The organism is Parahoeflea alexandrii (assembly GCF_027214025.1).
Taxonomy (GTDB): domain Bacteria; phylum Pseudomonadota; class Alphaproteobacteria; order Rhizobiales; family Rhizobiaceae; genus Hoeflea; species Hoeflea alexandrii_A.
Window position 1 is genome coordinate 564634 of record NZ_JAPWHB010000003.1, and the last position, 84044, is coordinate 648677.

The window sequence follows — 84044 nt, forward strand, 5'->3', positions numbered from 1 at the left end:
TCCGGCCGGCGATGAACGCCTCAAGCGCCGCTTCCTTGGCTCCGTTGAGCACCGCGCCCTGCAGGCCGCCGCGCTGCATGGCGGTGCGGGCGAGCGCCAGCGCGGGAAACCGGGTCTCGTCGGGTGCGAAGAAATCGAGGCGGGCAAGCTTGGCAAAATCCAGCCGTTCGAGTGGCAGGTTGGCACGGCGGGGATGGCTGATGGCGTAGCCGATGGCGTGACGCATATCGGGCGCTCCGAGTTGCGCCAGGACAGAGCCGTCGGAGTAGCCAACCATCGAATGGACGATCGACTGCGGGTGGACGATGACCTCGATCTGCTCGGGCTTCATTCCGAACAGATGCCGCGCCTCGATCATTTCCAGCGCCTTGTTGAACATCGATGCGCTGTCGATCGAGATCTTGAGGCCCATCGACCAGTTGGGATGGGCGGCGGCAATTTCGGGTGTGACCGTGGCCATCTGCTCCCGGGTGCAATCGCGGAACGGACCGCCCGAGGCCGTCAGGATGATGCGTTCGACGGCATGGCGCTGGTTTTCTTCCAGCACCTGGAAGATGGCGTTGTGCTCGCTGTCAACCGGCAACAGCCTGCCGCCGCCGTCGGCAACGGCGGCGGTGAACAGGTCACCGGCGGACACCAGGCATTCCTTGTTGGCAAGCGCAATGTCGGCACCGGTTGCTGCCCCCGCCAGCGTTGGTGCAAGACCGGCAATTCCGACGATGCCGGCAATCAGCAGATCGGTGTCCCGCGCGCCGGCTTCGATCAATGCGGCGGGACCCGCGCCGGCCTCGATACCGGATCCGGCCAGCGCGGCCTTGAGATCGTGGTAGCGATCCGGGTCCGCAGTTACCGCAAATCCGGCGCCCGTCTGCCGAGCCTGCTCGGCCAGCAACTCGATGTTTCCCATTCCCGTGATCGCCGGTACCTCGAACGCGTCCTGACCTCCGAGATGGGTCATGATATCGAGCGTGTTGCGGCCGATGGAGCCTGTGGCGCCGAGGATTGAGATACGGCGCCTGCCGGTCGGGGAGCTAGTGTTCATGCTTTACCATGGTTGGCTTGGGTCTTGCGGTCAAACGCGCGGCGACGGCTTGCGGCCATTGAGATCAAGCAGTTCGACGAAGAGGGCGGAATGGTCAAGATTGCCGCCGTCAAGTTCGTTCATCAGCCGGACGAAACGGTTGCGAACCGCCTCGACCAGCGGCAGCCTGATGCCAAGCGCGCGGGCTTCGATGAGGACGTTGTCGAGATCCTTGATCTGGACGGAGACGCGGCCGCGGGGGGCGAAATCATCGGCCTGCATGCGTTGTCCGTGCACCTGCAGGATGGTCGAATCGGCAAAGCCGCCGGCAAGCGCCGCACGGAAGGCCTCGAGATCGCCGCCGCCTTCCGAGACGAGCAAGGTGGCTTCCGCAACAGCCCCGATGGCGATGCCGACGATCGCCTGGTTGGCGAGCTTGGCGAGTTGGCCTGCGCCGCTGGGGCCGACCAGGATGGCGCGGCCCATGGCGCTCAGTACGGGGGATGCGTTGTCGAATACGTTCCGGTCTCCGCCGGCCATGATTGCCAGGGTCCCGGCTTCGGCTCCACCGGTGCCGCCGCTGACCGGCGCGTCAAGGTGAAAGATGCCGAGCTTTGAGAGACGCTCGGCATGGGCCCGTGCCTGGCTTGGCTGGATCGAGCTCATGTCGATGACGGTTGCGCCGGAATCGATGGCTTCTGCCACGCCGGTCTCGAACAGGACATGAGCGACGACAGAGCCGTCGGTCAGCATGGTGATGATGTGGGTGGCACCGTTGACGGCATCGGCGGGGCTGTCAGCCACGCGGGCGCCTTCGCCGGCCAGCGGCGCGGCTTTCGAACGGTCCCGGTTCCAGACTGTCAGCCGATGACCCGCGCCAAGCAGGCGCCGCGCCATTGGCAGGCCCATCAGGCCGGTCCCGAGCAGTGCAATAGATGTTGTCATGTCCGGCTTCCCCTCCCGCATCCGATTGTGCCTTGAAGCAGTACAGATGGGAGACGGAAGTGGCAATTTCCAATCGACCTTGCAGGCCAATAATGTCGGGTCCGCATCGGCCCCGGTCCGGAGCTGATGCGTTTTCCGGCCGACCGGCGGGTTTCAGGCTGCTTCGGCGATGCGGAACCTGGCCTGGTACAGCAGCGCGTTCCAGCTGTTCATGGACGCCAGGTGGCAATAGATCGCCGGCAGCGCATCGGCCTTGCGCAGCTTGATGAAATCCTCGTCGCTCATCGACAGGAGCCGTGTCTCGTCGATCAAATGGAAACCGGTGATATTGAAGCTCTGGCCATCAGCAAGGGTGAGCTTGCTGGTGCGTTCGGCGAGCAGGCCGCTGTCAGCGATCACCTTCATGATCTGCCGGGTCTTGAAATACATGCCCTGGTATTGCTCGCAGAACGCAAGGGCATTCCTGGTCGCCTCGCCCTGTTCGTTCTCGTCGAAGAAGGGTTTGGCGGTCTTCTTGCTCTTGGCGGTAAGGGACACCACGCGTGCGGGGTCGTTCTCCACGCAAAGCGCGAGCCGTTCATCGGTTTCGTCGCCCGCGAGAATGAACGGATAGCGCCGGACATAGGCCGGCACGTAGTGCGGCTCCGCCCATTTGCCCTCGGAATCGATGAACAGGTTCTCTCCCTCACGGACGCCGGTGACCATCATCGGCATGAAGTCCGGCCCCGAAAACACGATTGGGTAGGAGCGCATTGCCGCGGGCATCTCCGGCGCCATCAGCGGGATCACCATGGCGTTCGCGGCAAAGCCAAAATCCGTGCCCTGCACCAGGCCCTTCTTGCCATGCTGCTTGAGGCTGACGGGTTCGGGCGAATTGTAAAACATCGGTAAAACGGTGTCGTCTTGTGCTTTGTTGCTGGCCAATATCCTGTCCCCCAAATTGTTGTTGCACTGTCATGATCCGCATTTTCACGCACAACGTGCGGTCGTTTCAAGGGCAATCCATCGTTGTCGTTAACGCGGGTGGCGAAGGCAAGCCGATCGCTGCAGCAAAATCGCCTATACAATGTTCATTCTGCCCAATATCGTGCCCGAATGAGTGAGTCTCAAATCCTTGACAGCCGCTATTCCTGGACACGGCTGGGTATAACACTGGCCATCGCAGTTCTCGGCAATGTCGGGATGTGGTCGATCATTGTCATCATGCCGGCGGTGCAGGCCGAATTCGCCACTGCCCGGGCCGATGCATCGCTTCCCTACACGCTGACCATGATCGGCTTTGCGCTCGGCAACCTGGCGATCGGAAGGGCTGTCGACCGGTTTGGCGTGACAATTGCCCTCATCGGTTCGGCGCTGACCATGGCCGCGGGTTTTGGTCTTGCGGCAGTGAGCCATTCGGTGGTGATGCTGTCGGCGATGCAGTTCATTGTCGGTTTCGGCACGGCGGTGGGCTTCGGGCCGCTGATTGCGGATATCTCGCACTGGTTTTACCGGCGGCGCGGCATCGCCGTGGCGATCGCGGCCAGCGGCAACTACCTGTCCGGCGCGATCTGGCCGCTTCTGTTGAGCGGCGTGTTGACCGATTTCGGCTGGCGTGCGGCCTATACGGTGCTGGCGATCGTGCCGGTGGCGTTGATGATCCCGCTGTCGCTGCTGCTCAGGCGCCGGCTTCCGGAGGAAGCCACGGAACACGCCAACAGGATGTCGATTGCCAATGCGCGGTCGGTCCGGTTTTCACCCACCGCGTTGCAATGGATGCTGGGATTGGCCGGCATCGGCTGCTGCGTGGCGATGTCGATGCCGCAGGTTCATATCGTGTCCTACTGCGCCGACCTCGGCTATGGCCCGACAGTCGGCGCCGAGATGCTGTCGCTGATGCTGATGGGCGGGGTGGTGTCGCGGCTGGTGTCGGGGCTGATCGCCGACAGGCTCGGCGGGGTGATGACGCTTCTCATCGGCTCGACGCTGCAATGCATCGCGCTGTTTCTCTACCTGCCGTTCGACGCGATGGTGCCGCTTTACATCGTCAGCCTGATCTTCGGCCTGTCGCAGGGCGGCATCGTGCCGAGCTATGCGCTGATCGTGCGTGAATATCTGCCGGCGAAAGAAGCCGGCGCCAGGGTGGGCTTCGTCATCATGGCCACCATCATCGGCATGGCGCTCGGCGGCTGGATGTCCGGCTGGATCTACGATCTGACCGGATCCTACCAGGCGGCCTTCCTCAACGGGATCGCCTGGAACTTCCTCAATATCGGCATTATGACACTGATCCTGATCAAGTCGCGTGCAAGACGCCGGGATGCGCTGCTGGCGTGAGAGGACTGTCGGAGCGGATAAGATTCGGCCCAGACCTGATCGGCTACGGCCTTGAGCCAGTGTGGTGATCCCGGAAGGATTCGAACCTTCGACCCCAGGATTAGGAATCCTGTGCTCTATCCCCTGAGCTACGGGACCACGCGATCATCTGCATACAGAAACAGCAGCCCGACTTCAACAACGGATGCGGGTGCCATTGTCAGGTTTTGCGAGGTCCGGCGGTTGGCGTGTTGACGCGCTCCGCCGGGCAACAGGTTCAGGCGGCAAGCGCCTTTTCAGCGAGCTTGACCCAGTAGGACACGCCGACCGGAATGGCTTCGTCGTTGAAGTCGTAGGCCGGGTGATGCAGGCCTGCGGTGTCGCCATTGCCCATGAAGATGAAGGCGCCGGGACGGGCCTCGAGCATGAAGGAGAAATCTTCACCGCCCATTGTCGGCGGCTGTTCGCGTTCGACCATTCCGGCGCCGGCGATGCTTTCGGCGATGTCGGCGGCGAAATCGGTCTCGTCGGCATGGTTGAAGGTGAGCGGGTAGTTGCGCAGGTAATTCACCGAGCCTTCGGCGCCATGGGCGGCGGCGACACCGCGGACGATCTCGTTGATCCGGGTTTCAGCCAGGTCGCGCATTTCGGGCGAAAGGGTGCGCACCGTGCCCGCCAGCTCAACGGTTTCCGGGATGATGTTGTAGGCCGATCCACCGATGAACTTGGTCACCGAGACCACCACCGATTCTAGCGGGTTGGCATTGCGCGAGGCGATCGACTGCAGCGAAGTTACAATCGCCGAGGCGGCGACGATCGGATCGATGGTCTGGTGCGGCATCGCGCCGTGGCCGCCGCGGCCCTTGATGGTGATGTCGAATATGTCGGTTGCCGCCATGATCGGACCCTTGCGGATGGCGAACTGGCCGACGGGCAGGCCGGGCAGGTTGTGCATGCCGAACACCTTGGTGATGCCGAAGCGTTCCATCATGCCGTCCTTGACCATCTCGCGTCCGCCGGCGCCGCCTTCTTCGGCGGGCTGGAAGATCACGGCCACCGAGCCGGTGAAGTTGCGGGTCGCGGCAAGGTGGCGGGCAGCGCCCAGCAGCATTGCGGTGTGGCCGTCGTGGCCGCAGGCATGCATCTTGCCGGGCGTACGGGATGCCCAGGGGAGACCGGTGATCTCGTTGATCGGCAGTGCGTCCATGTCGGCGCGCAGGCCGATCGCGGGACCGTTGCCGCCGGGGCGGCCGTGAATGATGCCGACAACCCCGGTCCGGCCGATGCCGGTGACGACTTCGTCGCAGCCGAATGACCTGAGCTTGTCGGCGACGAAAGCGGCCGTGTTGTGCACGTCGTACAGCAATTCCGGATCGGCATGGAGCGTGCGGCGCCAGCCGGCGACTTCGTCCTTCATGGAAACTACATCCTCGACAAGCTGCATTTTACACCTCTATTGCTTTGTGATCGTTGTGTCCGGCAAACAGGGAAACAGCCTCTCGCCCTTTGCCATCTGTCTGCCATATAGGCTAAGTAGGGGTTCATGACGAGTGAAAAGCGGTGGATCAGCGGTCGCGAAGATACCGTTGCCTGTCGTCAATCGCATCGAAACGCCGTTTGAAACATTGCAAAATCGGAAGCCCGGAATGAGCTTTTTGTCACAGTCGCGCCGGTTGGGCACAGTCCTGGCAGTCCTGGTGCTCGCAGCGGCGGCTTCAGGCGGCGCGTTGGCCAATCCGAAGATCGCCGTTGATGTCGCCTCCGGTCGTGTGGTCGAGCACGAGCAGGCCTTTCAGCGCTGGTATCCGGCCTCGCTGACGAAACTCATGACGATCTATGTCGCCTTCAAGGCGGTCAAGTCAGGCCAACTGACGATGCAGACGCCCGTGACCATGTCCGCTCATGCGGCCAAGGAACCGCCGAGCAAGATGTATTTCAAGCCGGGACAACGTTTCCCGCTGGATTCGGCGCTCAAATACCTGATGGTGAAGTCCGCCAATGATGTCGCAGTGGCAATTTCCGAGGCTGTCTCGGGGACAGAGGATGCTTTTGTCCGGGAAATGAATTCCGCCGCCCGAAGCTTGGGTATGACCGCGACGCGGTTCGTCAATCCCAACGGACTGCCGGGCGACGGCCAGTACACGACCGCTCACGACATGGCGGTGCTGGCGGTTGCGCTGCGGCGGGAATTTCCGGAGTTCGCGCATTATTTCGGCTATGAAGGCTTCGCCTACGGCAAGAAGTCCTACACCAATTACAATCTGCTGATCGGCCGCTTCCCCGATGCCGACGGCATGAAAACCGGATTCATCTGCGCGTCGGGCTTCAATCAGGTCTCCTCGGCGACCCGCAAGGGAAAAACCGTGGTCAGCGTGGTTCTCGGCGCGGCCTCGCAGGAGGAGAGGGCGGAGGAATCGGCGCGGCTTCTTCACAAGGCGCTGACGACCAGCGCGTTCGGCGGCTCCACCCTCGACACGCTGAGACCTTACGGCGAGGGCCGCGACCAGGTGGCGGACATTTCCGGCAGCATCTGCACGGCTGAAGCGCGCGCCGCGCGCTACGAGGGCCGCGATGTCGAAGGCAAGATGGTGCTCAATTCACCCTATCTGGTGCCGATGACGCGCGAACCGCGCCTGGTGCAGGCTCCGGCCGGGCTGCCGCGCGGCAGTGTCGAGATTGCGTTGTCGCGGATTCCGATTCCCGTGCCGCGGCCTGGAGGCACGCTTTCCGGGCAGGTGGAGCCGTTTGCGGCCTCCCCATTTACCGCACCGGCCAAGGCCGCCGGGGCCACGGATGCGATGCCGCTCAGGCCGAGTGTGCCGGTTCCTGTTCCGCGTCCAGAAATCTGATCCCGAGAGACCTTGCCGATGACTGCTGAAACCCACCCAGCGCCGGCCTGGAGCGCGCCCAGCGGCGTGCCGGTATCGATCCTGACCGGTTTCCTGGGGGCAGGCAAGACGACGCTGCTCAACCGCCTGATCGGCGATCCGTGGCTCAGCGACGCGGCGCTGATCATCAATGAGTTCGGCGATGTCGGGATCGATCACCTGCTGGTCGAAAGCTCGGGCGATGGTGTCATCGAGCTGTCGGACGGATGCCTGTGCTGCACCGTGCGCGGCGAACTGGTTGATACGCTGGCCGACCTGATGGACCGGATGCAGACGGGCCAGATCCGGCCGTTCTCGCGGGTGGTGATCGAGACCACCGGGCTCGCCGATCCGGTGCCGGTGATGCAGTCGGTGATCGGACATCCGGCGCTTGGCCAGTCCTACCGGCTCGAGGGGCTGGTGACCGTGGTCGATGCCGTCAACGGCCTTGCGACGCTGGCCGGGCATGAGGAAGCGCGGCGGCAGGTTGCGGTAGCCGACACGATCGTGCTGTCGAAGGTATCCCTTGCCGGAGATTGCGGCGCGCTGCGGTCCGAACTCGTGACGCTCAATCCGCTGGCGCGGGTGATCAGCGCCGAGAATCCGGAGCTGACGGCGCAAGGCCTGTTTGACACCGGCGCCTATGATCCCGTTGCCCGCAGCCTGGATGTGGCGCGGTGGTTGAGCGAGGGACAGGACGATCACCATCATCATGGACATGGACATGGACATGGACATGGACACGGGCATGCCCATGCCCATGATGTGAACCGGCATGACCAGCATATCCGGGCGGACTCGATGGTGTTCGAGAAGCCGATTGCACCGGAGGCGCTGGCGATGTTTCTCGACCTGTTGCGCTCGGCGCACGGGCCGAACCTCTTGCGTATGAAGGGGATCGTCAAACTGGCGGATGATCCGTCACGACCGCTGGTGCTGCATGCTGTGCAGGCGCTGATGTCGGAGCCGGTGCGTTTGCAGGCCTGGCCGGAAGGGGCCCGACAGGAGACAAGGCTGGTGGTGATCACGCGGGATATGCCGAAGGGATTTATCGCGGAGCTGTTTTCAGCCTTCTCGGGTGAGCCCGGCATTGGAAGACCCGACCGCGATGCCCTGACAGACAATCCGCTTGCCATTCCCGGCATGCCGGCACGACGCTAGATCAGCGCTGGCCGAAACACCGTGCTGACCGAAGCTCAGCCCTTCGCGATGACGAAGACATGCCCGCCCTCGACCGGAGCGCTCTCGAGCAACTGGTGTCCGTCCTCGCGGCAGTAATGCGGAATGTCGATCACCGCCAGCGGATCGGTGGTTTCGATGCGGATGAGCGTGCCGGCGGCCAGGTCACGCATGTGCCTGCGGGTCTTGAGAACGGGAAGCGGGCATTTGAGACCGCGAAGGTCCAGCGCGCTTTCGTTGCCGTCGTTCAATTGCTGCTCCAGATTTTCCAGAACGGCTTGCTGGCCTGTGGCGCCGATCCCGCATTGGCGACCTGGGGCTCAACCGCCGGATTTGGCATGGGAACCGGCACACCCGCCGACGTCGATGCCGGGGCCGGAGCGGCCTGAACGGCCGTCGTCTCTGTAGCGTCCGGGGCGGCGATAGCGCCGGCCGGAGCGGGTGGCGCCGAGTTCGGGCTCAGGGCCTTGAGAGGATTGCCGGTCGAAAACAGGCTGAGAACAGGAGCAGCAGGAGATTGCCCGCCATTGGCGGCAAGGCGCGCGGCCTTTTCGGCTTCGCGCTCGGCCCGTCTGGCCTCGGCTTCCGCCCGGGCTTCATTGGCAGCAATCTGGCTGGCTTCCTCGCGGTCATACTTGGCGACCGCCTTGACGAAGTCCTGGTTCCAGTTCTTCTGATAGGCGTAATAGGCTGACTCCAGCGTGCTCGGGACGCTCGCCGGAGGGCAGGTAGCGGTCGCCTGGAAGGAGGCGTTCTCGATCTGCGGGAACTGATTGAACACGTATTTCCGCTCGCAGACATCGACCTTCGGCGGCCGCTTCGTCAGCTCGAAATGATCGTATCCGACCTTGAGCATTTTCCAGAATTCGAAATGTTCGCTGTCGCGATGCCGGGCCATGTTTTCCGCCGTCATGCGGAATGGCAGCGCCTCGACCAGGAAAAACTCCTGTCCACCCTTGAAGGCGTCGCGGGCGAAACCGTAGATTTCCAGGACCTGTTCGTCGGTCATCGAATAGCATCCGGCCGAGGAGCAGGCGCCATGCACCATCAGGTTGGAACCGGTGCGGCCGTAGGAACGGTCATAGCTGTTCGGGTAGCCCATGTTGAAGGACAGGTAATAGCTCGAATTCGGATTCATCTGGTATGGATAGATCCGGTAATAGCCTTCGGGCGCCTGGCGGTCGCCTTCCTTGAATTTGGGGCCGAGCTTGCCCGACCATTTGCAGATCTCGTAGGAGGCAATGATGTCGAAGCGGCCATTGCCCTTCTGCTTCCAGACCTCGAGGACGCCTTCTTCCTTGAAAATCCGCATCATGATCGGCGACCGCGTGCTCATGTCGTTCGCCTTCATCTTGTTGACGAGCTTGGCGGGCAGCGGGTGTTCGACCTTGTTGGACACGGAATCGAGCGCGTCCTGGCAACCGGTCAGTCCCAGGAGTAGAATAGGCAGGAAGCGCAGCGTACGGATAGGTTTCATCGGGTCTCTTGGACTTTGCAGTTGCCAGTTCTGGGGCATTCGGACCGCTTTGGCGGCAATCTCGGGCCGGGCTCAGGCCGGGCATTTCAACGCAATATTAGCACCAACATGGTTCATGAAGCATTACCGCTCAGGCTCCGGCAGGGCCGATGAGCTGTTTCTTCCGGGCCCGAAGTGGCCGTCTGACCACATCTCGTCCGGTAGGGAACCGCCAGCCCCAGGCGGTGCTGTTTCAATCGCCGGCTCCGTCATGACCGCGGGGCTTGCAACCTGATTGCTTTATTGGCGTTCCAAATGTGGCCCGAATGGGGCGGCGGTCAGCCGATATGACGACCGATCTCAAGGAATTTCTTACGGCGGTCGGCGCGCAGTTCGTCGCCGGAGTGGCCGGACATCTCTTCGAGCGCCGCGGAAATCATGTCGCCGGCGCGGGCGATCACGCTTTCGGGATCGCGATGGGCGCCGCCCACCGGCTCCGGAATGATGCCGTCGATGACGCCCAGAGCGAGCAGGTCTTCGGCGGTGATTTTCATGGAGGTGGCCGCGTCGCGCGCCCGCGTCGAATCGCGCCAGAGGATCGAGGCCGCACCTTCAGGCGAGATCACCGAGTAGATTGCGTGTTCGAGCATATAGACCCGGTTGCCGGTGGCAATCGCTATCGCGCCGCCGGAGCCGCCTTCGCCGATGACGATCGACACCAGCGGTGCGCGGAGATTGAGGCAGGTCTCGGTCGAGCGCGCGATGGCTTCGGCCTGGCCGCGTTCTTCGGCGCCGACGCCGGGATAGGCGCCAGCGGTGTCGACCAGCGTGATGACGGGAAGCTGGAAGCGGTCGGCCAGTTCCATGATGCGGATGGCCTTGCGGTAGCCTTCCGGCCGGGCGGAGCCGAAATTGTGGCGGATGCGGGTCTTGGTGTCGTGACCCTTCTCCTGACCGATGACGACGACCGGCTGGCCCCGGAACCGGGCAAACCCTGCCTGGATCGCGGCGTCCTCGGCGAACTTGCGGTCGCCCGCAAGCGGCGTGAACTCATCGAACAGAGCCTTGGCATAGTCATTGAAATGTGGCCGGTCCGGATGGCGAGCAACCTGCGTCTTCTGCCAGGGATTGAGCTTGCCGTAGATCTCGGCCATGGCGTCACGGGCCCTGGTTTCGAGCCGGGCGATTTCATCGCCTGTGTCGATGCTCTCATCCTCGCCGGCAAGCTTCCTCAATTCGAGGATCTTGCCTTCCAGGTCGGAGATCGGTTTTTCGAAATCAAGATAATTGTGCATCGAGCTTTTCCACGCGGGCCATCGCATTTATCGTCGCCACGACCAGTCAAACCCAGTCCGGCATCTCTGTCACGCATTCTTTGGGCGTGCTGCGAGCGGGCTTAATCGCGACTTTTTGTGGCTTTTGCAAGGGGGTGGTGCTCATTGACCAATTGCCGCAGGCGCTCATCAAGCACATGCGTGTAGATTTGAGTGGTGGAAATGTCGGCATGACCGAGCAATTCCTGAACCGCACGCAGATCGGCGCCGCCGGCCAGAAGGTGGCTGGCGAACGCATGACGCAGCACATGCGGCGAGATCTTCGCGACGGGGATGCCGGCGCGGGCGGCAACCTCCTTCAATTCACGGGCGAAAACCTGGCGCGAGAGGTGGCCTTCGGCGGAGTTCGCCGGAAACAGGAATCCGGATTCCTCGGCGGTGTCTCCGATCGCGGCCAGCCATGCATCGAGGGCAGCGCGTGAGGGGCGTGACATCGGCACCATGCGCTCCTTGGCGCCCTTTCCCTTGACGACCAGAAACCGGCCCTCATCGGCCAGCACGCGGTAAGGCAGGCTCACCAGCTCGCTGACCCGCATTCCGGTGGCATAGAGCAGTTCCAGAAGCGCGCGAAAGCGGATGCGGCGCAAGGCTTCCTCCTTGTCCTGCGCCTTAGCGATGTCGGCTTCAGCCTGGGCGAGCAGCCGGGAGACGTCGTCAATGCTGAGCACCTTCGGCAGGGCGCGGGTCTTGCGCGGAGAATCGACGACGCCGGTCGGATCGTCATCGCGCAAGCCCTCGGCGTGCAGGAACTTGTAGAACTGGCGCAGCGCGGAGAGCCGCCGGGCCTGAGAGGCGGGCGAAAAGCCGCGGGCCGCCAGATCGCCGATCACGGCGCGGATGTCCTCCGCTTTTGCCTTGGCCAGGGACGTGCCGAGCGATCTGAGCACAGCGGAGGCGTCGTCAAGATCGCGGCGGTAGGCTTCAAGCGTGTTGTCGGCCGCGCCGCGCTCCGCGCTCATCATCTCGAGAAAGGCTTCGGCGTTTGCGGCGCTGAGATCGCGCATGAGCTGGAAGCGTCCTGTCAGTTGTTGAGTTTTTCGGTCGGGACGCGCACGGTGACTTCGCGGTCTACGGGTTCAACATAGATGACCAACGCGAACATGGCGCCATAGACGATGCCGGCAAGCACAGCGCACAGGAACAGGAACCGAAACAGGGAAGGCATGGGCACTCCGGCGATCTGGTGATGAAGGTGTTATGCGGCAGCGGGCGCTTGGTTTCAAGGCCGGCAGGCGAAGCCGGGCATGCTTGACGCGCCGACGGACATGGCCAATAGAAGGCTCGGGATCAATGACCCGAGGTCGGGGGAGAGAGTTGACGCAACCGGAAGCTATCGCGCTGGAACAGGATATTGCGAAGGCGCGACGCGTGCTCGGCCGCCGCAATCTGGTGTTCGTGGGCCTGATGGGCGCCGGAAAATCGGCCATCGGAAGGCTGGTGGCACAGATGCTCGAAATCCCCTTCGTCGATTCAGATCACGAGATCGAGCGGGTTTCCCGCATGACGATTCCGGAGCTGTTCGAGGCCTATGGCGAGCCGGAGTTCAGGGCGCTGGAAGCGCGGGTGATCAAGCGGCTTTTGAAAACCGGGCCTCGGGTTCTTTCGACCGGAGGCGGGGCATTCATGAATGACACCACCCGTGCGATGGTGCTGGCCAACGGATTGTCGGTCTGGCTGAAAGCGGATCTCGACGTGTTGTGGATGCGGGTTTCGAAACGGGACTCACGGCCGCTGCTGAAGACCGCCAATCCCAGGCAAACGCTTTCGGACCTCTTGGACCTGAGATACCCGATCTATGCCAAGGCTGACGTGACCGTTCAGTCGCGGGATGACGACAAGGACATTATTGCCGCTGAAACGGTCATGGCCATTGCGCGGCTGGACAGCGGCCAGGAAACGGTGCCGAGAACATGACCCATACCCTTCCCCGAGAAACCGTTCGCGTCGAGCTCGGCGAGCGCGGCTATGACATCGTGATCGGTCCCGGATTGATTGCCCGGGCGGGCGCCGAGATCGCGGCGCGCAAGCCTGGCGTCCGGTGTGCCGTCATAACAGACCGCAATGTGGCCGAGGCGCATCTCGACGCGTTGCTCGAGAGCCTTGCCGCCAGCGGCATCGAGGCGGCTTCGCTGGTGCTGGAGCCGGGGGAAAAAACCAAGAGGTTCGACGAACTCATAAGGGTTTGCGACCATGTGCTGGGTGCGCGGCTGGAGCGCGGCGATGCAGTGCTGGCGCTGGGCGGCGGCGTGATCGGCGACCTTTCCGGATTCGCGGCTGGGATCGTCCGGCGCGGCATGGGCTTCATTCAGGTGCCGACCAGCCTGCTGGCGCAGGTGGATTCCTCGGTTGGTGGCAAGACCGGGATCAATTCCTCTCACGGCAAGAACCTGATTGGGGTGTTTCACCAGCCCGACCTGGTGCTGGCCGATACCGACGTGCTCGATACCTTGCCGATCAGGGAGTTCCGGGCAGGCTATGCCGAGGTGGCAAAGTACGGGCTGATCGACCGGCCGGAGTTCTTTGCCTGGCTCGAACAGAACTGGCGTGAGGTGTTTTCCGGCGGGCCGGCGCGGATCAGGGCAATCGCCACCGGCTGCCAGGCGAAAGCCGACGTGGTGGCCGCGGATGAACGCGAACACGGCGCGCGGGCCTTGCTCAATCTGGGCCATACGTTCGGTCACGCGCTGGAGGCTGTGACCGGTTACGACGGACGGCGGCTGGTGCATGGCGAGGGCGTGGCGATCGGCATGGTTCTGGCGCATGAGTTCTCGGCCCGGATGAACCTTGCGAGCCCTGATGACGCTGCGCGGGTTCGGCGCCATCTCCACGAGGTAGGCTTACCGACACGCATGTCGGATATTGAAGGCGAGCTGCCGGCGACCGATATACTGATGAAACACATCGCCCAGGACAAGAAGGTCCGGCGCGGTGCGTTGACCTTTATCCTGACGCGCGGCATCGGCCAGTCCTTTGTTGCCGACGACGTGCCGGCGGATGAAGTGTTTCGGTTCCTTGAGGAAAAGCGGGCATCATGATCCTTCAAACAATAGGCGCAATCGTTAGCGAGCATGGGCTGACCATCCTGGCTATCCTGGCACTGATCGGATTGTCGGGTTTCTTTTCGGGATCCGAAACGGCCCTGACCGCGGCATCGCGCGCGCGAATGCATTCGCTCGAGACCAATGGCGATGCGCGGGCGGCCACTGTCAATACGCTGATCGAGCGCAAGGACAGGCTGATCGGGGCGCTGCTGATCGGCAACAACCTGGTCAACATTCTGGCTTCGGCGCTGGCGACCAGCGTGCTGTTGTCGATCTTCGGCGATTCGGGCGTTGCGGTCGCGACGCTGACCATGACGCTGCTGCTGGTGATCTTCGCCGAAGTGCTGCCGAAGAGCTGGGCGATCTCGACCCCCGACCGGTTTGCGATGGCAGTTTCGGGCGTGGTCAAGGTCTTCGTCGTGGTGGTCGGTCCGCTGTCGAGCTTCGTCAACTGGATCGTGCGCCACATCATGTCACTGTTCGGCGTCACCTTTGCGTCGGAAACCTCGATGCTGTCGGCACATGAAGAAATCCGCGGCGCGGTCGATTTGCTGCACCGCGAGGGATCGGTGGTCAAGGCGGATCGCGACCGGCTGGGCGGCGTGCTGGATCTGGGCGAACTGGAAGTGTCGGATGTGATGATTCACCGCACCTCGATGCGGATGCTCAATGCTGACGAGACACCGGAAGCCAATGTCCGGGCGGTGCTCGAGAGCCCGTATACGAGAATGCCGATCTGGCGCGGTTCGACGGACAACATCATCGGCATTGTCCATGCCAAGGATGTGCTGAGGGTGCTTGCGGAAGTCTCCAACGAGCCGCACCGCATGGATGTGGTCAAGATCGCCCAGAAGCCCTGGTTCGTGCCCGATACGACCAGTGTGCCGGACCAGCTCAACGCCTTTCTGAGGCGGAAGGCCCACATAGCGATCGTCGTGGATGAATATGGCGAGGTCGAAGGGCTGGTGACGCTCGAGGATATCCTGGAAGAGATCGTCGGCGACATTGCCGACGAGCATGACACCGAGGTCCAGGGCGTGAGGCAGGAGGCCGACGGCTCGATCGTCGTTGACGGATCGGTGCCGATTCGCGATCTCAACCGGGCGCTCGATTGGTCACTGCCGGATGACGAGGCGACGACCGTGGCGGGTCTTGTGATTCATGAATCGCAGACGATCCCCGAGGAGAAGCAGGCGTTCACCTTCCATGGCAAGCGTTTCATCGTGATGAAGCGGGAGCGCAACAGGGTCACCCGGCTGAGAATCCGGCCGATGGACAAGGCATGATGCCTTCCATCTCTCGCCGCCGGCAGACTGGCAGCGAGAGAGCCAGAGGGGCTACCAGCGGGTCGGTTCGCCCGGGGCTGAGGCTTCGACCGCCATGGCATGCAGCCCGCCATCGAGTTCGTCCTTGAGCAATGCATTGACGGCACGGTGGCGCTCGATGCGGCTCATGCCCGAGAATGCCGGCGAGACGATGCGGATGCGGAAATGGGTTTCGCCGGTGCCGTCGAAAGCATCATGATGATCGCTGCCTGAATGGTGATGCCCGGCGTGCAGGTGGCTTTCATTGATCACCACCAGCCGTTCAGGCGCGAATTTTTCTGTCAGAGCGGTTTCGATGCGGTTCTGGCGGGACATGAAGGTGCTCCTGGGGTATCGTGCGCGGTCACAAATTTCGGCTGCTGCGATTTGCGTGGTGGCATTCGAAGTCGAGACGGGGTACGCAGCTTGAATCACCCCTGTCAATCCTTGTTCGGTAACCTGTAGAGCACCATAATTGTCGATATGAAACTGGATTCCAAATATTTTGACCGCATCCGGGTCCGCCGCAAGGGCGCACGACCGGCCGAGCCCACGGCGCCGGAATGCCAGTGGGACGGGTGCACCAAGCCCGGCACACACCGCGCCCCGGTCGGCCGCGATGCCGAAGGGCAGTACTTCATGTTCTGCGTTGACCACGCGCGCGAGTACAACAAGGGCTACAATTACTTTTCGGGTCTCTCCGACGGCGAGATCGCGCGCTACCAGAAGGAAGCGCTGACCGGCCACAGGCCGACCTGGAAGATGGGCGTCGACCGTTCGGCGGCGAGCGGGCCGACGCAGTCGACCGCGAAATCCGGCTCCGCCGGAGCCCAGGCGCGGATGCGCGATCCGCACGGCTTCTTCAACGAAACCCGTCCCAACCGGCCAGTTCGCGCCCGCAAGGTCAAGTCGCTCGAGTCGAAGGCGTTCGATACGCTTGGCCTGGCCGCAAATGCGACATCGGCCGAGATCAAGACCCGTTACAAGGACCTGGTCAAACAACACCACCCCGACGCCAATGGCGGCGACCGCGGTTCGGAAGACCGTTTTCGCGCTGTCATCCAGGCCTACCAATTGTTAAAGCAGTCTGGTTTCTGCTAAGCGAACAGTCTAAAGCAGGATCGGACAGGAGAGACGGCCCGCGGGCTTTTTGAGCCAGGCCTTGGAGACATGATGAGCAAGATCGACCTCGACATCACCAACCTGCCAGACACCACCGTGAACGTGCGTGAGGTGTTTGGCATCGATTCGGACATCGCTGTCCCGGCCTACAAGGAGCGGGACGCCTATGTGCCTGACCTTGATCCGGACTATCTGTTCGACCGAGACACCACGCTCGCAATCCTGGCTGGCTTTGCCCACAACCGCCGCGTGATGGTGTCGGGCTACCATGGAACCGGCAAATCGACCCATATCGAACAGGTCGCGGCGCGGCTCAACTGGCCCTGCGTGCGCGTCAACCTCGACAGCCATGTCAGCCGAATCGACCTCGTCGGCAAGGACGCGATCGTTGTCCGCGAAGGCATGCAGGTTACCGAATTCAAGGACGGTATCCTGCCCTGGGCGTACCAGCACAATGTGGCGCTGGTGTTCGACGAGTACGACGCCGGCCGTCCGGACGTGATGTTCGTGATCCAGCGGGTGCTCGAATCATCCGGCCGCCTGACGTTGCTCGACCAGAGCCGCGTCATCAGGCCGCACCCGGCCTTCCGCCTGTTCGCAACCGCCAACACCGTCGGTCTTGGCGATACCACCGGGCTCTATCACGGCACCCAGCAGATCAACCAGGCGCAGATGGACCGCTGGTCGATCGTGACCACGCTGAACTATCTGCCGCATGACCAGGAAGTTGATATCGTCGCCTCCAAGGTCAAGGGATTTGCCAAGGGCGAGGGCCGCGAAACAATCTCGCGCATGGTGCGGGTTGCCGACATGACCCGTTCGTCGTTCATCAATGGCGATCTTTCCACCGTGATGAGCCCGCGTACGGTGATCACCTGGGCGGAAAACGCCGAAATCTTTGGCGATGTGGCGATGGCGTTCCGCCTGACCTTCCTCAACAAGTGCGATGAGCTGGAACGGGCGCTGGTGGCCGAACACTATCAACGGGCGTTTGGCGTCGAGTTGAAGGAAAGTGCCGCCAACATCGTTCTCAGCGCAACCGCCTGACGGATAGTTCCATGGCCGGACGCGGCGACAATTCCCGAGCAAAGCCAACCGGCACCGTTGACGCCGAGCCGTTCCGGCGGGCGCTGACCGGCTGCGTGCGGGCGATCGCCGGCGATCATGATCTCGAGGTTGTCTTCGGGACTGACCGGCCGGGCATTTCCGGCGAGCGGGCGCGGCTGCCCGATCTGCCGAAGCGGCCGACAAAGAACGATTTCTCCGTCACACGCGGCATCGGCGATTCCATGGCGCTGCGCAAGGCCTGCCACGATGACACGGTCCACGCCCGCATGGCGCCGCAGGGACCCGATGCCCGCGCGGTCTATGATGCTGTTGAGCAGGCCCGGGTCGAGGCGATCGGGGCGCGGCGGATGACCGGAGTCGGCGACAACCTGACCTCGATGCTCGAGGACAAGTATCAGCGCGCCAACTACCAGGGGATCGTCAGCCGCGAGGATGCGCCGCTTGAGGAAGCGCTGGCGCTGATGGTCCGCGAGAAGCTGACCGGCCGCAAGCCGCCGCAATCGGCCGGCCAGGTGGTCGAGCTGTGGCGCGATTTCGTCGAGGACAAGGCCGGCAGCGTGCTCGATACGCTCGAGGGCTCGGTCGAGGACCAGCAGGCCTTTGCCCGCGTCGTGCGCGAAATGCTCTCGGCCATGGAGATGGCCGAGGATTACGGCGAGGACGACAGCGAGCAGGACGACCAGGACGAGGTCTCGGACGAGGATCAGCCGCGCAGCGACGAGGAGAACGACCAGTCTTCGCAGGAAGAGGCCGGATCGGATGCCGCGCCGGCGGAGGAAAGCGAGACCTCGGAAGAGCAGATGGATTCCGGCGAGATGGACGGCGCCGAAGCGGGCGACGATGACACCATCGACGACAGCGACGAGGATGCCGACACGCCGGGCGAGACGCGCAAGTCCAGCGACCCGTTCGATGAACTCAACGTGAAGATCGACTACAAGGTCTTCACCACCGAGTTCGATGAGGAGATTTCGGCGGAAGAACTCTGCGACGAGGCTGAACTCGACCGGCTGCGGGCCTTCCTCGACAAACAGCTGGCGCATCTGCAGGGCGTGGTCGGACGGCTCGCCAACCGGCTTCAGCGCCGGCTGATGGCGCAACAGAACCGCGCCTGGGACTTCGATCTCGAAGAGGGTTACCTCGACAGCGCGCGGCTGACCCGGATGATCATCGACCCGATGCAGCCGCTGTCGTTCAAGATGGAGCGCGATACCAACTTCCGCGACACCGTGGTGACGCTGCTGATCGACAATTCCGGCTCGATGCGCGGCCGGCCGATCACGGTGGCCGCAACCTGCGCCGACATTCTGGCGCGCACGCTCGAGCGCTGCGGCGTCAAGGTGGAATTGCTGGGCTTCACCACGAAAGCCTGGAAGGGCGGCCAGAGCCGCGAGAAGTGGCTCACCGGCGGCAAGCCGGCGGCGCCCGGCCGGCTCAACGACTTGCGCCACATCATCTACAAGTCCGCGGATGCGCCATGGCGCCGCGCCCGGCGCAATCTCGGGCTGATGATGCGGGAAGGCCTGCTCAAGGAAAATATCGACGGCGAAGCGCTGATCTGGGCGCACTCGCGGCTGACGAGACGGCCTGAACAGCGGAAAATCCTGATGATGATTTCCGATGGTGCGCCGGTCGACGATTCCACGCTTTCGGTCAATCCGGGCAATTATCTCGAGCGGCATCTGCGCGCGGTCATCGAGGAGATCGAAACCCGTTCGCCGGTTGAATTGCTGGCCATCGGTATCGGCCACGACGTCACCCGCTACTACCGGCGTGCGGTGACGATCGTCGATGCGGAAGAACTGGCCGGCGCGATGACCGAGCAATTGGCAGCGCTGTTTGCCGATGAAGCCGGCGGGCCGCAATCCCGCCGCGGACGCAAGCGGGCGTGATCCGGCTGCGCACCATGGCGCGGCTGTCGGTCCTTGGCTCCGTCCTTGCCCTGTTGACGGCTTCGGCCATCTTCCCGCTCCGCGCCGATGATGAGAGCATCCAGATCAATTCACGGCTGATCCCCAATTTCAGGGTCGGCTCGGATCAGACCCGCTTTGGCGATTTCGAATTTATTGGCGGGCTGGAACTGAGTTCGTCGAGCGCGGCGCTCGGCGCGATGTCGGGGATCCGGCTGTCTGCCGACAGGAACCGGTTCCTAGGCGTGATGGACACCGGGTACTGGTATGCCGGGCGTTTCGAGCGCGATGCAGACGGCAAACTGATCGGGATTGCGGATTTTACGGTCTCGCCGATTCTCGATGCCGAGGGCGAGTCCTCGGAGGAAAAGTGGCGGGTTGATGCCGAAGGCCTGGCGGTGCGGGGCGACGAGGTACTGGTCAGTTTCGAGCGGCGCAGCCGGGTCGATGTCTATCCGGCCAAGGCGCCGGGCAGTTCCCGGCCGTCGGGATCGCTGCCGCTGCAGATTCCGCTCACGGAGCTGCGCAACAACCGTGGCCTGGAAGCGATCATGGTTGCGCCGGAGGCCTCCGCTCTCGCCGGGGAGGCGGTTGTCGTCTCGGAGAAGAGCCTCAATGCCAGTGGCGATATCTACGCGGCCGTGCTGACCGGGCCGTCGAAGGGCGTGTTCTTCGTCAAGCGGCATCCGCCCTATGATGTGACTGACGGTGATTTCCTGCCCAATGGCGACCTGTTGCTGCTGGAGCGGCGCTTCTCGATCGCCGAGGGCATCGGCATGCGCATTCGCCGTATCGACGGCAGCCGGCTTGGAGCCGGAAACCTGGTTGACGGACCGGTTCTGCTGGAAGCCGATTTCGGCGAGCAGATCGACAATATGGAAGGCCTGGACGTGAGCACCGACGATGCCGGGCAGATATTCGTCACGCTGGTATCGGACGACAACCATTCGATCCTGCAGCGGAACCTGGTGCTTGAGTTCCGCTATCTCGGCGACGACAGGTAATCGGTTTTCCGGGAGGGCGACCGCAGAAGCTTTTCAGGCGCGGCCTTGCGGCGCCAGGACCGGGATCAGAACGCCGTAGGGCAGCAGCATCGACAGTCCTACGATCAGCTTGACGGCGAGATCTCCGAGCGCCCACGACACCCAGCGCGGCAGTTCCATGGCAAACACGCCCAGCAGGGGTGCGGCTTCACTCGCAAATGCATCGCCCGGGCCGATGATGTTGGCCGCCTGCGAAAAGGCGAGGCCGAAGAAGACCAGGGTGTCGAGGCCGGAGCCGATGATGGTGGAGACCAGCGGAGGCAGCCACCAGATCCGGTTGCGCAGCCGGTCGAAGATCGAGACGTCGAGGAGCTGGGCCAGCAGGAATGCCGATCCCGAGGCTATGGCGATGCGCGGTGTTGCAAGCCAGACCGACAAGGCGACGGCGATCACGAAGCCACAGAACACCACCAGGCGGGCAGTGCCGGGGCCAAAGCGGCGATTGGCGAGATCGGTGACCAGAAACGCCACCGGGTAGGTGAACGCCCCCCAGGTCAGGAGATCGGCGAGATTGAGCGCGCCAAGAGCGTAATCGACCGGGAATTGAACCAGGAAGTTCGATGCCACGACGACGGCGGCCATGAGGGCCATGAACGGCAAGACAGAGGGGATCGTTCGCATTTTTTTATCCTGGGTTGATGCCACCAGTTGAAAACGATGAAGGCGGGCATGAAGCCCGCCATCATAATCGAGAAGCCTTCAGCCTGGTTCAGGCAGCGGCTTTTTCGTCGAGCTTCTTGGCGATCTGACGCTTGAGCAGACGCGCGCGCATGGACAGCTCGGCATCCTTGGCCTTGGCCAGGAATGCGTCGAGACCGCCGCGATGCTCAACCGTGCGCAGGGCGTTTGCGGAAATCCGCAGACGGTAACGCTGGCCGAGTGCATCGGAAATCAGCGTGACGTTGCACAGGTTCGGCAGAAACCGGCGACGGGTCCGGTTGTTGGCGTGGCTGACATTGTTTCCGGACTGTACAGCCTTGCCGGTCAATTCACAGCTGCGTGACATTTTGCACCTATATCTCTTCGCCAGCGGACGGGCGGAGCCAAACAGGAGGCTCACCCAAAGGACCGCAGGCCTTTATCGGAAGTCGCGTGTCTATAGTCAGACCAGCAAGCCGCGTCAAGCCGCCAATGACCGCAAACCCGCAATCCCGGTCGCCAAACCTCAATAAAACCGATTCTCGGCGTTGCAGTCGGCGGATGGCTGCGTGTTCAGTCTGGGTTCAGGATGGGAATTGGATAAACGTGGCAGATGAGATGAAGGGAAAGGAACCCCTATGGCACGTGTAAAGATGTTTCTGACAGGTCTGATCGTGGCTGCTGGTCTGGGAGCAGCGCAGCAAGCCTCGGCCGAGCCGGTGCAGGTAAAGACCGATTACAAGGTTTCGCTGGTCGGCTTCCCCGTGGCATCGGCCAATTTCGTCACCGAACTTGACGGCACGTCCTACAAGATATCGGGCGATATGCGATCATCGGCCTTCTCGGATCTTTTCTCCAAGGTCCGTGGCAATGCCAGCGTCTCGGGAACCGTCGCCGCGGACAAGCTGATGGCATCGGATTATCTCGTCAATTACACGAGCGGCAAGAACAAACACCGCACCGCGGTCACGTTCGTGAACGGCGCCGTCCGCTCGGCCACCAACGAGCCGGAGGAGAAGACAAAGCCGGATGACTGGGTGCCGTTGCTCGAAGGCGATTTGCGCGCAGTGCTCGATCCGCTCTCGGGCCTGCTGTTCCCGGCCGGAACTTCGGTCTGCCCGCGCAGCCTGCCGATTTTTGACGGTGAATCGCGGGCCACGCTGCATCTGAGCCCGAAAAGCGTGCGTCCCTTCCGGACGAAAGGCTTCAAAGGCGATGCAATCGTCTGCAGCGTCCGGTTCGAGCCGAATTCCGGCTACCGGAAGAACTCGTCCGGCATCAAGTATCTTGAAGGCGTAAAGGGCATGGAAGTCTGGTTTGCCAAGCACGAGAGCCTGGGGCTGTACGGACCGGTCTATGCCCAGGTGCCGACAAAGATCGGCAAGGTGATTGTTGCGGCCACGAGAATTGGCGGATAGGATTTGGAAATCCCCTGGGCGTGAGGATCGCGCCCAGGGGATTTCTTCGATTGCCTGAGAGCCATCGTTGCGCAAGCCGTTCAGATGCGGTGCAACGTGCGTGGTGGGAGTGACATGATGCGAAACATTCCCACGCTTGTCGGGTTCTCCGCCATCGTGATGTGGTCGGCGCTGGCGGTGTTGACGGCTGCCTCGGGCACAATGCCGCCTTTCCAGCTCTCGGCGATCTGTTTCCTGATCGGGTCGCTGATCGGACTTGCCGCGATGCTGAGGGATCCGAAGCGGTTCCGGGCCTTCAGGCAACCGGCCAAGGTCTGGGCGCTGGGGCTGTTCGGACTGTTCGGCTATCATTTTCTCTATTTTACCGCGCTCAGAAACGCGCCTGCGGTCGAAGCAGGCCTCATCGCCTATCTCTGGCCCTTGCTGATCGTTGTCGGATCGGCGCTGCTGCCGGGCGAGCGGCTGGGTTGGCATCATGTCGCCGGCGCCCTGATGGGCCTGGCGGGGACGGCGCTGATCCTGGTTCGCGGCGCCGAGGGCGGCTTCGGCGGCGGCAACCTGATCGGCTATGGCGCCGCGGGCCTCTGCGCGCTGACATGGTCGGGCTATTCGCTTATGTCGCGGCGGTTTGGCGCAACCCCGACCGATGTGATTGCCGGGTTCTGCGTGATTTCCGCGGTGTTGTCGGCGGTCTGCCACGTGCTTCTCGAAACCACGGTCTGGCCGGAAACCTCCGGTCAATGGCTGGCCGTCATCGGTCTCGGTCTCGGGCCGGTCGGGTTGGCCTTCTATGCCTGGGACTACGGGGTCAAGAAGGGCGACATCCAGGTGCTGGGCGTGGCGAGCTACGCCGCGCCGCTCTTGTCGACGCTGATCCTGATCCTGTTCGGGCATGGCAAGGCGAGCATCGGTATTGCGGTCGCCTGTCTGCTGATTACCGGTGGCGCCTTTCTGGCGGCCAAGGATCTGCTCAAGGGCAAGGTGCCTGCCAGAGGAAAGATTTCGGCGTGACCTGGCCGCTTGGCACCATAGGCCTCGTCGGAGCCGGGCTGTCGGCGATTTCGATGCTGGGTTTCGTGGTCTACCTGTTCATGCTCGGTCGGCCGTCGTCGCTGACACGGACCATTGCCAAGACGGTGGCTGTCGGGGCGCTGGCGGCTCTGGCGCTGCACCTGGGCGGTTCGTGGCTGCTGGTGCTGGCGCTGATCCTGTCGGCGCTTGGCGATGCGTTCCTGGCGCATGAGGGCGACGTGGCCTTTCTGGGCGGGCTGGGCAGCTTCCTCGCCGCCCATATCGCCTATGCGGTGCTGTTTCTCACCATTGGACCGGGATTTGCCGATGCGTCGCTGCCCGGGCTGCTGGCGGTCATCGCATTCGGCGCCGGCATGGGAACGCTGATGGTTCGCAAGGCCGGGCCGCTCGCCTTGCCGGTGGCGGCCTATGTTCTGGCGATTGCCGTGATGGGGCTTGGCGGGGTGACGCTCGGCGGGCTGGTTCTGCTCGGCGCGGCGCTGTTCATGGCGTCCGACGCCATTCTCGGATCGGAGAAGTTCCTCATGCCCGAAGGCAGCCGGCTGCGGCGGCTGACGAGCCCGGCGGTGTGGGTCCTCTACTACGCCGGACAGGTGCTGATCACGCTTGGCCTTTTGGCCTGACCGGGGCGCCTTCGAAAGGCGAGGGACGCCAGTCGGGCGGCGCCATCTCGAAGCTTGCGAATTCAAAGCCCGGCGCCACCGTGCAGCCGACCAGCGTCCAGGCGCCGAGCGAGGCCGCCGACTGCCAGCAATTGGCGGGCACGACGATCTGCGGCCGCTCGCCGGACGCCAGGTTCATGCCGAGCCGGTGGGATTGAGCATTGCATCCATCAGCCGAGAGCGTGAGAGCCAGCGGTCCGCCGCCGTACCAGTGCCAGATTTCCACCGCGTCGGTGACGCGATGCCAGTGCGAACAGTCGCCGCCTTCAAGCAGATAGTAGATCGCCGTCGAATTGCCGCGCTCGCCGCCGGCGCTGTCGCGGAAGGTTTCGCGATACCAGCCGCCTTCCGGATGCTCTCGCATGCCGAGAAGGGCGATGATCTCGCGGGCCGACATCGACGCATGCATGGTCAGAAACTGTCCTTGCGCCGGCGCAGTTCCGCAAAGACCTCGACATCGCTGGCGCTCTCCATGCCAAGCTGCTTGCGAATGGCCGGGTCGCCTGTCCGCATGAAAGGATTGGTGCGCTTTTCGAAGCCGATCGTGGTCGGAAGCGTCGGCAGCCGCTTCGACCTCAGTTCGTCGATTTCCTTTGCGCGCTTGGCAAGGGTCTCGTTGTCCGGATCGACCGAGACGGCGAAGCGGGCGTTCGACTGGGTGTATTCGTGGCCGCAATAGACGCGGGTTTCGTCGGGAAGCTCTGCGAGACGTGAAAGGGAGCCGTACATATCCTGGGGCGAGCCTTCGAAGAGCCGGCCGCAACCGAGCGCGAAAAGCGTGTCGCCGGCAAACAGCAATGCCTCATCGGGAATGTAGAAACAGACATGGCCCGCGGTATGGCCCGGCGTCGATATGACTTTCACGGTCCTGCCCGCGAAATCGAAGGTGTCGCCATCATTCACGGTCTGGGTCAGCCCGGAGATCTTTGCCGCCTCTGCAGCCGGTCCGATGATCTTTGGCGACCAGGTTTCGGCAAGGGCCGGGATGCCCTCGACATGATCGGGGTGGTGATGGGTGATGAACAGGTGCGTGAGCTTCCATCCATCCTGGCCCAGACGACCGGCGATCCGCGACCCGTCCGGGGCGTCGATGCTTGCAGTCTCGCCGGTCAGCGGATCATGCAGGATGACACCGAAATTGTCCTGCCTGCAGGTAAATTGCTCGATCAAGAGGCTGGTCATTGCATTTCTCCGGCAATCGTTTGAATCATCTTCTGCAGCATAGCCGTCGGGCCGTGCTGCGTCACCTTCGGATAGGCGAGACCTTTTCCAGCTCAAACATGGAATTGATTTTGTCATCATAAGGGCAGAGCTTGATCGCCACTTGCCAGTCATGAACCACCAAGGATGTGAGCTGACCGATGAAACTCTATTTCAGCAGAAATCCAAATCCTCGATTGGCGGTTGCGGTGGCGCGATATCTCAATGCGCCAGTGGAGTTCGAGTTCGCCGCACCGTTCGCAGAAGGGCAAGCCGAGCGCTTCTCCAGATTGAACCCTAATCTGAGCATTCCAATTCTGGAGGAAAACGGGACCACCCTCTGGGAGGCTGATGCCATTGCCTGCAGACTTTCCCGCTTCATGGGATCCAACTTCTGGCGCACCGGCGATGACGAACCGGACATGATCCGCTGGATCAGTTGGGGAAAGGCCAATTTTGTCCATGCCTGCGACATGGTCCATTTCGAGCGGGGGACAAAGCAGCGCTACGGAATGGGTCCTGTCGATGAAGGCAATGTCGAAGATGGATTGAGCCAGTTTCAAACTGCCTGCGCCATTCTTGAGGCGCATCTCTCGTCAAGAGAATGGCTTTCCGGTGACGCGCCCTCCTACGCAGACTTCCGCATGGCGACGTTCCTGCCCTTCAATGACATTGCCAAATTGCCATTGGACGGGCTGGATGCCATCATCCGCTGGTATGGTCGGCTGGAAGGGTTTCCGTCCTGGCGGGACCCGTTCGATGGACTGCAGGCTCGTGAACTGCCACCCATACCGGCCTGAACGAAGCCGGCACCAATCCAGGCTATGTGGTTCCGTTTGCGAAATGAGGGCTTTGCTGGTGTTCGGTCCGGGCGGAACGTGTAAGGTTCCGGTCTGTACCCGTTCGATCCAATCAGGCCTACAGTCATGCATGCCGACATCGTTGATTTGAGACAGTTCTATCATTCGCGGCTCGGCATGATTGCCGAGCACTCGGTCGCCATGGCGTTGTCATCGATCTGGGTGAACCTGCCCGGGGAGCGATTGATGGGCCTGGGCTACGCGACGCCTTACCTTGACAGATTCCGGCCCGATGCGGAGCGGACGTTTGCGTTCATGCCCGCAGGCCAGGGCGCAGTGAACTGGCCTGTCGGCGGGCCCTCCGCCACGGCGCTGGTGTTCGATGAGGAGCTGCCGTTGCCGGACGCGTCGATGGATCGCGTGCTGATGGTGCATTCGCTGGAATTTGCCGAGAACCCGCGCGAAACGCTGAAGGAGCTGTGGCGGGTGCTGGCGCCCGGTGGGCGGCTGGTGATCGTTGCGCCAAACCGGCGAGGCATGTGGGCGAGGTTCGAGCACACGCCGTTCGGCGCCGGACGCCCCTATTCGCGCGGACAGCTTGTGACGATCCTGCGTGAAAGCAATTTCACGCCCGGCGCCTTCGCCGAGGCGCTGTTCTTCCCACCCTCGAAACGCGGTGTGGTGCTTCGCATGCAACGTATCCTTGAACGGCTTGGCCGCAGACTGTGGCCCGTGTTTTCCGGTGTGATCATCGTTGAGGCGCAGAAGCGGCTTTACCAGGGCCTGCCGGTCGCCGCACGCGCTTCACGCCGGGTGTTCGTGCCGGTGCTATCTCCACAAACCTCGCGCGCCGCGCATCGTCAGGCCAAAATGCCCAAGTCACCGGTCTGAGGGACGCTCTCGACAAGATCGCTGCAAGAGGCTATTTCCGCCGTCTCAGCCTTGGTTTTCAGCTTGCAAGGAACTTTCTTCATGAGCAGCACCGACATGCCCCGCCCGAAACCGGGCGTAATGGATATCGCCGCCTACGTGCCCGGGCGCGAGACCGCCCATGGCGTTGCCAAGGTCTACAAGCTTTCCTCCAATGAATCGCCGCTGGGGCCAAGCCCCAAGGTCGCCGAGGCGCTGGCTGCAAAGAATGCCAACCTGGCCCTCTACCCGGACGGTTCCGCGCATGTGCTGCGCGATGCGATCAGCCGTACCTACGGGCTCAATCCGGACAACATCATGTGCGGCAACGGTTCGGACGAACTGCTCGGCCTGTTGTGCCAGACCTATCTGGCGCCCGGTGACGAGGGCCTGTTCACCGATCACGGTTTCCTCGTCTACAGGATCCAGATCCTGGCTGCGGGCGCCACTCCGGTTTCCGTTCCTGACACCGATGACCTGGTGGCCGATGTCGACCGCATCCTGGGTGCGGTGACTGAGCGGACCAAGCTGGTTTTCCTGGCCAATCCGAACAATCCGACCGGGACTTACTTGCCGGTCAGCGAAGTCCGCAGGCTGCATGCCGGTTTGCCCGGTCACGTGATCCTGGTGCTGGATGCGGCCTATGCCGAGTATGTGCGGCGCAATGACTACGAGGCCGGCATCGAGCTGGTTTCGGCCAATCCCAACGTGGTGATGACGCGGACATTCTCGAAGATCCACGGGCTTGCGGGCCTTAGGATCGGCTGGATGTATGCGCATGAAGCGATCATCTACGCCTGCAACCGGGTGCGTGGGCCGTTCAATGTCAACGCCCTGGCGATCACCGCCGGTGCGGCCGCGATTAGCGACCGGACCCATGTCGAACGGGCCGTCGAGCACAATGAAAAATGGCTAGGCCGCGTCGTCGAGGCCATCGAGGCCATAGGGCTGTCGGTGACGCCGTCGGTCGGCAATTTCGTGCTGATTCATTTCCCCACCACACCGGGCAAGACAGCAGCGGAAGCGGACGAGTATCTCTCGTCCCGCGGATACGTGCTGCGGCGGGTGGCGGGCTATGGCCTGCCGGATGCGCTCCGACTGACAATCGGCAGCGAGGAAGCCAATCTCGGCGTGATCGAAGCGCTGAAGAGCTTTATGGCCTGAATATCATGACCAAACCCATGTTCGAGACTGTTGCCCTGATCGGCATTGGCCTTATCGGCTCGTCGCTGGCGCGGGTGATCCGCGCCAAGGGGCTGGCCGGTCATGTTGCGATCGCCACGCGAAGCGAAGTGACACTGGAGGCGGCACGCAGGCTCGGGCTGGGAGACAGCTATTTCAATTCGAACGCGGAAGCCGTCGCCGATGCTGACCTGGTGATCGTCTCGGTTCCGGTCGGTGCTTCGGAGGCGGTGGCCCGGGAAATCGGGCCGCATCTGAAACCCGGCGCAATCGTCACCGACGTGGGCTCGACCAAGGCGTCGGTGGTGCGGCAGATGCAGCCGCACATGCCCGGCAACGTTCATTTTGTCCCCGGGCACCCGATCGCGGGTACCGAGCAAAGCGGTCCGGAGGCAGGCTTTGCCGAATTGTTCGAGGGACGATGGTGCATCCTGACGCCGCCGGCGGGCACCGATGCCGAAGCAATCGCAAGGCTGGCGGAATTCTGGGAAGCCTGCGGTTCGACGGTCGAGCAGATGGATCCCGATCACCATGACCTGGTGCTGGCGATCGTGTCGCATCTTCCGCATATCATCGCCTACAACATCGTCGGCACCGCCGATGATCTGGAAGCGGTGACGAAATCCGAAGTGATCAAGTACTCGGCCTCGGGTTTCCGCGACTTCACCCGCCTGGCCGCGTCCGATCCGGTGATGTGGCGCGATGTCTGCCTGCACAACAAGGATGCGATCCTTGAAATGCTGGCGCGGTTTTCCGAGGATCTGTCCTCGCTACAGCGGGCGATCCGGTGGAGCGACGGCGACAAGCTGTTCGAACTGTTCACCCGGACCCGCGGCATCCGCCGCTCGATCATCGAGGCCGGCCAGGACACCGATGCCCCCAACTTCGGCCGCAACGCGGCGAAGACGGACGCGGCCGAGTAGGCCTCAGAAAGCGGGCAATTCACCGAGCGGGATGATCCCGAGCGTGACCTGGCTGTTGCTGATGGTCAGGGGCAGGGTCGTGGCGTCGTCGCCCGGCCTTGTGTCCAGCGCCGCAATCATCGGACCAAAGCGCCGGATCAGATCGGCGCTGTCGGGATTGAAGCCTGCGACGAGATCGGACAACCGCTGCACGTTGCCGATGGTCAGTTCGAGATTGCCGGAGATGCGTCCGTCAGCCCCGACTTGAACCGGGCCAGCCAGCTCAAGCGAGGATGTTGCGTCGAACTCGATCTCCACACGGTGTAGCACTGCAGCAAAGGGGCCATGCAGCGGCGTGAAGGGAACCCGCAACATGTCGGACTTTCCTGACAGGGTCGCTTCAAAGGCAAAGGCCTTTGCGTTCAGTCCGGCAAAAAGCGTGTTGCGCAGGTTTTCGCTGTAGGCAGCCACATCGAGATCGGCGCCGTTTCGCCGGGCGTGTGCCGTGATCCGGTCCGCCTGCAGGGCGAGCCGCTGGGTCAATCCGGTACCATCGATATCGAAACTGGTGTTGCGTGCATCGATCGATCCGCGATCGAGCCCGTCGGAAACCGCCTGAATACTGGCCTGCAGCAGCTGCCAGTCGGCGCGCAGGATCAGGCCGGAGGCATCCAGAACCAGGGGGCCGTCAACCTCGGCGACGGCATGTTGCGGGCGGTAGACTTGCGCGGCCGAGCGGAATGCCCCGGCGGTGGTGGTGATGCCTTCGGCGGCGTTGGCGTAGGATAGCGCCTCGCAAAACAGGCCAACGCGGAAAGGGTATCCGCGGACATCCGCATTGGTGCATTCGGCTGTGGCGCCCGGGCCGACGATCTGCGCCAGGGTCGAGGGAAGGTGCTCCTCGATTTTCGCGGCGAAGAAGTACCAGCCGCCAGTCCAGAGCAGCCCTGCGGCGACAATCGCCCCGACAAGCCAGGCGAATTTGCGCGATACCGGAGACGAGACATTGGCGGATGATGGCATTGCGTTCTCCGTGCGTGGCCTGCAATAAGGGCCGACATGGCGGTTAAGCTTGAAACAGATGTTATTACGGCTTCCGGCCGGCAACATGGGCTGCGATATGGACGATTTTTGGGTGTTTGGCTATGGATCGCTGATGTGGCGGCCAGGTTTCGATCATGAAGAAACGCGCCAGGCGCAGCTGTTCGGTTATCACCGGGCGCTTTGCGTGCGTTCCTTCGTGCATCGCGGCACGCCGGAACGGCCGGGACTGGTGCTGGGGCTGGATCGCGGCGGATCCTGTCACGGGGTGGCGTTCAAGGTTCGGGCGGATTACCGCGACGCGGTCACCGGCTACCTGCGCGAACGCGAACTGGTGACCAATGTCTATCTCGAGACTACCCGCAGGGTGCGGCTGGATGACGGGCGGGATGTCCGGGCGCTGACCTATGTCGTTGACCGTGGACACAGGCAATATGCGGGCGCGCTGTCTGTGGACGAAGCGTTTTCACAGGTCTCGGGCGCTGTCGGGCAGTCGGGCCCCAACGAGGACTACGTGATCAATACCGTCGAGCATCTGCGGACACTGCGCATTCGCGACCATCATCTCGAGGCGGTCGCACATGCCCTCGACTTCCCGGGGCGCCTCGCCGGTCACTAAAGCCGCGGATCCGAGGGCAATGCCCCGAGTTCCTTGAGCCTGCGCCGGGCATCCTCGCGCAATGGAACCTGCGGGTTGGCTTTCACCGTCTCGACAAGCAGCTTGTCGCTGGCGGTTTCCATGACCTCGACCAGCTCGTCCATGAAGGCGTCGGGATCCATGCCCGGAGCAATCGGCGGCAGGATCTGCACCTTGAAATGACCGGGAAAGCGGAGAAACTTGCGCCTTGGCCAGAACAGGCCGGGATGCATGACCACGGGGACGACCGGCACGTCGAGGTCACGGTACAGCCGTGCGATACCGTATTTGTAGTCCGGCGGAGCGCCTGCCGGGCGGCGGGTGCCTTCGGGGTAGATGATGAGCTGGCGGCCGTTCTTGATCTCCCGCTTGGTGCGCTCGAGCACTTCGGCCATGACCTTGCCGCGGGCGCCGCGATTGACCGGAATCATCTTCATCTTGGAAACATACTGGCCGAACAGCGGAATCCACATCAACTCGCGCTTGAGGATGTAGAATGGATCGTCAAGCCACGGCAGCAACGCATAGGCATCCCAGAAAGACTGATGCTTGGGGGCAAAGATGTAGCCGCCTTCCGGGATGTTCTCGAGGCCTTCGATCTCGAATGTTGTGCCGACAATCTTTGCCTGAAGCCAGTGATTGGCCCTGACCCAGTTCTTGGGCACGCTCCATGCGGCCTTCCTTTCGGCAAGAAAGTAGTAGGGCGAGAACACGATCATGCGACCGATCAGGTTCAGGTAGAACGCGAGATTGAAGAGTATCGACCGAAGGGCAATCATCGAGGCATCCGGATTAGCATCTGGCTCCGCCAGCCAACCGGGCAGAACCTTTCGTCCGGGTTACACTATCGGGGATCAGCCGAAAACCTGTGGCGGGTGAAAAATCACTGCAGTTGAGCCGACACCGGAGCCTTGCCGCCTGCATCCGCCCGCAAGCCACTTGCAGGCTTGGCGCCGCTCCAGTAGCGCAGCCGGGCCAGCGAATACTTGGTGTATTCGACGAAAAGCGTGCGCAGCGCGATCGGGTCTTCCAGCCAGGTCTCGGTCTTGAGGTCGGTATGCGTCACCGGATAGGCCAGGAAGGTCACGTCAGGGCTGGCCTGGGACAGTTCGAGCAGGCTGCGCGGCATGTGATAATTGTTGGTGACCACCAGGATGCGGCTGTAGCCGCGCTGGCGGATCCAGCCTGCTGTCTCATTGGCGTTGCCGATGGTGTCGAGGGCTTCGTAGCCAATATCGACACAGCAGGCAAAGGTCGCCATTTTCGTGCCGGTGGCTCGCCGCAGTGCCGCGCCGCTTGTGGACGGGTTGACGCCGGAAATCAGCAGACGGTTGCCGACGCCCTTTTCAAGCAGCGCCAGGGCCTGGTCAATGCGCTGATACCCGCCCGTCAGCGCGACGATCGCATCGACTTGACCGGGCGTTTCCGTGGCTTTCAATTCCGCGATGGTGTCGGTGAACCGGAAGAAGCCCATTGCAATCAATGCTATGCCAATGATGATCGCAACCGTCAGGATGCGCAGGCCATGATGGCCCACGCGCCGGATGCGCCGGAGCGCGCCGGTCTTGGCGGTACCGGACGTCGCCGGTTCAGATTGTGCGGTTTCCAAGCTCATGAACCATGAATACCTTGAGATTCCGGCAAGGACCAGTCGGATTTGCGGCAAAAGCCGGGCAGTTAACCTATTTCCGCAAGTGACGGATCGGCCCGCTGGCGGTCGATTTCACGGATCGTGCGGGTGACAGTCAAGCGGGTGGTCACCGCCGTCATTGCAGATATCAGCACGACGATGCCGACGATGCCGAAGTAGCCGGCGCCGCTCAAGGTGAAGCGGCCGAACAGGGCGGTGACCTGGTCATTGAGCGCCGTTGCCATGGAGTTGGATTGCCATGCGCCAAGCAGAAGGAACCCGAGAGCGGCAATGCAGCCGCCAAAGGCTGCGCCCTTGAGGCCGATCAGCAGAAAGCGCTTCTGGAACTCGGCCGCGATGAACCTCGTTTCGGCGCCGACGAAGTGCAGCACTTCGACGATATGGCGGTTGCCGGCCATTGCGCCGCGGGTGGCGAAGATGACGGTCAACATGGTTGTGGCGAACATCAGCGTCAGGATGCCGACCCCGATCAGAACGGTGATGCGCGCCATCGAGATCAGCCGGTTGGCCCAGGCGCGATGATCATCCAGTGTTGCCGTGGGCACGCTTTCGGCAAGGTTTGCCCGGATGGCGTCGAAATCAGGCGGCGCCGCCTCGTCGATGGTGACGATGACCAGCCGGGGTACCGGCAGCTCGTCCATGTCGAAACCCTCACCAAGCCAAGGCTCCAGCAGTCTTGCGGTTGAGGCGCGATCGACGATCTCGGCGGTCAGTGTGCCAGGGAAGGCCAGGGCGATGGTCTTGACCTCGGTGAGCGCGGCTTCCATGTCGACGCCATCATCGGGTTTGACCTGGATGGTGATCTCGCGGGAGACGTCGCCCTGCCAGGCCTCGGCCTTCTCCTGCACCATCGTCACGGCGCCAAGGGTCATGGAGCAGAGAAATGACATGATGGCGATGACCACCATCAGGGCATGGCCGGAGACGTTGACCGGCGGCACGATCGGCGCCATCGGCCTGAGCGTGACCAGGCGTTCTCGCTTCTGATTGTCGCTGGGATCGGCGCGCTCAGTCATAGATGTCGAGCCGTCCTTCCGACAGGATCATCCGGCGCGCATCGACACGGTCCATCAGGGTGAGGTCGTGGGTGGCGATGACAACGGCGGTGCCGAGCCGGTTGAGTTCGGTGAACAGGTTGAGCAGGCGCTGCGCCATCGGCGGATCGACATTGCCGGTGGGCTCGTCGGCGAGCAGAACCTCGGGCTGGTCGATCAGGGCGCGGGCGATGGCGACGCGTTGCTTTTCCCCGCCCGAAAGCACCGGCGGCAGCACGTTGATGCGTTCGCCCAGGCCGACCCATTTCAACAATTCGATCACATCGGACCGGTAGCTCGCCTCTTCCTTGCCGCGCACCCGCAAGGGCAGGGCGACGTTCTCATAGGTGGTCATGTGATCGAGCAGCCGGAAATCTTGGAAGACGATGCCGATCCGGCGCCTGAGCAGCGGCAGATCCTCACCCGGGATCATCGAAATATCGCGATCGAACATGCGGATCAGCCCGCGCGTGGGCTTAAGTGACATGAACAGAAGCCTCATCAGCGTGGTCTTGCCCGCACCCGACGGCCCGGTCAGGAACTGGAAGGATCTCTTGGGGATGTCGAAGGTCAGGTCACGCAGGACCTCGGGCCCCATGCCGTAACGCAAACCGACATTTTCGAAATGGATCAACGGTCACTTCCTGTCCCGGTGGTCTTTGGGCGCAACGGCTGGCCGCAGAGTCGCCGGGCATGGTTAATGCAGAGTTAACACACCTGCTCAGACGGGTGGTATACGCGGCTTGTTCGCCAAGCGTTAATCATTTCCATTTACGGTTCGGTAAGGGATGTTTCAATGCCTTCTGCAGGGCAGGGGTGGAAAAGGGGTGCCTCATGGGCGTTTCGAGCCGTGCGACACATGCGATCGAGCCGGGAGCAGGCGATCTTCTGATGCCGGACCGGAACCGGAGGCTGGATGGTGCGCCGAGACGTGACGTCGAGGACGCCTGCTTCGAGCCGGTTTCCGCTCCGCGCGATGTGTTTTCGAACAAACCGCGCGGCGGTGCCGCAGGCGGAGTGTTCAAATCCCGGATCACGCAGCCCGAGGCCGATGGCCCAATCCCGCGCGATTTCGCCAGCGGACCCACGGCGCGCAGCGAGCGGCTGGGAGTGTTCGCAGCCAGCCGAACCGCAGTTGCCTCAGGTGGATTGATGTCGCCCAGGGTGGCGCTGGCGGTGTGCGCGATAGCGGCGGCGGCAGCCTTCTGGATGGTCGGCGGTCACGCGCTGGTCCGGTCGTCCGGGACCGAGCAGCCGGTCTCGAAAATCAGCCCGCCGGCTGCCTCGATTACCGGGCGGGCCGCCCTGTCCCCCGATCCGGTGGTAACGGCGTCGATTCCGGTCGAGACGGCAAAGCCTGCGGCAGCCGGGTTCACGGCTCCCATGCCACGCCCCGCCCGGATCGAACGTGCGGGATCAATCCTGATGATCCGCCCGGCAGGCGATTGAGCCGACCCCGTTTCGACCGGGAATCCGGAAACCTGACCTTTCGCAACCGTGGCGGCGCGTGCGGCAGAGCGTTGCATGACACATTGCGGGATCAAATTGCTTTCAATTGACGGCGAAGACCTCTAGGAGTGGGCGCTAATAACTGACCGAACTGTCCTGGAGAGCGCGAATGCCGGTTGTGCGCGGAAAAATCATCGAGCCCCTGTTTACACCGGAGATGATTGCGGCGCGCAATCGCGCAATGGCTGCGGAAATCGCCGCCAGCCCGAAGAAGGACCTGCTGGTCATTTCGATCCTCAAGGGCTCCTTCATCTTTGCCGCCGATCTGATCCGGGCGTTGCACGATGCCGGACTTGAGCCGGAAGTCGAGTTCATCACGCTCTCGAGCTACGGACGGGGCACCACCAGCCAGGGCGTCAAGATCATCAAGGACATCGACAGCGATGTGCGCGGACGCGACGTGCTTTTAATCGACGACATCCTCGAATCGGGCCGGACGCTGAGATTTGCCCGCGACCTGATGTATGAGCGCGGCGCCAACGATGTCGATATCGCGGTGCTGCTCGACAAGCGCTCCCGGCGCGAAGGCAGCCTCGACGCGGATTATGTCGGTTTCGAATGTCCGGATTATTTTGTCGTCGGCTACGGCATGGACGTGGCCTATGCCTTCCGCGAACTGCCGTTTGTCGGGGTGGTCAAGGGCGACGCCTGATCCGACGTCTGCGATCCGCATCCGGCGCCTCGACGTGACGAACGCGCCAGACGTTCACCTTGCGGCAAGTTTTGCGCCGTAGGTTCCCCTGACCAACAGGGGAAAAGACATGGCCAGAATCCTGATCGCAGAAGACGAAGATTCTCTCAGGCGCTTTGTGGCGCGGGCGCTTGTCATGGACGGGCACGAGATTGTCGAAGCCGGCGATGGCGCCGAGGCGCTGGATCATGTGATCGAAGGCGGTTTCGATCTGCTTCTGTCCGATATCCGGATGCCGGTGATGGATGGCATCGCGCTTGCGACCGCGACGGCCGAACACAGCCCCGGCATGCCGATCCTGTTGATGACCGGCTATGCGGAGCAGCGCGAGCGCGCCGAACCGTTGATGCGGATCGTGGTCGACGTCGTGCCGAAGCCGTTCACGCTTCCGGATATCCGCCAGGCGGTCGCGGATGCGCTGACACCGCAGGCCGCCTGAGTTTCACACCAAGCCCTATTGCAGGTCGAGCAGGCGCTCCAGATAGCGTTTCTCCAGATCCGGCGACAGTTGGTCGCCGAGCCGCTTGCGGATGGCGTCGAGGATCTCGCGGGCGCGCTGGATGTCGATCTCGTCGGGAACCTTGACCCGGCTGCCGAAATCCGGACCGGTGGTCGCGCGCGGGCGGCCGAGTGGATCGCGGTCATCGGCCGAGCGGTTGCCGTTGCGGTCCGGCCCTTCGCCTTCGGCCTCGCCCTGCTCATTGCCCATGGCTTGCATCATCTGGTTCATCATGTCCTCGGCGCCCTGCCTGAGCGCCTGCAAGGCCCGCCCCTGATTGCTGAGCGCCTGGCCGGTTTCACCGCCTTCAAGATTGCCGGCGGCATCGCCCATGGCTTCTCCGGCCTCGCCGAAGCCTTCCGACGGCTGGATGCCAAGGCCTTCGAGATCGCTCTGCAACTGCCCCAGCGCATCGCGCAGCTGCTGCTGGCTGCGGCCGAGCGCCCCGAGCATGTCCTCAAGTGACTGGTCGCCCTGCCCCTGCTGGCCCTGATCCTGTCCCTGGCCTGGCTGCTGCTGGCCCTGCTGCTGGCGGTCACGGCCCTGGCCTGACTGGCTCTGGCGCTCCCTGTCGGCGCGCATGGTCTCATCCATCAGCTGCTGCTGCTGGCGCATCAGTTCGCCGAGCTTGTCCATCTGCTGGCGCATCGGACCGCCCTGCTGTTGCTGGCGCTGCTGCCGGCCTGCCTGCAGGTTGTTCATCATGCGCTGCAGTTCCTGCAGCATCTGCTGGGCCTGATCCCGGGCGCCGGAGCGGGCGAGGTTTTCGATCTGGTCGAGCATGTTGTCGAGATCGCGCTGGCGCAGCATGTTTTCGGGCATGGCCTGCTGGTTCTCGCCATTCTGGTTGGCGGGGTTCTGGCGGGCCATTTCCCGCAGGTACTCCTGCATGGCCTCGCGCAATTCATCCATCAGCCGGGCGATCTCTTCATCCGTGGCGCCGTTTTCCAGCGCTTCGGAAAGCGCGTTCTGGGCGTCGCGCAGCCGGCGCTCGGCGAGGGACAGGTTGCCGTCCTCCATCTGCAGCGCCACGCCCCACATGTAGTCGATCGCCGCGCGCAGATCGTCGTCCGAACGGGCATTCTCCAGCCTGCCCCTGACCGACTGCAGCAGCAGGTAATGGGTGAGGTTGGGTATGGTTTCATCCGGGGCGATCGTCAGCGCGTCATGAAGGTCGAACACCCGCTGCAGATTGTTCGCATCGAGCGCCAGCACGCCGCGCTGCTCGACGACCGCCGCGGCCAGCGGTTCGGAAAAGCGCCGTCCGGGCAGCACGGTCTCGAGCGTCTCGCTGCGTCCCTCCTGTCCCGCTCCGTCGGTGGCGACGAGGGTGATGCGGACCTTCTGGCCGGCGAGCGGATGTTCGGTCAGATCGTGGCTTGCGACAGCGCGGTTGTCGGCAGACGACCGCCGGGGCAGGGTCAGCCGGTATTTCGGTGGATCAAACAGCGGCCGGGCGTCGGGCGCGGGTTCGCTTGCGGGAACGATTTCGGCTTCCGCCGTTGCTATCCCGTGGTCGTCGGAGAGCGTGTAGTCGAGTTCCAGCGCGCCATTTGCGGCACGGCGCGGCGATTCGACGAAGGCTGCGACCGGCGGTTCGTCGGGGATCAGGCGAATGGCGAAAACCGCCTCGGACCTGCCGGCGCTGATCTTGAGTTCGCCATCGGTGTCCGGCTTGACCGTCCAGGTTGACGCAGTTGCCGGTGCCGACTGGCTCGCGGATGCGGCACTGGCCGGTTCAACCGGGTTCAGGGCATTTTCGTCTGCGCCCCACAGCACCTGCGCATCCGCGGCGCTGCCGCCAATCCTGACGGTGATTTCACTGCCCTCGACGGCCGCGACAGGTTCTCCCTCCGGACGCGCCACGCCGGTGAGGAAGACCGGAGCCTGGTTGACGTAGGACGGCGGCGTGATCCAGGCGTCGATGCGGACATCGGGCAGCTGGGTGCCGGAATGGCTGACAAAGGCATCGGCTGGCTTGCCGGCGTTTCCGGAGAAGGAATAGCCGAAGGACACGAACAGCAGCAGGGCGATCGCGACGCGGATACCCCAGGGATCGCGTTCAGGCAGGCTGGATCGCGGAATGCCGGTTTCGAGCGTTCCGATCTTCCCGGCCATCCGGCGGCGATGTTCGTCCCAGAGCGCGCGGGCGAATGGATCGGATGCGGATATGGTGTCGTCCTGGGTGGCAATTGCCTGATTGGCGATGCGGTTTTCGGCTTCCAGCCGTTCATCGATCTCCGCGCGGGTCGGCGGTGTGAAGCGGAGCAGCGGCCAGAGCGAAGCGAGCAAGCCAAGGCCGAACATGCCGAGAAGCAGCAGCCGCAGCGAATCCGGGACGATGCGGAAAATCCCGAGCCAGGAGAAACTGAAATAGAGCGCCACGATCGCAAGAAGCGGGGCGGACAGGGTAAGAATGCGGCCGAGCGCCAGGTTGCCCCGCATGCGCAGGCGACCGAAGGCGACCACGCGGCCAACCTCGTTGTCCGGGATATGCGCCTTCCGGCTTTCGGAGTGCGTCTGGCTGCTGTCAGGCTTGGCTGCCATCTGATTTTCCTTCAGCGTCGGAAACGAAGATAGCAGTCTTTGCGGCCAAGGCGAGGCCTGTGCCAAAAAAGTGAAGCCGGATTACCGCCGTGACGGAAAATATCCGTGACGTCTCCCGACGGCGTCACAAAGCTGATTCGAGCCAGTCCGGAATCGAATCCAGCCCGATCAGATCGTCATAGGACGGGCGCGGGCGGACGGCGTGGAACTTGTCGCCATTGACCAGCACTTCGGGAACGAGCAGCCGGGTATTGTAGGTTCCGGACTGGACTGCCCCGTAGGCGCCTGCCGAGCCGATGGCGATCAGGTCGCCGGCCTTCAGCGCCGACATTTCCCTGTCCTTGGCGATGTAGTCGCCGCTCTCGCACACCGGGCCGACGATATCGGCACGAATGCGCGGCGCACTGGCAGCCGACAGCTTCACCGGCCGGATCTCGTGCCAGGCCTCATACAACGTCGGCCGGATCAGGTCGTTCATGGCGGCATCGACGATGACGAAGGTCTTGTCGCCGCCATCCTTGATGTAGATGACTTCCGACACCAGCACGCCGGCATTGGCGACAATCAGGCGGCCGGGCTCGAGGATGACCTTGCAGCCCACGTCACGCAGCCGCGCCTTGACCATCTCGGCATAGGCGTCGGGATCGGGCGGCGTGGCATTGTCGTCGCGGTAGGGCACGCCAAGGCCGCCGCCGATGTCGAAATGATCGATTGCGTGGCCGTCGGCGCGCAACAGGCCGATCAGCTCGACCATCAGTTTCAAGGCGTCGTCAAACGGCTGCAGGTCGGTGATCTGGCTGCCGATATGCATGTCGATGCCGGTGACACGGACACCTTCAAGACTGGCTGCATGACGGTAGACCGCTTGCGCCCGCTGCCAGGAAATGCCGAACTTGTCTTCCTTCTTGCCGGTCGAAATCTTCGCGTGGGTCCTGGCGTCGACATCCGGATTGATGCGGAAGGAGATTGGCGCGACCTTGCCCATGGCAAGCGCGCGGGCGTTGAGAACCTCAAGTTCGGGTTCGGATTCAATGTTGAAGCAATAGATGTCGGCGGCGAGCGCCGCATCCATCTCGCGCACGGTCTTGCCGACGCCGGAAAACATGATCTTCGAGGCCGGAATGCCCGCGGCAAGGGCGCGGCGCAATTCGCCCTCGGAGACAACGTCGACACCGGATCCCAGCCGGGCCAGGGTCTTGAGCACCGCCTGGTTGGAATTGGCCTTCATGGCGTAGCAGACCATCGAATCGATGTCGGCGAACGCGCCCGAAAACACCTTGTAGTGGCGGCTCAGCGTGGCGGTGGAATAGCAATAGAACGGGGTGCCGACCTGGGCCGCAATGTCGGGCAGGCTGACGTCTTCGGCATGCAGAATGCCATCGCGATATTCAAAGTGGTTCACGTTTTGCGCCTAATCGAGAAGACCGTCGAGGATAAAGGGCCGTTCCCTGACCGCGGGGGCCGAGGCCTCGCCCGCAGCGGCTTCCGGGACGGGTGTGACGTTGGGCCGCTCAAGATCGCCCCTGCGGCCGCATCCGGTCAGGACCGCGCCCAGCAGGGCCACCGCGCATATCGTTTTGATCCAGACGCCGGTCGTCATTCGCTGTTCCTCATCCTTGCCTGGCAAAATTCGTTGCGCAGGGCTTGAACATTCGGTTTTGGCATACAGGTTTTTGGCGCGATGTGCACCCGGTTTGTCCTCGCGACCCGCGCTCGCCGCGCTAGTTGCGTGCGCGCCACCAGGCAATCTGCTTGCGGACCTGGGACGGCGCCGTGCCGCCATAGCTCTGCCGGCTGGCGACCGAGGCCTCAACCGTCAGCACATCGAAGATCCCTTCGGTGATCGCGGGGTTGATGGTCTGCAGATCGGCAAGCGACAGTTCGGCCAGTTCGCAGCGTTTTCCCTCCGCCATGGCCACAGCGCGGCCGGTGGCGTGATGGGCGTCGCGGAACGGCAGGCCCGCCTCGCGCACCAGCCAGTCGGCAAGATCGGTCGCCGTCGAGTATCCGGATCCGGCGGCCTTGCGCATCTGGTCGGCACGGATTTCCATGTCCCTGACCATGCCGGTCATGGCGGCAATCGACAGTTCCAGGCTTTCCGCAGCGTCGAAGACCTGTTCCTTGTCTTCCTGCATGTCCTTGGAATAGGCCAGCGGAAGCCCCTTCATGATGGTCAAGAGCGCAATCAACGAGCCGTTGATGCGGCCGGTCTTGGCGCGCACCAGTTCGGCGGCATCCGGGTTCTTCTTCTGCGGCATGATCGAGGAGCCGGTGGAAAAGGCATCCGAAAGCCGGACAAAACCGAATTGCGGCGTTGACCAGATGACGATTTCCTCGGCCAGGCGCGACAGGTGAACGGCACAAATCGAGGCGAGCGACAGGAATTCGAGGGCGAAATCGCGGTCGGAGACGGTGTCGATCGAGTTGCGGGTGGGTTCGCGGAAGCCCAGCGCCTTTGCGGTCATCTCGCGGTCGATGGGAAAGCCGGTGCCGGCAAGGGCGGCCGCGCCGATCGGGCTCTCGTCCATGTGCTCGATGGCGTGGCGGACGCGCTGGCGGTCGCGGCCGAACATCTCGACGTAAGCCATGCAGTGATGGCCGAAGGTGACAGGCTGCGCCGACTGCAGGTGAGTGAAGCCCGGCATGACCGTGTCGGCATGCTGTTCGGCCTTGTCGAGAAAGGCGGTGATCAGCCTTGTCAGTGCCGCTTCGGTGCGGCCAAGCTCTTCCTTGACCCAGAGGCGGAAGTCGAGCGCTACCTGGTCGTTGCGCGAACGGGCGGTGTGCAGGCGTCCCGCGGCCGGGCCGATCAGTTCTGCAAGCCGGGACTCGATGTTCATGTGGATGTCTTCGAGCTGGCGCGAGAAGACAAACCGGCCTTCCTCGATCTCTGACAGGATCGTGTTCAGTCCGTGAGTAATCTTGTCGCAGTCGTCGGCCGAAATTATGCCAGTCTTGGCAAGCATGGCCGCATGTGCGAGGGAACCGCGGATGTCCTGGGCATAGAGCTTGCGGTCGAAATCGATACTGGCGTTGATTTCCTCCATGATGGCGTCTGGTCCGGAGGCAAATCGGCCGCCCCACATCTGGTTTGACGCCTGTTTGTCCTTATCTGTCGACATGAGCCTGCCTTGGAGTTTGTCATGAGCCAATCGCGCAAAAGCCTTTCCACCGGAGCCCTGGTTGCAATCGCGATTGCCCTGGGCGCCGTTGTCGGGGCTGCCGGGATATACTGGAAAGCATCGCCCTCTGGCAATGCGCCAGCCACGGAAAGTCTCGCGGCTGCCGGTGGCGCTGCCTGCAAGGCAGACCCGGAGACGCTGGCTACGCTGAAACCGCTGGCCAAGGGCGAGGTGGCGGCGATGGCCGTCCGGGAGGAAGCAATCGGGCTTCCGGAGCTGGGCTTTGTGTCCGCGGAAGGCGAGGCGCTGACTCTGGCCGATTTTGCTGGCCAGGCCCTGCTGGTCAACCTGTGGGCGACATGGTGCGCACCCTGCCGGGCGGAAATGCCGGCGCTGGCCGAGCTGCAGGCGGAACTGGGCGGCGATGATTTCAAGGTGCTGGCGATCAACATCGACACCGGCGACGTGGCCAAGCCGAAGGCGTTTCTCGACGAGATCGGCGTCTCCAACCTGGGTCTTTACCGCGACGCCAGCATGGGCGTGTTCAACACGCTGAAGAAGGAAGGATTGGCCTTCGGGCTTCCGGTGACGCTGATGATCGGCAAGGACGGCTGCATGCTGGGCGCCATGAACGGCCCGGCTGAATGGGCCAGTGCGGATGCCAAGGCCCTGGCCGGAGCTCTCAAGGGGCTGTGATAAAAAACGGGCGCAGACGGAGATGTCCGTCGGCGCCCTTGCTGCTCGTCCTGAGAGGTCGAAGTCTTAGTTGAAGGCGCAGCCCGGCTTGACGCCCAATTTCTTGAAGATGATGGCCGCCGGGCAGAATCCGGTGAAGGCGGACTGGATCAGGTTGAGACCGACAAAGACGGTCAGGAAGAACCAGTAGGGCGACACATAGACGCCCAGAGCCACCGACAAGAGAACCATGAAGCCGGCGAATGCCAGAATAATGCGATCAAGCGCCATTTCGATTTCCTTCGTTTGCAATCTCGGGCATCGCCCGCGCCGCTGGGCTTCCAGCGGCCTCCATGGCAGATATATAGCAATTAAAAATGCTATATTCAATATGTTTTATATAAATGATTCGACATTTTGGCGATGGCGACCGAAGACGCGGCACAGGCATCATGATGGATGAAGGATATCAGCCGCCGATCCGCGTGCGGGTGTCGGGCTTGCGCCGGATGTGCAGGGTCTTGACCACGCGGGCAACGGGTTCGCCGTTGCTGTTGACGATCTCGACCGGGAACGGCCGGAGATAGACATCGCCTTCGGACCGGGTGTTGGCTCGAATGTCGTCGAGATCGGCTTCCGTCAGCCTGAAGCTGGCGGAGACGGTTCCCCGGCCTGGTTTCAGGAAGTCTATCTCGGCGGACTTGTCCCAGACGGTGTAGCTGCGATCGAGATTGCGCATCACCATCATCATCCAGAACGGGTCCGTCATGGCAAACAGCGAGCCGCCGAAATGACAGCCGACATAGTTCCTGTTGTAGAACCGCTCGCGCAGTTCGACATCGACCGAGCGGAAATCGTCGCCGATATGGCGGATCCGGATGCCGGAAAACAGCAGGGGCGGCCACAGGTTCATGCCGCGGCGGAGGGTTCTGGCATTCATAGGAAGATCTAGCGTGTCGGGACGGGCGTATCGCCGCGATAGTCATAAAACCCGCGGCCCGACTTGCGGCCGAGCCAGCCGGCCTCGACATATTTAACCAGCAGCGGGCAAGGCCGGTACTTCGAATCCGACAGTCCGTCATGCAGGACCTGCATGATCGACAGGCAGGTATCCAGCCCGATGAAATCGGCCAGTTGCAGCGGTCCCATCGGATGGTTGGCCCCGAGCTTCATGGCCGTATCGATGGCTTCCACCGAGCCGACGCCCTCATAGAGCGTATAGATCGCCTCGTTGATCATCGGCAGCAGGATCCGGTTGACGATGAAAGCCGGGAAGTCCTCGGCAACGGTGATCGTCTTGTCGAGCGAATCGATGAAGGCGCGTGCGGTCCGGAAGGTGGTTTCCTCGGTGGCGATGCCGCGCACCAGTTCGACCAGTTTCATCACCGGAACCGGGTTCATGAAATGGATGCCGATGAAGCGCTCCGGGCGGTCGGTTGCCGAGGCCAGGCGGGTGATCGACAGGGACGAGGTGTTGGTGGCGAGAATGGCTTCCGGATTGAGCAGCGGGCAAAGCTGCTGGTAGATCTTGCGCTTGACGGTCTCGTCCTCGGTGGCGGCCTCGATGACGAGGTCCATCGCCGCAAGGCCGCTCATGTCGGGTGCGAACTGGATCCGTCCCAGTGCGGCTTCGCGTTCGGCTTCCGTGGTCTTGCCGGATGCGACCTGGCGGGCCAGGTTGCCGCTGATGGTGGCCAGCATCTCCTGAAGCGTGTCGGCGGAGACGTCATGAACATAAACGTCGTAGCCCGCCATGGCGCAGACATGGGCAATGCCGCCGCCCATCTGACCCGCGCCGATAATGCCCACACTCTTGATCTGGTTGCCCATGTGTCCCGCCTGACTGATTTAGGATGCTGCCGGGTGCATTGATGTGAGCCTGCCCGGATCTCCAACGTAAATGGCCGGGTTGGAGACGTCCAGCCCGGCCATTGATCATGCCGTCAAATTGTGACGGTTCAAAGCGCTTTTTCGAGCTCCGGCAGGGCTTCGAACAGGTCGGCGACCAGCCCGTAGTCGGCGACCTGGAAGATCGGCGCCTCCTCGTCCTTGTTGATGGCGACGATGACCTTCGAGTCCTTCATGCCGGCGAGGTGCTGGATGGCGCCGGAAATGCCGCAGGCGATGTAGAGATCGGGAGCGACAACCTTGCCGGTCTGTCCGACCTGCCAGTCGTTCGGGGCGTAGCCGGCGTCGACAGCCGCGCGGGACGCGCCAACCGCGGCGCCGAGCTTGTCGGCAACCGGCAGGATGACTTCCTGGAACTTCTCCGACGAGCCGAGCGCGCGGCCACCCGAGATGATGATCTTGGCGGAAGTCAGTTCCGGGCGGTCGCTTGCGGCAATCGCGTCCTTGACGAAGGACGAGAGACCCGGATCGCCTGCCGAGGAAACGCTCTCGACCGAGGCCGAACCGCCTTCGCCGGTCGCCGAGAAGGAGGCGGTGCGCACGGTGATGACGCGCTTGGCGTCGGACGACTTCACCGTCTGCAGGGCGTTGCCGGCATAGATCGGACGCTTGAAGGTGTCGGCTGCGATGACTTCGATGATATCGGAGATCTGCATGACATCGAGAAGCGCCGCAACCCGCGGCATGACGTTCTTGCCCGACGTGGTGGCAGGCGCCATCAGCGTGTCGTAGCTGCCGGCGAGCGAGACCACCAGCGCTGCAAGCGGCTCGGCAAGCCGGTTGGCAAATTCGTCGCCTTCGGCGTGAAGCACCTTGGAGACGCCGTCGAGCTTGGCTGCCGCGTCGGCGGCGGCCTTGGCGTTCTTGCCGGCAACCAGCACGTGGACGTCGCCGCCGATCTGGGATGCGGCGCTGACGGCCTTTGCGGTCTGGTCGGACAGCGAAGCGTGGTCGTGTTCGGCTACAATGAGAATGGCCATGATAGTGTCTTCCTTTCCCGCGCTTACAGCACGCCTGCTTCGTTCTTGAGCTTGTCGACGAGTTCGGCAACAGAGCCGACCTTGACGCCGGCCTTGCGGCCGCCCGGTTCCTCGGTCTTGATCACCTCGAGGCGCGGGGCGATGTCGACGCCGTAATCAGCGGCGGTCTTCTTGTCGAGCGGCTTCTTCTTGGCCTTCATGATGTTGGGCAGAGAAGCATAGCGCGGCTCGTTGAGGCGCAAATCGGTGGTGACGATCGCCGGCAGCTTGACCGAAATGGTCTGCAGGCCGCCATCGACCTCGCGGGTGACGTTGGCCGAGCCATCGCCGATTTCGACCTTGGAGGCGAACGTGGCCTGGCTCCAGCCGAGCAGGGCCGAGAGCATCTGGCCGGTCTGGTTGGCGTCGTCGTCGATGGCCTGCTTGCCGAGGATCACCAGGTCCGGGCTTTCCTCGCCGACAACACCCTTGAGGATCTTGGCGACGGCAAGCGGCTCGACCAGCGTGTCGGCCTCAACCAGGATTGCCCGGTCGGCGCCCATGGCCAGCGCGGTGCGCAAGGTTTCCTCGGCCTTGGCCGGTCCGATGGAGACGGCAATCACTTCGGTGGCCTTGCCGGCTTCCTTGAGCCGCAGGGCTTCTTCGATGGCGATTTCGTCAAACGGATTCATCGACATCTTCACATTGGCGAGATCGACGCCGCTGCCATCTGGCTTGACCCGGATCTTGACGTTGTAGTCAACAACCCGCTTGACCGGCACGAGAATTTTCATCGGTTTGCCTTCCTCACTTTGCTAGGCCTCACTTTTCGGCCGCGTCCTGACCTTGCCGGAGAGTCCCGGTATCAGGTCATTTATCCCGATTTTGCCTGTGTGGCCGCCACCCGGATAGCCGATTGGCGACATGGATACGCGATTTTTCTCCAAATTCAATCGCAACCGCACAGGAGATTTTGCAACGCGAAATAAATGACGTTTACGTCCGCGTCAATTCCGGTACCCCTGCAGCTACCTTCCCCACTTCGGCGGCGGTGTCTGCGACGCGGTTTTCTCGGGAATGATTTGCGGGTTTTTGTGCACAACCGCCCGCGGACTGTCGATGGTGCGATCGAACAACGGCACGCCGGACCGCCTGAAGAACAGTACCAGCACGGCGCCGCAGAGGATGCCGCCGACATGGGCGGCCCACGATACCTCGCCGCCCAGATCGGTCACGACCATGACGAACTGGAAAACCACCCAGAACAGCAGGGGTATGAAAGCGGGCAGTGGCAGCGGAATCCGGCCGAGCACCAGCACCCAGACCCTGACCTTCGGATGCAGCATGAGATAGGCGGCGACGATGCCGGCCACGGCGCCGGACGCGCCAATGAGCGGGCTTTCGGAATCAGGCAGCAGCAGCCCATGGGCGAAGGCGCCGGCGGCGGCGCAGGCGAAATAGAAGATCAGGAACTTGATATGCCCCATGGCGTCTTCGACATTGTCGCCGAAAACCCAGAGGAAGATCATGTTGGAGCCCAGGTGAAGCAGGTTTCCGTGCAGGAAGCTGTAGGTCACATAGGTCGCGTCTTCCGGCACCAGCACCAGTGAAGGCTGCAATTCGGCGATGTCATTGACCACGGAGGGAATGAAGCCCAGGCCGAGAACGGCGGCCGTGGTGAAGTCGCTGTCCGCGCCTGCGAGTTCGGTGATAACCCAGACCAGTGCATTTATGATGATCAGTGACCATGTCACCCATTGCAGCTTGATGTGTTTGAGGTCGTTGGAATCATGCAGGGGTATGAACATCGCGGGGTTCCCGTTTGGCCGGTCCGGCTCTCAGGCCATGATGGCGGAGACTATCGGTTTTTGCCGGGAACCCAAAGCACATCCGTCCGCCCGTGATCGTTGACCCAGCGCGCGGCGACGAAAAAGAAATCCGACAACCGGTTGGCAAAGCGGATGGCGGCGGGGTTTACAGTTTCATTCTCCCGGGTGGCAAGCTCCACGATCAGCCGTTCGGCGCGGCGCGACACGGTGCGGGCAAGGTGCAGATGCGCCGAAGCCGGAGTTCCGCCCGGCAGGACAAAGGAGCGCAGCGGCTCGAGATCGGCGTTGAGGCGATCGATATCGGCCTCGATGCGTTCCACCTGCGCATCGACGATCCGCAAGGGTTCGTAGTCGAGCTTCTCGCCGGTGTCGGGCGTGGCCAGATCGGCGCCGAGATCGAAACAGTCGTTCTGGATCCGCATCAGCATGGCGTCGAGGTCGGGATGGTCGCTGGTGTGAAGCCGCGCCATTCCGATGACGGCGTTGGTTTCATCAACCGTTCCGTAAGCTTCGATCCGCAGATCGTATTTCGGCCGCCGCTCTCCCGCCACCAGGCCCGTGGTGCCGTCATCGCCGGTTCTGGTGTAGATCTTGTTGAGTTTGACCATTGCGCAAGCCTTCCGGGTTGAAGTGCGGGTGGACCGATGCGGAAGCCGGCGGTATCAGCGGCCGCCGCCGGTGAGCCACAGCGTGGCGACGATCAGCACCACAGCGACAAATTGCAGCAGCACGCGCATCTGCATCAGCTTGTTGGACAGGTTGCCGGAACCGCCGCGCGCCATGTTGACGAGGCCGCGCACCAGAACGGCGGCCACGGCCAGCATGACGATGATGGACAGGACATAGGTTACGGACGACATCGGGTGACTTCCTTGTGATGAGTTCGGGGTGGAACATAGGGTTTTCTGCTGGCAAGTCCATCGGAGCGGGATGTTCAGTCCTTTGTGGCGAGCCAGGGGTAGAACAGTCTTGCCGGCAGCAGCCTGCGTGCAATGACGCCCAGTCTTGCCTCGCGCGTCACGGCGTAATGATAGCGCGGGCGCGGCGATGTGAGAGCGTGGCGCAGCACCTCGTGGACGGCGTCAGGCCCGAGTTTGCCGCTGTTTGACAGTTCCTGTTTTTCGAGACGGTGCAATTGTGCCTGGTAATCCTGCCGGTGCAGGGAGTTTTCAATGTCTATGTTGCTGTAGAAATGTGTCAGCGCATTGGCCCTGAACCTGCTCTTGATCGCGCCGGGCTCGATCAGGCTTATGTGAATGTCGGTGCCTTCAAGCTCCATGGCCAGCGTCACGGACAGGCCTTCAAGCGCATGCTTGGAGGCGTTGTAGGCGCCGCGGAAGCGCATCGGAACGAGGCCCAGGATCGAGGAGCACTGGACGATGCGGCCATGGCCCTGCGCCCGCATCACCGGGATCACCCGCCGTGTCAGATCATGCCAGCCGAAGAAGTTGGCTTCGAACTGGGCCCTGAGCGCATCGACCGGGAGATCCTCGACCGCACCGACCTGGCCGTAGCCGCCATTGTTGAACAGCGCGTCGCAGCGTCCGCCGGTGGCCGTCATAGCCGCGTCGAAGAATGCGGCGATGCTGCCGGGGTCGGCGTAGTCGAGCCGAAAGGCTTCGATGCCGTCGTTGCGGAGCGCTGCAATGCCTTCTTCGGTGCGGGCGGAGGCTATGACATGCCAGCCCTCGGCCTTGAGCGCGCGGGCACAGTAAGCACCAATCCCGCTTGAGCAGCCCGTCACCAGAATGCTCTTTTGTTGGTTATTGCCGCTCATTGCGTTATCTGCCCTGTTCCGGAAGCGTTTCAAATCCCATAATCATTGAACGCTGACAATGCCGGTTTGGTTTGAACATCGGTCAGGCAAGGAGCAAACATTGCGACGCATCCGCGCAGTCATCCTCGATGCGGTCACCCACTTCAACAATGATGACGGCTGGGCAATGGCCAGCCATGTTGCCTTGTCGATCCTGATGGCGCTGTTTCCGTTCATGATCTTCGGAACGGCGCTGGCCAGTTTTCTGGGCGCCCACGCCTATGCGGAAACGGCTTCTCACCTGATCTTCGACACCTGGCCCGAATCGATCGCGGCACCGATCTCGCGCGAGGTCATCAACGTGCTTACGATCGAACGCGGCGGGTTGCTGACCCTGTCGGTGCTGGCGGCGGCCTTCTTTTCGGCCAACGGCGTGGAGGCGCTCAGGGTCTCGCTCAATCGGGCCTACCGGATGACGGAGACCCGGGCCTGGTACGTGACCCGTGCGCAGAGCCTCGGCTTCGTGGTAATCGCGGTGATGGTGATCATGGCGATCAGCTTCCTGCTGGTGCTGGCGCCGCTGGCGCTGAAACTGGCGCGGCAGTTCGCGCCATGGATGGAGACGCTTATCTCGGCGGTCGATAACTGGCGCATTCTCATTGCCGTGTCGGTGCTGGTCTTCGGGCTGGTGATGTCCCACATGTGGCTGCCGGCGGGCAAACGCAGGCTCATCGACGTGATGCCGGGTATCGGGGTGACGCTTGTGGCCTGGGTGGCCGGCGCGCTGGCGTTCGCCAGCTACCTCCAGGAATTCGCCACCTATGTGTCGACCTATGCCGGGCTTGCATCGATCATGGTGGCGCTGGTGTTTCTCTACATCATCGCCGCGATCTTCATTCTCGGCGCGGAGATCAACGCCGCCATCCTCAAGGCGCGCGCCGCCGTTGAGATGAGGAAAGAGAAGCCGACAGAGGCCTGAGCGGATCTGGCTAGCCGGACGGAGGCAGTCCCGCGAGCGTCAGGATTTCGCCCTGCGTGGCGCCCTGCTGCCGCAGGGACGCGATGGACGTCGCTCCGTCGCTCTTGGACAGCTTGCGGCCCCGGGAATCGCGCACCAGCCCGTGATGATGATAGAGCGGCGCGGGCAAACCGAGCAATTGCTGCAGCAGGCGATGAACCGAGGTGGCCGCGAACAGATCCTCGCCGCGAATCACGTCGGTGACGGTCTGGAGTGCGTCATCGACAGTCACCGAGAGGTGATAGCTTGCCGGGACATCGCGGCGTGCGAGGATGACATCGCCCCATGCGCCGGGATCGGCCTTGATTTGACCGGTTTCGCCAGCCGGGCCGGACCCGAGCTCACTCCAAGTGAGTTCTGCGCCGAGACCTTCGAGTGCCGCCTGCATGTCGAGCCGCCAGGCGTGGGGGGCGCCGCTCGCGATCTTCCGGTCGCGCTCGGACGAGGAGAGCAAGCGGTCATTGCCGGGATAGTGCGGCGCGCCGTCGGGATCGCGCGGCCAGGCCTTTCCGGATTTCTCGATGTCCGCCATCCGTGCTGCGATTTCCGCGCGGCTGAGGAAGGCGGGATAGAGCAGGCCGAGCTTGCGCAGTTCGGACAGGGCTGCCTCATAGTCGGCAAAGTGCTCCGACTGCCGGCGGACCGGCTTCGGCCAACTGATCCCAAGCCATTCCAGATCCCCCATGATGGCAGCTTCGAACTCGGGTCGGGCGCGGGTCGTGTCGATATCCTCGATCCGCAGCAGAAACGTGCCGCCATGGGCTTTCGCGAAGCGCCAGTTGAGCATGGCCGACTTCGCATGCCCGATGTGAAGCAGGCCGTTCGGGCTGGGGGCGAAGCGGACGATCGGGGCGCTGAAATGCGGTTCGGCGGTGGCGTTGTCGTTTGGCATGGTGTTTCATGTCATTTTTCGCGGGCGCCGTCATCGGCTTCATGGCCGGGGCTGATCCCCGGTTTTACACCAAGCGCAGGAAATCCGGCATGCGCCGTATCGACAGCACCGACGATATCGCCGAGGGCCTGCTGGCGCTGGGGCAAATCGACGGCCGGCTAACCCGGGTGATCGAACTGGCCGGGCCGGTGCCGCTCAGGCGAAAGCCGCCCGGCTATGCGGCATTGGCCGAGATCATCCTGTCGCAGATGGTCTCGAAGGCGAGCGCCAGCGCACTGTGGCGCAAGCTGGAGCAAGCAACAGGCGGGATCAGCCCGGAGACGATCCTCGGGCTCAGCCCGGAGGCGCTGCGAGAGGCAGGATTGTCGCGGACCAAGGCGGAAACCCTGTGCCGGGTCGGGGAAGCCGTGCTTGCCGGCGATCTCGATCTCGAACATCTGTGCAATCTCGAAGCACGCGCCGCGGTGCGGTCGATGACGGCGATCAAGGGCGTCGGGCCATGGACCGCGGAGGTTTATCTCTTGTTCTGCGCCGGGCATCCGGATGTGTTTCCCGCCGGCGACGTGGCATTGCAGAGCGCCACCGGCCATGCCCTGAGTATGGAGACGCGGCCCAGTCAGCGAGATCTGGCAATCCTGTCAGAGGGTTGGAGCCCGTGGCGCGGTGTGGCCGCAAGGCTGTTCTGGGCCTATTATGCCACGGTGATGCGCCGGGACGCGACCCCCGTCGACGCTTGAAACCGGCCGCCCGGAGGGAGAAAAAGGTTTCGAGAATCTGGAGCTTCACAATCCTGACATGTCCGGCCTAATATGGTCCTTGCAGATGGAGAATCGCTCGGGAGAGTCGCTTGACGATTTTTGTATCCCCGCAGTCCTTACCGGCGCTCGTACTGAACGCTGATTACAGGCCGCTGAGTTATTACCCGTTGTCGCTGTGGTCCTGGCAGGATGCTGTCAAGGCGGTGTTTCTCGACCGCGTCCAGATCGTTGCCGAATATGATCACGCGGTGTCGTCGCCGACATTCTCGATGCGGCTGCCCAGCGTCGTCTGCCTCAAGACCTACATCAAGCCATCCAGGTCCCCGGCGTTCACGCGGTTCAACGTTTTCTTGCGCGACCGTTTCGAATGCCAGTATTGCGGATCCCCCCACGAGCTGACCTTCGACCACGTCATTCCACGCCGCTGCGGCGGCCAGACCACGTGGGAAAACGTGGTGGCGGCCTGTTCGCCCTGCAACCTGAAGAAGGGCGGGCTGATGCCCAGGCAGGCGGGGATGATCCCGCAGCAGAAACCCTATCGTCCGAGCGTGCAGGATCTGCACAACAATGGCCGGATGTTCCCGCCGAACTTCCTGCATGAAAGCTGGATGGACTATCTCTACTGGGATGTCGAGTTGCAGCCGTAAGCTGAATTCAGCCCTTCGCGGCGCCGCGGAAAGCGATGGCCGCAAGTGCGGCGCTGGCGAGCACGTTCCAGCCGGCGAAGGAAAGACCCAGCACGCGCAGGGCGGCCGCATCGCAGGATGGTGGCTTCTTCGAGCTGAGATCCCCGAGCAATGACCCGGCATCCTTGGTCACGGCATCGGCGGATGTCGCGCAGGAGGCGGGGCCTTCCCACCAGTGCCATTCGACGCCGGAATGATAGACGCCGAGCACGAGGCCATAGAGCATCAGCAATCCGCCGACGGCCAGAAGACCGCGGACGGCCCAGGCGGGGCCGCCGGCGCGCGAAACGATGGCCGCGACCAGCATCAAGGGAGCGCCGATGTAATAGGGAATCCGCTGTTCAAGGCACAACGCGCAGGGGATATAGCCGCCGATATGCTCGAAGCCGAGTGCCGAGCCTACGACCGCTGCCATCGCGACCGCCAGGAATAGCGCGGTCATGGTCCGGGTGCGGTTGGCGGAAGGCGCGGTCAGGTCAGAAGCGGTCATGGTCAGAACACATACTTGATTGCGTAAAATCCACCCAGCAGGAGGACCATAAACAGGGTGAAAAGAAGGCCGAGATACTTTTCGATGAAGAGCCGGATCGGTTCACCGAATTTCGACAGCAGCCAGGTCACCAGGAAGAACCGGAAGGCGCGGCCGACGACGCTGACGGCGGCAAAGACAACCAGGTTGAGCCCGGTGACGCCGGAAAAGATGGTCAGCACCTTGTAGGGGAACGGGGTGATTGCGGCGAACAGCACGCCCCAGCCGCCCCAGGTGTTGTACCACTCCGAAATCCTTTCGAACTTGTCCGCCGCACCGTAGGTCTCGAGAATCCAGACGCCGATGCTCTCGTAGAGAAACATGCCGATCGCGTAGCCGAGGAATGCGCCAATGACCGAGGCAATGGTGCAGATCAGCGCAAGCCGGACCCAGCTGCGCGGCTTGGCCAGCGTCATCGGGATCAGCAGCACATCGGGGGGAATGGGAAAGAACGAGCTTTCCGCAAAGGACACGCCGAAAAGCGCTTTCTCCGCATGACGGGTGGCCGCCAGCGACATGGTCCAGTCATAGAGTCTGCGAAGCATGCGATGCCTTCCAATCCAAGCAGCGATGCCAGCCTTCTAGGGTGAAAGCGGTGCAGCGTAAACCGCACAATGGCGTTACCGCAGCCAATATCCTTGTAACTGGCCCGGATGTTGAAAAAGCGTTTGACCGCAGAAAATCGCCGACTATAGTCCCGCCGTCCGCACCGGTCCGACCGGCAGGATGCCCCTTTGGCGGAATTGGTAGACGCGCCGCACTCAAAATGCGGTTCCGAAAGGAGTTCCGGTTCGAGTCCGGAAGGGGGCACCACCACTCCTTTGACGATCACTTTATTTGATATCAGCCTGTGCCCACGGGTTGCCCTTCAGTGCGTCCGGCCTTGGGGCGACGGGTTCCACCGGCTGGTCCAGCTTTGGTGCCAGGCATTGGTTGGGGCGGCTGCTTTCTAATCCTTGTAGTGCTCGTCGAGATATTGAATCCAGTGCTCAAAATCACCTTCGAGAGCATGCAGATCGCGGTTCACTTCGTCCTTTACCCCCGCCCACACGGAGCTTTGCTTTTCAGCCAGTTTCCTCGTGAGGTCAGTTGATTTGCTGCGGATCGCATCGGCTTTGTCCGAGACATCGGGCGCGGGTGCATTGGCGCCAAAGATCGAGCGGAGCTTGTCCGCCAATTGTTTTTCGACGGTCTGCACTCTTTGCAACGTTTCCGAAATGTCCTTGCTTTCGTTCATCGGTTGGAACTCCTCTAGTGATTGTGAGATTTTCGGCCTTGGGCTGGCCGTTTTTTCGGAGGTTGAAGTCCGGATCCACTTCCAGGCTTGATCCAATTGCTCGGGAGGAAAGACCTTGATCTCGCCCTTCATCAGGAACCCACCCAGCTTGATGCACCAGCCTACCCAGTCAGGGCCGCCGACGACGGCCAGTTTATTGAAATCGGCGCGGTGCATGAGGCCGTAAGAGGCGTCGTCCCACGCCGCCTCAAGGTCCCAGCCTTCAAATGCACCATCCATGCAGAAGACGACGTTGAGCTGTCCGCAGGTCTTGAACAACTCGGTCAATCGCGGAATCAGGACAGTGTCATAATCGGTCTTGGTCAGCTTGCCGCTGGCACGAATGCCGATGACGTTGCCGCTGCTTTCATTCATGAACTCGATCATTGGCCGATATCCTTTCCAGCCCAAGAGCGCATCTGTCTCTCAATCGCCCGACCGCGGATGCGAAGTGGCAGATTGGCTCTCAAGTTTGGCAATGATGTGGAAGATACCGTGGTCTATGTCTGCCGCCTTGACGGCCATCAATTCCGATTGGCAGACCGGCTCCCAATCGCCGTTCTCCAGTTCGGTCATGATGGTGTTCGCGCCGAATCCGGCGTACTGCAAAAGCGCCGCGCCCCTTCTATCCAGATCGAACGCCTGATAGGAATTTGCCGGGTCTGCGGCTGCGTCGCCAACAAGGGCGAGCGGCGGCGGATGGCTTGAGGCCTGTTTACAAGGATTTCCGATCATGTTGTTGCCAGCCGGTGAAACCATTGAAGACATAGCCTCCCGGTTTTCCTGGGACGTGCCGGAAATCTTCAACATCGGCAGCGCGGTGTCGGATGACTGGGCGGCGCGCGATCCGGACCGGATCTGTCTCGAGCACTTCAATCCCGATGGCGAGCCCGACCGGCTGACCTATGCAGGCCTCGCCCTGCGTTCCAATGCGTTTGCCCGGAGCCTGCGGTCGCTTGGCGTCGAACCCGGCGACCGGGTGGCGCTGATGCTGCCGCAGGGGTTCGAGACGGCAATCGCGCATGTCGCCATCTACAAACTTGGTGCCATCGCGGTGCCGCTGGCGCTGCTGTTCGGGGTCGAAGCCGTCGATCACCGGCTGTCGGCTTCCGGGGCGAAGGTCCTGGTGACGACGCCCGGAGGGCGCGACAAGGTTTCGGCAATCCGCGAACGGCTGACAGAGCTAAAGTCCATCGTTGTTGCCGGGGACGAAATTGAAGAATCGACGGGCGTCGATACTGTCGTCGGTTTCGACAGGCTGGAAAACGGCCATCCCGATGCGCCGGTTGCCGTCGAGACGCGGGCCGACGATCCGGCGCTGATGATCTTCACCTCGGGGACAACCGGCCCGCCCAAGGGTGCGCTGCACGGGCACCGCGTGCTGATCGGCCACATACCCGGAGTACAGACCCATCATGAATTCATGCCGCAGCCCGGAGACAAGCTGTGGACGCCGGCCGACTGGGCCTGGGCCGGCGGGTTGCTCAACGTGCTGTTGCCGGGATTGCTGCTCGGGGTGCCGGTGGTGTCGTCACAGGCGCAGAAGTTCGATCCGGAGCTGGCCTACCGGATCATGGCCGAGATGAAGGTCCGCAATGCCTTCATTCCGCCGACGGCCCTGAGGATCATGCGCACGGTCAAGGATCCGCTGTCGCGTCACCGGCTCGATCTGCGCACCGTCGGCTCAGGCGGCGAGGCGCTGGGGCGCGAAACCTACGAGTGGGCGCAGAAGGTGCTGGGGCTGACCATCAATGAATTCTATGGCCAGACCGAATGCAACCTGGTGCTGTCGTCGAGCGCGATGCTCGGCGTCAGCCGCGGAGGGGCGATCGGCAAGCCGGTGCCGGGCCACGAGGTGGCGGTCATCGACGATCAGGGCAACGTGGTACCGGACGGCACTTCAGGCCAGATTGCGGTCAGGCGCCCCGACCCGGTGATGTTTCTCGGCTACTGGCAAAACGAGGCGGCGACAAAAGCCAAGTTCATCGGCGACTGGATGGTCACCGGCGATCAGGGGGTGCGTGACGCAGAGGGCTATTTCTCGTTCTTCGGACGCGACGACGATGTCATCACGTCGTCGGGTTACCGGATCGGACCGGGCGAGATCGAGGATTGCCTGACCGGCCATCCGGCGGTGGCGCTGGCGGCCGTCGTGGGCAAACCGGACCCGATGCGGACCGAAATCGTCAAGGCCTATATCGTGGTGGCACCCGGGATCGAGCCCGATGCGGAGCTGACGGAGTCGGTGCGCGAATGGGTCAAGACCCGGCTGTCGGCGCATGAGTATCCAAGGGAGATCGAATTCGTCGACAGCCTGCCGCTGACCACGACCGGCAAGGTGATCCGGCGGGTCCTGCGAGATCAGGCGATTGCCGAGGCAAATACAGACACAGGCACCGGCGCCAGGCTTGGCTGAGTCCTTGTCACCGCCGGGCCATGCCGCGGATTTTTTCCCTCAGCAGCCGGGCAATGTTGCGGGTGTTGCGGTAGATGTGGAGCTGAGTCGCCACCTGACGGACGTCGCGATCATGGCTGGGGTCGAGTCCGATGACCATCGTGCCCATGGTCTCACGCTCCGACCACATGCGGCTCATGATCGGATGGTCGGGAACGGCGCAGGAATCGGTCCGGCGGATGTTGAGGTCGTCGAGATGCCATTCGGTCAGCCTGTCGACCAGAAGCTTGCCGGGTGAATAGCGGGCCCATTCTTCATTGTAGGCGGTTTTCCAGGTCCAGGCTTCGCCGGAGGCGACGAACACGATCATGGAGGCGATGGCCTCGCCGTTGAGCGCCAGCGAATGGATGCGGACACTGTCGGTCTCGGCCAGGCTGTTGATGGCTTCGCGGGCAAATGCCGCACGGTAGCGGTCGGAGACCATTGACGATTTCCGCCGGCCTTTCCAGCCGGTGTCCTCGAGCGTCAGGAACTCCTCGAGGTGATAGCGGATTTCTTCCGGCTGGCGGGCGACCATGTAGCTCAGTTCACCATGCTCGGACAAGCGCCGCCACTGCCGGCGCATTTCGCGGCGGTGGTGGGAGGATACGGATTTGGCAAGATACTCGTCGGCGTCGAGGGTGCTGTCGAGGAATGGCCGCTGGGCCTGATCGGTGACGACGACGGAGAGGTTGCGGGCCATCGCGACGGCGCGCAGAAGCCCTGCGACGGGTCCATCGAGCCGCATGTCGGGCAGCACCAGGATGCCCGGCAATCCCAGGCCCGGCTGGGCCAGGGCCTCGAGCATGTTGTCGAGCGTTTCGGCAGCGTCCTCACGATCGAGCAGTGGTGTTCCCAGGGGACCAAACGGATTGGCCCAGGCACGGATGATGGAAGCCCCGACGGAGAAACCCGGCTTTTCGATCGAATAGGGCAGCAGCATGCGCATGCGCGAATGGGTTTCGGTTTCATCGCGCATCAGCATGAGACGGATCACGCGGTCTTCGAGCCGCGGCATGGCCGGCGCGAGGAAACGGGCGGCGAAGAATATGTTCGGTTCGAGCGCGCGGTTGGTGAGGAAATCGAGTTCTTCCTGCAGATCGTATCCAGCGCGGGCCGGGTAGATGGCGAGATGCCGGCCAGGACGGCCGACGGCCACTTCGCGGTCGGGCAGCGGGCGGCCGGTTTCCACATCGGCGAATTCGCCGATCAGCGTGTTGGCCTGGCTTGCGACCTCTTCCTGGACAATGGGACTGGAGGCCATGACTTATGCCGCCTTGTTCGGAGAGGCGCGGCCCGCGGGCAACGTAGCGGATGCGATGAACATGGCGATGCCAAGTCGGCGGCGGATGACCAGGTGCAGAAGGGCGGCCTCGATCACCATTGCGCCTGCGGTGGCCGTTGCCGCGCCATGCAGCCCCCATAGGGGGATCAGCACGATATTGAGGCCGAGATTGGCGACAAGGGCTCCGGCATAGATGGTCGCGCAGATCTTGAGTTCGCCGGCCATGGTCAGAAGTACTTCGCCGGGGCCGATCATTGCCTTGGCGATGATGCCCGCAAACAGGATGACCATGAGCAGGTGACCTTCCTGGAAGCTCGGGCCAAACAGCGACAAGAGGAAGGGACCGGCGGCAATGACAAGCCCGCCGACGATCAGCGAAGGCCAGAAGGTCCACTGTACCGTCTGTCGGGCAAAAGAAGCCAATGCCACCCTGTCCTCGCCGGAAACGAGTGCGGAGAAACGCTGTGCGGCGGCTGCCTTGACGGCGAAATAGACGAAATGCACCAGGGCCATGGTCTTGGCCGCCGCAAAGTAGACGGCGACCTTTTCAGGCGGCAGGTAGATGCCGACGATAACGACATCGGCATTGGTCAGCATGAAGTAGAAGCCTTCGATCAGGAAAATCGGAAAGGCAACCATCAGCCAGGTTCTGAAGTGGACCTCGACATGCCGCGCCGGAAACCGTTTCCTGAGCCGTGTCGTGATGACAAGAAATTGGGCCAGCGTGGTCAGATAGGTCGCGGCAAGGGCGGCGACGATGGCCGTATTGGCGTCGGCCATGCGTCCGAGCCAGATGGCTCCGGCGACGAAGGTGAGGATCAGCAGGGGGCGGACGATGTAGGTCGGGCTGAGTGCGTTGACCGGCCAGCCATTGGCTCTTGCGGTTCCGTCCAGAACGTCACCAAGCGCGATCATCGGCAGCACGAACGCACCGACGAAAAGCGGCTGGACATAGTGGGATTCGATCCTGTCGCCGAGAAAGTAGAGTGCCGCGATGCCTGTGCCGGCGATCAATGTCGCCGATACCATCGCGAATATCCTGGCGGTGACCGCAAGGCCGATGATGGCCTCGTCGGCGCCGGCCGAACGGTACTGCGGCAAGAAGCGGATGACGGCGGTGTGAAAGCCGAGGCAGGAAAGATTGCCCAGGATGATCGCGATCACCCAGACGAAAACGAACACGCCGTATTCGAAATCGCCCATCAACCGGGCCAGGATGATCTGGGACACGAAAGCGATTGCCGCGCTGATTATGCGGATCATGAACGCGATTATCGCCATGCGTTGCGCCGCGCTGTTCTCGTCGTTGGCGGTGGCAATCGTCGCAAGGCGGTCGAACACCGGCGTCAGCCGCGCCACATAGCGCGGCGGCAACAGTCTGCCAGCGGTGTCGATCAACGTCATGGTCAGGCTTCAATCCCGTTGTTGTCCGGGCACATTGCCATGGCGACGTTAAGAAACGGTTTGGCCACCGGCAACAAGCTCGAGGAGTCCGGCTGTTCAGTGCCGGATCGGGACGCGTGATTGTTCTTGTTGCGCCCCACGGGCGGGAAAGTGATCGGAACAGCCGGATCTGAGACGGCGCACCGCACAGAAAAGGCCGGGATCGAAGCTGTCGATCCCGGCCTGTTCATGCGTGCTTGCCGACGATCAGTAGGCGCCGTGGCAGTGCTTGTATTTCTTGCCGGATCCGCAGGGGCAGGCCTCGTTGCGACCGACCTTGCCCCAGGTCGATTCATCCTCGGGATCACGGTCTTCCGGGGCGACAATGCCGGCAACATCCTGTCCTTCAGTCGCGCCGAACTCGTCATCGCCGGTGGTGGCGTCGATATGATGGGCCTGCATGCCTTCCGGCAGTTCCGGCTCCGGAGTGGCGGCAGCCTCACGGACAATCTCGACCCGCATCAATTGCGCCATGACGGCCTGGCGCAGGTTGGCGAGAAGCGCCTGGAACAGCTCGAAAGCTTCGGACTTGTATTCCTGCAGCGGATCGCGCTGGGCGTAACCGCGGAAGCCAACGACCGAGCGAAGATGATCGAGGTTGACCAGATGTTCGCGCCACAGATGATCAAGTGTCTGGAGAACAACGGATTTTTCCACATAGGTCATCACCTCGGGGCCAAACCGTTCGGCGCGTTCCTTGGCAAGATTATCCGCAGCTTCGACAATGCGGGAGTGGATGTCGTCTTCGGCAATGCCTTCTTCGGCGGCCCACTCCTCGATCGGCAGATCGAGGTTGAGATAGGCATGAACGCCCTTCTTGAGCTCTGCGACATTCCACTGTTCGGCATAGGCGCGCTCGGGAATGTGGAGTTTGACCAGGCCGTCGATGACCTCGTGGCGCATGTCCTCGATGGTCTCGGAAATCGATTCCGAATCCATCAGCTCCTTGCGCTGTTCGAACACAACCTTGCGCTGGTCGTTCATCACGTCATCGAACTTGAGCAGGTTCTTGCGGATGTCGAAGTTGCGCGCCTCGACCTTTTTCTGTGCCCGCTCGAGCGCCTTGTTGATCCATGGATGGATGATCGGCTCGCCTTCCTTGAGGCCAAGCGTCTTGAGCATGCCGTCCATGCGCTCGGAGCCGAAAATGCGCATCAGGTCGTCCTGCAGCGACAGGAAGAACTTGGAGCGGCCCGGATCGCCCTGGCGGCCCGACCGGCCACGCAACTGGTTGTCGATACGACGGCTTTCATGACGCTCGGTGGCCAGCACGTAGAGCCCCCCGGCGGCCAGCGCCTCGTCCTTGAGCGCCTGGATCTCCGCGCGGATGATCCTGACCTTCTCGTCACGCTCCGGCCCTTCAGGCATGTCGCCGAGTTCCTGGGCGATGCGCATGTCGGCGTTGCCGCCGAGCTGAATGTCGGTTCCGCGACCGGCCATGTTGGTGGCGATGGTGATGGCGCCGGGGACACCCGCCTGGGAAACGATATAGGCTTCCTGCTCGTGGTAGCGGGCATTGAGCACCTTGAAATCCTCCACCCCTGCCTTGCGCAACAGCTCTGCCAGGATTTCGGATTTTTCGATCGAAGTGGTGCCCACCAGAACCGGCTGCTTTTTCGCGCGCGATTGCTTGATGTCCTCGATGATGGCCTGGTATTTTTCCTCGACCGTGCGGTAGACCTCGTCGTCTTCGTCAATACGGGCGATCGGCACATTGGTCGGCACTTCCACCACTTCCAGGCCGTAGATGTCGCCGAACTCCTCGGCCTCGGTGGAGGCCGTGCCGGTCATGCCGCCGAGTTTCGAATACATGCGGAAATAGTTCTGGAAGGTGATCGATGCCAGGGTCTGGTTTTCCGGCTGGATCTTGACGCCTTCCTTGGCCTCAAGCGCCTGATGCTGGCCTTCGGAGTAGCGCCGGCCCGGCATCATGCGGCCGGTGAACTCGTCGATGATGACGATTTCGTCATTCCGGACGATGTAATCCTTGTCGCGGGTGAACAGCCGGTGGGCCTTCAGCGCGTTGTTGATGTGGTGGACGACAGCGACGTTTTCGACATCGTAAAGCGATTCGCCCTTGAGCATGCCGGCTTCGGCCAGCATGGCTTCCAGTTTCTCGGTACCGGTCTCGGTGAATGTCGCGGAGCGCTGCTTTTCGTCGATTTCGTAATCATCGGCTTCGAGCTTCTGGATCAGCGCATCGATACTGTTGTAAAGCTCCGAGCGATCATCGAGCGGGCCGGAGATGATCAGCGGCGTGCGCGCCTCATCGACGAGAATGGAGTCCACTTCGTCGACGATTGCGTAGTTGTGTCCGCGCTGGACCATCTGGGCGCGGTCATATTTCATGTTGTCGCGAAGATAATCGAAGCCCAGTTCGTTGTTGGTCGCATAGGTGATGTCGCAGGCATAGGCGGCGCGGCGCTCATCATCGTCCATACCGTGGGTGATGATGCCGGTGGTCAGGCCGAGAAAACTATAGATCCGGGACATCCATTCGGCGTCTCGACGGGCCAGGTAATCGTTGACGGTGACGACATGGACGCCGTCGCCGGAGAGCGCGTTGAGATAGACCGCCAGCGTGGCGACCAGCGTCTTGCCTTCACCGGTCTTCATTTCAGCGATGGCGTTTTCGTTGAGGATCATGCCGCCGATCAGCTGGACATCGAATGGCCGGAGCCCGATTGCCCGGCGCGCTGCCTCGCGCACGGTCGCGAAGGCGGGGACCAGGAGGTCGTCAAGCTTGGTGCCTGCGGCCAGCTGTTCGCGGAACTGGATCGTCCGGGCCGCCAGATCGGCATCGCTGAGCGCCGCAAGTTCAGTTTCCAATGCATTGATAGCGTCAATTTTTGGCTGGTAGGCCCGGATCCGGCGGTCATTGGATGAGCCGAAAAGCTTGCGGGCGATTGCGCCGAACTTGACCATTTCAATGGTCCTTTCTTGAGGCTGCACGGTCTGCAGTGTTGGAAACCGGTGCTGGCCTGCGACCGGTGGATCGGTTGGAAAACGGCGTCCCGATGGCCTTCATCCGGTGAAAGCCGTCTGGACGGACGGTTGGCTGACAGATAAGAGGGGGTTTGAACGATGTCAACGGCGGCGAAAGGCCGTCTTAAGGTTGCCAAAATCCAAGACCACTTGGACGGCCGACCGCAAAAAGCTTCACAATGAAAGGTCTATCCATGCGCCTATCGCAGCTTGCAGCCACCCTCTTCCTGACTTCCGTCGCCTTCCTGCCGCTTCATTCCCACGCCGCGGATGAGGCCGATCCGGTGGTGGCGACGGTCGCCGGTGTTGAAATCCGCGCGTCGGAACTGACATTGGCCGAAGGTGACCTCGATCCGCAGTTTGCCCGTCTACCGGACGAGCAGCGCCGCGTTGCTGCCCTCGCAGCCGTCATCGACATCAAGACGCTGGCGCGCAAGGCCGAAACGGAAAAGCTCGACCAGACCGAGGAATTCAAGCGGCTGATGGCATTCCAGCGCGATCGCGCCCTGCACAACGCCATCTTCAAGTCGGAAGTGGTCGATCCGGTCAGCGAAGCAGATATCAAGGCTCGCTACGAGAAGGAAATCGCCGCGGTTCCGCCGGAAGAGGAAATCAGCGCACGTCACATTCTTCTGAAGACCGAGGAGGAAGCCAAGGCGGTCATCGCCGAGCTTGATGCCGGCAAGGATTTTGCGGAGCTCGCCAAGGAAAAGTCCACCGGTCCCAGTGCCGGGCAGGGCGGCGATCTGGGCTTTTTCACCAAGGGCCGCATGGTGCCTGAATTCGAGGCCGTGGCGTTTACGCTCAAGGCTGGCGAATACGCCAAGGAGCCGGTGCAGACCCAGTTCGGATGGCATGTTATCAAGGTCGAGGAACGCCGTGAATCAGCGCCGCCGGCCTTCGAGGAAGTGGCCGACCAGGTCCGGCAGCTGTTGATGCGCGAGCGCTATGGCGAACTCATCCGCACCGCGCGCAGCGAAACGGCAATCGATGTGCTCGATCCCGAGTTGAAGGCCGCTTACGAAGCCATCAACCAGCAACAGCAGTAGCCCTATCGGGCTGCACGCCGCCTCGAGGAACGTTTCATGTCTACCGACATCTCGCCACTGGCTCCCAGCTCCTATGCCGAACTGCCGCCGATCGCAGGGGTTCGTATCGAAACCGCAGCGGCCGGGATCAAGTACAAGAACCGGACCGACGTCATGCTGATGGTGTTCGACCAGCCCGCAGCCGTGGCAGGCGTCTTCACCACGTCGAAATGCCCCTCCGCGCCGGTTGACTTCTGCCGGGCAAACCTTGCCGGTGGCCGAGCGCGGGCGCTGGTGGTCAATTCCGGAAACGCCAACGCGTTTACCGGCAAGAAAGGGCGCGAGGCGACGGACCTGACCGCCAAGTCTACCGCGGAAGCGGTAGGCTGCGCGCAGTCGGAGGTGTTCCTGGCATCGACCGGCGTCATTGGTGAGCCGCTTGACGCGACCAAGTTCGCCACCGTTCTGGGGCAGATGGCATCATCGGCGAGCGGCGACCGGTGGCTGGACGCGGCGCGCGCGATCATGACTACCGACACCTATCCCAAGGTCGCCACACGCACCGCGCGGATTGACGGGGTGACGGTGACGCTCAATGGCATGGCAAAGGGTGCGGGAATGATCGCGCCGGACATGGCAACGATGTTGTCCTTCATCGTGACCGATGCGGCAATCGACCCGTCCGCATTGCAGGCCATGCTCAGCCGTCATGTCGGTTCGACATTCAATGCAGTTACGGTCGACAGCGATACCTCGACTTCGGACACGCTGCTGGTTTTTGCCACCGGTGCCGCCGCTGGGCGGGGCGCCAAGCCGATCGCCTCGGCGTCGGATTCCCGCGCCCGGAGCTTTTCGAAGGCGCTGGCGGATCTGATGGAAGACCTGGCGATCCAGATCGTGCGTGACGGCGAAGGCGCGCGCAAGCAGGTCGAGATCACGGTGACGGGCGCGGCTTCTGCGAAGGCTGCCGGGCGGATTGCGCGCTCGATTGCCAACTCGCCGTTGGTCAAGACCGCGATTGCCGGTGAAGACGCCAATTGGGGCCGCATCGTCATGGCGGTCGGCAAGGCGGGGGAGAAGGCCGAACGCGACAGGCTGGCGATCTGGTTCGGCGATGTCCGGGTGGCCGTCGATGGCGAGCGCGATCCTGCCTACAGCGAAGCCGCAGCGTCCGAGGTCATGAAACAGGATGAGATCGCCATCAGGGTCGATCTCGGCATAGGCCGCGGCAAGGCCCGCGTGTTCACCTGTGATCTGACCAAGGCCTATGTAGAGATCAATGGCGATTACCGCAGCTGAGCGGTTTGCCTGGATACCAGAGTACGGGACCTATCTTGCCGAACCTTGCAATCGTCAGAAGGCTTGAAGCCGTTGGATTCAGAGCCTGGCCCGCAGCGTCGATCCAGTATGACGGCAGCTGGCAGATCCGGCTCACCGCGGGGCATCCGTCCAAGCGGCTGAATTCGGTGAATCCGCTCGATCCGTCCGATCACGAGGGTATTGAAGTTCGGGTCGAGCGAGCGGCGCGGCGGTTCGATTCCTATGACCGGCCGCTGGTGTTCCGGCAGTCGCCGCTGGCGCCGCCACCACTGGAGGCCTATCTCGACGCGCTGGGCTGGCGCCGGTTCGACGAAACCATCGTCATGGCCGGCGCGATTGACAGTCTCGACATCGACAGCGGTATGGATCACCTGCCGATGCGCGATGTCGGACGATATGTCGATGCCTCCATTGCCGTGCATGGCCGAGATCAGTCGCTCAAGCCCGGACTCACCGAAGTGTTGAGTTCGATACGGCCGCCGAGCGGCCTGTTCGTGCTGGAGGACGAGGCATCAGGCCCGGTTTCGACGGCGCTTTGTGTTCACGACAACGATCTTGCAGGCCTGTTCGAGCTGGCGACCCGGGCTGACATGCGGCGTGCAGGCTACGGTCGTGACGTGGTGACAGCAGCTCTCAGATGGGCACGCCATCGTGGCGCCGAGACGGCGTGGCTGCAGGTGGAAAGCGCCAACACGGCGGCCGTGGCGCTTTACCAGGGATTGGGCTTTGGTGAGGTGTATCGCTACGCCTATCGCCAGAAACCGGGATGTTGAGGAATGAGCGGCAGGAAGATATTGCTGGTTGCGGCCTGTGCGCTGGTTGATGCGGACGGACGGGTGCTGTTGACACAGAGGCCCGAAGGCAAGCAACTGGCCGGGCTCTGGGAGTTTCCCGGCGGCAAGGTTGAGCCGGGGGAGTCACCCGAAGCGGCACTTATCCGCGAACTGTCCGAGGAAATCGGAATCACCACCAAGGAGGCGTGCCTGGCGCCGCTGACATTTGCCAGCCACAGCTACGATACGTTTCATCTGCTGATGCCGCTTTTCGTCTGCCGCCGGTTTGAAGGCACCGCCCGCGGACTTGAAGGTCAGGCGCTCAAGTGGGTGCGTCCGCGGGACATGCGGGATTATCCGATGCCGCCCGCCGACGAGCCTCTCATTCCCTATCTGATCGATCTCCTGTGAGCTGAAACCAGCCAGGCGGCCATGGCGATCAAGTCAATCGCACGCCGCTCGCTGCTCGGATAAATCCGGTTAGCGTTAATGAAACTTCAATTTAGTTCACCCATGAATGGTATTCGTGGCGGATCCGGTCGGATTCTCAGTGGAGGCGTTATGGACAACGGTGATTTCTGGATGACGGTGATGGACAGAGACGGCCAGGAAAACCAGCCAAAGAGATTTGGTGCGGTGCGCGTCGCCCTGCTGTTCGGCACCGCGGCTATTGCCATTGCAGCCATTCTGACGCCCATCGCCGCAGACCGGACATCTTCGGCGCGGGTCGCGTGGTCTCCAGACCAGTACGACAACATTACCACCGGATCGATTCCGTCGCGCTCGAAAACCACGACCACGTCCTACACTGTCCGCAAATCTATCCTGCAGGACAATCCGGGCGCGCTCTGCATCATTCGAAGCAATGGCAGCAAGTCGGGCGACTGTTGAAACAATCCCGATCCTGGCAACTCAAGTGAGAACGGAATCAAACCATGAAATCCTTGTTTTGCAGGTTCATCGAAGACAGGTCAGGTGCAACCGCGATTGAGTATGGTCTCATTGCCGCGCTGATTGCCGCCGCGTTGGTCAGTGGCATGACCGCCATTGGCGGAGCCATCAACAATAATATGGACGGCGTTGCAAACCACATCAAGAATTCCCAGTAGAGCGTCTCGCGGTCAGGCGGTATCGCCTGATAGAAAGAAGACGCTCCTGTTTCAAAGAAACAGGACGTCCTTTTCGCGTTGAGGTATTTTCAGGGCGTCCCGGGCCATGCAAGCCTCAACGCGGCAGCTTTTGTTCGGGAGTCTTCAAGGCGTCCGCGAGGCGTGCCTTGGCGGAGCCCGGTCTCAAGGGCTTCTGCTGGCTTTCATGCGGCGCCCATCCGGAGAGGTGGATGATGGGAAAACTGGCACGGATGCGGCCGTCGGGATCCGAGAACCGTTCGGCGTAGATCTGGGCCGCGCGCAGGAAGACCTGCCTGCCCAGAGGTTTCCTGCTTCTGTCGGTCAGGATCGACGTCATGCCCATGGCCCGCAGATCCCTGAGCAAGGCAAACATGTCGGCGTATCTGACCACGATGTCGTCAATATCGGTGACAGGCAAGGCGAAGCCCGCGCGCTGCAGCAGCGCGCCATAGTCACGAATATCGGCAAAGGGATGGATGCGGGCGTTGGCGCCGCCGGTCAACTCGCTTTCCGCCGCGAGCAGGGATTCACGCAGTTCGCCGAGAGTGCCGGCGCCCGGAGCGGCCGCAAGCAGCAATCCGTCCGGCTTCAGGGCACGGCGCAATTGCACGAGCACCCCCGGCGTATCGTTGGTTACGTGCAGGGCCAGCGGCGAAACGATCAGATCGGCGCTGCCATGCTCGAGCGGAACGAGGTCCGGCTCGGCGAACACCTGCCTCTCCCGATCAGTTCCGGGGATGGGGCACATGTCGACATAGGTGAAATCAGCTGTCTTTCCCGTGGCTTTCATCATGGCGGCGACGAGCGGCAGGCCGCCGTGAACCTGGACCGGGTGTTCGAACTGCCTCTCCACCACCGAGAGCCGTTCCGCCATGTCTTCGGCAATCCGGCGGACAAGGAAATCCGCGCCCGGTTCGAAACCGGCCAATGCGCGCAAACGACGCTGACGCAAAAGGGTATGATCGAAGAGACGGTCCAATGTCGGGGGTCCATCGGTGGGTTTCGGGTTCGGCAGGGCCTTGTCTGGCCTGCTGCGGCTCGCTTGTTGGATGGAATGGCGGTAATGTCAACCAATGGACCGAGCGGATCTCATGCATTTCGGGCATCGATTGCTGACTGTTTGCCAGTCGGCCGGGCTGGGTCTGATGCAGCTGGTGTATCCGCCCGTTTGCTCAGGCTGCGGCAAGATGGTGGGCCGGCCCGCCGGCTTGTGCCCGGAGTGCTGGGCGACGGTACGGTTCATTGAGCGGCCCTATTGCGAGATTACCGGCGTGCCCTTCGACCACGACCGGGGTGACGGATATGTCTCGCCGCAGGCGATCGCCAATCCGCCACCCTATGCCAGGGCCAGGGCCGCGGTGTTTCATGACGGCGTTGCCCGCAAGATTGTCCACGGGTTGAAATATTCGGACCGCGCCGATCTCGCCACCATGATGGCGGAATGGATGATCCGGGCCGGGCGCGACGTGCTTGATGACAGCGATGTCATCGTTGCGGTCCCGTTGCACCGGGCAAGGCTGTTTTCCCGGCGTTACAACCAGTCGGCCGAACTTGCGCGAGCTCTGGCACGGCTCTCCGGCAAACCGTTCCTTCCCGGGGTGATGCGGCGAGTGCGCGCCACACGCCAGCAGGTCGGGCTGGGTTTGCGGGCCCGGCAGGACAATGTCCGGGGGGCTTTCCTGGTGCCGCCCGAGCAGGCGCAGCGGCTGGCCGGGCGCAAGGTGCTTCTGGTCGACGATGTGCTGACCACCGGATCGACCGTCGAAGCGGCGACGCGGGCGCTGCTGCGGCGAGGGGTGGCACAGGTCAACGTGCTGGCATTTGCCAGGGTTGCAAGCCAGGGCGAGGAAACCCTATATGCTTGAAGAGCGGCAAAGGCCGCTGAACAATTGGAGACCCGCATGGCAGACGTAATCCTCTACACACGGCAGTTCTGCGGATTTTGCACCGCAGCCAAACGGTTGCTGGATGGGAAGGGCGTCAGCTATACGGAGCATGATGCGACTTTTTCGCCGGACCTGAGGCAGGAAATGATCGGCAAGTCCAACGGCCGGACAACGTTTCCGCAGATCTTCATTGATGGCGTTCATGTCGGCGGCTGCGACGAGCTGCACGCTCTTGATCGCGCCGGCAAGCTTGATCCGATGCTGACGGGAGCCTGAGAAATGCGTGAACTGGTCGTTGCCGCAGTGCAAATGCGTTCGGGTGTCACGCCCGAAGAGAACATCAGGGTTATGGATCGTCTGGTCCGGGAAGCGGCATCGCGTGGAGCGCGCTATGTGCAGACGCCGGAGATGACCGGTGCCGTGCAAAAGAACCGGTCAGGCCTGTTCAGCATTCTCAAGAACGAAGCAGAAGATCCGGTGCTCAAGGCCGCGTCGTCTCTCGCTGCCGAACTTGGCATCTACCTGCATGTCGGCTCAACCGCGATCGGGCTCGGCAATGACATGATCGCCAATCGCGGTGTGGTGTTTGGTCCCGACGGCGTTGCGCTTGCCCGCTATGACAAGATCCACATGTTTGACGTGGACCTCGACAATGGCGAAAGCTGGCGGGAAAGCGCCGTGTATCGGCCCGGCGAATTGGCACGAACCGTTGACCTTGATGTTGCGCGGCTCGGCATGGGTATCTGTTACGACATCCGGTTTCCGCACCTGTTCCGCGACTTGGCTCTTGCGGGCGCCGATATCCTGACGGCGCCCGCCGCCTTTACCCGCCAGACCGGCGAGGCGCACTGGCATGTGCTGCAACGCGCCAGGGCCATCGAGAATGGAGCCTTCGTCATCTCGGCGGCGCAGGGCGGTGTGCATGAGGACGGACGGGAAACCTACGGCCATTCAATTATTGTCGATCCGTGGGGACGGGTGATCGCGGAAGCCGATCACGACGAGCCTGGCGTGATCGTTGCCACGCTTTCGCTTGACGAGGTCAAGGCCGCGCGGTCGAAAATCCCGAACCTCAAGAACGCCCGGGAGTACCGGGTCGAGACCGGAGTGCCGGAAACAAAAGGAGAGAGAGTGGCGTGATCCGCTTTTCTTTGCATTGCGACAAGGATCATGAATTCGAGGGATGGTTTTCCTCAAGCAAGGACTATGACGATCAAGCCGAGCGCGGCCTGGTCGAATGCCCGGTCTGCGGCTCCCGACAGGTCGGCAAGGCGCTGATGGCACCGGCGGTCACGGTTTCCAAGGAAGCGCCGGCGCGACCGCTGGCGATGGATCCGGAAAAGCGCGAAATGATGCGCAAGCTGCGCGAACTGGTGCAGGCGGTAAAGCAGAATTCCGAGGATGTCGGCGAGCGGTTTGCCGATGAGGCCCGCAAGATCCATCATGGTGAAGCCGAGGCGCGCGGCATTATCGGAAAGGCGTCGAGCGATGATGCCCGGTCGCTGATCGAGGAAGGGATCGAGATCGCTCCCTTGCCGGAATTTCCGGACGATCTGAGCTGAGATGAAACCGACCGGCTTTCATCTTGCCATGTACAATTTCGGCCTGCACGTGGCGCCTTACGATGCGCCCGAGGTGCAGGGGTTTCTCAGACGTGAGCCTTTGAATTTTGCCGCCGCCGAAAGGGCGTCCGGGTTTGTGGCCCGTTCCGGTTACGACGGGGAGCCGGGGCCGCCAAGCTGGGGTGTCCAGGTGTTTCCCCGGTTCATCGAAGGCAGCGGCTTTGAGAGCGGACCGTCCTCCCTGTCGATATGGGCCGACATCGAGAGCCTGATGGCTTTTTCCTATGCCGGCGTTCACGCCGAGGCGCTGAAGAACGCCCGCAACTGGAACACCAGGAACGACTGGCCGCCGCTGGTCCTGTGGTGGATAGAGGCAGGGCATCGCCCGGACTGGAAACAGGCCGCCGACAGGCTGGAATGGCTGCATGACCACGGACCGGGTCCGAGGGCGTTCACTTTCAAGCAGGCGTATGATTCGGATGGCGCGCCGATCGAGATCGATCGCGACCGCGTCAAGGCGCTGGTCGAGGCAAACGCGCCAGGACAAAGCGAGCTGCTTGAACAACTCAGGCATATCCCCGTCTGACCCGCGGCCGGTCCGGTCAAGGACAGCGGAGCCGCGTTCGGCTGACCGGGGGAGATCAGGAGACCTTGGGCCGCTCCATCAGCATCATGTAGTTGACGTCCATGTCGCGGGACAGGTTCCACTGGTCCTGAAGCGGGTTGTAGAACACGCCGGTGCGGTCGATGACGTTCATTCCCGATATGGCCAGCGGGGTTTCGATTTCTTCCGGACGAACCAGTCTTTCATATTGATGGGTGCCGCGCGGCAGCCAGCGCAGCACATATTCCGCACCGATGATTGCCAGCGCCATGGCCTTCATGGTGCGGTTGATGGTGGCCACGAACATCAGCCCGCCCGGCTTGACCATCTCGGCGCAGGAGGTGAGGAACAGGTCGACGTCGGCGACATGCTCGACCACTTCCATGTTGAGCACGATATCGAAGCGTTCGCCGCGTGCCGCCAGTTCTTCGGATGTGACAGCCTCGTAGCGCACATCGACGCCGCTCTGGGCGGCATGGATCGACGCCACTTCGACATTGGTTCGGGAGGCATCGGCGCCTAGTACCTCGGCGCCCATTCGGGCCATCGGTTCCGACAAAAGCCCGCCGCCGCAGCCGATGTCGAGGACTCTCAGGCCCTGCAGCGGCTTGTCGCTTTTCGGATCGCGGCCGAAATGAGCCGCGACATGGTTGCGGATATAGGTCAGGCGCACCGGATTGAACTTGTGCAGGGGACGGAACTTGCCTTTGGGGTTCCACCATTCCGCCGCCATGGCCGAGAACCGCGCGACTTCGTCCTGGTCGATCGTTGTCTGGGCAGCTTGGCTCATGGGGCTCTCCGGCTTTATATTATTGCCCATCAACTCGGGCGTCAGGCCCGCCTTGTCAAGAGTCGGCGATGTCACATGAGCGATCCGGTTGCAGGCGACCGGATTTTTGGCTAAGAGACCGCCACCTTCCGCTCCGGGACCCGGGGCGGTTTTTCTTGCCCGTTAGCGGGTTAGTCAGCGGATAATACAACATGGCCCGCATAGTGATGAAATTTGGCGGCACCTCGGTTGCCGACCTCGACCGGATCCGCAACGTTGCCCGGCACGTCAAGCGTGAAGTGGACGCGGGCCACCAGGTGGCCGTGGTGGTGTCGGCCATGGCCGGCAAGACCAACGAGCTGGTCAGCTGGGTTCAGCAGATGCCGAAGGTCGCCGGCGCCAGCGCCTCGTTCTACGATGCCCGCGAATACGACGCGATCGTAGCTTCCGGCGAGCAGGTGACGAGCGGACTGCTGGCGATTGCGCTTCAGTCGATGGGCGTGGATGCCCGGTCCTGGCAGGGCTGGCAGATTCCGGTGAAGACCGACAATGCCCATGCGGCGGCCCGGATCATCGATATCGACGGATCCGAACTGATCCGCCGGTTCGAAATGGGGCAGGTGGCCGTGGTGGCGGGATTCCAGGGCATCGGCCCGGACAACCGCCTGGCGACGCTCGGACGCGGCGGTTCGGACACCAGCGCGGTTGCGATCGCGGCTGCCGTGAAGGCGGATCGCTGCGATATCTATACCGATGTCGATGGCGTCTATACCACCGATCCGCGGGTCGAGCCGAAGGCGCGGCGAATGAAGAAGATCGCGTTCGAGGAGATGCTGGAAATGGCATCGCTCGGCGCCAAGGTGCTGCAGGTCCGGTCGGTCGAGCTGGCGATGGTGCACAAGGTGAGAACCTTCGTGCGCTCGAGCTTCGACGACCCGGACGCGCCAGGAATGGGGGATCTGCTCAATCCGCCCGGAACTCTTATTTGCGACGAGGAAGAAATCGTGGAACAGGAAGTCGTAACCGGCATTGCCTACGCAAAGGACGAAGCGCAGATTTCCCTGAGGCGGCTTGCCGACCGGCCGGGCGTTTCGGCTGCGATCTTCGGTCCGCTCGCCGACGCTCACATCAATGTCGACATGATCGTCCAGAACATATCCGAAGACGGGTCGCGGACCGACATGACCTTCACGGTACCATCGAGCGATGCCGAAAAGGCATTGGCGGTGCTTGCCGGGCAGAAGGAACTGATCGGCTATGACGTGGTTCAGAGCGAATCAGGCCTAGCCAAGGTGTCCGTTATCGGCATCGGTATGCGCAGCCATGCCGGGGTGGCTGCGAGCGCGTTCAAGGCGCTTGCTGAAAAATCCATCAATATTAAGGCGATAACAACGTCCGAGATCAAGATTTCGATCCTGATCGACGGCGCCTACGCAGAACTCGCGGTAAGGACTTTGCATTCCGTCTACGGTCTGGATAAGACTTAGCCAACGGGATCAAAGCAAACCGGCAAAAGCCGAACTCTGCTAACCGGCCGGGAGCTTTCCCGGGCGGGCCACACGAATTGGGAGAATGAAGCGCGATGAGAGACCTTTCAGCAGGTCCGCGCGTCCTTCTCAGGCGGCTGCGCGAGTTGATGGCGGAGCCCCTTGAGCCGCAGGAGCGCCTTGACCAGATTGTCCGCCAGATCGCGGCCAACATGGTCGCTGAAGTGTGCTCGTTCTACGTGCTGCGCGCCGATGGCGCGCTGGAACTGTTCGCCACCGAGGGCCTGAACAAGGATGCGGTGCACCTGGCTCAACTGAAAATGGGTCAGGGCCTGGTCGGCACCATCGCCGCAAGCGCCCGCTCGCTCAATCTTTCCGACGCCCAGTCCCATCCGGCCTTCACCTACCTGCCGGAAACCGGCGAAGAGATCTACAACTCCTTCCTTGGCGTTCCGATCCTCAGGGCCGGCCGGTCGCTGGGCGTTCTGGTCGTCCAGAACAAGGCGCACCGCAAATACCGCGAGGACGAGGTCGAGGCGCTCGAGACCACCTCGATGGTGCTGGCGGAGATGATCGCGACGGGCGAGCTCAAGCAGATCACCCGGCCCGGGCTGGAGCTTGACCTCAACCGTCCCGTGACGATCGAGGGCGACGCCTATGGAGACGGGATCGGGCTTGGCCACGTCATTCTGCATGAACCGCGGATCGTGGTCACCGAACTCCTCAATGACGACATAGACGCCGAGCTCAAGCGGCTCGAAGAGGCTTTGGGGTCGCTCAGGATCTCGATTGACGACATGCTGTCACGGCGTGACGTCTCGATGGAGGGCGAGCACCGGGCGGTGCTGGAAGCCTACCGGATGTTCGCACACGATCGCGGCTGGGTCCGGAAACTTGAGGAGGCGATCCGCAACGGGCTGACCTGCGAGGCGGCGGTGGAGAAGGTGCAGAGTGACACCCGCGCCCGCATGATCCACATGACCGATTCCTACTTGCGCGAACGGCTGCACGATTTCGATGACCTGGCAAACCGCCTGCTGAGGCAGCTGACGGGCTTCGTTCCGGGCAGCAAGGGTTTGCCGCAGGATGCGATCATCGTGGCGCGCGCCATGGGTGCGGCGGAATTGCTTGATTATCCGCGCGAGGCCATCCGCGGCCTTGTGCTTGAGGATGGAGCGGTCACCAGCCATGTGGTGATCGTGGCCCGTGCCATGGGCATTCCGGTGGTCGGCCAGGTTCCGGGCATTGCGTCGCTGGCTGAAAACCGCGATTCGATCATTGTCGATGGCGAGGATGGCCTCGTCCACCTCCGCCCGATCACCGATGTCCAGAACGCCTATGCCGACAAGGTGAGGTTCCGGGCGAAGCGGCAGGAACAGTACCAGGCACTGCGCACGGTCGAACCGCGCACCCGGGACGGACAGTACATCACCCTGCAGATGAACGCCGGACTTCTGGTGGACCTGCCGCAATTGAGCGAATCGGGCGCCGGCGGGATCGGGCTGTTCAGGACAGAACTGCAGTTCATGATCGCCTCGACCATGCCGAAGGTCGATGAGCAGGAAAACCTCTATCGCAGCGTATTGCGGCAGGCCGGCGGCAGGCCAGTGACATTCCGCACGCTGGATATCGGCGGCGACAAGGTCGTGCCTTATTTCCGGTCCGCCGAAGAGGAGAACCCGGCGCTCGGCTGGCGGGCCATCCGGCTTTCGCTGGATCGTCCGGGATTGCTGCGCACCCAGCTGAGGGCGCTTCTGAAGGCGGCTGCCGGCGCCGAACTGAAGCTGATGCTGCCGATGATCACCGAGGTCAACGAGCTTCGCCTGGCGCGTGAATTGTTGAACAAGGAGGTCCGGCACCTCTCGCGTTTCGGGTACCAGTTGCCGCGCAGCCTGCAATTCGGCGCGATGCTGGAGGTGCCGAGCCTGCTCTGGCAGCTTGATGAGTTGATGGAAGAGGTCGACTTCGTTTCCGTCGGCTCCAACGACCTGTTTCAGTTCGTCATGGCGGTCGATCGGGGCAATTCCCGGGTGGCCGACCGTTTTGACACCCTGGGGCGGCCGTTCCTGCGCGTGCTTCGCCAGATTGTCGAGGCGGCCAACAGAACCAACACATCACTGACCCTTTGTGGCGAGATTGCCGGCAAATCGCTCTCCGCGATGGCGCTTCTCGGTATTGGCTTTCGCAACATCTCGATGTCGCCGGCGGCCATCGGCCCGGTCAAGTCGATGTTGCTGTCGCTGGATCTCGGCAAGCTCGAAGAAGCCCTGCGGCCGGTCATTGAAGACACGCGAAGCGAAAAAACCGTTCGCGAGTTCCTGATGGACTTTGCCGATGCCAATGGCGTGAGCCTCTAGGATCAAGTAATGGCGAGATTGCCGACCCAGAAAATCCGTGAACTCGAGCGCCGTTTCGACGAGGTCGAAGCGCGCATGTCCGCCGGTCCGGATGCAGAAACCTATGTGAAGCTGGCCTCCGAATATTCCGAACTGCAGCCGCTGGTCGGGGAAATCAGGGCGCTTTCAAAAGCCGAGGCCGAGCGCGCCGACCTGATGGCGATGCTGGCCGACAGTTCGACCGACCGCGAGATGCGGGAGATGGCCGATGACGAGTTGAAGGCGCTCAAGAGCCGGATCGAGAAACTCGAGCAGCAGATCGAGATTATGCTGCTGCCGAAGGATGCTGCCGACGAGCGCAGCGCCATCGTCGAAATCCGCGCCGGGACCGGTGGCTCCGAGGCGGCTCTGTTCGCCGGCGATCTTTTCCGCATGTACGAGCGCTATGCCTCGTCGCGGGGATGGCGGGTGGAAGTGCTGTCGGCGAGCGAGGGCGAAGCCGGCGGCTACAAGGAAATCATCGCCACTGTTTCGGGCAAGGGCGTGTTCGCCCGATTGAAATTCGAATCGGGCGTGCACCGGGTGCAGCGGGTGCCGGAAACGGAATCCGGCGGGCGCATTCATACTTCTGCCGCGACGGTGGCGGTGCTGCCGGAGGCAGAGGATATCGACATCGAAATCCGGCCGGAGGACATCCGGATTGACACCATGCGGGCGTCGGGGGCTGGCGGCCAGCACGTCAACACAACGGACTCGGCGGTGCGCATCACCCATTTGCCGACCGGCGTGGTGGTGACGTCTTCGGAGAAGTCACAACATCAGAACCGTGCCCGCGCCATGCAGGTATTGCGCGCAAGGCTCTATGACATGGAGCGGCAACGGGCGGACGACGAGCGGTCACAATCCCGGCGCAGCCAGGTTGGCTCGGGCGACCGGTCGGAACGCATCCGGACCTACAACTTCCCGCAAGGCAGGGTCACTGATCACCGGATCAACCTGACGCTCTACAAGCTCGACCGGATGATGATGGGCGAGATCGACGAGATCGTCGATGCGCTGATCTCCGACCATCAGGCAGGCCAGCTGGCCACACTTGGCGATAATGGCCAGGCCTGACCTGGCGAAGGCCGCAACGCTGGGCGAAGCCTGGCTGATGCTGCGGACGGCCTTCCGCTCCGAAGGCCTGGAAACCGCTGACCTGGATGCGCGGCTGCTGACCGCCAAACTGGCGGGGGTCGAACCGCATCAACTGGCGACGGGAGGTGACGCCCCGCTGGCGCAAGACGTCCGGGCCCGGTTGATCCGTGCCCTGCACGACCGGCTCGAGGGGATGCCTGTTCATCGCATTCTGGGGTCGCGGGAGTTCTACGGGCTTTCGCTCGGCCTCTCGCCGGCAACGCTGGAACCGCGTCCCGACACCGAGACGCTCATTGATGCCGTGCTGCCGCTTGTCCGGGAACGGGTGGCCGCGAAAGGTTCCTGTTCGATCGTGGATCTCGGGATCGGTACCGGTGCAATCGGCCTGGCGCTGCTGGCGGCCTGTCCGGAAGCGCGATGCCTGGGTGTCGATGTGTCGGCGGAAGCCGTGGAGACGGCGCGCGCGAATGCCAAGGCGCTGGCGCTCGACGCACGTTATCAGGCAGTTCAGGGCGACTGGCTGTCGGGTATCGACGCGCGATTTGACCTGATCGTTTCGAACCCGCCCTATATTCCGACCGGGGACCTGCCGTCGCTTTCCAGGGAGGTCACCGCGTACGATCCGCTGCTGGCACTCGATGGCGGCGCGGAAGGACTTGACGCCTACCGGGCGATCGCCTCCCAGGCCGGCAGCCGGCTCGAGGCGGGAGGATCCGTGGCGCTTGAGATCGGGATCGGACAGCGGGAGATGGTGACCGCGCTGTTCCTTCAGGCCGGCTTCAAGGCGGGCGGTGTTTTCCGCGATCTGGGAGGCGTGGAAAGGGTCCTCCTTTTCACATTGCCGCTCCAGCCTGCAGCGATGGTTTACGACTTTTAGCGCGTCGTTCAAGAAAAGGCTTGGAATTACTGGCAAACATGGCTAGTTTCCCGGTCAGCGCCGGATAGCAAGTCTTGAAACAGATTCGATCCGATGTGGCTCGGCTCTAGGAACCCGCCAGTTTTGGCCCCCGGTTCGCAGGAAAGCCTCTGGCGCGGGTATCTGAATTTGAACCCATAACGGTGACGGGATCGGTGGACGGTCCTTTGTCGCGGCGCAACCTGCGAGCCAGACATGCTGGCCAAAGCGCCCAACAGATTTTTTCAGGACAACAATCAGGTGACTATCGAATGAGGCCAGGACAGCAAAACAAGCGCGGTCGCGGACGTAGCGGAAGCAACAACAATAGCGGTGGGGGCAATCGCAAAGGCCAGAACCCGCTGTCGCGCTCCTACGACAGCTCCGGTCCCGATGTAAAAATCCGTGGAACCGCCCAGCACGTGGCGGAGAAATACATGAACCTTGCCCGCGATGCGCAAAGTTCCGGCGACCGCGTGATGGCCGAGAACTATCTGCAGCATGCCGAGCACTACAACCGGATCATTCTGACAGCCCAGGCCCAGATGCAAGAGCGCTTCCAGCGCGACGACAATGCGTCCCAGGCCCGCGACTCCCAGTATCAGGATGATGACGACCGCGATAACGATGACGACAATGACGGCAACGTGCAGGAACAGCGCGCCGAGCAGCAGGACCGTTCCGAACGGCAACCGCGCCAGGACCGCGGTGATCGTCCGGACCGCGGCGAGCGCAATGAGCGCCAGGAGCGCAGCGACCGGGGCGAGCGGCAGGAACGCAGGCCGCGTCCGGAGCCGCAGCCGAAGCCGGTCTATGATGCCGATTCACCTCAGCCGGTGATCGAAGGCGTTCCGGCCGAAGTGGCTATCGGGCAGGAAACGCCTGAAGCCGATGGCGCACCACGTCCGGCTCCGCGCCGACGGGGTCGTCCGAAGCGGGTCCGTACCGAAGAAGGTGCGGATGCAGCAGGGTCGGCTGGCGATGCGCCGGCTCCTGTGGAGCCCGCTGCAGCGGAATAGGCTCAGGTCTCAAGAGAATGAACATCAAGCCCCGGTTGCTCGCAACCGGGGCTTTTTTATTGTTCAAAGAGGCCTTTATCACGTAACCGTGAATACCCATATCTGGTTTATCTAATCGGGCTTGCCGCAATCGGGAGCTCATCCGGACCCGCTGTCCCGCGCCAAAAAGGGTGGGACATGCAAAGGAGAAGACCATGAATATTGAGAAATACTCGGAACGCGTTCGCGGATTCATCCAGTCAGCGCAATCCTACGCCCTCGCCGAAGGTCACCAGCAGTTCATGCCCGAGCATCTGCTCAAGGTGCTCATGGATGATGACCAGGGCATGGCCTCGTCGCTGATCGAACGTACCGGCGGCCGCCCGGCAGATGTGCGGCTCGCGAATGAGGCAGCGATTGCGAAATTGCCGAAAGTCACCGGCGGCAACGGCCAGCTTTATCTCTCGCAACCGGTCGCCAAGGTTTTCCAGGCCGCCGAAGACGCCGCCAAGAAGGCCGGCGACAGCTTTGTCACCGTCGAGCGGCTGCTGCTGGCCCTGGTGATCGAGCCATCCGCCGAAACCTCGAAGATCCTGAAGAATGCCGGCGTCACTGCGCAGGCCCTGAACCAGACCATCAATGATATCCGCAAGGGCCGGACCGCCGACAGCGCCGGCGCCGAGCAGGGTTTCGATGCTCTGAAGAAATACGCCCGCGACCTGACCGAAGCTGCCCGGGAAGGCAAGCTTGATCCGGTGATTGGTCGCGACGACGAGATCCGCCGCACGATTCAGGTCCTGTCGCGCCGCACCAAGAACAACCCGGTGCTGATCGGCGAACCGGGCGTCGGCAAGACCGCCATCGCGGAAGGCCTTGCGCTCAGGATCGTCAATGGCGACGTGCCCGAATCACTGAAGGACAAGCAGCTGATGGCGCTCGACATGGGCGCGCTGATTGCCGGGGCGAAGTATCGCGGCGAGTTCGAGGAGCGGCTCAAGGCCGTGCTGTCGGAAATCCAGGCCAACAATGGCGGAATCATCCTGTTCATCGACGAGATGCACACGCTGGTCGGCGCCGGGAAGTCCGATGGCGCCATGGATGCCTCCAACCTGCTGAAGCCGGCTCTGGCGCGCGGTGAGTTGCACTGCGTTGGCGCAACGACGCTTGATGAATATCGCAAGCATGTCGAAAAGGATCCCGCGCTTGCCCGCCGGTTCCAGCCGGTGATGGTGGAAGAACCGACGGTCGAGGACACGGTTTCGATCCTGCGCGGGCTCAAGGAAAAGTACGAACAGCATCACAAGGTGCGGATCAGCGATTCGGCACTGGTTTCGGCTGCCGTGCTCTCCAACCGTTACATCACCGACCGGTTCCTGCCTGACAAGGCTATCGACCTGGTCGATGAGTCAGCGGCGCGGCTGAGGATGCAGGTCGATTCCAAGCCGGAAGAGCTCGATGAGCTCGACCGCCGGATCATGCAGCTCAAGATCGAGCGTGAAGCGCTGAAGAAGGAGACCGACCAGGCGTCGAAGGACCGGCTCGAGCGGCTCGACAAGGAGCTGTCGGACATCGAGGAAAAATCCGGGGCGCTGACGGCGCGCTGGCAGTCGGAAAAGCAGAAGCTGGGCCTTGCGGCCGATATCAAGCTGAAGCTTGAAGCGGCCCGCAACGATCTTGCCATCGCCCAGCGCAATGGCGAGTACCAGCGCGCGGGCGAACTGGCCTATGCCGAAATTCCGGCGCTCGAGCGTCAGCTTGAAGAAGCCGAGACGCAGGGGGAAAGCGATGCTGCGGGCATGGTCGAGGAGACCGTGACGCCGGATCATATCGCCCACATCGTCTCACGCTGGACAGGAATTCCCGTCGACCGGATGCTGGAAGGCGAGCGCGACAAGCTTCTCCGGATGGAAGACGAGATCGGCAAGCGTGTCGTTGGCCAGGGCGAAGCGGTGCAGGCCGTTTCCAAGGCTGTGCGGCGGGCGCGTGCTGGCTTGCAGGATCCGAACCGGCCGATGGGCTCGTTCATCTTCCTCGGCCCCACCGGTGTCGGCAAGACCGAGCTGACCAAGGCCCTGGCCGAGTTCCTGTTCGACGACGAGACCGCGCTGATCCGGATGGACATGTCCGAATACATGGAGAAGCACTCGGTTTCACGTTTGATCGGAGCACCTCCGGGCTATGTCGGTTACGACGAAGGCGGCGCGCTGACGGAAGCGGTGCGGCGCAGGCCCTACCAGGTGATCCTGTTCGATGAAATCGAGAAGGCGCATCCCGATGTCTTCAACGTGCTTTTGCAGGTGCTTGACGACGGTCGCCTTACCGATGGCCAGGGACGCACGGTGGATTTCCGCAACACGCTGATCGTCATGACGTCCAATCTGGGATCGGAGTACCTGGCGGCCCTGACAGACGATCAGGACGCGGATGCGGCTCGCGACGACGTGATGAACGTGGTGCGGTCGTCGTTCCGCCCGGAATTCCTGAACCGGATCGACGAGATCATCCTGTTCCACCGGTTGCGCCGGTCGGAAATGGGGGCGATCGTCGACATCCAGCTCAAGCGTCTTGGCAAGCTGCTGGCCGACCGGAAGATCGAGGTGACGTTGGACGAGGAAGCCCGCGTCTGGCTCGCCGACAAGGGCTACGATCCCGCCTATGGCGCACGCCCGCTCAAGCGGGTGGTGCAGAAATACGTGCAGGATCCGCTGGCCGAGAAGATCCTTCTAGGCGAGGTTGGCGAGGGCGCCCATGTCACCGTCGGCGCAGGCTCCGACCGTCTGGTGTTCACGGTCTCGAAGGACAAGCCGTCCAAGGCAACACAGGGCGAAGCGGCCTGAGCCGCGGCATAACGAGAAAAGAAAAGGCGGGTCTGTGACCCGCCTTTTCGCTGATGCGGCTTCGGGGTCCTGCACCGGCGCCACATCGCGTAGAGGAGCCAGGGGCACTTGGGCGAGAATCCATCCACTTTGCATTGCTTCTGCATGTCCCTGTGCGGGGCGACGCATGTCGTGCAATGGGGTGGATCCGACGTCTACAAGGTCGGCGGCAAGGTATTTGCCATCGTGGTCAGGGATGCGGACGGCCAGATGCGGGTCACCTTCAAGGCCTCGGAGATGAGTTTCGAGATGCTGAAGGCGGTACCCGGAGTACGGCCTGCGCCCTATCTCGCGTCCCGCGGATTGAAATGGCTGCAGTGGCTGGATGAGACGACGCTGGACGGGCAGGCGTTGCGGGATTACGTGCGCCAGTCCCATGCCATGGCGATGGATGGATTGAGCAAGAAAAAGCGGATGGCGCTGCAGTCCCGGCCCACAGCCTGACAGGCGCCGACGTCAGCGGCTGGCGACTTCCTTGTTCGTCATCTCGATGCCGAGCAGTGCATTGATCCGGTCGCGCTCGCGGGCGAACATGGCGTAGGCGTCGCCCTTCAGCGACTTGCCATCGGGAAGCCGGATTCGCATGGCGTCGACCTTGTTGCCGTTGACGATCAGCTCGTAATGCAGATGTGGCCCGGTCGAAAGGCCGGTCGAGCCGACCGTTCCAATCACCTGACCCTGACGAACCCGGGCACCAGGGACGACGCCCTTGGCGATGCTGTTCTGGTGGGAGTAGCTCGACTTGTAGCCGTTGGCGTGGCGGATGATGGTCTGCCGACCGTAGCCGCCGGAATCCCAGCCGGCCTTTTCGACGATGCCGTTGCCGGCGGCGATGATCGGCGTGCCGCGCGGAGCGGACCAGTCCACGCCTGTGTGCATCCGCGAATATTTAAGGATCGGATGACGTCGCATGCCGAAGCCTGAGCGGAACTTGCCGTTCGGCACGGGATTGCGCAGCAGGAATTGCCGGGCGCTTCGGCCTTCCTCGTCGTAATAGTCGATGGAATTGTCTTCGGGATGCTGGAACCGGTAGAGCCGGATGGTGTTGCCGCCGAACCTGGCGTTGACGAAGAGCAGTTCGGAATCCTCGGTCGCGGTGCCGCTGTCATCGGCCACCGAGAAGAAGGCCTCAAGCGTGTCGGACGGGCGCAGTTGCGACTGGAAATCGACATTGCTTGCCAGCATCTTGATGATCTGGCCAACCATGTCGGCGGACATGCCGTAGAGCAGGGCGGAGCGGTAGATCCCGTCGTAGATATTGGGCAGGTCACGCGCGGTCACCACTGGCGTCGTGGTATCGTCGAACGCGGACCGGATCGCAGGCGTCGGCGGCGGTTCATTGCCGATGACGAAGCCGTTGTAATCGGACAGGGCGACGGTGATCATGTGGCTTGCGCGCTGATAGACGCTCATGCGGATGATCCGCGCGCTGTCGCCGGATTGTTCGACGCCGACGCGGATGACCGACTGTGCCGGGATCTTGTCGGTGTTGATCTGCCGCTTGAGCGCAGCAAGCGCTGCCTGGTACTGCTCGGCCGAATAGCCTGAGCCATCGAGAATATCGGACAGCGCGACCGCCTTGCGCACCGGAATAATGTCATCGATATAGTCGACACGCTGCTGGGTCAGGGGCGAATAGGATGCGACCGAGACATTCTCGGCAATGACCCGGGCGTTGAGGCTGGCGCTGAAATCCAGCTCCAGCCGGTTCGATCCAAAACGGCGCGGATCGATATAGTTGAGCGATGCAAACTGCACCGAACCGTCGGTCAGCACTGAGCCGTTGGTCCGCACGGTCTCCTCTGCCTCATCAAGCGACATGGATGCCGCGAAAGGGTGGCCTGGCGCCTCGATCGGGAAATCCATCGTCCGCAAGCTGATTTCCGAATCGACTTCGGCACCGTAGATGACTCCGGTCCGGACGCTTGAGGTGGCCTCCGCATCTCCAGCGGAAAAAATCTTGAGCGGATTGAAACGCGGATAGGTCTTGGCCGTGGCATTGGGATGATTGGCGGCGAGCGCGATCTTGACGTGGGCAAAGGGCTGCCGCCGCACGACGTCGCGGTCGCCGTCGCGCACCATGGTCGAGACTTCCATGATGCTCTTGTCCGCCGGCTTGGCTGTCACCACCGATTGCACAAGGCGCGCGCCCTTTTCGACAATGGCCCGTCCGTCTGCACTAAGATCCGTCGAAGCCAGTGCTTCGGCGGGAATGGCGAGTTGTTCGCGGCCTTCCATGGCGCCAAACAGTGCGACACCCATCAGCAGGCTCGAGGTAATGCCGGTCATGAAGGTGCCCGACAGCCAACGCAGCGAGATCTCGCGCTTGTCAGGCGGCTTGCGGCCGCCAGCCAGCAGCGGCGGTTCATCGCCCAACTGCCGCGCAAGAAAATCGTCGTTTGGCATTATCCCTCCGGTTTTGCAGCTGCGATCGCACTCAGGCGACCAGGCCCGATGCAGATGTGCCCTGAGCATGGCCCTGTGTCAAATCGAAGTCTGATTCCCGGCAGATCAGCGTCCTCTGACGCCACTGCCGGGTACCACCATCGATCCGAACAAACCTTCTAGTTCGAAATCCGGCGGCTGTATGGCGAAAACCGGGTTTTCAACGCACTTTATATATACAAGCGGTTCTGGGCGCTGCCGGATCGGAGCGCGGAGCAGAAAAAAACGAAAAATGACAGATTTACGAAAAAATGCAGTTGACTCTTTTGGTGGGTGCCGCCTATAAACCGCTCACACAACGAGGG

At 62.5% G+C, this 84044-nt stretch carries 87 protein-coding genes and 2 tRNA genes (1 of these 89 running past the window's edge); 45 read left to right on the forward strand and 44 right to left on the reverse strand.

The genetic code is table 11. The annotated features are described in order from the left end of the window. The 3 genes from dxr to O4H62_RS13180 all read right to left on the reverse strand — a co-directional run. Window positions 1-1042: the 5' portion of a 1-deoxy-D-xylulose-5-phosphate reductoisomerase gene (gene dxr, locus O4H62_RS13170; RefSeq protein ID WP_269388425.1), read on the reverse strand. The gene continues 146 nt to the left of window position 1, outside the view; 1042 of the gene's 1188 nt are visible here — the first part of the coding sequence; its start codon is at window positions 1040-1042; its stop codon lies beyond the left edge, outside the window. A gap of 30 nt (window positions 1043-1072) precedes the next feature. Next, entirely contained in the window at window positions 1073-1966 is an 894-nt protein-coding gene (locus O4H62_RS13175; RefSeq protein ID WP_269388426.1) for an NAD(P)-dependent oxidoreductase, read from the reverse strand. Window positions 1967-2119: 153 nt separating this feature from the next. After that, window positions 2120-2890 carry a SapC family protein gene (locus tag O4H62_RS13180; RefSeq protein ID WP_269388427.1) on the reverse strand — a complete coding sequence of 257 codons (771 nt, stop codon included), beginning with the start codon at window positions 2888-2890 and terminating at the stop codon, window positions 2120-2122. Between the two features lie 171 nt (window positions 2891-3061). Between O4H62_RS13180 and O4H62_RS13185 the strand changes: the two genes are divergently transcribed. Beyond that, entirely contained in the window at window positions 3062-4282 is a 1221-nt protein-coding gene (locus tag O4H62_RS13185) for a CynX/NimT family MFS transporter (RefSeq protein WP_269388429.1), read from the forward strand. A 62-nt stretch (window positions 4283-4344) separates the two neighbouring features. On the opposite strand, the gene O4H62_RS13190 is transcribed toward O4H62_RS13185, so the two are convergent. Then, window positions 4345-4420: transfer RNA gene (locus O4H62_RS13190), tRNA-Arg, on the reverse strand. Window positions 4421-4538: 118 nt separating this feature from the next. Next, window positions 4539-5705, reverse strand: coding sequence for a M20 aminoacylase family protein (locus O4H62_RS13195; protein WP_269388431.1), 1167 nt, complete (start codon window positions 5703-5705; stop codon window positions 4539-4541). A 202-nt stretch (window positions 5706-5907) separates the two neighbouring features. On the opposite strand from O4H62_RS13195, the gene O4H62_RS13200 reads away from it, so the two are divergent. After that, entirely contained in the window at window positions 5908-7110 is a 1203-nt protein-coding gene (locus tag O4H62_RS13200) for a D-alanyl-D-alanine carboxypeptidase family protein (protein WP_269388433.1), read from the forward strand. A gap of 18 nt (window positions 7111-7128) precedes the next feature. Further along, complete coding sequence (locus O4H62_RS13205) at window positions 7129-8289, forward strand: CobW family GTP-binding protein (protein ID WP_269388435.1); 1161 nt, start codon at window positions 7129-7131, stop codon at window positions 8287-8289. Window positions 8290-8324: 35 nt separating this feature from the next. On the opposite strand, the gene O4H62_RS13210 is transcribed toward O4H62_RS13205, so the two are convergent. From O4H62_RS13210 to O4H62_RS13230, 5 genes are all read right to left on the reverse strand, one after another. Continuing rightward, a complete protein-coding gene (locus O4H62_RS13210) occupies window positions 8325-8558 on the reverse strand; it encodes a sulfurtransferase TusA family protein (protein WP_269388437.1) in 234 nt (77 codons plus the stop codon). Then, window positions 8555-9784, reverse strand: a complete 1230-nt coding sequence (locus tag O4H62_RS13215) for a L,D-transpeptidase family protein (RefSeq protein WP_269388439.1) — start codon at window positions 9782-9784, stop codon at window positions 8555-8557. Before O4H62_RS13215 ends, O4H62_RS13210 begins: the two co-directional genes overlap by 4 nt. A 317-nt stretch (window positions 9785-10101) precedes the next feature. Beyond that, on the reverse strand, window positions 10102-11058 hold the full coding sequence (locus O4H62_RS13220; RefSeq protein ID WP_269388441.1) for an acetyl-CoA carboxylase carboxyltransferase subunit alpha: 957 nt from the start codon (window positions 11056-11058) through the stop codon (window positions 10102-10104). A gap of 101 nt (window positions 11059-11159) precedes the next feature. Beyond that, the gene (locus tag O4H62_RS13225; protein ID WP_269388442.1) at window positions 11160-12101 is read right to left on the reverse strand and encodes a site-specific tyrosine recombinase XerD; all 942 of its coding nucleotides are present in this window, start codon (window positions 12099-12101) and stop codon (window positions 11160-11162) included. A 17-nt stretch (window positions 12102-12118) separates the two neighbouring features. Further along, complete coding sequence (locus O4H62_RS13230; RefSeq protein ID WP_269388443.1) at window positions 12119-12262, reverse strand: histidine kinase; 144 nt, start codon at window positions 12260-12262, stop codon at window positions 12119-12121. Window positions 12263-12411: 149 nt separating this feature from the next. On the opposite strand from O4H62_RS13230, the gene O4H62_RS13235 reads away from it, so the two are divergent. The 3 genes from O4H62_RS13235 to O4H62_RS13245 are packed head-to-tail and all read left to right on the forward strand — an operon-like array spanning window position 12412 to window position 15424. Beyond that, on the forward strand, window positions 12412-13011 hold the full coding sequence (locus O4H62_RS13235) for a shikimate kinase (protein ID WP_269388444.1): 600 nt from the start codon (window positions 12412-12414) through the stop codon (window positions 13009-13011). Then, window positions 13008-14132, forward strand: coding sequence for a 3-dehydroquinate synthase (gene aroB / locus O4H62_RS13240; RefSeq protein ID WP_269388445.1), 1125 nt, complete (start codon window positions 13008-13010; stop codon window positions 14130-14132). The genes O4H62_RS13235 and aroB overlap by 4 nt, the downstream gene beginning before the upstream one ends. Continuing rightward, a complete protein-coding gene (locus O4H62_RS13245) occupies window positions 14129-15424 on the forward strand; it encodes an HlyC/CorC family transporter (protein ID WP_269388446.1) in 1296 nt (431 codons plus the stop codon). The genes aroB and O4H62_RS13245 overlap by 4 nt, the downstream gene beginning before the upstream one ends. A gap of 51 nt (window positions 15425-15475) precedes the next feature. On the opposite strand, the gene O4H62_RS13250 is transcribed toward O4H62_RS13245, so the two are convergent. Next, the gene (locus tag O4H62_RS13250) at window positions 15476-15778 is read right to left on the reverse strand and encodes a BolA family protein (RefSeq protein WP_269388447.1); all 303 of its coding nucleotides are present in this window, start codon (window positions 15776-15778) and stop codon (window positions 15476-15478) included. Between the two features lie 138 nt (window positions 15779-15916). On the opposite strand from O4H62_RS13250, the gene O4H62_RS13255 reads away from it, so the two are divergent. From O4H62_RS13255 to O4H62_RS13270, 4 genes are all read left to right on the forward strand, one after another. Further along, window positions 15917-16543, forward strand: a complete 627-nt coding sequence (locus O4H62_RS13255; protein WP_269388614.1) for a J domain-containing protein — start codon at window positions 15917-15919, stop codon at window positions 16541-16543. Window positions 16544-16615: 72 nt separating this feature from the next. Continuing rightward, the gene (gene cobS / locus O4H62_RS13260; RefSeq protein WP_269388448.1) at window positions 16616-17611 is read left to right on the forward strand and encodes a cobaltochelatase subunit CobS; all 996 of its coding nucleotides are present in this window, start codon (window positions 16616-16618) and stop codon (window positions 17609-17611) included. 11 nt (window positions 17612-17622) lie between these two features. Then, a complete protein-coding gene (gene cobT / locus O4H62_RS13265) occupies window positions 17623-19524 on the forward strand; it encodes a cobaltochelatase subunit CobT (RefSeq protein WP_269388449.1) in 1902 nt (633 codons plus the stop codon). 14 nt (window positions 19525-19538) lie between these two features. Next, complete coding sequence (locus O4H62_RS13270) at window positions 19539-20546, forward strand: esterase-like activity of phytase family protein (RefSeq protein WP_269388616.1); 1008 nt, start codon at window positions 19539-19541, stop codon at window positions 20544-20546. A gap of 33 nt (window positions 20547-20579) precedes the next feature. Here the strand turns inward: O4H62_RS13270 and O4H62_RS13275 are convergent, their stop codons facing one another. Further along, the gene (locus tag O4H62_RS13275; protein WP_269388450.1) at window positions 20580-21206 is read right to left on the reverse strand and encodes a queuosine precursor transporter; all 627 of its coding nucleotides are present in this window, start codon (window positions 21204-21206) and stop codon (window positions 20580-20582) included. A gap of 88 nt (window positions 21207-21294) precedes the next feature. Then, a complete protein-coding gene (rpmB, locus tag O4H62_RS13280; RefSeq protein ID WP_269388451.1) occupies window positions 21295-21591 on the reverse strand; it encodes a 50S ribosomal protein L28 in 297 nt (98 codons plus the stop codon). Window positions 21592-21862: 271 nt separating this feature from the next. Between rpmB and O4H62_RS13285 the strand changes: the two genes are divergently transcribed. From O4H62_RS13285 to O4H62_RS13295, 3 genes are all read left to right on the forward strand, one after another. Then, the gene (locus tag O4H62_RS13285; protein WP_269388452.1) at window positions 21863-22642 is read left to right on the forward strand and encodes a DUF3108 domain-containing protein; all 780 of its coding nucleotides are present in this window, start codon (window positions 21863-21865) and stop codon (window positions 22640-22642) included. Window positions 22643-22759: 117 nt separating this feature from the next. Next, entirely contained in the window at window positions 22760-23653 is an 894-nt protein-coding gene (yddG, locus tag O4H62_RS13290) for an aromatic amino acid exporter YddG (RefSeq protein WP_269388453.1), read from the forward strand. Continuing rightward, on the forward strand, window positions 23650-24297 hold the full coding sequence (locus O4H62_RS13295; protein ID WP_269388454.1) for a lysoplasmalogenase: 648 nt from the start codon (window positions 23650-23652) through the stop codon (window positions 24295-24297). The genes yddG and O4H62_RS13295 overlap by 4 nt, the downstream gene beginning before the upstream one ends. Here the strand turns inward: O4H62_RS13295 and O4H62_RS13300 are convergent. Both O4H62_RS13300 and gloB read right to left on the reverse strand, forming a co-directional pair. After that, entirely contained in the window at window positions 24275-24745 is a 471-nt protein-coding gene (locus O4H62_RS13300) for a cupin domain-containing protein (RefSeq protein WP_269388455.1), read from the reverse strand. The two genes, O4H62_RS13295 and O4H62_RS13300, sit on opposite strands and share 23 nt — an antisense overlap. A 2-nt stretch (window positions 24746-24747) precedes the next feature. After that, on the reverse strand, window positions 24748-25518 hold the full coding sequence (gene gloB, locus O4H62_RS13305) for a hydroxyacylglutathione hydrolase (protein ID WP_269388456.1): 771 nt from the start codon (window positions 25516-25518) through the stop codon (window positions 24748-24750). Between the two features lie 179 nt (window positions 25519-25697). Between gloB and O4H62_RS13310 the strand changes: the two genes are divergently transcribed. The 4 genes from O4H62_RS13310 (at window position 25698) to O4H62_RS13325 (ending at window position 29350) form a co-directional block, all read left to right on the forward strand. Further along, on the forward strand, window positions 25698-26336 hold the full coding sequence (locus O4H62_RS13310; RefSeq protein WP_269388457.1) for a glutathione S-transferase family protein: 639 nt from the start codon (window positions 25698-25700) through the stop codon (window positions 26334-26336). A 126-nt stretch (window positions 26337-26462) separates the two neighbouring features. After that, window positions 26463-27227 (forward strand): class I SAM-dependent methyltransferase, encoded by a 765-nt coding sequence (locus O4H62_RS13315; protein WP_269388458.1) that lies wholly within the window; start codon window positions 26463-26465, stop codon window positions 27225-27227. A gap of 81 nt (window positions 27228-27308) precedes the next feature. Continuing rightward, a complete protein-coding gene (hisC, locus tag O4H62_RS13320; RefSeq protein ID WP_269388459.1) occupies window positions 27309-28409 on the forward strand; it encodes a histidinol-phosphate transaminase in 1101 nt (366 codons plus the stop codon). A 5-nt stretch (window positions 28410-28414) separates the two neighbouring features. Then, entirely contained in the window at window positions 28415-29350 is a 936-nt protein-coding gene (locus tag O4H62_RS13325; protein WP_269388460.1) for a prephenate/arogenate dehydrogenase family protein, read from the forward strand. Window positions 29351-29353: 3 nt separating this feature from the next. On the opposite strand, the gene O4H62_RS13330 is transcribed toward O4H62_RS13325, so the two are convergent. Then, on the reverse strand, window positions 29354-30352 hold the full coding sequence (locus O4H62_RS13330; protein WP_269388461.1) for a DUF2125 domain-containing protein: 999 nt from the start codon (window positions 30350-30352) through the stop codon (window positions 29354-29356). Between the two features lie 97 nt (window positions 30353-30449). Between O4H62_RS13330 and O4H62_RS13335 the strand changes: the two genes are divergently transcribed. Next, window positions 30450-30989 carry a gamma-glutamylcyclotransferase gene (locus O4H62_RS13335; protein ID WP_269388462.1) on the forward strand — a complete coding sequence of 180 codons (540 nt, stop codon included), beginning with the start codon at window positions 30450-30452 and terminating at the stop codon, window positions 30987-30989. On the opposite strand, the gene O4H62_RS13340 is transcribed toward O4H62_RS13335, so the two are convergent. The 4 genes from O4H62_RS13340 to ftsE form a co-directional block, all read right to left on the reverse strand. Further along, a complete protein-coding gene (locus tag O4H62_RS13340; protein WP_269388463.1) occupies window positions 30986-31786 on the reverse strand; it encodes a lysophospholipid acyltransferase family protein in 801 nt (266 codons plus the stop codon). The two genes, O4H62_RS13335 and O4H62_RS13340, sit on opposite strands and share 4 nt — an antisense overlap. A 104-nt stretch (window positions 31787-31890) precedes the next feature. Next, a complete protein-coding gene (locus O4H62_RS13345; RefSeq protein ID WP_269388464.1) occupies window positions 31891-32622 on the reverse strand; it encodes a YdcF family protein in 732 nt (243 codons plus the stop codon). Between the two features lie 62 nt (window positions 32623-32684). Next, complete coding sequence (locus O4H62_RS13350) at window positions 32685-33674, reverse strand: cell division protein FtsX (protein WP_269388465.1); 990 nt, start codon at window positions 33672-33674, stop codon at window positions 32685-32687. Then, window positions 33667-34326 (reverse strand): cell division ATP-binding protein FtsE, encoded by a 660-nt coding sequence (ftsE, locus tag O4H62_RS13355; protein WP_269388466.1) that lies wholly within the window; start codon window positions 34324-34326, stop codon window positions 33667-33669. Before ftsE ends, O4H62_RS13350 begins: the two co-directional genes overlap by 8 nt. Before the next feature lie 200 nt (window positions 34327-34526). Between ftsE and O4H62_RS13360 the strand changes: the two genes are divergently transcribed. The 3 genes from O4H62_RS13360 (at window position 34527) to O4H62_RS13370 (ending at window position 36331) form a co-directional block, all read left to right on the forward strand. Next, on the forward strand, window positions 34527-35141 hold the full coding sequence (locus O4H62_RS13360; protein ID WP_269388467.1) for a hypothetical protein: 615 nt from the start codon (window positions 34527-34529) through the stop codon (window positions 35139-35141). A gap of 169 nt (window positions 35142-35310) precedes the next feature. After that, window positions 35311-35853 carry a hypoxanthine phosphoribosyltransferase gene (hpt, locus tag O4H62_RS13365; RefSeq protein WP_269388468.1) on the forward strand — a complete coding sequence of 181 codons (543 nt, stop codon included), beginning with the start codon at window positions 35311-35313 and terminating at the stop codon, window positions 35851-35853. Window positions 35854-35962: 109 nt separating this feature from the next. Next, entirely contained in the window at window positions 35963-36331 is a 369-nt protein-coding gene (locus O4H62_RS13370) for a response regulator (RefSeq protein ID WP_269388469.1), read from the forward strand. 15 nt (window positions 36332-36346) lie between these two features. On the opposite strand, the gene O4H62_RS13375 is transcribed toward O4H62_RS13370, so the two are convergent. From O4H62_RS13375 to argH, 4 genes are all read right to left on the reverse strand, one after another. Continuing rightward, on the reverse strand, window positions 36347-38938 hold the full coding sequence (locus O4H62_RS13375) for a TIGR02302 family protein (RefSeq protein ID WP_269388470.1): 2592 nt from the start codon (window positions 38936-38938) through the stop codon (window positions 36347-36349). 124 nt (window positions 38939-39062) lie between these two features. Continuing rightward, on the reverse strand, window positions 39063-40340 hold the full coding sequence (lysA, locus tag O4H62_RS13380; protein ID WP_269388471.1) for a diaminopimelate decarboxylase: 1278 nt from the start codon (window positions 40338-40340) through the stop codon (window positions 39063-39065). Window positions 40341-40349: 9 nt separating this feature from the next. Next, window positions 40350-40538 (reverse strand): LPS translocon maturation chaperone LptM, encoded by a 189-nt coding sequence (gene lptM, locus O4H62_RS13385; protein WP_269388472.1) that lies wholly within the window; start codon window positions 40536-40538, stop codon window positions 40350-40352. A gap of 121 nt (window positions 40539-40659) precedes the next feature. Further along, window positions 40660-42060: an argininosuccinate lyase gene (gene argH, locus O4H62_RS13390; RefSeq protein ID WP_269388473.1), complete on the reverse strand. Its 1401-nt coding sequence runs from the start codon at window positions 42058-42060 to the stop codon at window positions 40660-40662. Window positions 42061-42081: 21 nt separating this feature from the next. On the opposite strand from argH, the gene tlpA reads away from it, so the two are divergent. After that, entirely contained in the window at window positions 42082-42756 is a 675-nt protein-coding gene (tlpA, locus tag O4H62_RS13395) for a thiol:disulfide interchange protein TlpA (RefSeq protein WP_269388475.1), read from the forward strand. Between the two features lie 66 nt (window positions 42757-42822). Here tlpA and O4H62_RS13400 read toward each other — a convergent pair whose 3' ends face one another. The 9 genes from O4H62_RS13400 to O4H62_RS13440 form a co-directional block, all read right to left on the reverse strand. Then, window positions 42823-43026 (reverse strand): YgaP family membrane protein, encoded by a 204-nt coding sequence (locus O4H62_RS13400; RefSeq protein ID WP_269388477.1) that lies wholly within the window; start codon window positions 43024-43026, stop codon window positions 42823-42825. 178 nt (window positions 43027-43204) lie between these two features. Beyond that, window positions 43205-43675: a DUF4442 domain-containing protein gene (locus O4H62_RS13405; protein ID WP_269388478.1), complete on the reverse strand. Its 471-nt coding sequence runs from the start codon at window positions 43673-43675 to the stop codon at window positions 43205-43207. A gap of 8 nt (window positions 43676-43683) precedes the next feature. Beyond that, the gene (locus tag O4H62_RS13410; RefSeq protein ID WP_269388480.1) at window positions 43684-44565 is read right to left on the reverse strand and encodes a 3-hydroxybutyryl-CoA dehydrogenase; all 882 of its coding nucleotides are present in this window, start codon (window positions 44563-44565) and stop codon (window positions 43684-43686) included. A 128-nt stretch (window positions 44566-44693) separates the two neighbouring features. Then, window positions 44694-45623, reverse strand: coding sequence for an electron transfer flavoprotein subunit alpha/FixB family protein (locus tag O4H62_RS13415; RefSeq protein WP_269388482.1), 930 nt, complete (start codon window positions 45621-45623; stop codon window positions 44694-44696). Window positions 45624-45646: 23 nt separating this feature from the next. Next, window positions 45647-46396 carry an electron transfer flavoprotein subunit beta/FixA family protein gene (locus O4H62_RS13420; RefSeq protein WP_269388483.1) on the reverse strand — a complete coding sequence of 250 codons (750 nt, stop codon included), beginning with the start codon at window positions 46394-46396 and terminating at the stop codon, window positions 45647-45649. A 234-nt stretch (window positions 46397-46630) separates the two neighbouring features. Beyond that, window positions 46631-47410, reverse strand: a complete 780-nt coding sequence (locus O4H62_RS13425) for a rhomboid family intramembrane serine protease (RefSeq protein WP_269388484.1) — start codon at window positions 47408-47410, stop codon at window positions 46631-46633. 50 nt (window positions 47411-47460) lie between these two features. Next, the gene (locus O4H62_RS13430; protein WP_269388485.1) at window positions 47461-48039 is read right to left on the reverse strand and encodes a cob(I)yrinic acid a,c-diamide adenosyltransferase; all 579 of its coding nucleotides are present in this window, start codon (window positions 48037-48039) and stop codon (window positions 47461-47463) included. A gap of 54 nt (window positions 48040-48093) precedes the next feature. Beyond that, the gene (locus O4H62_RS13435) at window positions 48094-48291 is read right to left on the reverse strand and encodes a twin transmembrane helix small protein (RefSeq protein WP_152011365.1); all 198 of its coding nucleotides are present in this window, start codon (window positions 48289-48291) and stop codon (window positions 48094-48096) included. A gap of 74 nt (window positions 48292-48365) precedes the next feature. Next, window positions 48366-49208 carry an SDR family oxidoreductase gene (locus O4H62_RS13440; RefSeq protein ID WP_269388488.1) on the reverse strand — a complete coding sequence of 281 codons (843 nt, stop codon included), beginning with the start codon at window positions 49206-49208 and terminating at the stop codon, window positions 48366-48368. 58 nt (window positions 49209-49266) lie between these two features. On the opposite strand from O4H62_RS13440, the gene O4H62_RS13445 reads away from it, so the two are divergent. Then, entirely contained in the window at window positions 49267-50166 is a 900-nt protein-coding gene (locus O4H62_RS13445; RefSeq protein WP_269388490.1) for a YihY/virulence factor BrkB family protein, read from the forward strand. 10 nt (window positions 50167-50176) lie between these two features. Here the strand turns inward: O4H62_RS13445 and gluQRS are convergent, their stop codons facing one another. Further along, window positions 50177-51097 carry a tRNA glutamyl-Q(34) synthetase GluQRS gene (gene gluQRS / locus O4H62_RS13450; protein ID WP_269388491.1) on the reverse strand — a complete coding sequence of 307 codons (921 nt, stop codon included), beginning with the start codon at window positions 51095-51097 and terminating at the stop codon, window positions 50177-50179. An 89-nt stretch (window positions 51098-51186) separates the two neighbouring features. Between gluQRS and O4H62_RS13455 the strand changes: the two genes are divergently transcribed. Beyond that, window positions 51187-51834 carry a DNA-3-methyladenine glycosylase family protein gene (locus tag O4H62_RS13455; protein ID WP_269388617.1) on the forward strand — a complete coding sequence of 216 codons (648 nt, stop codon included), beginning with the start codon at window positions 51187-51189 and terminating at the stop codon, window positions 51832-51834. A gap of 110 nt (window positions 51835-51944) precedes the next feature. Continuing rightward, the gene (locus tag O4H62_RS13460) at window positions 51945-52502 is read left to right on the forward strand and encodes an HNH endonuclease (protein ID WP_269388493.1); all 558 of its coding nucleotides are present in this window, start codon (window positions 51945-51947) and stop codon (window positions 52500-52502) included. 7 nt (window positions 52503-52509) lie between these two features. Here the strand turns inward: O4H62_RS13460 and O4H62_RS13465 are convergent, their stop codons facing one another. Both O4H62_RS13465 and O4H62_RS13470 read right to left on the reverse strand, forming a co-directional pair. Then, the gene (locus O4H62_RS13465) at window positions 52510-53031 is read right to left on the reverse strand and encodes a disulfide bond formation protein B (RefSeq protein WP_269388495.1); all 522 of its coding nucleotides are present in this window, start codon (window positions 53029-53031) and stop codon (window positions 52510-52512) included. Window positions 53032-53033: 2 nt separating this feature from the next. Further along, window positions 53034-53615, reverse strand: coding sequence for a YqaA family protein (locus O4H62_RS13470; RefSeq protein WP_269388497.1), 582 nt, complete (start codon window positions 53613-53615; stop codon window positions 53034-53036). A 183-nt stretch (window positions 53616-53798) separates the two neighbouring features. Here O4H62_RS13470 and O4H62_RS13475 point away from each other — a divergent pair. Further along, window positions 53799-53883 (forward strand) — tRNA-Leu (locus O4H62_RS13475). Window positions 53884-54019: 136 nt separating this feature from the next. On the opposite strand, the gene O4H62_RS13480 is transcribed toward O4H62_RS13475, so the two are convergent. Beyond that, window positions 54020-54733 carry an STAS/SEC14 domain-containing protein gene (locus tag O4H62_RS13480; RefSeq protein WP_269388498.1) on the reverse strand — a complete coding sequence of 238 codons (714 nt, stop codon included), beginning with the start codon at window positions 54731-54733 and terminating at the stop codon, window positions 54020-54022. Between the two features lie 39 nt (window positions 54734-54772). After that, window positions 54773-55081 (reverse strand): hypothetical protein, encoded by a 309-nt coding sequence (locus O4H62_RS13485; protein WP_269388500.1) that lies wholly within the window; start codon window positions 55079-55081, stop codon window positions 54773-54775. Here O4H62_RS13485 and O4H62_RS13490 point away from each other — a divergent pair. Then, entirely contained in the window at window positions 55080-56762 is a 1683-nt protein-coding gene (locus O4H62_RS13490; RefSeq protein ID WP_269388501.1) for an AMP-binding protein, read from the forward strand. The two genes, O4H62_RS13485 and O4H62_RS13490, sit on opposite strands and share 2 nt — an antisense overlap. A gap of 7 nt (window positions 56763-56769) precedes the next feature. On the opposite strand, the gene O4H62_RS13495 is transcribed toward O4H62_RS13490, so the two are convergent. The 3 genes from O4H62_RS13495 to secA form a co-directional block, all read right to left on the reverse strand. Then, window positions 56770-58044, reverse strand: coding sequence for a GNAT family N-acetyltransferase (locus O4H62_RS13495; protein ID WP_269388503.1), 1275 nt, complete (start codon window positions 58042-58044; stop codon window positions 56770-56772). A 3-nt stretch (window positions 58045-58047) separates the two neighbouring features. Continuing rightward, the gene (locus O4H62_RS13500; protein WP_269388504.1) at window positions 58048-59469 is read right to left on the reverse strand and encodes a lipopolysaccharide biosynthesis protein; all 1422 of its coding nucleotides are present in this window, start codon (window positions 59467-59469) and stop codon (window positions 58048-58050) included. Window positions 59470-59715: 246 nt separating this feature from the next. Beyond that, window positions 59716-62433, reverse strand: coding sequence for a preprotein translocase subunit SecA (gene secA, locus O4H62_RS13505; RefSeq protein WP_269388505.1), 2718 nt, complete (start codon window positions 62431-62433; stop codon window positions 59716-59718). 254 nt (window positions 62434-62687) lie between these two features. Here secA and O4H62_RS13510 point away from each other — a divergent pair, with 254 nt between their 5' ends. The 6 genes from O4H62_RS13510 to O4H62_RS13535 all read left to right on the forward strand — a co-directional run bounded on the left by O4H62_RS13510 (window position 62688) and on the right by O4H62_RS13535 (window position 66723). After that, on the forward strand, window positions 62688-63542 hold the full coding sequence (locus O4H62_RS13510; RefSeq protein WP_269388507.1) for a peptidylprolyl isomerase: 855 nt from the start codon (window positions 62688-62690) through the stop codon (window positions 63540-63542). Window positions 63543-63578: 36 nt separating this feature from the next. Next, window positions 63579-64820, forward strand: a complete 1242-nt coding sequence (argJ, locus tag O4H62_RS13515; protein ID WP_269388508.1) for a bifunctional glutamate N-acetyltransferase/amino-acid acetyltransferase ArgJ — start codon at window positions 63579-63581, stop codon at window positions 64818-64820. A gap of 35 nt (window positions 64821-64855) precedes the next feature. Further along, the gene (locus tag O4H62_RS13520) at window positions 64856-65614 is read left to right on the forward strand and encodes a GNAT family N-acetyltransferase (protein WP_269388510.1); all 759 of its coding nucleotides are present in this window, start codon (window positions 64856-64858) and stop codon (window positions 65612-65614) included. A 3-nt stretch (window positions 65615-65617) separates the two neighbouring features. Beyond that, the gene (gene mutT / locus O4H62_RS13525; protein ID WP_269388511.1) at window positions 65618-66025 is read left to right on the forward strand and encodes an 8-oxo-dGTP diphosphatase MutT; all 408 of its coding nucleotides are present in this window, start codon (window positions 65618-65620) and stop codon (window positions 66023-66025) included. 150 nt (window positions 66026-66175) lie between these two features. Next, a complete protein-coding gene (locus O4H62_RS13530) occupies window positions 66176-66505 on the forward strand; it encodes a hypothetical protein (RefSeq protein ID WP_269388513.1) in 330 nt (109 codons plus the stop codon). A 44-nt stretch (window positions 66506-66549) separates the two neighbouring features. Beyond that, window positions 66550-66723, forward strand: coding sequence for a Flp family type IVb pilin (locus O4H62_RS13535; protein ID WP_269388514.1), 174 nt, complete (start codon window positions 66550-66552; stop codon window positions 66721-66723). Window positions 66724-66838: 115 nt separating this feature from the next. On the opposite strand, the gene O4H62_RS13540 is transcribed toward O4H62_RS13535, so the two are convergent. Beyond that, complete coding sequence (locus O4H62_RS13540; protein WP_269388516.1) at window positions 66839-67723, reverse strand: methyltransferase domain-containing protein; 885 nt, start codon at window positions 67721-67723, stop codon at window positions 66839-66841. A 166-nt stretch (window positions 67724-67889) separates the two neighbouring features. Between O4H62_RS13540 and O4H62_RS13545 the strand changes: the two genes are divergently transcribed. Genes O4H62_RS13545 through O4H62_RS13565 form a run of 5 tightly spaced genes read left to right on the forward strand, consistent with a single transcriptional unit; the run spans window position 67890 to window position 70778 of the window. Beyond that, a complete protein-coding gene (locus O4H62_RS13545; protein ID WP_269388518.1) occupies window positions 67890-68609 on the forward strand; it encodes a ComF family protein in 720 nt (239 codons plus the stop codon). Window positions 68610-68645: 36 nt separating this feature from the next. Beyond that, on the forward strand, window positions 68646-68906 hold the full coding sequence (grxC, locus tag O4H62_RS13550; protein ID WP_269388520.1) for a glutaredoxin 3: 261 nt from the start codon (window positions 68646-68648) through the stop codon (window positions 68904-68906). Window positions 68907-68909: 3 nt separating this feature from the next. Beyond that, window positions 68910-69770, forward strand: coding sequence for a carbon-nitrogen hydrolase family protein (locus tag O4H62_RS13555; RefSeq protein WP_269388522.1), 861 nt, complete (start codon window positions 68910-68912; stop codon window positions 69768-69770). Then, window positions 69767-70192 (forward strand): DUF1178 family protein, encoded by a 426-nt coding sequence (locus O4H62_RS13560; protein WP_269388524.1) that lies wholly within the window; start codon window positions 69767-69769, stop codon window positions 70190-70192. The genes O4H62_RS13555 and O4H62_RS13560 overlap by 4 nt, the downstream gene beginning before the upstream one ends. 1 nt (window position 70193) lies before the next feature. Further along, window positions 70194-70778: a DUF3291 domain-containing protein gene (locus O4H62_RS13565; protein WP_269388525.1), complete on the forward strand. Its 585-nt coding sequence runs from the start codon at window positions 70194-70196 to the stop codon at window positions 70776-70778. A 55-nt stretch (window positions 70779-70833) separates the two neighbouring features. On the opposite strand, the gene ubiG is transcribed toward O4H62_RS13565, so the two are convergent. Further along, window positions 70834-71586 (reverse strand): bifunctional 2-polyprenyl-6-hydroxyphenol methylase/3-demethylubiquinol 3-O-methyltransferase UbiG, encoded by a 753-nt coding sequence (ubiG, locus tag O4H62_RS13570; RefSeq protein ID WP_269388527.1) that lies wholly within the window; start codon window positions 71584-71586, stop codon window positions 70834-70836. A 191-nt stretch (window positions 71587-71777) separates the two neighbouring features. Here ubiG and O4H62_RS13575 point away from each other — a divergent pair, with 191 nt between their 5' ends. From O4H62_RS13575 to O4H62_RS13605, 7 genes are all read left to right on the forward strand, one after another. Next, entirely contained in the window at window positions 71778-73052 is a 1275-nt protein-coding gene (locus O4H62_RS13575; RefSeq protein WP_269388529.1) for an aspartate kinase, read from the forward strand. A gap of 95 nt (window positions 73053-73147) precedes the next feature. Beyond that, window positions 73148-75409, forward strand: coding sequence for a phosphoenolpyruvate--protein phosphotransferase (gene ptsP, locus O4H62_RS13580; protein WP_269388531.1), 2262 nt, complete (start codon window positions 73148-73150; stop codon window positions 75407-75409). 9 nt (window positions 75410-75418) lie between these two features. Beyond that, window positions 75419-76504 carry a peptide chain release factor 1 gene (prfA, locus tag O4H62_RS13585; protein ID WP_269388533.1) on the forward strand — a complete coding sequence of 362 codons (1086 nt, stop codon included), beginning with the start codon at window positions 75419-75421 and terminating at the stop codon, window positions 76502-76504. Continuing rightward, entirely contained in the window at window positions 76491-77402 is a 912-nt protein-coding gene (prmC, locus tag O4H62_RS13590; RefSeq protein WP_269388535.1) for a peptide chain release factor N(5)-glutamine methyltransferase, read from the forward strand. Before prfA ends, prmC begins: the two co-directional genes overlap by 14 nt. Before the next feature lie 290 nt (window positions 77403-77692). Further along, window positions 77693-78439: a DUF4167 domain-containing protein gene (locus O4H62_RS13595; RefSeq protein ID WP_269388618.1), complete on the forward strand. Its 747-nt coding sequence runs from the start codon at window positions 77693-77695 to the stop codon at window positions 78437-78439. 194 nt (window positions 78440-78633) lie between these two features. Beyond that, window positions 78634-81255: an ATP-dependent chaperone ClpB gene (clpB, locus tag O4H62_RS13600; RefSeq protein ID WP_269388537.1), complete on the forward strand. Its 2622-nt coding sequence runs from the start codon at window positions 78634-78636 to the stop codon at window positions 81253-81255. 108 nt (window positions 81256-81363) lie between these two features. Next, window positions 81364-81738 carry an MmcQ/YjbR family DNA-binding protein gene (locus O4H62_RS13605; protein ID WP_269388539.1) on the forward strand — a complete coding sequence of 125 codons (375 nt, stop codon included), beginning with the start codon at window positions 81364-81366 and terminating at the stop codon, window positions 81736-81738. A gap of 12 nt (window positions 81739-81750) precedes the next feature. Here the strand turns inward: O4H62_RS13605 and O4H62_RS13610 are convergent, their stop codons facing one another. Continuing rightward, entirely contained in the window at window positions 81751-83700 is a 1950-nt protein-coding gene (locus O4H62_RS13610) for a M23 family metallopeptidase (RefSeq protein WP_269388541.1), read from the reverse strand. Between the last annotated feature and the right edge of the window lie 344 nt (window positions 83701-84044).

What these genes read in the sequence shown, in the direction of transcription:
- O4H62_RS13175 (WP_269388426.1), bottom strand. Translation starts at nt 1,966, where the DNA reads ATGACAACATCTATTGCACTGCTCGGGACCGGCCTGATGGGCCTGCCA.
- O4H62_RS13185 (WP_269388429.1), top strand. Translation starts at nt 3,062, where the DNA reads ATGAGTGAGTCTCAAATCCTTGACAGCCGCTATTCCTGGACACGGCTG.
- O4H62_RS13195 (WP_269388431.1), bottom strand. Translation starts at nt 5,705, where the DNA reads ATGCAGCTTGTCGAGGATGTAGTTTCCATGAAGGACGAAGTCGCCGGC.
- O4H62_RS13200 (WP_269388433.1), top strand. Translation starts at nt 5,908, where the DNA reads ATGAGCTTTTTGTCACAGTCGCGCCGGTTGGGCACAGTCCTGGCAGTC.
- O4H62_RS13205 (WP_269388435.1), top strand. Translation starts at nt 7,129, where the DNA reads ATGACTGCTGAAACCCACCCAGCGCCGGCCTGGAGCGCGCCCAGCGGC.
- O4H62_RS13215 (WP_269388439.1), bottom strand. Translation starts at nt 9,784, where the DNA reads ATGAAACCTATCCGTACGCTGCGCTTCCTGCCTATTCTACTCCTGGGA.
- O4H62_RS13220 (WP_269388441.1), bottom strand. Translation starts at nt 11,058, where the DNA reads ATGCACAATTATCTTGATTTCGAAAAACCGATCTCCGACCTGGAAGGC.
- O4H62_RS13225 (WP_269388442.1), bottom strand. Translation starts at nt 12,101, where the DNA reads ATGCGCGATCTCAGCGCCGCAAACGCCGAAGCCTTTCTCGAGATGATG.
- O4H62_RS13230 (WP_269388443.1), bottom strand. Translation starts at nt 12,262, where the DNA reads ATGCCTTCCCTGTTTCGGTTCCTGTTCCTGTGCGCTGTGCTTGCCGGC.
- aroB (WP_269388445.1), top strand. Translation starts at nt 13,008, where the DNA reads ATGACCCATACCCTTCCCCGAGAAACCGTTCGCGTCGAGCTCGGCGAG.
- O4H62_RS13245 (WP_269388446.1), top strand. Translation starts at nt 14,129, where the DNA reads ATGATCCTTCAAACAATAGGCGCAATCGTTAGCGAGCATGGGCTGACC.
- O4H62_RS13250 (WP_269388447.1), bottom strand. Translation starts at nt 15,778, where the DNA reads ATGTCCCGCCAGAACCGCATCGAAACCGCTCTGACAGAAAAATTCGCG.
- cobS (WP_269388448.1), top strand. Translation starts at nt 16,616, where the DNA reads ATGAGCAAGATCGACCTCGACATCACCAACCTGCCAGACACCACCGTG.
- cobT (WP_269388449.1), top strand. Translation starts at nt 17,623, where the DNA reads ATGGCCGGACGCGGCGACAATTCCCGAGCAAAGCCAACCGGCACCGTT.
- O4H62_RS13270 (WP_269388616.1), top strand. Translation starts at nt 19,539, where the DNA reads ATGGCGCGGCTGTCGGTCCTTGGCTCCGTCCTTGCCCTGTTGACGGCT.
- O4H62_RS13275 (WP_269388450.1), bottom strand. Translation starts at nt 21,206, where the DNA reads ATGCGAACGATCCCCTCTGTCTTGCCGTTCATGGCCCTCATGGCCGCC.
- rpmB (WP_269388451.1), bottom strand. Translation starts at nt 21,591, where the DNA reads ATGTCACGCAGCTGTGAATTGACCGGCAAGGCTGTACAGTCCGGAAAC.
- O4H62_RS13285 (WP_269388452.1), top strand. Translation starts at nt 21,863, where the DNA reads ATGGCACGTGTAAAGATGTTTCTGACAGGTCTGATCGTGGCTGCTGGT.
- yddG (WP_269388453.1), top strand. Translation starts at nt 22,760, where the DNA reads ATGCGAAACATTCCCACGCTTGTCGGGTTCTCCGCCATCGTGATGTGG.
- O4H62_RS13300 (WP_269388455.1), bottom strand. Translation starts at nt 24,745, where the DNA reads ATGCATGCGTCGATGTCGGCCCGCGAGATCATCGCCCTTCTCGGCATG.
- gloB (WP_269388456.1), bottom strand. Translation starts at nt 25,518, where the DNA reads ATGACCAGCCTCTTGATCGAGCAATTTACCTGCAGGCAGGACAATTTC.
- O4H62_RS13310 (WP_269388457.1), top strand. Translation starts at nt 25,698, where the DNA reads ATGAAACTCTATTTCAGCAGAAATCCAAATCCTCGATTGGCGGTTGCG.
- O4H62_RS13315 (WP_269388458.1), top strand. Translation starts at nt 26,463, where the DNA reads ATGCATGCCGACATCGTTGATTTGAGACAGTTCTATCATTCGCGGCTC.
- hisC (WP_269388459.1), top strand. Translation starts at nt 27,309, where the DNA reads ATGAGCAGCACCGACATGCCCCGCCCGAAACCGGGCGTAATGGATATC.
- O4H62_RS13325 (WP_269388460.1), top strand. Translation starts at nt 28,415, where the DNA reads ATGACCAAACCCATGTTCGAGACTGTTGCCCTGATCGGCATTGGCCTT.
- O4H62_RS13330 (WP_269388461.1), bottom strand. Translation starts at nt 30,352, where the DNA reads ATGCCATCATCCGCCAATGTCTCGTCTCCGGTATCGCGCAAATTCGCC.
- O4H62_RS13335 (WP_269388462.1), top strand. Translation starts at nt 30,450, where the DNA reads ATGGACGATTTTTGGGTGTTTGGCTATGGATCGCTGATGTGGCGGCCA.
- O4H62_RS13340 (WP_269388463.1), bottom strand. Translation starts at nt 31,786, where the DNA reads ATGATTGCCCTTCGGTCGATACTCTTCAATCTCGCGTTCTACCTGAAC.
- O4H62_RS13345 (WP_269388464.1), bottom strand. Translation starts at nt 32,622, where the DNA reads ATGAGCTTGGAAACCGCACAATCTGAACCGGCGACGTCCGGTACCGCC.
- O4H62_RS13350 (WP_269388465.1), bottom strand. Translation starts at nt 33,674, where the DNA reads ATGACTGAGCGCGCCGATCCCAGCGACAATCAGAAGCGAGAACGCCTG.
- O4H62_RS13360 (WP_269388467.1), top strand. Translation starts at nt 34,527, where the DNA reads ATGGGCGTTTCGAGCCGTGCGACACATGCGATCGAGCCGGGAGCAGGC.
- hpt (WP_269388468.1), top strand. Translation starts at nt 35,311, where the DNA reads ATGCCGGTTGTGCGCGGAAAAATCATCGAGCCCCTGTTTACACCGGAG.
- O4H62_RS13370 (WP_269388469.1), top strand. Translation starts at nt 35,963, where the DNA reads ATGGCCAGAATCCTGATCGCAGAAGACGAAGATTCTCTCAGGCGCTTT.
- O4H62_RS13375 (WP_269388470.1), bottom strand. Translation starts at nt 38,938, where the DNA reads ATGGCAGCCAAGCCTGACAGCAGCCAGACGCACTCCGAAAGCCGGAAG.
- lptM (WP_269388472.1), bottom strand. Translation starts at nt 40,538, where the DNA reads ATGACGACCGGCGTCTGGATCAAAACGATATGCGCGGTGGCCCTGCTG.
- argH (WP_269388473.1), bottom strand. Translation starts at nt 42,060, where the DNA reads ATGTCGACAGATAAGGACAAACAGGCGTCAAACCAGATGTGGGGCGGC.
- tlpA (WP_269388475.1), top strand. Translation starts at nt 42,082, where the DNA reads ATGAGCCAATCGCGCAAAAGCCTTTCCACCGGAGCCCTGGTTGCAATC.
- O4H62_RS13400 (WP_269388477.1), bottom strand. Translation starts at nt 43,026, where the DNA reads ATGGCGCTTGATCGCATTATTCTGGCATTCGCCGGCTTCATGGTTCTC.
- O4H62_RS13405 (WP_269388478.1), bottom strand. Translation starts at nt 43,675, where the DNA reads ATGAATGCCAGAACCCTCCGCCGCGGCATGAACCTGTGGCCGCCCCTG.
- O4H62_RS13410 (WP_269388480.1), bottom strand. Translation starts at nt 44,565, where the DNA reads ATGGGCAACCAGATCAAGAGTGTGGGCATTATCGGCGCGGGTCAGATG.
- O4H62_RS13415 (WP_269388482.1), bottom strand. Translation starts at nt 45,623, where the DNA reads ATGGCCATTCTCATTGTAGCCGAACACGACCACGCTTCGCTGTCCGAC.
- O4H62_RS13420 (WP_269388483.1), bottom strand. Translation starts at nt 46,396, where the DNA reads ATGAAAATTCTCGTGCCGGTCAAGCGGGTTGTTGACTACAACGTCAAG.
- O4H62_RS13425 (WP_269388484.1), bottom strand. Translation starts at nt 47,410, where the DNA reads ATGTTCATACCCCTGCATGATTCCAACGACCTCAAACACATCAAGCTG.
- O4H62_RS13430 (WP_269388485.1), bottom strand. Translation starts at nt 48,039, where the DNA reads ATGGTCAAACTCAACAAGATCTACACCAGAACCGGCGATGACGGCACC.
- O4H62_RS13435 (WP_152011365.1), bottom strand. Translation starts at nt 48,291, where the DNA reads ATGTCGTCCGTAACCTATGTCCTGTCCATCATCGTCATGCTGGCCGTG.
- O4H62_RS13440 (WP_269388488.1), bottom strand. Translation starts at nt 49,208, where the DNA reads ATGAGCGGCAATAACCAACAAAAGAGCATTCTGGTGACGGGCTGCTCA.
- O4H62_RS13445 (WP_269388490.1), top strand. Translation starts at nt 49,267, where the DNA reads ATGCCGGTTTGGTTTGAACATCGGTCAGGCAAGGAGCAAACATTGCGA.
- gluQRS (WP_269388491.1), bottom strand. Translation starts at nt 51,097, where the DNA reads ATGCCAAACGACAACGCCACCGCCGAACCGCATTTCAGCGCCCCGATC.
- O4H62_RS13455 (WP_269388617.1), top strand. Translation starts at nt 51,187, where the DNA reads ATGCGCCGTATCGACAGCACCGACGATATCGCCGAGGGCCTGCTGGCG.
- O4H62_RS13465 (WP_269388495.1), bottom strand. Translation starts at nt 53,031, where the DNA reads ATGACCGCTTCTGACCTGACCGCGCCTTCCGCCAACCGCACCCGGACC.
- O4H62_RS13470 (WP_269388497.1), bottom strand. Translation starts at nt 53,615, where the DNA reads ATGCTTCGCAGACTCTATGACTGGACCATGTCGCTGGCGGCCACCCGT.
- O4H62_RS13480 (WP_269388498.1), bottom strand. Translation starts at nt 54,733, where the DNA reads ATGATCGAGTTCATGAATGAAAGCAGCGGCAACGTCATCGGCATTCGT.
- O4H62_RS13490 (WP_269388501.1), top strand. Translation starts at nt 55,080, where the DNA reads ATGTTGTTGCCAGCCGGTGAAACCATTGAAGACATAGCCTCCCGGTTT.
- O4H62_RS13485 (WP_269388500.1), bottom strand. Translation starts at nt 55,081, where the DNA reads ATGATCGGAAATCCTTGTAAACAGGCCTCAAGCCATCCGCCGCCGCTC.
- O4H62_RS13495 (WP_269388503.1), bottom strand. Translation starts at nt 58,044, where the DNA reads ATGGCCTCCAGTCCCATTGTCCAGGAAGAGGTCGCAAGCCAGGCCAAC.
- O4H62_RS13500 (WP_269388504.1), bottom strand. Translation starts at nt 59,469, where the DNA reads ATGACGTTGATCGACACCGCTGGCAGACTGTTGCCGCCGCGCTATGTG.
- secA (WP_269388505.1), bottom strand. Translation starts at nt 62,433, where the DNA reads ATGGTCAAGTTCGGCGCAATCGCCCGCAAGCTTTTCGGCTCATCCAAT.
- O4H62_RS13510 (WP_269388507.1), top strand. Translation starts at nt 62,688, where the DNA reads ATGCGCCTATCGCAGCTTGCAGCCACCCTCTTCCTGACTTCCGTCGCC.
- argJ (WP_269388508.1), top strand. Translation starts at nt 63,579, where the DNA reads ATGTCTACCGACATCTCGCCACTGGCTCCCAGCTCCTATGCCGAACTG.
- mutT (WP_269388511.1), top strand. Translation starts at nt 65,618, where the DNA reads ATGAGCGGCAGGAAGATATTGCTGGTTGCGGCCTGTGCGCTGGTTGAT.
- O4H62_RS13530 (WP_269388513.1), top strand. Translation starts at nt 66,176, where the DNA reads ATGGACAACGGTGATTTCTGGATGACGGTGATGGACAGAGACGGCCAG.
- O4H62_RS13535 (WP_269388514.1), top strand. Translation starts at nt 66,550, where the DNA reads ATGAAATCCTTGTTTTGCAGGTTCATCGAAGACAGGTCAGGTGCAACC.
- O4H62_RS13545 (WP_269388518.1), top strand. Translation starts at nt 67,890, where the DNA reads ATGCAGCTGGTGTATCCGCCCGTTTGCTCAGGCTGCGGCAAGATGGTG.
- grxC (WP_269388520.1), top strand. Translation starts at nt 68,646, where the DNA reads ATGGCAGACGTAATCCTCTACACACGGCAGTTCTGCGGATTTTGCACC.
- O4H62_RS13555 (WP_269388522.1), top strand. Translation starts at nt 68,910, where the DNA reads ATGCGTGAACTGGTCGTTGCCGCAGTGCAAATGCGTTCGGGTGTCACG.
- O4H62_RS13565 (WP_269388525.1), top strand. Translation starts at nt 70,194, where the DNA reads ATGAAACCGACCGGCTTTCATCTTGCCATGTACAATTTCGGCCTGCAC.
- ubiG (WP_269388527.1), bottom strand. Translation starts at nt 71,586, where the DNA reads ATGAGCCAAGCTGCCCAGACAACGATCGACCAGGACGAAGTCGCGCGG.
- O4H62_RS13575 (WP_269388529.1), top strand. Translation starts at nt 71,778, where the DNA reads ATGGCCCGCATAGTGATGAAATTTGGCGGCACCTCGGTTGCCGACCTC.
- ptsP (WP_269388531.1), top strand. Translation starts at nt 73,148, where the DNA reads ATGAGAGACCTTTCAGCAGGTCCGCGCGTCCTTCTCAGGCGGCTGCGC.
- prfA (WP_269388533.1), top strand. Translation starts at nt 75,419, where the DNA reads ATGGCGAGATTGCCGACCCAGAAAATCCGTGAACTCGAGCGCCGTTTC.
- prmC (WP_269388535.1), top strand. Translation starts at nt 76,491, where the DNA reads ATGGCCAGGCCTGACCTGGCGAAGGCCGCAACGCTGGGCGAAGCCTGG.
- O4H62_RS13595 (WP_269388618.1), top strand. Translation starts at nt 77,693, where the DNA reads ATGAGGCCAGGACAGCAAAACAAGCGCGGTCGCGGACGTAGCGGAAGC.
- clpB (WP_269388537.1), top strand. Translation starts at nt 78,634, where the DNA reads ATGAATATTGAGAAATACTCGGAACGCGTTCGCGGATTCATCCAGTCA.
- O4H62_RS13610 (WP_269388541.1), bottom strand. Translation starts at nt 83,700, where the DNA reads ATGCCAAACGACGATTTTCTTGCGCGGCAGTTGGGCGATGAACCGCCG.